General features: G+C 44.6%; 111 protein-coding genes, 1 tRNA gene and 1 pseudogene (1 of these 113 running past the window's edge). 47 read left to right on the forward strand and 66 right to left on the reverse strand.

Features of this window, described 5'->3' with window-relative positions:
• From ACO1NU_RS00365 to ACO1NU_RS00375, 3 genes and pseudogenes are all read left to right on the forward strand, one after another.
• Positions 1–676 (forward strand): annotated as a pseudogene (locus ACO1NU_RS00365) (hypothetical protein); the annotation flags it as partial.
• Between the two features lie 117 nt (positions 677–793).
• A complete protein-coding gene (locus ACO1NU_RS00370) occupies positions 794–1,876 on the forward strand; it encodes an SGNH/GDSL hydrolase family protein (protein ID WP_448816455.1) in 1,083 nt (360 codons plus the stop codon).
• 61 nt (positions 1,877–1,937) lie between these two features.
• Positions 1,938–2,264, forward strand: coding sequence for a DMT family transporter (locus tag ACO1NU_RS00375; RefSeq protein WP_448816456.1), 327 nt, complete (start codon positions 1,938–1,940; stop codon positions 2,262–2,264).
• Between the two features lie 51 nt (positions 2,265–2,315).
• Here ACO1NU_RS00375 and ACO1NU_RS00380 read toward each other — a convergent pair whose 3' ends face one another.
• From ACO1NU_RS00380 to ACO1NU_RS00395, 4 genes are all read right to left on the reverse strand, one after another.
• Positions 2,316–2,546, reverse strand: coding sequence for a hypothetical protein (locus ACO1NU_RS00380; RefSeq protein ID WP_448816457.1), 231 nt, complete (start codon positions 2,544–2,546; stop codon positions 2,316–2,318).
• Positions 2,546–3,835, reverse strand: a complete 1,290-nt coding sequence (locus ACO1NU_RS00385; protein WP_448816458.1) for a DEAD/DEAH box helicase — start codon at positions 3,833–3,835, stop codon at positions 2,546–2,548. Before ACO1NU_RS00385 ends, ACO1NU_RS00380 begins: the two co-directional genes overlap by 1 nt.
• Positions 3,836–3,879: 44 nt before the next feature.
• Positions 3,880–4,587 (reverse strand): pseudouridine synthase, encoded by a 708-nt coding sequence (locus ACO1NU_RS00390; RefSeq protein ID WP_448816459.1) that lies wholly within the window; start codon positions 4,585–4,587, stop codon positions 3,880–3,882.
• 381 nt (positions 4,588–4,968) lie between these two features.
• Positions 4,969–7,392, reverse strand: coding sequence for an LruC domain-containing protein (locus tag ACO1NU_RS00395; RefSeq protein ID WP_448816460.1), 2,424 nt, complete (start codon positions 7,390–7,392; stop codon positions 4,969–4,971).
• 216 nt (positions 7,393–7,608) lie between these two features.
• Between ACO1NU_RS00395 and ypfJ the strand changes: the two genes are divergently transcribed.
• The 3 genes from ypfJ to ACO1NU_RS00410 all read left to right on the forward strand — a co-directional run bounded on the left by ypfJ (position 7,609) and on the right by ACO1NU_RS00410 (position 9,957).
• Positions 7,609–8,454 carry a KPN_02809 family neutral zinc metallopeptidase gene (gene ypfJ / locus ACO1NU_RS00400; protein WP_448816461.1) on the forward strand — a complete coding sequence of 282 codons (846 nt, stop codon included), beginning with the start codon at positions 7,609–7,611 and terminating at the stop codon, positions 8,452–8,454.
• A 173-nt stretch (positions 8,455–8,627) separates the two neighbouring features.
• A complete protein-coding gene (locus tag ACO1NU_RS00405; protein WP_448816462.1) occupies positions 8,628–9,293 on the forward strand; it encodes a porin family protein in 666 nt (221 codons plus the stop codon).
• Between the two features lie 118 nt (positions 9,294–9,411).
• Positions 9,412–9,957: a hypothetical protein gene (locus ACO1NU_RS00410; RefSeq protein WP_448816463.1), complete on the forward strand. Its 546-nt coding sequence runs from the start codon at positions 9,412–9,414 to the stop codon at positions 9,955–9,957.
• Between the two features lie 13 nt (positions 9,958–9,970).
• Here the strand turns inward: ACO1NU_RS00410 and tamL are convergent, their stop codons facing one another.
• Positions 9,971–12,334 carry a translocation and assembly module lipoprotein TamL gene (tamL, locus tag ACO1NU_RS00415; protein WP_448816464.1) on the reverse strand — a complete coding sequence of 788 codons (2,364 nt, stop codon included), beginning with the start codon at positions 12,332–12,334 and terminating at the stop codon, positions 9,971–9,973.
• Between tamL and ACO1NU_RS00420 the strand changes: the two genes are divergently transcribed.
• From ACO1NU_RS00420 to ACO1NU_RS00430, 3 genes are all read left to right on the forward strand, one after another.
• Positions 12,325–13,071: a TrmH family RNA methyltransferase gene (locus ACO1NU_RS00420; RefSeq protein ID WP_448816465.1), complete on the forward strand. Its 747-nt coding sequence runs from the start codon at positions 12,325–12,327 to the stop codon at positions 13,069–13,071. The genes tamL and ACO1NU_RS00420 overlap by 10 nt on opposite strands.
• A 64-nt stretch (positions 13,072–13,135) precedes the next feature.
• Positions 13,136–13,206 (forward strand) — tRNA-Cys (locus ACO1NU_RS00425).
• 31 nt (positions 13,207–13,237) lie between these two features.
• On the forward strand, positions 13,238–13,417 hold the full coding sequence (locus ACO1NU_RS00430; RefSeq protein WP_448816466.1) for a spore protein: 180 nt from the start codon (positions 13,238–13,240) through the stop codon (positions 13,415–13,417).
• Between the two features lie 80 nt (positions 13,418–13,497).
• On the opposite strand, the gene ACO1NU_RS00435 is transcribed toward ACO1NU_RS00430, so the two are convergent.
• From ACO1NU_RS00435 to recQ, 6 genes are all read right to left on the reverse strand, one after another.
• On the reverse strand, positions 13,498–13,698 hold the full coding sequence (locus ACO1NU_RS00435; protein ID WP_448816467.1) for a cysteine-rich CWC family protein: 201 nt from the start codon (positions 13,696–13,698) through the stop codon (positions 13,498–13,500).
• Between the two features lie 6 nt (positions 13,699–13,704).
• Entirely contained in the window at positions 13,705–14,391 is a 687-nt protein-coding gene (locus tag ACO1NU_RS00440; protein WP_448816468.1) for a response regulator transcription factor, read from the reverse strand.
• 103 nt (positions 14,392–14,494) lie between these two features.
• On the reverse strand, positions 14,495–15,592 hold the full coding sequence (locus tag ACO1NU_RS00445) for a redoxin domain-containing protein (protein WP_448816469.1): 1,098 nt from the start codon (positions 15,590–15,592) through the stop codon (positions 14,495–14,497).
• Positions 15,589–17,055, reverse strand: coding sequence for an Asp-tRNA(Asn)/Glu-tRNA(Gln) amidotransferase subunit GatB (gatB, locus tag ACO1NU_RS00450; protein WP_448816470.1), 1,467 nt, complete (start codon positions 17,053–17,055; stop codon positions 15,589–15,591). The genes ACO1NU_RS00445 and gatB overlap by 4 nt, the downstream gene beginning before the upstream one ends.
• Before the next feature lie 59 nt (positions 17,056–17,114).
• Positions 17,115–17,924, reverse strand: coding sequence for a 3-deoxy-8-phosphooctulonate synthase (gene kdsA / locus ACO1NU_RS00455; protein WP_448816471.1), 810 nt, complete (start codon positions 17,922–17,924; stop codon positions 17,115–17,117).
• Entirely contained in the window at positions 17,924–20,113 is a 2,190-nt protein-coding gene (gene recQ, locus ACO1NU_RS00460; RefSeq protein ID WP_448816472.1) for a DNA helicase RecQ, read from the reverse strand. The genes kdsA and recQ overlap by 1 nt, the downstream gene beginning before the upstream one ends.
• Before the next feature lie 93 nt (positions 20,114–20,206).
• Between recQ and ACO1NU_RS00465 the strand changes: the two genes are divergently transcribed.
• Positions 20,207–21,172, forward strand: a complete 966-nt coding sequence (locus ACO1NU_RS00465; RefSeq protein WP_448816473.1) for a KpsF/GutQ family sugar-phosphate isomerase — start codon at positions 20,207–20,209, stop codon at positions 21,170–21,172.
• A 13-nt stretch (positions 21,173–21,185) separates the two neighbouring features.
• The gene (locus ACO1NU_RS00470) at positions 21,186–22,268 is read left to right on the forward strand and encodes a mannose-1-phosphate guanylyltransferase (protein WP_448816474.1); all 1,083 of its coding nucleotides are present in this window, start codon (positions 21,186–21,188) and stop codon (positions 22,266–22,268) included.
• A gap of 83 nt (positions 22,269–22,351) precedes the next feature.
• Here the strand turns inward: ACO1NU_RS00470 and ACO1NU_RS00475 are convergent, their stop codons facing one another.
• The 4 genes from ACO1NU_RS00475 to ACO1NU_RS00490 are packed head-to-tail and all read right to left on the reverse strand — an operon-like array spanning position 22,352 to position 28,280.
• Positions 22,352–22,945 carry a hypothetical protein gene (locus ACO1NU_RS00475; protein ID WP_448816475.1) on the reverse strand — a complete coding sequence of 198 codons (594 nt, stop codon included), beginning with the start codon at positions 22,943–22,945 and terminating at the stop codon, positions 22,352–22,354.
• 56 nt (positions 22,946–23,001) lie between these two features.
• Complete coding sequence (locus ACO1NU_RS00480; RefSeq protein WP_448816476.1) at positions 23,002–24,348, reverse strand: dihydrolipoamide acetyltransferase family protein; 1,347 nt, start codon at positions 24,346–24,348, stop codon at positions 23,002–23,004.
• A 39-nt stretch (positions 24,349–24,387) separates the two neighbouring features.
• Positions 24,388–25,641, reverse strand: coding sequence for a competence/damage-inducible protein A (locus ACO1NU_RS00485; protein ID WP_448816477.1), 1,254 nt, complete (start codon positions 25,639–25,641; stop codon positions 24,388–24,390).
• 2 nt (positions 25,642–25,643) lie between these two features.
• Positions 25,644–28,280, reverse strand: a complete 2,637-nt coding sequence (locus ACO1NU_RS00490) for a putative LPS assembly protein LptD (RefSeq protein ID WP_448816478.1) — start codon at positions 28,278–28,280, stop codon at positions 25,644–25,646.
• Positions 28,281–28,356: 76 nt separating this feature from the next.
• Here ACO1NU_RS00490 and ACO1NU_RS00495 point away from each other — a divergent pair, with 76 nt between their 5' ends.
• Together ACO1NU_RS00495 and ACO1NU_RS00500 are read left to right on the forward strand one after the other, a co-directional pair.
• Positions 28,357–29,166: an N-acetylmuramoyl-L-alanine amidase family protein gene (locus ACO1NU_RS00495; protein ID WP_448816479.1), complete on the forward strand. Its 810-nt coding sequence runs from the start codon at positions 28,357–28,359 to the stop codon at positions 29,164–29,166.
• 20 nt (positions 29,167–29,186) lie between these two features.
• On the forward strand, positions 29,187–30,131 hold the full coding sequence (locus ACO1NU_RS00500) for an MlaD family protein (RefSeq protein ID WP_448816480.1): 945 nt from the start codon (positions 29,187–29,189) through the stop codon (positions 30,129–30,131).
• 12 nt (positions 30,132–30,143) lie between these two features.
• Here ACO1NU_RS00500 and ACO1NU_RS00505 read toward each other — a convergent pair whose 3' ends face one another.
• The 4 genes from ACO1NU_RS00505 to ACO1NU_RS00520 form a co-directional block, all read right to left on the reverse strand.
• Complete coding sequence (locus ACO1NU_RS00505) at positions 30,144–31,055, reverse strand: ribonuclease Z (protein WP_448816481.1); 912 nt, start codon at positions 31,053–31,055, stop codon at positions 30,144–30,146.
• An 8-nt stretch (positions 31,056–31,063) separates the two neighbouring features.
• On the reverse strand, positions 31,064–31,444 hold the full coding sequence (locus tag ACO1NU_RS00510; RefSeq protein WP_448816482.1) for an anti-sigma factor antagonist: 381 nt from the start codon (positions 31,442–31,444) through the stop codon (positions 31,064–31,066).
• Positions 31,445–31,475: 31 nt separating this feature from the next.
• Complete coding sequence (locus ACO1NU_RS00515; RefSeq protein WP_448816483.1) at positions 31,476–32,426, reverse strand: phosphoribosylaminoimidazolesuccinocarboxamide synthase; 951 nt, start codon at positions 32,424–32,426, stop codon at positions 31,476–31,478.
• Between the two features lie 90 nt (positions 32,427–32,516).
• A complete protein-coding gene (locus ACO1NU_RS00520; RefSeq protein WP_448816484.1) occupies positions 32,517–33,473 on the reverse strand; it encodes a PhoH family protein in 957 nt (318 codons plus the stop codon).
• A gap of 105 nt (positions 33,474–33,578) precedes the next feature.
• Here ACO1NU_RS00520 and ACO1NU_RS00525 point away from each other — a divergent pair, with 105 nt between their 5' ends.
• The 5 genes from ACO1NU_RS00525 to ACO1NU_RS00545 all read left to right on the forward strand — a co-directional run bounded on the left by ACO1NU_RS00525 (position 33,579) and on the right by ACO1NU_RS00545 (position 39,182).
• A complete protein-coding gene (locus ACO1NU_RS00525) occupies positions 33,579–34,358 on the forward strand; it encodes an SAM hydrolase/SAM-dependent halogenase family protein (RefSeq protein WP_448816485.1) in 780 nt (259 codons plus the stop codon).
• A 110-nt stretch (positions 34,359–34,468) separates the two neighbouring features.
• Positions 34,469–36,292 carry an ABC transporter ATP-binding protein gene (locus ACO1NU_RS00530; protein ID WP_448816486.1) on the forward strand — a complete coding sequence of 608 codons (1,824 nt, stop codon included), beginning with the start codon at positions 34,469–34,471 and terminating at the stop codon, positions 36,290–36,292.
• Between the two features lie 52 nt (positions 36,293–36,344).
• The gene (locus tag ACO1NU_RS00535) at positions 36,345–37,730 is read left to right on the forward strand and encodes an MBL fold metallo-hydrolase RNA specificity domain-containing protein (protein WP_448816487.1); all 1,386 of its coding nucleotides are present in this window, start codon (positions 36,345–36,347) and stop codon (positions 37,728–37,730) included.
• A 17-nt stretch (positions 37,731–37,747) separates the two neighbouring features.
• Positions 37,748–38,371 carry an HAD family hydrolase gene (locus ACO1NU_RS00540; RefSeq protein ID WP_448816488.1) on the forward strand — a complete coding sequence of 208 codons (624 nt, stop codon included), beginning with the start codon at positions 37,748–37,750 and terminating at the stop codon, positions 38,369–38,371.
• A 49-nt stretch (positions 38,372–38,420) separates the two neighbouring features.
• The gene (locus tag ACO1NU_RS00545) at positions 38,421–39,182 is read left to right on the forward strand and encodes an SGNH/GDSL hydrolase family protein (protein ID WP_448816489.1); all 762 of its coding nucleotides are present in this window, start codon (positions 38,421–38,423) and stop codon (positions 39,180–39,182) included.
• A gap of 2 nt (positions 39,183–39,184) precedes the next feature.
• On the opposite strand, the gene ACO1NU_RS00550 is transcribed toward ACO1NU_RS00545, so the two are convergent.
• From ACO1NU_RS00550 to ACO1NU_RS00560, 3 genes are all read right to left on the reverse strand, one after another.
• Positions 39,185–39,439, reverse strand: coding sequence for a hypothetical protein (locus ACO1NU_RS00550; RefSeq protein ID WP_448816490.1), 255 nt, complete (start codon positions 39,437–39,439; stop codon positions 39,185–39,187).
• A gap of 367 nt (positions 39,440–39,806) precedes the next feature.
• Positions 39,807–40,286 (reverse strand): Dps family protein, encoded by a 480-nt coding sequence (locus ACO1NU_RS00555; protein ID WP_448816491.1) that lies wholly within the window; start codon positions 40,284–40,286, stop codon positions 39,807–39,809.
• 46 nt (positions 40,287–40,332) lie between these two features.
• Positions 40,333–41,676, reverse strand: a complete 1,344-nt coding sequence (locus ACO1NU_RS00560; RefSeq protein WP_448816492.1) for an NfeD family protein — start codon at positions 41,674–41,676, stop codon at positions 40,333–40,335.
• A 23-nt stretch (positions 41,677–41,699) separates the two neighbouring features.
• Here ACO1NU_RS00560 and ACO1NU_RS00565 point away from each other — a divergent pair, with 23 nt between their 5' ends.
• From ACO1NU_RS00565 to htpG, 4 genes are all read left to right on the forward strand, one after another.
• The gene (locus tag ACO1NU_RS00565) at positions 41,700–42,467 is read left to right on the forward strand and encodes a DUF4905 domain-containing protein (protein ID WP_448816493.1); all 768 of its coding nucleotides are present in this window, start codon (positions 41,700–41,702) and stop codon (positions 42,465–42,467) included.
• Between the two features lie 34 nt (positions 42,468–42,501).
• A complete protein-coding gene (locus ACO1NU_RS00570; protein ID WP_448816494.1) occupies positions 42,502–43,332 on the forward strand; it encodes a LysM peptidoglycan-binding domain-containing protein in 831 nt (276 codons plus the stop codon).
• Positions 43,325–43,963 carry a uridine kinase family protein gene (locus ACO1NU_RS00575; protein ID WP_448816495.1) on the forward strand — a complete coding sequence of 213 codons (639 nt, stop codon included), beginning with the start codon at positions 43,325–43,327 and terminating at the stop codon, positions 43,961–43,963. The genes ACO1NU_RS00570 and ACO1NU_RS00575 overlap by 8 nt, the downstream gene beginning before the upstream one ends.
• 264 nt (positions 43,964–44,227) lie before the next feature.
• Positions 44,228–46,111, forward strand: a complete 1,884-nt coding sequence (gene htpG, locus ACO1NU_RS00580) for a molecular chaperone HtpG (RefSeq protein WP_448816496.1) — start codon at positions 44,228–44,230, stop codon at positions 46,109–46,111.
• Between the two features lie 54 nt (positions 46,112–46,165).
• On the opposite strand, the gene ACO1NU_RS00585 is transcribed toward htpG, so the two are convergent.
• The 7 genes from ACO1NU_RS00585 to ACO1NU_RS00615 all read right to left on the reverse strand — a co-directional run bounded on the left by ACO1NU_RS00585 (position 46,166) and on the right by ACO1NU_RS00615 (position 51,714).
• Positions 46,166–47,290 carry a porin gene (locus tag ACO1NU_RS00585; RefSeq protein ID WP_448816497.1) on the reverse strand — a complete coding sequence of 375 codons (1,125 nt, stop codon included), beginning with the start codon at positions 47,288–47,290 and terminating at the stop codon, positions 46,166–46,168.
• A 94-nt stretch (positions 47,291–47,384) separates the two neighbouring features.
• Positions 47,385–47,759, reverse strand: a complete 375-nt coding sequence (gene queD / locus ACO1NU_RS00590) for a 6-carboxytetrahydropterin synthase QueD (protein WP_448816498.1) — start codon at positions 47,757–47,759, stop codon at positions 47,385–47,387.
• A 38-nt stretch (positions 47,760–47,797) separates the two neighbouring features.
• Complete coding sequence (gene ald / locus ACO1NU_RS00595; RefSeq protein WP_448816499.1) at positions 47,798–48,913, reverse strand: alanine dehydrogenase; 1,116 nt, start codon at positions 48,911–48,913, stop codon at positions 47,798–47,800.
• Between the two features lie 220 nt (positions 48,914–49,133).
• A complete protein-coding gene (locus ACO1NU_RS00600; protein ID WP_448816500.1) occupies positions 49,134–49,670 on the reverse strand; it encodes a hypothetical protein in 537 nt (178 codons plus the stop codon).
• 14 nt (positions 49,671–49,684) lie between these two features.
• The gene (locus ACO1NU_RS00605) at positions 49,685–50,026 is read right to left on the reverse strand and encodes an STAS domain-containing protein (protein ID WP_448816501.1); all 342 of its coding nucleotides are present in this window, start codon (positions 50,024–50,026) and stop codon (positions 49,685–49,687) included.
• A gap of 13 nt (positions 50,027–50,039) precedes the next feature.
• Positions 50,040–51,170 carry a SpoIIE family protein phosphatase gene (locus tag ACO1NU_RS00610; RefSeq protein WP_448816502.1) on the reverse strand — a complete coding sequence of 377 codons (1,131 nt, stop codon included), beginning with the start codon at positions 51,168–51,170 and terminating at the stop codon, positions 50,040–50,042.
• A 1-nt stretch (position 51,171) separates the two neighbouring features.
• Complete coding sequence (locus ACO1NU_RS00615) at positions 51,172–51,714, reverse strand: hypothetical protein (RefSeq protein ID WP_448816503.1); 543 nt, start codon at positions 51,712–51,714, stop codon at positions 51,172–51,174.
• Positions 51,715–51,799: 85 nt separating this feature from the next.
• Between ACO1NU_RS00615 and ACO1NU_RS00620 the strand changes: the two genes are divergently transcribed.
• The 7 genes from ACO1NU_RS00620 to ACO1NU_RS00650 all read left to right on the forward strand — a co-directional run bounded on the left by ACO1NU_RS00620 (position 51,800) and on the right by ACO1NU_RS00650 (position 60,938).
• A complete protein-coding gene (locus tag ACO1NU_RS00620; protein ID WP_448816504.1) occupies positions 51,800–52,723 on the forward strand; it encodes a glycosyltransferase family 2 protein in 924 nt (307 codons plus the stop codon).
• Positions 52,724–52,729: 6 nt separating this feature from the next.
• A complete protein-coding gene (locus tag ACO1NU_RS00625) occupies positions 52,730–53,917 on the forward strand; it encodes a glycosyltransferase family 2 protein (RefSeq protein ID WP_448816505.1) in 1,188 nt (395 codons plus the stop codon).
• 112 nt (positions 53,918–54,029) lie between these two features.
• Positions 54,030–55,520: an ATP-binding response regulator gene (locus tag ACO1NU_RS00630; protein WP_448816506.1), complete on the forward strand. Its 1,491-nt coding sequence runs from the start codon at positions 54,030–54,032 to the stop codon at positions 55,518–55,520.
• A 23-nt stretch (positions 55,521–55,543) separates the two neighbouring features.
• The gene (locus ACO1NU_RS00635; protein ID WP_448816507.1) at positions 55,544–59,170 is read left to right on the forward strand and encodes a response regulator; all 3,627 of its coding nucleotides are present in this window, start codon (positions 55,544–55,546) and stop codon (positions 59,168–59,170) included.
• Positions 59,171–59,172: 2 nt separating this feature from the next.
• Entirely contained in the window at positions 59,173–59,538 is a 366-nt protein-coding gene (locus ACO1NU_RS00640; protein ID WP_448816508.1) for a response regulator, read from the forward strand.
• Positions 59,539–60,363, forward strand: a complete 825-nt coding sequence (locus ACO1NU_RS00645) for a CheR family methyltransferase (protein WP_448816509.1) — start codon at positions 59,539–59,541, stop codon at positions 60,361–60,363.
• Entirely contained in the window at positions 60,345–60,938 is a 594-nt protein-coding gene (locus ACO1NU_RS00650) for a chemotaxis protein CheB (protein ID WP_448816510.1), read from the forward strand. The genes ACO1NU_RS00645 and ACO1NU_RS00650 overlap by 19 nt, the downstream gene beginning before the upstream one ends.
• On the opposite strand, the gene lysA is transcribed toward ACO1NU_RS00650, so the two are convergent.
• On the reverse strand, positions 60,918–62,084 hold the full coding sequence (gene lysA, locus ACO1NU_RS00655; protein WP_448816511.1) for a diaminopimelate decarboxylase: 1,167 nt from the start codon (positions 62,082–62,084) through the stop codon (positions 60,918–60,920). The genes ACO1NU_RS00650 and lysA overlap by 21 nt on opposite strands.
• 39 nt (positions 62,085–62,123) lie before the next feature.
• A complete protein-coding gene (locus tag ACO1NU_RS00660) occupies positions 62,124–63,434 on the reverse strand; it encodes an aspartate kinase (RefSeq protein ID WP_448816512.1) in 1,311 nt (436 codons plus the stop codon).
• Between the two features lie 231 nt (positions 63,435–63,665).
• Between ACO1NU_RS00660 and ACO1NU_RS00665 the strand changes: the two genes are divergently transcribed.
• On the forward strand, positions 63,666–63,866 hold the full coding sequence (locus ACO1NU_RS00665; RefSeq protein ID WP_448816513.1) for a DUF3606 domain-containing protein: 201 nt from the start codon (positions 63,666–63,668) through the stop codon (positions 63,864–63,866).
• A gap of 10 nt (positions 63,867–63,876) precedes the next feature.
• Positions 63,877–65,268 carry an APC family permease gene (locus ACO1NU_RS00670; protein ID WP_448816514.1) on the forward strand — a complete coding sequence of 464 codons (1,392 nt, stop codon included), beginning with the start codon at positions 63,877–63,879 and terminating at the stop codon, positions 65,266–65,268.
• On the opposite strand, the gene pncA is transcribed toward ACO1NU_RS00670, so the two are convergent.
• The 3 genes from pncA to ACO1NU_RS00685 are packed head-to-tail and all read right to left on the reverse strand — an operon-like array spanning position 65,265 to position 67,787.
• Complete coding sequence (gene pncA / locus ACO1NU_RS00675; RefSeq protein WP_448816515.1) at positions 65,265–65,882, reverse strand: bifunctional nicotinamidase/pyrazinamidase; 618 nt, start codon at positions 65,880–65,882, stop codon at positions 65,265–65,267. The genes ACO1NU_RS00670 and pncA overlap by 4 nt on opposite strands.
• A gap of 38 nt (positions 65,883–65,920) precedes the next feature.
• Positions 65,921–66,421 carry a hypothetical protein gene (locus ACO1NU_RS00680; protein WP_448816516.1) on the reverse strand — a complete coding sequence of 167 codons (501 nt, stop codon included), beginning with the start codon at positions 66,419–66,421 and terminating at the stop codon, positions 65,921–65,923.
• 7 nt (positions 66,422–66,428) lie between these two features.
• On the reverse strand, positions 66,429–67,787 hold the full coding sequence (locus ACO1NU_RS00685; RefSeq protein WP_448816517.1) for a dicarboxylate/amino acid:cation symporter: 1,359 nt from the start codon (positions 67,785–67,787) through the stop codon (positions 66,429–66,431).
• Between the two features lie 65 nt (positions 67,788–67,852).
• Between ACO1NU_RS00685 and ACO1NU_RS00690 the strand changes: the two genes are divergently transcribed.
• From ACO1NU_RS00690 to ACO1NU_RS00700, 3 genes are read left to right on the forward strand one after another with little or no spacing between them, the layout of a single operon-like run.
• Positions 67,853–68,374 (forward strand): hypothetical protein, encoded by a 522-nt coding sequence (locus ACO1NU_RS00690; protein WP_448816518.1) that lies wholly within the window; start codon positions 67,853–67,855, stop codon positions 68,372–68,374.
• A 30-nt stretch (positions 68,375–68,404) separates the two neighbouring features.
• The gene (locus tag ACO1NU_RS00695) at positions 68,405–68,902 is read left to right on the forward strand and encodes an RNA polymerase sigma factor (RefSeq protein ID WP_448816519.1); all 498 of its coding nucleotides are present in this window, start codon (positions 68,405–68,407) and stop codon (positions 68,900–68,902) included.
• Positions 68,889–69,479: a hypothetical protein gene (locus ACO1NU_RS00700; protein WP_448816520.1), complete on the forward strand. Its 591-nt coding sequence runs from the start codon at positions 68,889–68,891 to the stop codon at positions 69,477–69,479. The genes ACO1NU_RS00695 and ACO1NU_RS00700 overlap by 14 nt, the downstream gene beginning before the upstream one ends.
• On the opposite strand, the gene ACO1NU_RS00705 is transcribed toward ACO1NU_RS00700, so the two are convergent.
• The 7 genes from ACO1NU_RS00705 to ACO1NU_RS00735 form a co-directional block, all read right to left on the reverse strand.
• A complete protein-coding gene (locus tag ACO1NU_RS00705; protein WP_448816521.1) occupies positions 69,476–70,111 on the reverse strand; it encodes a hypothetical protein in 636 nt (211 codons plus the stop codon). The genes ACO1NU_RS00700 and ACO1NU_RS00705 overlap by 4 nt on opposite strands.
• Positions 70,112–70,145: 34 nt before the next feature.
• Positions 70,146–70,727: a DUF4230 domain-containing protein gene (locus tag ACO1NU_RS00710; RefSeq protein ID WP_448816522.1), complete on the reverse strand. Its 582-nt coding sequence runs from the start codon at positions 70,725–70,727 to the stop codon at positions 70,146–70,148.
• A gap of 75 nt (positions 70,728–70,802) precedes the next feature.
• Positions 70,803–71,759, reverse strand: coding sequence for a thioredoxin-disulfide reductase (gene trxB, locus ACO1NU_RS00715; RefSeq protein ID WP_448816523.1), 957 nt, complete (start codon positions 71,757–71,759; stop codon positions 70,803–70,805).
• Positions 71,760–71,811: 52 nt separating this feature from the next.
• The gene (locus ACO1NU_RS00720) at positions 71,812–72,396 is read right to left on the reverse strand and encodes an LOG family protein (protein WP_448816524.1); all 585 of its coding nucleotides are present in this window, start codon (positions 72,394–72,396) and stop codon (positions 71,812–71,814) included.
• Between the two features lie 6 nt (positions 72,397–72,402).
• Entirely contained in the window at positions 72,403–73,875 is a 1,473-nt protein-coding gene (gene guaB / locus ACO1NU_RS00725) for an IMP dehydrogenase (protein WP_448816525.1), read from the reverse strand.
• A 349-nt stretch (positions 73,876–74,224) separates the two neighbouring features.
• Positions 74,225–75,286, reverse strand: coding sequence for a DNA topoisomerase IB (locus ACO1NU_RS00730; RefSeq protein ID WP_448816526.1), 1,062 nt, complete (start codon positions 75,284–75,286; stop codon positions 74,225–74,227).
• A gap of 7 nt (positions 75,287–75,293) precedes the next feature.
• Positions 75,294–76,106 carry an alpha/beta fold hydrolase gene (locus ACO1NU_RS00735; protein WP_448816527.1) on the reverse strand — a complete coding sequence of 271 codons (813 nt, stop codon included), beginning with the start codon at positions 76,104–76,106 and terminating at the stop codon, positions 75,294–75,296.
• A gap of 88 nt (positions 76,107–76,194) precedes the next feature.
• Here ACO1NU_RS00735 and ACO1NU_RS00740 point away from each other — a divergent pair, with 88 nt between their 5' ends.
• Together ACO1NU_RS00740 and ACO1NU_RS00745 are read left to right on the forward strand one after the other, a co-directional pair.
• Positions 76,195–77,109, forward strand: coding sequence for an alpha/beta hydrolase (locus ACO1NU_RS00740; protein WP_448816528.1), 915 nt, complete (start codon positions 76,195–76,197; stop codon positions 77,107–77,109).
• A gap of 2 nt (positions 77,110–77,111) precedes the next feature.
• Entirely contained in the window at positions 77,112–78,083 is a 972-nt protein-coding gene (locus ACO1NU_RS00745) for a Gfo/Idh/MocA family protein (RefSeq protein ID WP_448816529.1), read from the forward strand.
• On the opposite strand, the gene ACO1NU_RS00750 is transcribed toward ACO1NU_RS00745, so the two are convergent.
• A complete protein-coding gene (locus ACO1NU_RS00750; protein WP_448816530.1) occupies positions 78,073–79,026 on the reverse strand; it encodes a 1-phosphofructokinase family hexose kinase in 954 nt (317 codons plus the stop codon). The genes ACO1NU_RS00745 and ACO1NU_RS00750 overlap by 11 nt on opposite strands.
• Before the next feature lie 84 nt (positions 79,027–79,110).
• On the opposite strand from ACO1NU_RS00750, the gene ACO1NU_RS00755 reads away from it, so the two are divergent.
• Complete coding sequence (locus ACO1NU_RS00755) at positions 79,111–79,596, forward strand: CinA family protein (protein ID WP_448816531.1); 486 nt, start codon at positions 79,111–79,113, stop codon at positions 79,594–79,596.
• Here ACO1NU_RS00755 and ACO1NU_RS00760 read toward each other — a convergent pair.
• Positions 79,583–80,047: a deoxycytidylate deaminase gene (locus ACO1NU_RS00760; protein ID WP_448816532.1), complete on the reverse strand. Its 465-nt coding sequence runs from the start codon at positions 80,045–80,047 to the stop codon at positions 79,583–79,585. The genes ACO1NU_RS00755 and ACO1NU_RS00760 overlap by 14 nt on opposite strands.
• Before the next feature lie 187 nt (positions 80,048–80,234).
• Here ACO1NU_RS00760 and ACO1NU_RS00765 point away from each other — a divergent pair, with 187 nt between their 5' ends.
• Positions 80,235–80,849, forward strand: a complete 615-nt coding sequence (locus ACO1NU_RS00765; protein ID WP_448816533.1) for a LysE family translocator — start codon at positions 80,235–80,237, stop codon at positions 80,847–80,849.
• Positions 80,850–80,857: 8 nt separating this feature from the next.
• Here the strand turns inward: ACO1NU_RS00765 and ACO1NU_RS00770 are convergent, their stop codons facing one another.
• From ACO1NU_RS00770 to ubiE, 20 genes are all read right to left on the reverse strand, one after another.
• Entirely contained in the window at positions 80,858–82,759 is a 1,902-nt protein-coding gene (locus tag ACO1NU_RS00770) for a class II glutamine amidotransferase (protein ID WP_448816534.1), read from the reverse strand.
• Between the two features lie 86 nt (positions 82,760–82,845).
• The gene (locus ACO1NU_RS00775) at positions 82,846–84,342 is read right to left on the reverse strand and encodes an NADH-quinone oxidoreductase subunit N (protein ID WP_448816535.1); all 1,497 of its coding nucleotides are present in this window, start codon (positions 84,340–84,342) and stop codon (positions 82,846–82,848) included.
• Between the two features lies 1 nt (position 84,343).
• Positions 84,344–85,945, reverse strand: coding sequence for a complex I subunit 4 family protein (locus ACO1NU_RS00780; RefSeq protein ID WP_448816536.1), 1,602 nt, complete (start codon positions 85,943–85,945; stop codon positions 84,344–84,346).
• The gene (gene nuoL / locus ACO1NU_RS00785) at positions 85,942–87,996 is read right to left on the reverse strand and encodes an NADH-quinone oxidoreductase subunit L (RefSeq protein WP_448816537.1); all 2,055 of its coding nucleotides are present in this window, start codon (positions 87,994–87,996) and stop codon (positions 85,942–85,944) included. The genes ACO1NU_RS00780 and nuoL overlap by 4 nt, the downstream gene beginning before the upstream one ends.
• 2 nt (positions 87,997–87,998) lie before the next feature.
• Positions 87,999–88,304 (reverse strand): NADH-quinone oxidoreductase subunit NuoK, encoded by a 306-nt coding sequence (nuoK, locus tag ACO1NU_RS00790; RefSeq protein WP_448816538.1) that lies wholly within the window; start codon positions 88,302–88,304, stop codon positions 87,999–88,001.
• Positions 88,301–88,843, reverse strand: a complete 543-nt coding sequence (locus ACO1NU_RS00795) for an NADH-quinone oxidoreductase subunit J family protein (protein ID WP_448816539.1) — start codon at positions 88,841–88,843, stop codon at positions 88,301–88,303. Before ACO1NU_RS00795 ends, nuoK begins: the two co-directional genes overlap by 4 nt.
• On the reverse strand, positions 88,840–89,436 hold the full coding sequence (locus ACO1NU_RS00800) for a 4Fe-4S binding protein (RefSeq protein WP_448816731.1): 597 nt from the start codon (positions 89,434–89,436) through the stop codon (positions 88,840–88,842). The genes ACO1NU_RS00795 and ACO1NU_RS00800 overlap by 4 nt, the downstream gene beginning before the upstream one ends.
• 18 nt (positions 89,437–89,454) lie before the next feature.
• Entirely contained in the window at positions 89,455–90,525 is a 1,071-nt protein-coding gene (gene nuoH, locus ACO1NU_RS00805; RefSeq protein ID WP_448816540.1) for an NADH-quinone oxidoreductase subunit NuoH, read from the reverse strand.
• Positions 90,526–90,772: 247 nt separating this feature from the next.
• Complete coding sequence (locus tag ACO1NU_RS00810) at positions 90,773–91,333, reverse strand: OmpH family outer membrane protein (protein ID WP_448816541.1); 561 nt, start codon at positions 91,331–91,333, stop codon at positions 90,773–90,775.
• Positions 91,334–91,370: 37 nt separating this feature from the next.
• Positions 91,371–91,901, reverse strand: a complete 531-nt coding sequence (locus tag ACO1NU_RS00815; protein WP_448816542.1) for an OmpH family outer membrane protein — start codon at positions 91,899–91,901, stop codon at positions 91,371–91,373.
• A 264-nt stretch (positions 91,902–92,165) separates the two neighbouring features.
• Positions 92,166–94,730, reverse strand: coding sequence for an outer membrane protein assembly factor BamA (gene bamA / locus ACO1NU_RS00820; RefSeq protein WP_448816543.1), 2,565 nt, complete (start codon positions 94,728–94,730; stop codon positions 92,166–92,168).
• Between the two features lie 62 nt (positions 94,731–94,792).
• The gene (locus ACO1NU_RS00825) at positions 94,793–95,530 is read right to left on the reverse strand and encodes an isoprenyl transferase (RefSeq protein WP_448816544.1); all 738 of its coding nucleotides are present in this window, start codon (positions 95,528–95,530) and stop codon (positions 94,793–94,795) included.
• A gap of 58 nt (positions 95,531–95,588) precedes the next feature.
• Positions 95,589–96,383 (reverse strand): type IX secretion system protein PorG, encoded by a 795-nt coding sequence (porG, locus tag ACO1NU_RS00830; RefSeq protein ID WP_448816545.1) that lies wholly within the window; start codon positions 96,381–96,383, stop codon positions 95,589–95,591.
• On the reverse strand, positions 96,383–97,264 hold the full coding sequence (locus ACO1NU_RS00835; protein WP_448816546.1) for an NAD kinase: 882 nt from the start codon (positions 97,262–97,264) through the stop codon (positions 96,383–96,385). The genes porG and ACO1NU_RS00835 overlap by 1 nt, the downstream gene beginning before the upstream one ends.
• Positions 97,264–97,926, reverse strand: a complete 663-nt coding sequence (locus ACO1NU_RS00840) for a CBS domain-containing protein (RefSeq protein ID WP_448816547.1) — start codon at positions 97,924–97,926, stop codon at positions 97,264–97,266. The genes ACO1NU_RS00835 and ACO1NU_RS00840 overlap by 1 nt, the downstream gene beginning before the upstream one ends.
• 5 nt (positions 97,927–97,931) lie before the next feature.
• On the reverse strand, positions 97,932–98,693 hold the full coding sequence (locus ACO1NU_RS00845; RefSeq protein WP_448816548.1) for an alpha/beta fold hydrolase: 762 nt from the start codon (positions 98,691–98,693) through the stop codon (positions 97,932–97,934).
• A 115-nt stretch (positions 98,694–98,808) separates the two neighbouring features.
• Entirely contained in the window at positions 98,809–99,255 is a 447-nt protein-coding gene (locus ACO1NU_RS00850) for a GatB/YqeY domain-containing protein (protein ID WP_448816549.1), read from the reverse strand.
• Positions 99,256–99,294: 39 nt separating this feature from the next.
• A complete protein-coding gene (locus tag ACO1NU_RS00855; RefSeq protein ID WP_448816550.1) occupies positions 99,295–100,056 on the reverse strand; it encodes an SDR family oxidoreductase in 762 nt (253 codons plus the stop codon).
• A gap of 113 nt (positions 100,057–100,169) precedes the next feature.
• Entirely contained in the window at positions 100,170–100,889 is a 720-nt protein-coding gene (gene porT, locus ACO1NU_RS00860) for a type IX secretion/gliding motility protein PorT/SprT (RefSeq protein ID WP_448816551.1), read from the reverse strand.
• Positions 100,886–101,617: a bifunctional demethylmenaquinone methyltransferase/2-methoxy-6-polyprenyl-1,4-benzoquinol methylase UbiE gene (gene ubiE, locus ACO1NU_RS00865; RefSeq protein ID WP_448816552.1), complete on the reverse strand. Its 732-nt coding sequence runs from the start codon at positions 101,615–101,617 to the stop codon at positions 100,886–100,888. Before ubiE ends, porT begins: the two co-directional genes overlap by 4 nt.
• Positions 101,618–101,887: 270 nt before the next feature.
• Between ubiE and ACO1NU_RS00870 the strand changes: the two genes are divergently transcribed.
• Positions 101,888–102,220: a hypothetical protein gene (locus ACO1NU_RS00870; RefSeq protein WP_448816553.1), complete on the forward strand. Its 333-nt coding sequence runs from the start codon at positions 101,888–101,890 to the stop codon at positions 102,218–102,220.
• A 24-nt stretch (positions 102,221–102,244) separates the two neighbouring features.
• Here the strand turns inward: ACO1NU_RS00870 and ACO1NU_RS00875 are convergent, their stop codons facing one another.
• Together ACO1NU_RS00875 and ACO1NU_RS00880 are read right to left on the reverse strand one after the other, a co-directional pair.
• Positions 102,245–103,222, reverse strand: a complete 978-nt coding sequence (locus ACO1NU_RS00875) for a DUF6624 domain-containing protein (protein WP_448816554.1) — start codon at positions 103,220–103,222, stop codon at positions 102,245–102,247.
• A 13-nt stretch (positions 103,223–103,235) separates the two neighbouring features.
• Positions 103,236–103,946 carry a hypothetical protein gene (locus tag ACO1NU_RS00880; RefSeq protein ID WP_448816555.1) on the reverse strand — a complete coding sequence of 237 codons (711 nt, stop codon included), beginning with the start codon at positions 103,944–103,946 and terminating at the stop codon, positions 103,236–103,238.
• Between the two features lie 220 nt (positions 103,947–104,166).
• Here ACO1NU_RS00880 and ACO1NU_RS00885 point away from each other — a divergent pair, with 220 nt between their 5' ends.
• The 6 genes from ACO1NU_RS00885 to ACO1NU_RS00910 all read left to right on the forward strand — a co-directional run bounded on the left by ACO1NU_RS00885 (position 104,167) and on the right by ACO1NU_RS00910 (position 112,236).
• Positions 104,167–106,431, forward strand: coding sequence for an outer membrane beta-barrel protein (locus tag ACO1NU_RS00885; protein WP_448816556.1), 2,265 nt, complete (start codon positions 104,167–104,169; stop codon positions 106,429–106,431).
• Between the two features lie 290 nt (positions 106,432–106,721).
• Positions 106,722–107,462 carry a hypothetical protein gene (locus ACO1NU_RS00890; protein ID WP_448816557.1) on the forward strand — a complete coding sequence of 247 codons (741 nt, stop codon included), beginning with the start codon at positions 106,722–106,724 and terminating at the stop codon, positions 107,460–107,462.
• A 34-nt stretch (positions 107,463–107,496) separates the two neighbouring features.
• Entirely contained in the window at positions 107,497–108,717 is a 1,221-nt protein-coding gene (locus ACO1NU_RS00895; protein WP_448816558.1) for an erythromycin esterase family protein, read from the forward strand.
• 246 nt (positions 108,718–108,963) lie between these two features.
• Entirely contained in the window at positions 108,964–109,587 is a 624-nt protein-coding gene (gene yihA / locus ACO1NU_RS00900) for a ribosome biogenesis GTP-binding protein YihA/YsxC (RefSeq protein WP_448816559.1), read from the forward strand.
• A gap of 19 nt (positions 109,588–109,606) precedes the next feature.
• Positions 109,607–110,464: a UbiA-like polyprenyltransferase gene (locus tag ACO1NU_RS00905; protein WP_448816560.1), complete on the forward strand. Its 858-nt coding sequence runs from the start codon at positions 109,607–109,609 to the stop codon at positions 110,462–110,464.
• A 62-nt stretch (positions 110,465–110,526) separates the two neighbouring features.
• Positions 110,527–112,236 (forward strand): M3 family oligoendopeptidase, encoded by a 1,710-nt coding sequence (locus ACO1NU_RS00910; protein WP_448816561.1) that lies wholly within the window; start codon positions 110,527–110,529, stop codon positions 112,234–112,236.
• Positions 112,237–112,323: 87 nt separating this feature from the next.
• Here ACO1NU_RS00910 and ACO1NU_RS00915 read toward each other — a convergent pair whose 3' ends face one another.
• The gene (locus tag ACO1NU_RS00915) at positions 112,324–113,259 is read right to left on the reverse strand and encodes a universal stress protein (protein ID WP_448816562.1); all 936 of its coding nucleotides are present in this window, start codon (positions 113,257–113,259) and stop codon (positions 112,324–112,326) included.
• A 204-nt stretch (positions 113,260–113,463) separates the two neighbouring features.
• On the opposite strand from ACO1NU_RS00915, the gene ACO1NU_RS00920 reads away from it, so the two are divergent.
• Positions 113,464–114,126: a hypothetical protein gene (locus tag ACO1NU_RS00920; protein ID WP_448816563.1), complete on the forward strand. Its 663-nt coding sequence runs from the start codon at positions 113,464–113,466 to the stop codon at positions 114,124–114,126.
• A gap of 58 nt (positions 114,127–114,184) precedes the next feature.
• Positions 114,185–115,343, forward strand: the 5' portion of a protein-coding gene (locus ACO1NU_RS00925; RefSeq protein WP_448816564.1) for an APC family permease. Its footprint extends 566 nt past the window's final position; only the first 1,159 of its 1,725 coding nucleotides appear in the window; its start codon is at positions 114,185–114,187; its stop codon lies beyond the right edge, outside the window.

Genomic DNA, 115,343 nt, shown 5'->3' on the forward strand with positions numbered 1-115,343 from the left:
ACGCGACCTGCACGATGCCGATCTTCAGCAACTCGTGGGGATGGACTTTAATGGCAATAGCAAACTGGCAGAGGTGCTGCAGATCCCTCACGAACTGAAGCGGGATGAAGAAGGAAACATTACGGTTACTATAGGCCGCTTCCACCCGGCCAAAGACGTTAAAAAGGCGGCCGGATATGCTGTTTCCCGCTACCGGATCCGGCTGATGGCCGTGGCTTTCGACTTCCGCCAGGAGTACCTGGAGTATCTGGATATGCAGGACGTGGACTTCAAAAAACACGATGTCACGCCCGAACAAACCATCCGGCTCAAGGCTCAGGCTGATCCGGGATGTATGGTGCTGGTCAGCATGTCGCTGCTGATGTATGACGAAATAGCTCAAACGGAGGAGTACGTGCTGCTGAATAACAAGGGCTTCAGTCCATGCGCTATTATTGCTGCCTATCCCGCGGACGAACCTTCGCCCAGGGATGCAAGTGCCGTGGACGTCTGCCAGGCAGTTTTTCCGACGCGCTTCAACAGCATGGTGGGTATGGGCTATGCCGGTAACACCTTGCTGAGAGAGCAGGCGAAGCGAAAGATGCCTCGTCACACCAGGAAGGACGAGGCAAAGGTCAGGCACTCTGAAACTTCCGAGACGGTCATGCGCCAGAAAGTTTTCTTCTGCAAGCGCTGACAGCGATGAGTCCGAGCTGATCATGATAAAATTCTGTCAACTTAGGCTAAAAAAATATTATCAATAACGCATAAGAATCTGTTTTTTAGCTCAGGTAGAAAACCTGCACGAGACAACATGAACTACTTAAGAACTTTCAAGATCATTCTTTTGATACTGCTCGGATGTGCCGGGATCTCTCAGGCAATGGCAGGAGGAAAAATCCAATTTTTCGGGGCCAGCAAATCCGCATTATTGTTTACCGGCCGGGTAGACTTCTCAGATCCTGCACTACCGAGATTCTACTCGCCGGGAGTGTATGTACAGGGCAGGTTCAAGGGGACCAGCTGTGAGCTGGAAATCAATGATGAACTGCTCTATGGCACTAGCCATAACTATATCACGGTGGTAGTCGACAATGGCGCCCCAAAGAGAATTAAGCTGACTGAACGAAAGAACAGGATCAGGATAGCTGATCAACTCGGTAAAGGAGAGCACCGTTTTCTGCTCTGCAAGAGTACTGAATCAGGCATCGGATACATTGAACTGGCGGGCATCTGGTGTGAACGCTTACTGCCGGCGCCGGAGGCCTTGCCGCGAAAGATTGAATTCATAGGAAACTCTATCACCTGTGGCATGGGCAATGATCTAACTATCCCCTGCGGCGGCAGCAGTACCTGGTATGATCAGCATAATGCTTATATGAGCTATGGACCGGTGGCGTCAAGAATGTTGAAAGCCGACTGGGCCCTGACTGCTGTATCTGGTATAGGACTGATTCATAGTTGTTGCGATATGACCATTACGATGCCGCAGGTCTTTGATAAAATCAACCTCAGGGAGAATACTGGTGCATGGGATTTCAACCTATATCAACCCGACGTCGTGACCGTCTGCCTGGGACAGAATGACGGCGTTCAGGATTCAGCAGCATTTTGTAATGCTTACGAGAAGTTTATAAAAACCTTGAGAGGGCACTATCCCAAGGCCTCTATTGTCTGTCTGACCAGTCCCATGGCCGATTCGACTTTACGCTCCTTCATGACCAAAAGCATCACCTCCGTTATTACCAAACTGACGGGAGAGGGTGAGCAGAATGTGTATAAGTTCGTTTTTACAAAAAGGTATCATAAGGGCTGTACAGACCACCCTGATCTTGCCGAACATCAGGAAATCGCGGAGGAGCTCAGTGCTGTTATCAAAAAAATAAAAAACTGGTAAAAAGGACGGCTTCTGAACATCTGTTGAATATTTTCCATCTTTGCAGGAAATTACATCAGAAATGAATTGGATCATTCTTATTATAGCGGGGTTGTTTGAAGTGGGCTTTGCTTCTTGCCTGGGAAAAATGAAAGAAACGGGTGGAACGACGGCTGTTCTCTGGGGTGCCGGCTTTTTAGTCTGCCTCACCATCAGCATGGTGCTTCTGATAAAGGCGACACAAACGTTACCTATCGGAACCGCTTATGCGGTATGGACCGGGGTCGGTGCCGTGGGTACTGTATTGGTTGGTATTCTGGTCTTTAAGGAGCCGGTAACATTCGCCAGGATTTTCTTCCTGACCACGCTGATCGGGTCGATCGCCGGATTGAAATTCGTCTCGTCGTAAAAGAAAGATGCCTGTCCCACGGTTATTTTCCGTTAAGACAGGCATCCTTTACTATCCGAGGTAAGCAACTATGGCTTGTCCGATCTGATTAACCTCTTCATCTGCTGAGAATAGCGGAAGATCAGTGTCCGGATCGAGCTTCAACCACTGCTGCTCAGTGTCCTTTTGTATTTTAACATATTCGACACCTTCTTTGAAGATGGTATAAACGTCCTCTTCTTCAGGAAATACGGAGTATTCGATCTCTCCTATTTCGATATCAAATGGCTCTTGCATACTCATTAACTATGTTTTTTCTTCTTCTCTAATTTGGCTTTTTTACCTGCACCAATATTATAGTCTTTACTATTCTTCTCTTTTTTCTGATGAAAAGCTTCTCCCCTCACAGGTTCTTCTGTTACCTTGATCTTCTTCTTTGTCTTCGCAGCATTCTCCGTGTCGATCAGCAAACCCTCAGGTAGGGGTACTACGGGGAATTTATATCCCAGGGCATGTTCGATCTTCCGAACGTCGGCCAGTTCGATATCGGTCGAGAACACGATGGAAAGAGCATCAATCTCCTCATCCTGATCTTTGATGACGCGGGAAATAAACGTTTCCTTCTCCACAGGAGGTTCCAGGTGAATGATACTGTCGATTCCCGAAAGATCAAGCGGCGCAGCGAGCTCGTTGGCCACAACGAGGAAGTTAAGCTCCTCTGAATCGTAGAACTCGTCTATTGAATTTACCCCTTTCGATTCGAAGAAGACCGGGTTAAGAATGGCAGACCTGGATTTCAGCTTCTGAACGAGCGCATTATAGACCTTTTCAGCTGTAAGACGCGTATTCACAAAAACAACCGACTTAGGCACCTCGGATTCTTTTAACAAATCATTCAGCAGGTTTAACTTCGTTCTGAAATTGGGAACATGGTATAACTGCTGAGGATAGATCTCTGCCTGAGGCTCAACCTCCTCCTCCACTTCAATATACGCGGGATCGCGCATGAAGGGTTCGATCATCTGCTCGATACGGGAATGCATGACTTCGGCAAATACAAGTCTCTGGCATTTAATGATACTGTTTGCCAGCTCGTTGACCGGCAGCTGCAGACCTTGCTTGACGATCAGCTCGGCATCGTCAACAATAAACATCTGAATTTTATTCAGGTCGAGCGCCAGCTTCAGGTAGATCGCACGTGCACGATCAGGGGTGGCTACGATGATGTCCGACCCATCGGCAAGTTCATCCAGCTGAGCTTCCGTACTCACTCCGGGAACAAGCGTGACAATACGTAATGATTTATTCTTATTGAGTGTATCAATTTGGGCAGCGACTGCCTCAACTTTTTCCCTATCGGGAACAAGGATCAATACACGCGGTGCAATCTCAGGAGTTTGTTTCAGGCGCATCAAGGCACCTAATATATAGGTGGTCGTTTTGCCGCAACCTTCGGGACCAATGGCGACAATATCTTGTCCACCAATAATGCGGGACATGGCTCGCAGCTGAATTTCTTTTGGAACCAGATATCCGGCTTCAGTTACCGATCTTACCAGCTGTTTACTAAGCTTTATCTTTTCTAACCACACGATACTTAAATTTTTAATACAAAGAGAGGTGCAAATTTACAACTTTATCCCTTGCCGACATCATATAAGGTAACATCCCAGGACATCATCTCCACTACTCTTTTGAATTCGGGTTGAATCGGTGCCTGAATGAGGATCTCCGTTTGATGAACAGGATGAGTAAAGGAAAGTTCAGAGGCATGCAACATCATGGTTGTCATTTCCCATTTCTCCTTGAAAAGCTTGTTTTGTTTGTTGCATCCGTGCTTTCTATCTCCGATGATAGGATGAAACACGTGAGCGAAATGCTTCCGGAGCTGATGCATTCGTCCGGTTTGCGGGGTGGCCTCAACCAGCGAGTACCTGGATGTCGGATGGGAGCCAAAAGGCACATCGATTTCCGCGCGGTTAAGTGTTCTATAGAATGTGAGGGCTTCCTGAATAGTACCATTTTCTTTTTTCAGCGGGTAATCGATCTCACCCTGGTCGGGAGTATGCCCCCGGAGTACCGTCAGGTATTTTTTACGAACCTGGTTTTCCTGAAACTGCTTGTGCATAGCGATTTCCGCCGTCTTGTCCATTGCAAAAAGCAGAACTCCGCCGGTCTTTCGATCCAAACGGTGTACAGGATTAACATAGTGATTGATTTGGTCGCGAAGAATCTGCAAAGCAAATTCCTGTACGTCCATGGCTATGGGAGATCTGTGTACCAACAGCCCATGTGGTTTGTTAATGGCGATGAGGTGCTCATCTCTAAATAAAATATCCAGCATCCAACTAATTCAGGGCGCAAACTTAAGTCTTTTCCGGCTCAACTACATTATCCGGTATGACGGTTTTCCCGACAGTAGCTACTGCTTATTCATGGTTGAATTCCCACATAAAATAGATTATGCACATGGAAAATAGAAAGAACTCGATCATAGGGCCTCCTCTTTGTATCAAATGTAAGCAACAAGCAATGAAGAATCAAGCGATCAAGGTCATTATCAAATAGTTATATACACATTTCACAATCGTTCAATTTTTTATCGTTTGGGTTCCATTTCCACTAAGAAATCACTGTGATACATGATAGAATTACAATTAAAATAAAGAAGCCCTCCAAGAATCTTGAAGGGCTTCGAATAGATAAAATTTAGAGAGTATTATGATTATTTGGAGAAAATCATCGCTGAGTTCCTAGCCGTTAAGTCTGTATACCATAATGGTGCGGCCTTTCCTCCATTTCTAGCCCAGTCTGCAAACCACTTGTAAGCCCGCGTAATTTCGGCATTTTCAATAGGATAAGCATAATTTGCTATCGGTAACTCTAATGCCCAGACTAAGCCGTTCTTGCTGTAATATGGCTTGGCCAGCGTAGTATTGTCGTCACCTGTTCCGAAAAGACTCCGGTTAGCAAGCTTTGTAGGCTGTTGGCCAGGTAAGTGAGTTTCGTAACCACGACCGAAACCTGGTGTGTTGTTCCAGATAAACATATTATATCTTCCCAATCCGAAACTGGCGAGCGTTGGGCCATTCTTTACTTGAAAGAACACTTTGTACGATTTGCTTTCAGCCGCTGTAGCCTTGGAAGTGTTCCAGTTCGTTTGTTCTTCGCGCGTATTTTTAAACAGAATTACCACTAAACTATCCTGATTATCTTCTGCTGTAGCACCGGAGATACTTACCAGGTTGGATTTCGGTATATTGAATTGAATACCCGCACCATTATTGTATTCCCCCCCGGTAGCTATAAGCTTGAAATCGGCATCTACGGTAACCACCTGATTTTCAGAGTTTGTCACTATTTCGTAGCGATAGCTGATAACCACATCGTTCATATCATAGTCTCCCTGATACGGCCATCTGTCTTCGAAAGCAACTGTAGACCCACCCTCGCTATAGTTCACCCCATAGCTTTTAAAAGCTTTGGTTGGATCATTAGGAAATTGATCTTCCTGATCAATTACACCGTCCTTATCTGTATCCACTAAGGGAGGATTTGGGTCTACTCCGTATCCTTCAGTACACTCATTAGCCGCGATATAGATATCACATCCGTTCTTTGCAGAATTAAGAAGATGTCTTGCAGACAGGCTTCTTTTGGGATCGCAATACATAACTCGTCCTGTAAATGTTCCACCGGCACTTTCCACAAGATCAGCTGAGGTTCCGGTCACCCTGAAAAGTGCCCACTCCGTACCATTAGGAGGCCCGCTGACCGTCTGACTGCTGGAAAGCAAGTTAGCTGTGCGGAACATCGATTTTGGAGATAAGGTCATATTTGAGTTCATCGTCGTATTTCCCTTCACGTCAATAAACGACTCATTGACCATCGTTGCTCCGTTAAGATTAAAGTCGGTCAAAACAATCAGCTTGCAGCGGTTTGTAAAGGTGCCGCTCGTACCATTAAAACTCTTTACCTGCAACTCGCCATCATTTACAAAAGTTGAACCGAATTCCAGGTGTGCATTTACAGCTAATAGCTTTCCTGAATTGACAATGCTTCCTGCTGAATTCATCGTCAGACGCTCCTGAAAAACATTAAAGGTACCGTAGTTATCCAAGCGGGAAGGACTAGCTCCGACGACCAGTTCTCCTTTAGCATTGTACGTACCTGAATTACTGATACGTCCGCCATTTTCTGCTTTAGACTGTCCAAGGGCATTGATCGTTCCATAGTTGTTCAGCACAGCGCCCGTGTTCATCCAAATCGTCTGGGCGGCCGTTATCGTCCCAAAGTTTGTTACGGTTCCGTTCTCTGCTGAAAGGTAATTCGTAGTTATTATTCCCGTGTTGTATAACGATCCGATAACCTTGGTACTCCACTGATCCGCGTTAATAGTGAGCGATCCGAAGTTCTTGATCGATGAAGTTGTTCCCCAATGTGAACCTTCGATCGATGCGCTTCCTGTACTGGTGATAATAATATTCAACCCGTTAATATTTCCGCCAACTAATCTGACGTTCTTTCCGCACACGTATAAGGTTCCGTTATGCCCCCAGTCCAGGCCAACTACAATATCACTGGCTGTAATAGAGTAGACTGCTCCGTTCTGAGCCTTAAAATTAGATACGGACGCACGAATAGTCGTCACTCCTGTTCCGGATGCGCAGCTTGGGCTGCTTTCTGCAACTGCTGAGGTTGAAAATCCGACCGCAGAAAGTTTCCTCATGGATTTCATCACGTTGGATTCGCCGATGGATAGTGAAACATCAGTGGATGTAATATCCACTTTGTGGCTAACTTTTGATCCGTCAGGAGCGATCTTCGTGATATAGACCTCGTTAATCATTACTGGAAGATAGATCCGTGTGTTGAAAGCAGACGTCAGCGTCGCACCACCTTTAGATAGCAGTTCGCCTCCGTTGTCCGGATCACCGGCGTAAACCGATATCACATGAAGAGAATTACCGAAGCGGGAATCGGAAACCGATATACTGAAATTAACATCTCTTGATGTTCCCCAATCAAACGAGTCAGGTACGCTAAGATCGCTGATGGCTTCCGAGCCCTCCGACGTTATGCCGTCCTTCTTACAAGATACAGCTGCTAACGCTAAAATCGAAACAGCTAATAATAAATATTTCTTCATAAATATTGCAAATATATACTAGTTGACAACATCTGTGCCAATAAAATTCACATTATATAGCACTGACCACCTGCAATTTAACCAAAATAGAGCTCTTCGAACTGGGGAATGTGCAAGGAAAAAATTCCCCGTATCTCACAATTCCATTCTCAGGCGCTTCACAATGTGCAAACTAATCCTCCGTCGCGTTTGTTCAGCTCAAAAACACGATATATTATGAAATGGATGGGCAGACGCGAAAGCGGAAACATAGAAGACAGAAGAAGCGGCGGCGGTGGCCTCGCGCTGGGCGGGGGACTCACGGCTGTGATTGCCGTTGTCTTTGCTCTGCTAACGGGGCAAAATCCCCTGGAGTTTATCGGAATGACCCAGCAGGGAGCATCGCCTACCCAAGGACCGGGAATTAGTACCGACGTCAAGGACGATCCCAATTCCCATTTTGTGGCAGTAGTGCTTGCTGAAACGGAAGATGTATGGGATAGCGTCTTTAGGGCTCAGAACCTACGGTATGAGAAACCCGTGCTCACCCTGTTCAGTGGCCAGGTTCGTTCCGGATGCGGGGCAGCCAGTTCATCGACCGGGCCATTCTATTGTCCAGCTGATAGCAAGGTGTACATAGACCTGAGCTTTTACGATGAGTTGAAGCAGCGCTTCGGAGCTCCCGGTGATTTTGCCATGGCTTACGTTGTAGCCCATGAGGTGGGCCACCATATCCAGCACCTGCTTGGCACGACGGATAAAGTCGACAGGATGAGAGGAAAAGTGAGCGATGAGGAACTGAATGCCTTATCTGTACGGCTGGAACTGCAAGCGGATTTTTTAGCGGGGGTTTGGGCGCATCATACTCAGAAAAAGGAATTGCTGGAGGCTGGAGATATTGAAGAGGCTCTAAATGCGGCTAATGCTATCGGCGATGACCGCCTTCAGATGGAAGCACAGGGATATGTGGTGCCGGATGCATTCACGCACGGAACGTCTGCGCAGCGAATGCGCTGGTTTAAGAAAGGCTTGGAGACCGGAGATATTCGGGCGGGAGACACCTTCGCCGCCGGAACTTTGTAATTTGTATTTTTTTCAATACAGAATTGACTACCAAACAAAACAATATTTTTTGCTCCAGATTAACTCTCTATTAACTAATACGCTCATTATTAACTAGATTTTAATTTTTTGGCAAATAGGCAAAGGTTTTGTCTTTATGCAAGCACATACTTAAAACTTTAAAAGTAAAAAACATGAAAAAAATAGCTTTACTAGCAGCTGGAATCCTGATCGGAGGCGCTGCATCTGCACAGTCTTTACCACCGGTAAAATATGGTTTGAAAGTGGGTGTTAACCTTCCTAAATTACACGTAAATAACACGAATGGTGACGACTGGGAATCGCAGTCAACCACTAATTTCAGTGTGACAGGTTACGCCGATGTGCCGGTTGCAAATGGTCTGTCTGTTCAGCCTGGTATATCCCTGCAAGGAAAGGGCGGTAAGTTTGAACGCACCGGAAGTGCTGCAGCAGGAGAAGTAAAAGACAATACCATGTATGCAGAGATCCCGGTGAACCTTGTGGGAAAGATTCCACTGGGTACTACCGGAACTAACTTCTACCTTGGTGCTGGTCCATATGCGGCCTTCGCCATCTCAGGTGAGAGAAAGGCATCTGGAAACATCGGTGGATTCGGAGTATCAGGAGACCGTGATTTAGAATTTGGTTCTGATAATGGCGATGATTACAAAAGTACTGACTTCGGTGTAAACTTCTTAGCTGGTTTCCAGTTAAACAGTGGATTTAACATCGGTGCCGGTTATGGTCTTGGTCTTTCAGACCTTCGTCCGAACGGAGATGGTGACAATGGAAAAACAACCAACCGTGTGCTTTCATTCTCTGTAGGATATTCATTCTAACAGCTGAAGAACTTCTTTAATTAATGATTAATTCTGTGGAGCCCTCAAACATATTTGAGGGCTCTTCTTGTTTATGAAGGCGGCTGTTTATATTTGCGACAGCTTATTGCAGCGAACGATGATCAAATTTAAGTTTATACTAGCAGTACTTTTTGTTTTAAGCGGATTTACCAGCATGGCACTTCCGGGAACTGACTCCCTAACCAACTTTATCGTCAAGGAGAATCTCCTGAAAAATGATAAACTGGCGATCATTGCTACAGATGCGAATGAGGTACCTAAGGAGAGTGTAAATGGCACGTTCGTGTTTACAATCAACGGCTTTAAACAGGAACTGCGATTTAATGAAGGCGTGGCGATCGCACCCCAGCAAATTGAGAAGTCCACCTTCGTATATCTCAAACACAAGAACGAAACGGCGAGTCCCGCTAAACTTTACTATGTTCTGAAAAAGGAAGGTGGTATCAACCCGATAAAGATCAATTGGATGATGCTGATTATCATCCCGCTCGCACTTGTTGTAATTGCCAGTATATTCAGGAAGTTCATCGTTTTTGCCGTCATTATTCTGATCCTTCTGCTGGTGTTTAACTCTAATAAAGGATTAGGCATACCAACAATCTTCGAGACCATCTTCGACGGACTCAAGAATGCGATCATGTAATGCGAAGATATCCCTAGAATGGCATCCCTATCCCGAAATTATATTGGAGAAACCGATACCTGTCGGGTGCATTGGTCTTGATGTAAGCGTCTTTGAATTCTCTTCTTGCGTCGCTGCTGAACAGGTGTTTCACAACCCAATTGTCTGATCCGGTGAATTGCGGATCTTTGATTTTAGCACCTACGTCAAAGCGGAACACAAAATACTGAAGGTCAAAGCGCAGTCCGGCTCCTGCACCAAGAGCAAGCTGATCAAGGAACTTATTGAAATAGAACTTTCCACCTGGAACCTTTTCATTTTCATCCAGGAGCCAGACGTTGCCAAAATCCATGAAAGTAGCAGCTTTCAATTTGGATCCGAAAAAGTTATTCATTAGCTTGAACCGGTACTCAACGTTTCCTTCAAACTTAATCTCGCCATACTGATCAAGATAAGTTAAGTTCTTTCTGTTTTCTTCGCTTTCGATCACGCTTCTGTTGTAGACACCAGGCCCCAGGGTTCTGGCTTGCCAGGCTCTTACTCCGCTAGACCCACCGGCATAAAAATTTCTTTCGAAAGGAAGCGCGTTTGAATTTCCGTAGGGAAGAGCGATGCCAGGATTTACACGCGCTACAAATTGTCGTTCACCTCCGAGGGACCTGTAGTACCTCAAATCCAATTCTGTTTTTACATACTGTAAATAAGGAAGGCCCATAAATGTTCGGAATCCATTTTCATCTTTATGAAATTTGAAAACGTTCGCCAACAATCCTAATGAATTTCCTCCAACATCAAAAAAGCCACGGAAGTAGATAAAATCCTCATAAGCACTCAGCTTATGAGCGTTAAGCGTGAAATTGTATTGAGATCCTAAATTCAGGAAGCGCCTATCATTTGTTTGCACATAGAGAAGGTTTCCGCTATTTCGCAAGCTATCTCTGAATGCTTCGTCGAGCCTACCATCACGGTACTCTATATTGATCGGTGTAAAGCTATGCAATCGGCTCTTGCTCTGCGTCCAATCGTAGCTGATTGAGTTGATAAACAACCTGTTCCTGAAGGCTCCCGGCTGATCAAAGATCTGCATACTGCTGGAGATAGTTGTATGGGGTAAGCCTGCTCTGAAATTCTCTCTGACCCGAAACGGTGCCAGGATACGGGGAATGATCAGGTTCGCTCCTATTTGTATGTCGCGATTAAAAATACTGCTGAATAGTTTTTTATCACGAGAGTCAAACAGCGCACCGTAGCGGAATTTGACATCGAGCCTCTCCGCACCGCCAAAGAGGTTTCGATTGGTATAGGTGTTTCCAATATTGAAGCCGTTACGCCCTGAATTGAAGGTGTACTCCCCTTCCACCCTATTGCTGTTTCGCTTCAAAGGTGTGATCTCTATACGTGCATTCAGGCTGACACTATCGGGATCTTTCTCGTAATCAATTTTAATGTTGCGGAAAACATTCAGCTCGTAGAGGCGGTCGTATGTTAGATTTTCTTCTTCTACACTATAGCGTTCTCCCTTGTTCAGAAAGATATACCGGGTCAGTTTGTCGAACTTGAACCGGTGCGAGTAGTCCCTGAAAAAATATTGTGAGTCCACCCAGGCACTATCCGGTGGACGCCTTCCAAACCTGATATTGCTGTTCCTGATGTCAATGTTGGTATTCTTAAGATGGTAGACTTTATGCGAAGACAGAGCCGGTGGATTGTACACGTTCAGTTTCAGATCGACCTGACTCGACATCAATGTACTATCTGCATCTACATGTATATAGGGCTTCAGGAAATCATAGTATCCGTTCGACTTCATCAGCGCATAAATGTTGTTAATCTCGGCCATGATCGAATCAACATCATAGCGATTGCCGGAGTGAAGCCTGGATATACGTTCCCGATTTTTGGAGTACAGGCTATCTACGGCCACGTCGGGGATTACATGGGCTATATTTCGCACCTTGAAAGAAGGTCCCTGCACGGCCTCGAAGGTGATGTACGCTTTCTTATTTCTGACTTTGATTCTGCTGTCCACCTTCGCATTAAAAAAGCTCTTGTATGCCAGAAACTTCTGTATCTCACGCCGCGATATGTCTACCAGTGAGCTGTCAAGCAAATGAGGGGCTTCTCCGATATTTTTAATCCGGTCTGTACGGTATTTTCCATCCCGTGTGTTGAACATGTTATATAGCGCCAGATTCACCCTGGAGTTAGGCCGTATGTCTTGCTGGACGTACTGATATGCTTCTTCAGAAAAACTGGCGTCAATCCCCTTCAGTTTGACATTTTTTACGAGTGCCTGGTCTTCGTTCAGGTATCTGGTGGCGGAACAACCGGAGAAAATAACTGTTAAAAACAGTATACTTGCACGCAAAACAACAATGCTATCTTTATATGCTTTCAAAATCCCAAATCAGTTTTGTAAATGCATTACACTTAAAAAAAAACAGAAAAGACCGAGGTCTCTTCCTGGTAGAAGGAATCAAATCCATTACTGAATTTATTCATTCAAAGTATCAGGTAGATTCAATATTCTGTTGTGAAGCGTCACTTCAAAAGTTCAGCAGCATTTCACAGGATGTTAAACTTGTGGAGATTAGTGAAGCAGATCTTAAAAAGATCAGTACGCTCACTACCCCCCAGGATGCCCTTGCAATTATAAGGATTCCTGAGAAAACCCCGTTACGATCGGAAAGTTTTCTGAATAAGTTCACATTGCTGCTGGATGGAATTCAGGACCCGGGGAATCTCGGAACAATTATACGGACCGCTGACTGGTTCGGATTTTCTGAAATCGTTTGTTCCGAAGACACTGTTGAGGCCTATAACCCAAAGGTAGTGCAGGCATCTATGGGCTCACTATCGCGAATGTCTGTTTATTATACCGACTTGCCGGCATTTATTAAAGATGTACAAATACCCGTATACGGTGCCTTGCTTGAGGGTGTATCTATATATGAAACGGCATTTGAGCATCCGGGACTTGTCGTTCTTGGGAATGAAGGGAAGGGTATCTCTCAGAACGTCATTCAGTTGATCAGCAACAGAATCACCATTCCAAGGTTTGGAGGTGCTGAATCTCTTAATGTCGCGGTTTCCGCATCGATTATCTGTTCTGAATTAAAAAGAAGAGGATTTTAAAATCTTTGCAAATAATTGTTGTAAGGTACCGATAAATTATTATTTTTGCACTCCCTACAAGAAGGGTCGGATGGCCGAGTGGCTAGGCAGAGGTCTGCAAAACCTTCTACAGCGGTTCGAATCCGCTTCCGACCTCACAGGATTTAAAAAAATTAAAAAAAAGACAATGGGAGTTACACGTTTAAAGAGAAAAGATAGAAAAAACAAAACGGTTTCACGCCTTGAAGTTCAATTCCTAAAGATTGGCCGTAACATTGAGAAAGGAAGCCGCTCTCAGGAATCTGCTTCCAGCCAGGTTGCTAAGAACAATGCTGTTCTTGCTCAGATCGAGGCACAGGCTAAGTAAGAGTTTATCGTACTAATAATACAAAAAGCCGGATAATTATATTATCCGGCTTTTTTGTTGTGGCATTTTTTAGATGTCATTTATGCTAGCGTTTTCTGGTAAACAGCAGCCAGTTCAAGAAGACAGGAAGCACAGAGGCAGCCGTCATAGTTTTCTCCTATAAACTCAATCTCATCAGGCGTTAGCTGGACAGCACTGCACTGACAGCGCGTGTAGCTGTTAGACCGGCATTCGATCTGAACAGCGCAACGCTCACACCTGATGATCTCATGTTTAATCACTGTTTTTTACGTATCAAATTTATATCCCACACCCTTGACGGTGCTGATGTAATTATCTCCCAACTTCTCACGCACTTTGCGTATATGTACGTCGATGGTCCGGTTGGTTACCACGACAGAGTCTTCCCAGATATTCTTGAGAATAACCTCCCGGGTGTATACCTTTCCTGGCTTAGACGCCAGTAAATACAATAGTTCGAATTCCTTCTTTGCCAGGGATACCCGCTCCCCGCGTTGGTAGACCAGATAGGTCTCCCGATCAATAACAAGATCGCCTATTTCAATCTTATTCTCTACAACGTCTTCTGTTTGGTTATTTCTCCTCAGAATAGCATTGATGCGACTAACGAGCGCACGGGTTTTAATGGGCTTGGCAATGTAATCGTCTGCACCCACGTTAAAGCCTGCTATCTCCGAATATTCTTCACTACGGGCGGTAAGAAAGACCATGAAGGTAGACTTAAAGTCGTTCATCGAACGCATTACCCGACAAGCTTCTATACCGTCCATTTTCGGCATCATCACATCGAGAATGATAAGATCGGGATGAACGCGTTTTGCCTCAGTTATACCCTCCTGGCCGTTACTGGCAGTATAAACCAGATAGCCTTCCTTTTTGAGGTTGTACTCAATTAATTCCCGGATGTCTGGTTCGTCATCAACGATAAGAATTTTCTGCTTTGCTGAACTCATGATTTTGGATTACGTTGCTAATGTAGCAGGAATAGGATACTTCAAAGTTAATACAATATTAAATTATTGTTAACGCTCGCAGTATCTTAACAAACCGGTGAGCTCAATTTAATGTCTTCTTCAGAAATTCTTCAAGTTCCTGTCCTCTCAGATTTTTTGCAATGATTTTACCGGAAGGATCGATCAGGAAGGACGCGGGAATGGCAGCGACCTGATATTGTCTTGCGATAGCACTATTCCATTCATCCAGATCAGAAACATGGGTCCAATCTAGTTCGTCATCTTCAATAGCTTTTAGCCATTTATCCCTGTCACCATCAAGAGATACTCCCAATATGGTGAAGTTCTTGTTTTTAAAGCGATTATACTGTTTAACAATATTTGGATTTTCCTGCCGGCAAGGTCCGCACCATGATGCCCAGAAGTCTAGCAGAACATACTTTCCTTTAAAGTCGGATAGTTTGATGATGTGACCATTAGGCGCAGTGCTTTGGAAGTCGATAGCTGGCTGACCCTTTGCAATCGGCTTCACCCTGTTCATTTTCGCAACGAAATCCTGAACAAGCTTATTGTTTGGAAACTTACCCTTAAGCCCTTCAGCGTAGTGCAACAGGGGCTCCTCATATTCAATCGGGTCTAGCATGCTCATTGCATAGAAACCCGCGAGATTATCTTTATTCGCTTCAGCAAAGGAAAGCGCCTCTATGCTAAAGGCCTTCATATTTTCATCGAACTTTGGAGAAAGCTCTTCAACGATCTGTTCACGGGAATCCGGGTTCGCCGATACGCGTCTGTCGAATTCGGTTTTCAGATCCACAAATATCTTTCCGTATTTACCGTTGATTTGATTGAAGTCCCTCAGCTTCGCTGCATCTTCCGAGCCTTCTATCTGGTAATCGCCCACAGAGCTGGCATAGTCAGCATTAAACTTCAGATCATCTCCATTTTTCGCCAGGAGCAAATAATTCTTTTCACCTGCGAGAATGTAGAAAAATTCAGGTTCAGGCGATGGCACCCGGAAGCGGAACTCCCCTTTGTCGTTCACAACGGCTGAGTCGACCAGCTCCTTCCCTTTATAAAGTTGAACATTGGTTAAACTTCCAGCATTTTGAAGGGTGCCTTCGAGGACAAATGAGGTATTATTCTTGCAGGCAGATAAAGCTGCAGTAAGGGCTAAAAAAAATAATATTATTCGATTCACTTTAAGGATTCTAGTTTTTCTACGAGAAGTTTGTTCGCTGTTTTAGGGTCGATCTTACCTTTCGATATTTTCATGATCTCTCCCATAAACAATCCTAAAACGCCCTTTTTCCCTTTATGGTATTCAGTTACCTTATCGGGAAACTTCGCCACAGCGCTATCTATAAAACCAGTAAGCTCGCTATGGTCTGTATCAATGATCAGGTTGAGCTCATGAACGAGCTCAGATACTGATGACTTACCATTTCCAGATACAAGAGCCGGGAAGAGCTGCTGAACAGCAGCAGTATTGTTAATCTTTGATGATTCTACAAGCGCTATTATCTCCGCGATCGATTTCACGTAGGGCTGCAGAATGCTAAAGTCCTTTCCGTTCTCATTTACATAAGACTGGAGAGGTCCGTTGATCCAGTTTGCTGCCGCTTTATAGTAAGGTGTTTGCCCGGCAAGCTCTTCGAAGAAGTCTGCTACGGCTCTATCTGATGTCAACAATGAAGCATCATAGTGCGACAAAGAGAACTCTTCAGAATAGCGTTTTATACGTTGCTCAGGCAGCTCAGGAAGTTCACTCTTTAGCTGCTGGATCCACTCTTCAGAAAGTTGCATGGGAGGCAGATCAGGCTCTGGAAAGTACCTGTAGTCGTTAGCCATCTCTTTGGACCGGAGTACGGAAGTTACCCCGGTTGCAGCGTCAAAGTTCAGCGTATTCTGGTCTATATGTTCTCCTTGTTCAACGAGCTTGACCTGTCTTTTAAATTCGTAATTGATCGCCCTTTGGAGATTGCGGATTGAATTCAGGTTCTTGACTTCACATCGTGCGCCATATTCAGGAGAGCCTTTCGGTCTGACCGATATGTTTGCATCGCAGCGAAGGCTCCCCTCCTCCATATTGCCGTCGCATATATTCAAATACCTGACTAGCTTTCTTATTTCAGACATGTATGCTGCCGCCTCTTCTGCCGAGCGCAGATCCGGTTCAGAAACAATCTCAATCAAGGGCACCCCAGCTCTATTCAAGTCAATAAGGGAGTACCTGCTATCTTTGTCGTGCATGCTTTTTCCGGCATCTTCTTCCATATGGATCCTGTTGATCCGGATATCCTTCTCGGTTTTGTCTTTTAGCCGGATCGTGATGTATCCTGCCTGGCAAACGGGGATTTCGTCCTGAGTGATCTGGTAACCTTTAGGAAGATCCGCGTAGAAGTAATTCTTGCGATCAAAACGGTTGTACTTGTTAATGCGGCAGTTTGTTGCCCATCCCATCTTTACCGCGTAAGCCACTACCTTTTCATTTATTTTGGGCAGGGTGCCAGGCAAACCAACCGATATGATACTGGTATGCTCGTTTGGACCCGCACCAAAAGATGCAGGATCAGAGGAAAAGATCTTACTGTTCGTCTGAAGTTGGGCATGGATTTCGAGTCCGATAACGAGATCATATTTCGCCAGAATTTCGTCTGTCATGTCTATTATATACTTTGTAAAGATTTAAGTTGATGTCGAATACTACTTATTGAGGAGGGCTATAATGCCTGTCTGATCCGGATTAATTTCTCAAGCAGCTGCTCAAGCGACTCGAGATGGAGCATGTTTGCTCCGTCGGACTTCGCATTCATAGGATCAGGGTGGGTTTCTATAAAGAGACCATCCGCTCCTACAGCAATAGCAGCCTTGGCAATCGTTTCAATCAGTCCTGGCTTACCACCGGTAACCCCATTCGGCTGATTAGGCTGTTGCAGAGAGTGCGTGCAGTCCATTACAACAGGTACGCCGAAAGAACGCATTTCCGGGATGCCACGAAAATCGACGACGAGATCCTGATATCCGAAGGTATTACCTCTATCCGTTAAAATAACTTGTGAGTTCCCGGAATCCTTCACTTTATCCACAGCAAAGGACATAGCACCTGCAGACAGGAACTGGCCTTTTTTGATATTGATAAACTTTCCCGTTTTTGCCGCAGCAACCAGCAGATCTGTTTGCCGGCAAAGGAATGCAGGTATTTGCAGGACATCCACATAGCAGGCCGCCATGGCAGCTTCATTGCTTTCGTGAATGTCGGTAACGGTAGGAACACCGAATTCATTACCCACCTTCGCCAGAATTTTCAGTGCCTTCTCGTCGCCTATACCGGTAAAGGAATCCACTCTGGAACGGTTTGCTTTCCGGTAAGATCCTTTGAAGATATAAGGAATACCCAGCCTGTCGGTGATGTTCACGATTCTCTCGGCTATTCTCAAGGCCATGTCTTCGCTTTCGATAGCGCATGGGCCGGCCATCAGAAAAAAGTTATTGCTTTCGGTATGTTTAATACCCGGGATTTGATTGATCATTAGTTTCCTAATTCTGATAAAAATTTGATTCGCATGAGTTGTAGCTCTTCGCGCGTGTATTCGTCGGACCCAAGTTCCTTAAGTGCATTATCGATGGAATCGATCTCGGCGGAGCGGAAGTAATCAAATACCTCATCCTGCCTGTCCTCATCAATCATTTCATCGATGTAGTAGCTCAGGTTCAGCTTGGTACCTGAATTGACGATAGACTCCACTTCGCGAAGGATATCCTCATAGGTTATCCCTTTAGAGGAGGCGATATCGTCAAGTGCGATGTGGCGGTCGATATTCTGAATAATGGAAACCTTGAGTGCAGACTTATTTGCCGCACTTTTGATAACCAGATCTACAGGTCTGTCTATATCATTTTCTTCGACATACTTTTTGATCACCTCGATAAAAGGCGCACCAAACTTGATTGCTTTACCTGATCCCACACCCTGGATCTGCTTCAACTCTTCGATGGACACCGGGTAATGGGTACACATCTCCTCGAGCGAGGGATCCTGGAATATAACAAAAGGCGGAAGGTTTTTTTGCTTCGCGATCTTCTTCCGCAAGTCTTTGAGCATCTTCAGAAGCTCGGCATCAAGAGCTCCACCCGCTTGTTGAACGGCTTCGTCGCTATCATCTTCTGCAGACTCCATTTCACGGTTCATCACGAACTTGAGGGTATGAGGACTATCAATAAATCCGATTCCCGACTTTGTCAGTCTCAGGAGGCCGTAGTTGTCGATATCTTTCGATAGATAATTATTGAGTAATGCCTGACGTAAAAGGGACTTCCAGAAGAGCAGTCCGTCTGCCTTGCCGCTACCGAAAAGGGGGAGCTTGTTGTGGTGATAAGCGCTGATCTGCGATGAATCAGTACCCATGAGCATGTTCAGAATATGAAGATCGTCAAACTTCTCGCCCAACTCGCGTATCATGATGAGGGTGTTTCTCAGCTTCTCTGTTGCATCAAAATGCGTGCGCTGCGCTCTGCAGTTGTCGCACATGGATCCGCAGCCTGCCTCGTCGAAGTTCTCGCCGAAGTAATGAAGGATCTGCTTTCTGCGACAAACTGCAGATTCAGCATAATCGATCACCTCTTTAAGAATCTGCGTTCCGATCTCCCGTTCTGAAACGGGTTTATCCTTCATGAACTTAGCCAGCTTATCGATATCCTTTTCCGAGTAGAAGGCAACACACACGCCTTCACCTCCATCCCGTCCTGCCCTACCGGTTTCCTGGTAATAGCCCTCCATGCTTTTAGGAATATCATGGTGGATCACGTAGCGAACATCCGGCTTGTCAATACCCATTCCGAAAGCAATGGTGGCTACGATAACATCTACGTCTTCCATCAGGAACTTGTCCTGGGTCTCAGCCCGGGTCTTAGGGTCAAGGCCCGCGTGATAAGGCAGCGCCTTGATACCATTCAGGGATAAAGCTTCGGATATCTCCTCAACCTTTTTACGACTGAGGCAATACACGATTCCGGATTTACCGGTATGTGACTTGATGAATCTGATAATTTCTTTAACCACGTTACGCTTAGGGCGTACTTCGTAGTAGAGGTTGGGGCGGTTGAAAGATGACTTGAACAGTGTTGAGTTCGTCATCTGAAGATTTTTGATGATATCCTGCTGCACTTTTGGGGTGGCAGTTGCGGTTAGCGCTATAATCGGTATGTCATCTCCAATATTACTAATAACCTGTCTTATTTTCCGGTATTCGGGCCTGAAGTCATGCCCCCATTCAGAAATACAGTGCGCCTCATCTACTGCTACGAAAGATATGGTAATTAGTCTAAGGAAGTCAACATTCTCCTGCTTAGACAGGGATTCAGGAGCAACGTACAATAACTTCGTTTCCCCGTTAAGCACATCATGCTTAACTTTAGCTATTTCAGATTTATTTAATGAAGAGTTTAAGAAGTGTGCAATACTTTCAGTCCCCCCAAAGCCCCTCAGCTGATCTACCTGATTTTTCATCAGGGCAATAAGCGGCGATATTACTATCGCAGTACCTTCACTCATTAATGCCGGAAGTTGGTAACAGATTGATTTACCGCCTCCTGTTGGCATGATTACAAACGTATCTTTTTTTTGTATGATGTTGGTGATTATCGCTTCTTGCTCGCCTTTGAAATTATCAAAGCCGAAAAAATTTTGTAAATTATCAAATAATGATTTCTTGATCTCCATCGTCCTCTTCAGAAAAATTTAGAAAACCTAAACTTAACCCCAAAATAACATATTTTTGCGGTTATAATGTACCTCTTTCTAAAATAATTCTCCTTGGAAGCTTCAAAAAACGTGCTTGAAATAGCTAGAAGAACACTGCAAATTGAACTTGATGGAGTTTCAGGATTGCTGTCAAAGCTGAATGATGACTTTGCTCTGATAATAGATTTAATCCTCAAATCTAGAGGACGTGTAGTTGTGACAGGCGTGGGAAAAAGTGCCATCATCGCACAAAAAATGGTTGCGACCTTCAACTCTACCGGTACTCCCGCAGTCTTCATGCATGCAGCTGATGCCATACATGGAGATCTGGGAATCATCCAGGACGAGGATCTTGTAATCTGCATATCCAAGAGTGGAAATACACCGGAAATTAAGGTGCTTGTGCCTCTGCTTAAACTAGCGGGGAGTAAGCTGATCGGCATGGTTGGAGACATCAATTCTTATCTGGCCCGAAATGCAGATCTGGTACTCGATACGACTGTTGAAAAAGAAGCATGTCCGCTGAACCTGGCCCCTACCTCGAGCACCACGGCACAGATCGTTATGGGCGACATCCTGGCTGTTTGCCTGCTTGAAGAACGAGGGTTTAGCCGAGCGGATTTTGCCCGTTATCATCCGGGTGGAACGCTTGGAAAAAAACTCTATCTAAAAGTCAGCGATCTCTACATTCACAACGAAAAACCGCAGGTTAGTCCCCAAGCCTCCGTCAGAGAAGTAATAATAGAAATCACGAAAAACCGTTTAGGTGCTGTTACAGTCATTGAAGATGAGAAAATACGTGGCATTATCACCGATGGCGATATCCGCAGAATGATGGAGAAATACGATTCTGTGGGCCATCTTAAAGCCCTTGATATCATGTATAATGCACCTAGAACGATAGATAGTGACGAGCTTGCCGTAAATGCACTGGCTATGATGCGGGCGAATAATATTACACAATTAATCGTTTTGGAAGCTGGAATTTACAAAGGTATTATACATTTACATGATTTATTAAGAGAAGGAATTATTTAACCAATTGAGCGAAATGAAGAACTTTTATGCCATTATAATGGCAGGCGGTATCGGCAGTAGGTTCTGGCCTATCAGTCGCACCGCACATCCTAAACAATTTCTGGATATCCTTGGTACCGGAAAGACACTTATACAACAAACATACGAACGCTTCCTAAAAATAATTCCGGCAGAAAACATTTATATAGCCACAAACGACGTTTACATTCCTCTTGTGAAGGAACAGCTGCATGGAATCGCTGATGAGCAGATCGTTGGTGAACCCATCATGAAGAACACGGCGCCCTGTATCGCTTACGTCAGCCACAAGATCAGCTTGCTTAATCCTGATGCTGCTATTGTTGTCTCCCCGTCTGACCACCTGATTATGGATCAGGAAGCCTTTAAGAAAGACATTATCCTGTCACTCGAGACCGCGTCGGAACACAATTGCCTCATTACCATGGGGATCAAGCCGTCAAGGCCTGACACAGGCTACGGGTATATCCAGTATACGACGCAAACACTTAACAATTCCTTCCATAAGGTTAAGACTTTCACAGAAAAACCGAATCATGAACTGGCGCAAACTTTCGTTCAGAGCGGGGACTTCTTATGGAATGCAGGAATATTCGTCTGGTCGGCCCGATCTATTTTAAGCGCGTTAAACGAGTTTTTACCCGACATGAATGACATCTTCAGGGAGGGTGCCAGCAAATTGAACACAGAGGCTGAAAGTGCCTTTATTCACCACGCCTACTTCCAGTGTACGAACATCTCCATCGATTATGGAATTATGGAGAAGGCGCCCAACGTATATGTGCTCCCTACAGACTTCGGTTGGTCTGACCTGGGAACATGGTCATCTGTTTATGAGCTGGCAGAAAAGGACTATGTTGGAAACGCGGTGATCCCATCAGAGCATGTGATGATGTATGACTCATCAAATTGTATGGTGAAGGTACCAAAAGACAAGCTGGTTATTTTGCAGGGACTGGAGGATTATATCGTAGTTGAATCGAGCAATACACTGATGATCTGCCAGAAGTCACATGAACAGCAAGTGAAGCAGATTGTGGCGGACGTTAAGTCCAGGTTTGGAACCTTGTACATTTAGTCGGAACAGCATCGCTGTTCGTTTACAAATAAAAAAAGCGGTCTGGTTGCAGATCGCTTTTTTTGTTTTTTGACTATATGTTGTTAGCCTTTGTGTTTATGATGACCTATGCCTATGAATTTGCTGATGCCGATTCCTACAATCCAGGTGTCATAAGACTTCCACTTCACATCGTACGTTAGCTCACCGGCTAATTCCCAACCACCCTTCATGTGCACGCCATAGTCGATACCAATAGTTGACAGAAAAAGGTTTTCTTCTTTTGTTATCTCATCCCCTATTCCGAGCATGAGACCGAGGTGTGATCCTGGCTTGTAAGTACCAACGATCTTGGTTGCGAAGGGAGTTGATCTCTCCAGGACGGTATGCTCTTCGTTGTTGAGGTGTTCTTCAACGGCGAAGTCTTCCAGGATCAAATCGTTATGCAGACCAAGAGCCCAGTGCTTATTGATCACATAGTCGGCATTGAACGCCCATGAGGGCATCATCAGCCATTTGTTATCACCTTCTTCGACTCCTTCGTGGACATGTGCATGGCCTAAGGCCACCGTGAACTTGTACCCTTTTTCTTCGGTTGTTGCATTGTCCGTTGACTGGCCAAACGATGAGTTTGACAGTGCTGTTAAGAACGTACAGCCTAAGAAAATTGCTACTAATTGAAAATTGCTAAATCTCATTGTATTGAACTTTTTACAAAAAGAAGAATTTTCGGGCAACTTAAAAGTGATAGAGATTATATTTCGCAGTTACCGTCCCAGTTTTCAAGATAATCTGCAACACGTTTTATAAACATACCTCCCAGAGATCCGTCTACTACGCGGTGATCATACGACATGGAGATAAACATTTTATGCCGTATAGCAATAACGTCTCCGAACTCGGTTTCAAGAACTGCGGGCTTCTTTTGAATGGCTCCAACGGCCATAATTGCTACCTGTGGCTGGTTGATAATCGGAACTCCCATCACATTGCCAAAAGAACCGATATTAGTCAGGGTGAAGGTTCCATCCTGCACTTCATCAGGCATCAGCTTGTTTGCCCGGGCGCGGGCAGCGAGGTCATTAACCGCTCTGGTAAGCCCTATCAGATTAAGCTGATCTGCATTCTTGATCACGGGAACGATCAGGTTACCCGACGGGAGTGCAGCCGCCATTCCGATGTTGATGTTTTTCTTTTTGATGATCTTATTTCCATCTACAGAGATATTGATCATCGGCATATCCTTAATCGCTTTAGCGACTGCCTGGATGAAGACCGGCGTAAAGGTAATCTTCTGACCTTCCCTTTTTTCGAAGGAAGACTTTATCTTCTCTCTCCACTTGACCAGATTTGTTACATCTGCTTCGATAAAAGAGGTTACGTGGGGCGCAACTTGTTTGCTCATCACCATATGATCAGCAATCAAGCGGCGCATACGGTCCATTTCGATTATTTCATCACCACCCGATAGAATCACATTTTGCGGTGCCGGCATGGGTGACTTGTACTGACTACCGTTAGGAGCCTGTGGGATGGCTACAGGGCTTTTCTCAGCCTGTTCAGCAGGGGAAGCTGGCGTCGCCATCTTCTTGTGTCCTTTAACGTAATCGAGGATATCCTGTTTGGTTACACGTCCTTCTGAACCTGTTCCGGGAATGCTCTCCAACTCCTCCAATGTTATTCCTTCCTCCGCTGCTATACTTTTCACTAAGGGCGAATAGAAGCGCGAAGAGTTATCGTAAGCAGCAGGACGTTCGGGAGCGGGGCTCACCATATCCAAACCTGGTACTTCAGGAGCTTGTGGCTGAACAGGCACAGAAACGGGAGCCTGTTTATTATCATCACTGGCAGGTGCTGCATCAGCCGTTTCAATAAGGGCGATCACGGAGCCTACGTGGACAACATCATCAACTTTTACGGATTGCGATATTAACTTTCCGGAAACCGGGGAGGGAACTTCTGAGTCGACCTTATCTGTTGCTATTTCGACTACAGCTTCGTCTTCATGAATAGTGTCGCCTGGATTTTTCAACCATTTGATAATGGTGGCTTCGGCTACACTTTCACCCATCTTCGGAAGAACTAATTCAAATTGAGCCATACGAGTTGTAATTGGGAATAGCTGCAAAATTAAACCTTTTTAGCAATAAGCGTGTTCTTCCCTCACTAATTTAAGAAGTAGTACGATGGAATTAATCGCTGAACGCTCAATGTTCTGCGTTCTGCGACCCGAAAACGAGTACTTATGCGTGATGGTTTTCTTCTTACCGGCGACCGCAACCCACACGGTACCAACAGGCTTCTCATCGGTGCCACCACCCGGGCCTGCCACTCCGCTTATCGCAATAGCATAATCAGATCCGAAATTTTTATTTGCCCCGGCAGCCATTTCAATAACTGTTTCTTCACTTACGGCACCGTGGTTCATCAGGGTGGATTCCTGAACATTTAATACCTTTTGTTTTAGATCATTCGAGTACGTTACCGCACCTCCAAGGAAGACATTGCTCGCGCCACTGTGCTGGGTAAAAAGATGAGACAGGTAACCTCCTGAGCAGCTTTCTGCAACTGTTAATTTCAGATTCTTCTGCTGAAGCAGATTCAGAGCAGCGACTTCAAGGGGTATGTCTTCGCTTATAATTACATACTCGGGAATACGGGAAATAATCTTTAAAACATGCTCCTGCACTTCGGAAGCAAGAGCATCCTTATCTGCTCCATAGGCGCTTAGTCTCAGACGTACCTGACCTAATTTCGGCAAGTAAGCCAGATGGATATGCGCGGGAAGAGCGTCTTCTATATCCGCAATGGCCTCTGCTAAAAAAGACTCCCCCAGTCCTGCTGTCAGGATGGTATGGTGAACAATAGCAGAAAGCTCAAAATGCTCGCGAACTTTGGGAAGGACTTCCTCTTCGATGAGATACATCATCTCAAATGGTACACCCGGAAGAGATACATAGACCTGCTTTCCCGCGTTGAACCACATGCCAGGAGCCGTTCCATTCTGATTTTGCAGGACAAGAGCGTTTTCGGGAACGTCAGCTTGCTGTTCGTTAATGGCGAGCAGGGGTCGGTTAGACTTCGCGAAAATTCGCTTCACATTATCCAGGGCGTCTGCATCTCTCCTGAACCCGACGCCAAAATATTCAGCAAGCGTCTTCTTGGTAATATCGTCTTTTGTAGGTCCGAGTCCTCCTGTGATAATAATCAAATCTGCTCTCCGAGAAGCCGCTTCGAGGGCTTCAAGAATATGTTCCTTATTGTCGGATACCGAAGTGACCTGCTTGATCTGAACACCGTTATCGTTTAATATTCTGGCGATCCAGGCAGAGTTCGTGTCTACAATCTGGCCGATCAGAATTTCGTCTCCGATGGTAATAATTTCTGCTAACATGCTTAATAGTTTAATGGTAGAGCACTTCTTCTTCTCAACTTCAGGTCCTGAAGAATCGACGCTCTGACACGTATATCAAAGCTGTAGCTCTTGTACCTTCCGAAAGGTGTCCATCCGAATGCCATGTCCCAGCAATGCAGGTCACGGTTTATACTGAAGCGGGTTAAGCTGATCTCTTTTTGCTGAAAATCATAACCGGAATTGAATACGACCTTCCACTTGGGAGTGACGCTTAAGTCGCCATTGAAATTCAGCGTATTGGTGATAGTTGATTCGACACCATTGTTGGAATAGTTGAAGCTATATGCCGCACTGAAGTTCCATGGGACGGTAAAATCTACGTAATAGTTCGGGTTGTTCAGTATGTTGCGAATGTCTTGTTGTTGTGAAGGCGTGATGTTCGGATCATCCTGGCGCTCACGTAGTTCTTCGTTTCTCTTTCTAAGTGCGGAAGAGTTAAAGCTAAAGTCGGTAGAGAGGGAGAAGCTACTCAAGCGGGCGAGTTTACCTTTTTCGATCATGAACTTATTTACTCTGATGGGGTACGATCTTCCGTTTTCGGTGATGACCTGATAAGGATCAAAAGTTCCGGAAAAATTTACTCCAATCTTCTGCTTGAAGAACGCCGTCCTACCGCCAAAAGAAATCGTAGACAGGTTCAGTGAATCGGCCGCAAAGTTGTAATTACCCGAGAACGTCAGACCCTGAATAATCGGAATCTTCTCAACGGCATTACTGGTGTCACTTTTCGATTTGACCTTCGCTTCGATGTTATTGTCGATTGAGAAACCGATTGATGCGCTTTTACCCATACCCGGGCCTCCATACATAGTCCCTTCAAAGCGGGAGTAACGACTCACTCTTCTGACGGAATCATCCATCCGGAAGCCGTTTGTGGCGATCTGCCGGTAGAAACCGAAACGAGGATCACTGAAATCAGGGGTATAGTTAAAGTTTACAGAAGGCGTCATCACATGTCTCAATGCGAGGAGATTTCCCTTCTTGAAGGTCTTCATACCATAAATCTTAGTAGAAAACCCACCGTTAAGGCTGTAATTATAGTTCCTGGCAAACCCTGGAATTGTGTCGGTCCGGACTGTAGAATCGGCGACCAATTGTTTACTGATGGTTTGGAAGCTCCATCTTTCAGAATAATTTACCCCTGTGTTAAACTGAAGATACCTGAGCACATTCATGGAGAGACTGACAGGTATATTGTGTTGCAATCCGTTCTGAAACTTTTGCAAATTTTCTTTCTGGAACAAGCCCTTCTCCTGGCCGTTGAAAGTATTTGATCCCTCAAGTTGGTAACCTACTGCAATGCGTTGATACCACTTTTGATCCCCAACCCGATCCTTCTTATCAAAAGGATTGATGGTGGTCATACTGAGGTTAAATGACGGCAGGGTCAGACTTACCGTCTTCGCGCTAATATCTTGTGAGTGTCTAAGTGCAGAAGTAAAGTTGAAGAGTCCGTCAAAAAAGGTTCTCCCATAGGCAATACTGGAGGACATGCTGTTCCGAATGATGGAATTATAATCATATGTTCCGGAAGCTGCTGTTTGTTGGAAGTATGAGCTTGTACCAAAATTCACGTTGGCACTAAGGGTTGTCCCCGGATTAGCAGATTGATCCTGCGAATGAGACCACTGCACGTTGAACTGTTTGGAAGCTGTGTTTCCTGCAGTCCCCTCTATAGCATTAGGGCTCCTAATGGAAGAAAAGCTCAGGTTAACACTTCCACTATATTTGTAGTTGACCTTGTATCTCGCCGCTGTGTTAATGTCCCAGGAACCCTTACTGTATATGGTGCCGAGTATATCAGCATCCCAATAGTCATTTATCCCCAGATACCATCCGATACCCTGCATGTAGAATCCGCGGTTTGCGTCCTCTCCGAAACTTGGGAATCGAAATCCTGAAGCTCTCTTATTCATTTTCGGGAAGAATCCAAAAGGCAGTCCTATCGGAATGGGAATATGCTCGATTTCCAGGTACGCAGGGCCGCTAATCACCTGTTTATCCGTTACCAATCCTTTCGTGATATGAATACCAAAGTGAGTGTGCGGCTCAGGAAGGTTACAGGTACTATAAATGCCATGCTTCAACGAAACCTCGTTGTACTGATTTTTTTTGGATTGACGTGCTTGTATAAACCCCCCATCCATAGAAGTGGCGGTACCGAACAGCTTTCCTTTTTTTGTTTCAAAATTAAAGAACAACGAGTCTGTTGTAACCGGGTTATCAGCGCCCTGCTTGAATATAGGGCGTCCGCGATAGACATTATACTTGTCATTCGCTCCCTTCGCGAAAAGCATCTTATTCTTCTGATCGATCTGGATATAGTCAGCGTCGAGCTCCAAATCTTCATATGCTATGCGTCCCTTGCCGTATAAATAGATTATATTTCCGTCGATACTATAGTTTATGGAATCTTCGGCAGTGTACTGTATCTCGGAATTAAGGCCGCTCGCAGAATTTTTACGCGTACTATCCGTTTGAATAGAGTCGGGTCTGACAGAATCACGTCTTGCAGCAGTTATTGTATCGGGGCTGGTTGATCGGGGCTGGCTTACAGCCTGCTGAGCGCTTAGCCTCAGACTAAACAGTAGTAAAAAGAGAATGTATATGTTTCTCACAAAAAGGCTTCTGACGAATTTTAAATCTGACAATGAATTGTACTTTTGCAAATATATTTCTACAACTCCAAAATTAATGAAAATATTACCATTGAAGAGATCGATTTACGCTTTGCTCCTTTTGCTTCTGGCATTTCCTCTCGTTTCATTCGACTATAACTCTCAAAAAGCTCCTTATCGTATAAAGACCATCGTAATTGATGCCGGGCACGGTGGCAGAGATGGTGCTACAAGAGGTCTTTTCGCTAAAGAAAAGGACGTGGCCTTACAGGTAGCTTTGCGTTTGGGCAAAGCCATATCAGAAAGTGAAGGTGATGTCAAGGTGGTATATACCCGTGAAGAAGACGTTTTCATTCCACTCTACGAACGAATAGGTCTGGCGAACCGGATTAAAGCAGATATATTCATTTCCATACACTGTAATTCTATGCCTTTCAATATGAAGAACAGAACAGCGACGAAGGGTGTAGAAACTTTTGTCTCTGGTTTTAATCGATTGGGAGAGCAAAACACCGCCATCAGAGAAAATGCATCAATCCTTCTTGAAAAGGATTACAAAGACAATTATGACGGATATGATCCAAATGATCCTGAGAGCTTTATCATCTTCTCACTGCTAAAGAATTCATACCGGGATCAAAGCATACGGTTGGCTACGCTGGTGCAGGATGAATATAAAGCTGCAGGCCGTGTAAACCGCGGTGTAAAGGAACAGAGTCTTGCTGTTTTGGCAAAGGCAGGCATGCCAGCCATTCTAACGGAGATCGGTTTTATAAGTAACCCACAAGAGGAAGAGTACATGACCTCAGAAAATGGTCAAAACGAAATTGTGTCTTGTTTGTTAAAAGCAATTCAAGCCTACAAGAAGCAGGTGGAACTTAATTAAACGAACATTACCGAATCTTTATGAAGATTACTAACGAAACAAAAGTTGGGATCCTTGCTACAGTTGCTATAGCTGTCCTGGTTATTGGTTACAGCTTTCTCAAGGGAAATGACGTATTTTCCAGCGAACAAGAATTCTATGCCTCTTACGACAATGTTGAAGGGCTTGTCGTGTCGAATCCAGTCTTCGTAAATGGTTATCAAATTGGGCGCGTATCGAAACTATCTCTGGTTGAGTCAGGAAAGATTGTAGCACAACTGAAGATAAACCCCGATTACCAAATTCCGATTAACACACTAGCCCGGCTGGAAAGTACAAGTTTACTGGGTGGAAAAGCTATCGTGTTCGACATCGGTAACAGCAAGCAATACGCTCAGAACGGTGATACTCTTCAGGCCAATGTTCAGCAGAATTTGATGCAGCAGGTAAAGCCGGTTCAGGAAAAGGCAGAAGCCATGGTTGGAAGATTAGATTCTATCCTAACATCTCTGAATAATACTATTAACCCGGAATTTCAGCAGAACTTCAACAGAAGCTTTGCAAGCATCGCCAACATTCTCCGGACTCTGGAATCGACGACCCAGAAAGTTGATGGTATGGTTGGCGCTCAAAGCAACCGATTGACTGACATTTTCGCGAATTTGGAGTCAATCTCCGCGAATTTTAAAAACAACAATGCAAAAGTTACCGGGATAATGACCAATCTCGAGAACATTACGGATCAGGTAGCCAGGTCCAATTTTGAGCAGACGATTAAAAATGCCGACAAAGCAGTTGCTGATCTGCAGCTTGCGATCAATAAGGTAAACAACGGCCAGGGATCAATTGGCAAGTTGGTAAATGATGACAGCTTGTATAACAACCTGAATAATGCAGCCAAGAACCTTGACAATTTAATGATCGACCTGAAAGCTCATCCAAAAAGATATGTTAGCTTTTCTGTTTTCGGAGGAAAAAAAGATTAGGATAAGGGAGGGTTACACAGTGAAGGTGTGACCTTCTAATGCCAGCTTTGAATTTGTGAAAACAGTCCGGGCTTCGTCCTGAATTGGCTCAAGCTCCCGGTATCTTGCCGAGAAATGTCCTAGCAGCAATTGCCCTGCCCCTGCCCTTTCAGCGATCTGAGCAGCTTGAAGAGATGTAGTATGGAACGTTTCCGCTGCTCTATCTGCCATATCATCCATAAATGTGGACTCATGGTAAAGTGTGCTGACTCCCTGGATCTGATCGATGTATTTCCAGTTACAGATGGTGTCTGAACAGTATGCATACGACCGCGGTGGCTCTGCCTCCTGAGTCAGGTTGCCGGCTGAATGAATCACACCATTCTTGTCTGTAAAATCGATGCCCCTCTTGATCAATGGAATCATTTCTACCGGTATATTCAACTCTTCCACCTTCTCCTTTATGATTTTCGGAAGTCGTTTCTTTTCGTTGAAGCGAAATCCAGTGCAGGGAATCCGGTGTTCCAGAGGAAATGTTTCCACGCGAACATCGGGATTCTCATAAATGAGCTCATTGCGATCAGCCTGGGTGGCGCGAAACTCAATGGGATACCTGATAGCTGTTTGAGAGTACTTGAACTGTATATCTAAAATTTCTTTTAGCTCCGGCGGGCCAAATATGTTCATGGGCCGGGTACGGCCATACAAATGAAGTGAAGACAAAAGTCCAACCAGACCCAGATAGTGATCACCATGAAGGTGACTGATAAATATATGATTTATCCGCTGAGCCTTGATACCGTTCTTCAGTAGTTGTTGCTGGGTTCCCTCACCGCAGTCTATAAGGAACAGGCGCTCATTAATATTTAATACCTGCGCACTAGGATTTCTGTTAAAAATGGGAGTTGCAGAGCTACTTCCCAGAATGGTTACGTCAAACCTCATCTGATTCCTTACTCCTCGGCCCTGTTCAAATCTCTCTCAATTTCTTCCATGAATAGCAAGTCTATCGCTTCTTCGACTGACTTAGTGATACTTAACACGTTCTGAAGTTGCGAAATGTTAACCAAGCGCTCTACGTTCTCGCTCAGGCCTGATATTATAAAGCTACCGGCTGAGTTCTTGCATAGCCTGTGACCAACAAGCAAGCTGCTAAGTCCCGACGAATCCGAATACAACACGCCAGATAAATCCAGAATGATATTCCGTATCCCTTCTGAATTGATCAGAATCATTTCAGACTTGAGCTTCGGAGATATCAGCGAATTGAGCTTTGTTTCCTCGAGTTTGATAAGTACATACTTCTCGTGCTTGTCTACTGTATATTTCATCATTTTAATGGTTAGAAATAACGTACTATTTGTATTAACTTAATCGTTTCAAGCTTTCTTCCACATTGACCCTGATTCGATCGTCTATATTTAAAGTCTCTGACTTCCTGAATGCTTCTCCCGTGATATGCTCATATAATTCTATATACCTTTCGGATATTGAATTCACAAGCTCTGAAGACATATATGGGATTTGCTGACCCTCTTTTCCCTGAAAGCCATTCTCGATAAGCCATTGTCTTAAAAACTCCTTAGACAACTGCTTCTGCGGTTGCGCTTCCTTTTGTAATTGCGCATACGATTCCTTGTAGAAGTACCGGGAAGAATCAGGGGTATGAATTTCATCGATGAGATAGATTTTCCCATCAGCTGCCTTACCGAATTCGTACTTTGTATCAACCAATATGAGCCCTCTTTCTGCTGCCATATCCGTACCTCTCTGAAAGAGCTGACGTGTGTACTGCTCTAAAGTCAAATAATCTTTCTCAGATACAATGCCTTTTTCGAGAATATCTTCACGGGAAATGTCTTCATCGTGCCCAACGGAAGCCTTTGTTGTAGGCGTAATAATAGGCGCAGGAAGCTTATCATTCTCATTTAGACCTTCAGGTAAAGACACTCCGCACAATACACGACGCCCCGCCTGGTACTCTCTCCAAGCATGGCCTGCTAAGTACCCCCTGATGACCATCTCCACTTTGAAGGGCTCACATATTTTTCCTATTGTAACGTTAGGATCAGGAATATCAACTACCCAGTTAGGTACGATATCCTGGGTAGCATTCAGGAATTTGGCTGCAATTTGATTCAAAACCTGCCCCTTATAAGGAATAGGCTCCGGCAGAATGACATCGAACGCAGATATCCTATCACTCACAATCATCACTAAATAGTGATCTCCAATTGTATAGACATCGCGAACTTTTCCTTTATAAAATTTCGTTTGTCCGGGGAAATTAAAGTGAGTTTCTTTGATAGCAGTCATTTGGCTAATGAATCAAGTTTTAATAAGTATTCTTAATGTTTAAGCCCAAAATTATTAAATATTGTCATAATAATCGCTTAAAGAGCTATATTATTGAATATCGCCGTATGCTTCAAGAATTCTTCTAACCAACTTATGACGTACTACGTCATCACCATTGAGGTAGATAATTTCAATTCCTTTGATATCTGTCAAGATGCGCAATGCGGTATATAAACCGGACTGTTGCTTCTTTGGTAGATCGACTTGCGTTACGTCACCAGTGACTATAAACTTAGCAGTAGGCCCCATCCGCGTGAGAAACATCTTCAGCTGCATATCTGTCGCATTCTGTGCTTCATCCAGAATAACGAAACAGTTATCAAGAGTTCTCCCTCTCATGAAGGCAAGAGGTGCAATTTCAATTGTGCGATTCTCAAGGTAATGTTTAAGTTTTTCCGGAGGTATCATGTCGTCCAGAGCATCGTAAAGCGGACGCAGATACGGATCGATTTTCTCCTTCATATCACCTGGTAGAAAACCCAGATTTTCGCCAGCTTCAACAGCAGGGCGCGTCAAAATGATACGTTTAATCTCTTTATTTTTTAATGCCCTAACAGCCAAAGCAACTGCCGTATAGGTTTTTCCGGTACCTGCAGGACCGATAGCGAAAAGGATATCGTTTTTGACGATACTATCGACCATCCGCCTTTGATTGGCCGTACGCGCTTTCACAACAATGCCATTTGGCCCGAAAACGATCGGATCGGATCCGTTGCCACCTTTGTCAGGCGATGTCTCCGAATCGGCAGGGAGTCTTGCTCCAAGCAGACTTTCCAGGTCATTTGGGCTAAGACTGTTAAACTTTTCTACATGATTATATAATTTTTGAAATCGGGTCTGAAAGGATAAAAGTTCCGCTTCATCTCCCAACACCTTCAACTCTGAACCACGTGCAACCATCTTTACCTTAGGAAATTGTTTCTTTATCAGCTCCAGATAATCATTGTTCGGTCCCCAGATAACAAGGGGATTAATACTCTCAAGATCTATCTTTAATTCGTTCAAGTTATCCTTTTTTTAAAGTTTACTGGCAGGTATGTGCGATTAAAATTCAATATTTGCACTCTTACGTTATATCACAAGAATAACAATAAATATTTACATTTTTAAATGGCTGTAATTACTTTAACAACCGATCTCGGCGACAAAGATTTTTACCAGGCTGCTCTAAAAGGAAGCATCCTTAGTCTTCTGCCAAATGTAAATATTGTTGACATTACTCATAGTATTGCAGCATTTAACATTCCGCAGGCAGCTTTCGTTTTAAAAAACTCTTTTCATTATTTCCCAAAAGGAACTGTTCATCTTATCGGCATCGATTGCGTTTACAGCGAAGACGTCCGCTACCTGGCAGTAAGATACAGGGATCACTATTTTGTGGGATCAGACAACGGCGTTTTTTCCCTGATATTTGAAGATGAGCCTTCCGAGACAGTGGAGATCAGCATCATTCAAGACCTAAAATTCCTACATTTCCCGCTTACTGACATCTTTGCAAAAGCTTGCTGCAGTATCGCCTCAGGTATTCCTTTGGGCGAGATTGGCATCCCGGTAGAAAGGCTCAAACAAAAGGTTAACCTCAGCCCGGTTATCGACAAAGATATTATCCGGGGAAGTGTGATATACATCGACTCCTTTCAGAATGTCATAACCAATATCTCAAAAGACCTGTTCACTAAGGTTCAGGGAAACAGGAAATTCACGCTCAATTTCAAGCGAGGTGAAACTATAACGCACCTAAGCTGGCATTATAATGAGGTGCCGGAAGGAGAAAAGTTATGTCTCTTCGGCATCAGCAACCATCTTGAAATTGCAATGAACAAGGGCAATGCAAGTCAGCTTCTCGGACTTTATTTGAACGACATCGTCACTGTGGAATTTCACTCCTAGCCTGACATAGTCTCTCAAGGGCAAATATGACGTATGAGTGATTGTTTTATGTGCCCTTTTTTTGATAATAATGTATTTTTGCATGCTTTTTTAAGCACTAAATAAACTAAATGGCTCGAAATAGATTTAATAGTGGCACAAGCCCCGAACAGGAGCTTAACAAGGCCAAGATTAACAAACAAACCATCAAAACCGCATCAGGTCTCCTGACGTATTTAAGGCCATATAGATGGAAATTCATCGTAGGACTAGCATTTCTACTATTGTCAAGCTTGACGGGCCTTGCCTTTCCAGCTTTGTTGGGGGCTATGATTGATGTCGCGAAAGGAGAACCGACCAGATGGTATATTCCAAATAGCATCAATGCCATCGGTATACTTTCTTTCATCATACTGTTTTTTCAGTCGTTCGTATCCTTCTTCAGGATACGTCTCTTTGTTGAAGTCGCAGAAAAAACAATCGCGGATATAAGGCGCAATACGTACTTTAAACTCATCACTCTCCCGATGGACTTCTTTGCAAACAGGAGAGTTGGAGAGTTAAACAGTCGCTTGTCTGCCGACTTATCTCAGATACAGGACACCATTACTACCACCCTCGCCGAAATGGTGCGTCAGCTCATCCTCCTGGTTGGAGGAATTACCTTTCTCATCATCGTGTCTCCGAAATTGACTCTGTTTAATCTGGCTATTCTGCCAATTCTGGTTTTGTCAGCGGTCATCTTTGGTAAGAAAATCCGAAAAATTTCCCGTCAGGCTCAGGATCGTCTGGCAGATTCAAACATCGTTGTTGAAGAAACACTTCACGGCATCAGTTCCGTAAAAGCGTTTGCTAATGAGGCCTATGAAGCTAATCGCTATGATAGAAGTCTCAAAGAAGTTGTAAAGATCGCGCTTAAGGGAGCAACACTAAGAGGTGGTTTTGCTTCTTTTATAATCTTCTGTCTCTTTGGTGCTATAGTAGCCGTAATCTGGTACGGTTCTCTCCTGGTTTCAGATGGCAGTATCACCGTTGGTAGCCTCACAACGTATATCATATATTCCATGTTTGTGGGTGCGGCAATGGGCACATTTCCTGAACTGTACGCAAATGTGCAGAAAGCATTCGGGGCAACCGAGCGAATCATAGAGATTCTGAATGAGAAGAATGAGCCGGTGTCTATCAACCCTGCCGATAATATTAGTAAATCTACGCTAAGAGGAGATCTGACCTTTAAGAACGTTCAGTTCTCGTATTCCTCCAGGCAAGATGTAACCGTGCTAACGGATGTGTCTTTTAAAGCTAAAGCAGGTCAAAGAATTGCTCTTGTTGGACCGAGCGGCGCTGGAAAATCCACAATTGCTTCTCTCATCCTTCGCTTTTATGAGCCGAGCGGAGGTGAAATCCTTTTTGATGAGAAGCCTTCAGGCTTATATCCCTTGACTGATATCCGGAATCAGATTGCGATTGTTCCTCAAGATGTTTTGCTTTTTGGTGGATCTATCCGGGAAAATATTGCGTATGGTAAGCTTTCTGCTTCAGAGGCTGAAATGATCGCGGCTGCCAAACAGGCAAATGCCCACAACTTCATTATGAGTCTGCCAGAAGGCTACGATACCTTGGTTGGCGAGCGGGGGATAAAACTTTCGGGAGGCCAAAGGCAACGTATAGCCATTGCCCGCGCGCTACTCAAAGATCCGGCGATATTGATTCTTGACGAAGCAACGTCTTCTCTCGACTCGGAATCAGAACGCCTGGTGCAGGAAGCACTTGAGGTTCTTATGAAAAACCGAACATCTATCATCATTGCTCACCGCCTTTCGACTATACGCGAGGCCGACACTATTTTGGTTCTGGAAAAGGGAAAGGTTGTGGAAAGCGGTTCTCACACGGAGCTGCTCCAAAATGAGAACGGGCTATATAAATACCTGAGCAATCTCCAGTTCGAGGCCTGACCTGCGAACGTATAATTATCATACCGGCTAAGCTGGTACTATAGAAGCTAAGATGAAATTAACGATATGGGGCGCTGCGAAACAGGTGACCGGGAGCATGCATTTGCTAGAAGTTGGAAAATACAGAATACTCATAGATTGCGGTCTCGATTATGAAAAGTCAACCAGACAGGAAGAAAATGAAATCTTTCCTTTCAGACCCAATGACATTGACGTAGTTATCTTAACTCATGCACACATTGACCATTCTGGCAACTTACCTACATTGCTTCGAATGGGTTTCGAAGGCCAAATACTATGTACATCGCCCACCGCAGATCTAGCTGAGTTATTGCTGCTTGATTCCGTCAATCTCTTCCTGGCCAAAACGAAAAAGAAAGGTCGCCGGTCCAGGGGAAACTCGGGACCACGCCCTTTGTATTTGCAGAAGCATGTGATGGACACAGTAGGACAGTTTGTGACTATCAGCTTTAACACACCGTTCAAATTAAACGGCAACATCGAAGTAGAGTTGATTCCATCAGGACATCTTCTTGGTGCCGCTTCCGTTATATTGAGAGTAAACGACGAAGGAAAGCAGAAATCTATTGCTTTTTCAGGTGATTTGGGCAGAAAAAATTATCCGGTCATAGTCGACCCGCAAGCACTTCCTCAAGTTGATTACCTCGTGTGCGAATCTACATATGGAGGACGCTATCACAGCAAAGAAAAGTCAGTAGAACAGATACTCGTCGAGACGATTGAGGACACGTGTATTAAAACTCCGGGCAGACTTATTATTCCGGCATTCAGCATAGGACGTACGCAGGCGCTCGTATATGCGCTCAACAAAATATTTTCAAGTGGGCTCCTCCCTCCTGTGAAGATATTCGTGGATAGCCCCCTGGCGAATTATGCGACTGAAATTTACCGAAAGCACCATAAATTGCTCAACGATGAAGCCAGATCGTTTTATGACAACAATGGTGATGAGTTTGAATTTGACAACCTCCATTATGTCCAGAACATGAAGGAGAGCAAATCGCTATCCAATTATCTGGAACCCTGCATCATTGTATCTTCGGCTGGTATGCTTGAAGGTGGAAGAATTCAAGATCATCTCTATCACAATCTACAGAACTACTACTGCACAATCCTATTTATAGGCTATAGTTCGAAAGGAACTCTGGGGCACCGTCTACTTAGGGGCGACCAGTTTGTTCATTTACGTGACCGTGAGCTAGCTGTTTATGCAAAAATCAAGCAGACAGATGTCTTCAGTGGACATGCTGATCATTCGGACCTTGTTCATTTTGTCACCTCTCAGAGCAGGGACCATATTAAGTCTGTTTTCCTCGTCCACGGCGAAAATCAAAGCATGCGCAGTCTCCAGGAGGATCTTTGTGAGAAGGGCTATAATGTTATAATTCCGGAAAAAGCAGAATCTTTTACGCTGTAATTACTATTTTGCGCCCCATGAAATACGATAGTATTATTTTCGACATGGATGGTACGCTCTGGGACCCTACCGAATTGTATCTTCAAGCCTGGAATGGCGGCCTGGCTGCTACCGGAATTGATGTGGTCTTAACAGCTGAAGACCTTAAACCCATGATGGGGGTAAGTGGCAAAACTGTTCTGGAGACTTTTTTACCAGAACATACCGATGCCATCAGAGAACAAGTGGCAAATGCTGTTAACGAACGTCGCCGTGAGCTGATTATATCAGGAGGTGGGACTATGTATCCGGGAGTAAAAGACGGCATCAAACTTCTTTCAACCCGGTATAAGCTTTTCATCGTAAGTAATTGTCCCAAAGGCATAATCCCTTTGTTCATGAATCGGGCGGGTATCACTGACTATATAATTGATGAGATGGCCTATGGCGAAAACCTAAAGCCCAAAAACCATAATATCAAGCTTCTGATAAACAAACACAAGCTTGAGAACCCAATCTATGTTGGGGATACCGACATAGACCGGGTCGAAAGTGAAAAAGCAGGTATTCCGTTTGTTTTCGTCAGCTATGGATTCGCAGTAGCTGAGCGTTATGACTTACATTTTTCAACATTCGATGCGCTTGTGGAGCACTTTTCCTGATAATGGTGGAAACAAATTATCTTCGACTACTAACAACCTAGCCTGAATTATGGATATTAAAAAATTTGAAAGACGATCATTTATAAAAAAAGTCGCTGTAGCAGGACTCGCCAGTTTAACCCTTCCTGATTTAGTACTTGCATCAATGCCTGAAGCGAGGCAAAAAAGAACGATTTTAAAATCTAATGCTGTCGTGCTGTTTCAAGGCGATTCGATTACCGACGCAAAACGAACAAAGAGTGATTTGGCGGCGAATAGTGCCCCCGGTCTGGGATCTGGCTATGCATTTCTTGCCTCCGCCAATCTGATGCAATCTAATCCTGAAAAAGGCCTGAAAATTTATAATAGAGGTATCAGCGGCAACAAAGTTTATCAGCTCGCTGAACGCTGGGAGAACGATACCTTTGCCATTCAACCAGATGTACTTAGCATCCTGATTGGAGTGAATGACTTCTGGCACATGATGAATGGAACCTATAAAGGCACTCTTGACACGTACAGAAATGACTATAAGAAATTGTTAACTCTGACAAAAGAGAGGCTTCCAAACGTTCAACTAATTATTGGAGAACCATTTGCTTTAAATGGCACTTCTGTAAAACCCGACTGGTTTCCGTTGTTCCACGACTACCGCAAAGCAGCCCGGGAGATTGCTGACGAGTTTAAGGCGACCTTTATTCCTTACCAACAGATTTTTGATAAGGCGCTCGAACTTGCTCCTGTGTCTTACTGGGTTCCTGATGGAGTACACCCGTCGATAGCAGGTGCACAGTTGATGGCAAACGCTGTGACTCAAGCGTTCCGTAAATAACGTTATTGATCTAATGTGGGATCATTGTAGATGCTCTTGTTAGCATCATCGACCGTGATGAAAGTATAGGTGTCGAGAATATTTTCGAATTCGTCGTCATCATCCCAGAGCGGGATGATAGGCTTCTGATGATTGATGGTTATGAAAGCATTCATTGCAGCAATGCGATCTTTCTCAATAGCCGGGATACCTGCATTACTTACTCCCACCTGAACGGCGGTTTCTGTTTCATGTGAAATGAAAAATAATTGTTTCATAGTTAGAGCTCATTAATAACCACGCACGTAAAAATTAGTTTGCTGAAGTGTTAATATAGAAATTGCTTAAATAATTTCTACGTAAGGAAAACAAACAGCGAGTAAAAGTGTTATGTCTAGTATGATTAATGACAATATCTATACGACTTACTTATTTAAAGACCGTAACACAAACCAGTTGATTCAACAGCTGACCGTTAGAAACACGGTAAACAGATATGAAAGCGTGCTACACACCATTCAACAACTAACAGAGAAGTACTCTTTATCTGCGCAAGATATTATAGTAGAGAATTAATATTCACGTTACGGTTTAAAAAAGAAGGCTTGAACTTATAAGTTCAAGCCTTCTTTTTTTGTTTAAAATTTAGCTTTTCCCGCAGAATGCTCTCAGCATCCAGGTATTCTTTTCTTTGAATTGCATGAAGCGATTAATCATGTCGTTGGTTCCATCGTCACCACTTTCTGCTGTCGCTTCCATGAGCTTTCTCTCTATTTCAATCAAAGCAGTAAAGTCATCCAGGATTGCTTCTACAAGCTTTACGTCTTCTACTCCAATGGTATTTATTTCCTTTATAGAAGCGATGTTGATATAGTCCTGATAAGTACTCAAAGGGGCTTTACCAAGAGTAAGTATCCGTTCTGCGAGTTCATCTATTGTTGCGACTGCGTTCGTATATAATTCTTCGAATTTAACATGAAGAGTGAAAAAGCTTTTTCCTTTGACATTCCAATGAGCGCCTCTAAGCTTTTGATAGTGAATATGATAATTCGCAAGGTAATCATTCAATTCGTCAACTATTGGTCTTACGTCTGTGTCTTTTAATCCGATTTGTTCAGCTTTCATAATTACTTTTTCTATTACAACCTATCGAATCGGCAGAAGGTTTAAGCTAAAGTAACTTTCTGACAAATACATTGTAATTCTCCTGTTTTTCCACATAGATACGCGTACCCTTCTCCAGATAACCATCAAGAGCTATGGCATCGTACCAGAGACCTTCGATTTCAATCTTACCGGATGGCCGCATGTCTGTTTTGGCAAAGCCCTCTTTTCGGAGGATATCGTCAGGTTGTTTTCCACTTACATATCCCAGATCTGACCTCTGTTCATCTTCAAGTACGAGTCGTCTGAACACCGGTGTTTTCATGATCGACTTACCTAAGATCACGCAGATTACGATAGAGGCGACCATCGAGAACAAGACAATCAATACAGCGGTCGTAAGCTGCTCGGAACCTGTCACATTGAAGTCGAAAAAATCGTTCATTACCATGCTCAGTGCCAAGCCTCCTACGATGCAGATTATTCCCAGTATCCCTGCGACCCCAAAGCCAGGAATAACAAAGACTTCGAGCATTAACAGCACTAAGCCAACTAAAAATAGCCCTATTTCCCAATGAGCTGCAAGCCCTTCCAGATATAGTGGAGCAAAAAACAAAGCAGCCGCTACAACAGAAACCAACAGGGCAAACCCGATTCCCGGGGTTTGCATTTCGAAGTAAATTCCGCCAATAATCAAAAGTATCAGGAAGCCACTCACAACCGGTGAGATCAGGAAAACGATAATATGGTCTATTACGGAGACCTGATGATCAACACGCTGTTGGGGATCAAGACCTTCCGCGGCAAATATCTGATCTACACTCGTTACCTCACCCGCACAAAAGCCCACTTTTATAGCCTCTTTACTCGTTAACGTTAAAACCTTGCCCTTGGAGTTCACACCTTTAATTTCCACATCAGGATCTACAAAGGCTTCTGCAATTCTTGGATTTCTGCCCTTTGCCTCCGCTGTTGCACGCATGAGGCCCCGCATGTACGATTGATACTTCTCTGGCAATACCGTGCCTTTAGTGTCGACCACACTCGCCGCACCGATACTTGCACCGGGTTTCATGTAGATCTTATCGCAAGCAATAGAAATAAGAGCACCAGCAGATGCGGCATTATTATCAATAAAAACAATGGTTTTCATGCTCGAATTCAAAATTGTCGAACGGATCGAGTCCGCATAATCAACTAAACCTCCGAAAGTGTTCATCCGAATGATGATGGTAGAAGCATCAAGCTCCTTAGCGTGATCAAAGGCCTTTTTTGTTTGCCTCCAGGAAGGAGGACCAATTTCGTCATGCAGATCAAAAACATACACTTTGGCAGACTGGCTGAAAAGACAGACGGGAAAAAATAATGTGAAAGTCAATAAAATGACACCAACAATCGCAGATCGGTTCATAATTGCTAATTTTGTAAATGTTTTTGGCCACTAAATATACATTAAAACCCACCCTTAAGGCGAACTTTAAAGGAATAATTTGGAAGGTTGAAACAGATCCTACCGGACATATAGTCGTCGTTGAAACCCGAAATCCAGAGGATCGAACAACATACTTTTCTGCGTTTGATTTTAATAGAGGAAAAACTCTGTTTTTTGAAATAAGCGTGTCCGACGGCTGGAATTGGGGGCTGGACTTCGTATGTCATGGGTATGTTTACCTGCACAGTTATATCAATGACAAAACGCCTGAGCATAAAGGCATCATTGCCCTGGATCGCACAGGCAAAATTGCCTGGCAGGTCTTCAACAAGGCGCTGGAAAGCGTGGCGGATGAAGGCTTGATCGCTTACAACCCCAGCATACAGCAAAAGCAATTTGAGCTGCTTGACCCAGCAACAGGTCAAGTTACGAAACAGAATATTCAACAATTTAACTCATTCGGCAGAGTAGCGTATTTCCCCGAGCCCACATCCTCGCAAGAGCGCATGAAAGACCTGGAGGATTATAAATCCATTGTTGGTCCGATTTTCCACCTGGCTCACAAGGACAAAGATGTTTATTCTTTTCACGTCGCGAACGGCCCTTCATTCTCTTTATATCTCGTCATCAAACATATGGGAAATCACGTTCACGAGGAAATACTGGAACAGGATATACAAAAACTTAATCCCGAACCGTTCTATATCGAGCACAGTCATCTATTCTGCATCAGGAATAATAAATCTGAAATTGTGGCATATTTAGTATAATTGTAACCTTTAATTTTTAACATACCGAAAATAAATGCGTTTTATTTTAGCAAGTGTTTGCATTTTTCTATCATGCGGTGTATTTGCAAGCAGCCGGTTGGACTCCGTCGGCAGTGAGAACAACAACGGCAGATTAGTCATTATCCACTCTGTAAAATCCAAAGAATCATACTACTCTATAGGTCGGCTATATAACGTTACGGCTAAAGAAATCCAGTCTTTTAACAAAACCGGCATTTTACAGCCAGGATCTCTGGTAAAAATACCTACCCAGCGTCCCTTTATTGTTTCCAGACCTCAGCCCGCACAAACAGGAGGCACACAACAGCAAGATGATGGGCTTGTAGATTATAAAGTTGGACCTAAAGAGACACTATTCGCAATTGCAAAGCGATTTAATACTCACGTAGAATCCATAAAAGAACTTAACAAATTAAAGAGCAATGCTCTCGCAGTTGGCCAGATCATCAAAGTAAAGCCGGGGGCGGGCGCACCCTTACCGCCTGTTGAGTCCATCCTTAATACAGCAAAAAGCGATTCAGACCGGGTGATACCAAACTTGCCGGTAAATCGGTACGGACTGAAAGAACGATCAGAAAAAGGAATTGCCACCTGGATTTCTGACGAGCACCTGGATTCTACTAAGATGCTTGCATTGCATAAAACAGCTCCCGTAGGAACTGTTGTCCGCATTAGCAATCCGATGACGGGCAAGACGACATTCGCGAAAGTCGTTGGTAAATACACAGAAAATGCCACTACAAAAGATGTCATAATTGTCATTACCCAAGCTACAGCAGACCTCCTGGGGGTTCTAGACAAAAGATTTTTAGTAACAATAGACTACGGAGTTCCAAATGAATAGACCTTTTGTAATAGGAGTAGCCGGAGGGAGTGGGTCTGGTAAAACATTCTTTTTAAATTGTTTTCTACATCACTTCAGCAGTGATCAGGTCAGTTTAATATCACAAGACGATTATTACAGACCTATTGAAGAACAGCCCCGGGACGAAAACGGGTGGGTAAACTTCGACCTTCCTCAATGTATTGAGGAAGACAAGCTTCTCCATGACTTATCTATTCTGCTACTTGGAGATTCTATCCAAAAGAAAGAGTACACATTTAATGTCGACAACGAGAAGGCGAAAATGCTGACAATAAATTCAGCTCCAATCATCATTGTTGAAGGTCTCTTTGTATTTCATTTCAAAAAACTTGCATCGTTATTTGACATGAAAATTTTCATGGATGCTGACGAAGAGATTACTTTGAACAGACGGTTGAAGAGAGACATTAAGGAAAGGGGCTACGATCACGATATGATTATGTATCAGTGGGTAAACCATGTTCTTCCGGCTTATAATTCGTACCTTCTCCCCTACAAAGACACTGCTCATAAAGTTATATTAAACAACTCGCATGTTGCCGATGACATTATCGAGGTTACCAAACAGCTTGCCGAAGAGTTAAAAGACTCCGTTCTAGCTGATAATTGATTTTTTATTAAATCCACTGCAATGGACAATCTGATGAGTGAGAGAAAGGAAATTCCGACAGATCCGGAATTAAACAAAGGGGTTGGACATTGCTTCTTATGCTCTTGTTATAAGAAATGCTGTAAAAAATATAAAAAAGGTAAGAGGTGTAAAGATTGTCCGGGAAAAAAGAAATAGAAGTATTCCCCTGTCAAATTGTCACCAATATAGATTTGGAACAAGCCTTGATCTACATATTTTGAAACGTTAACATTTTTCAATCATATGCAAGAGAAAGGAACAATATCCATCCACACCGAGAACATCTTCCCTATTATCAAGAAGTTCTTATATTCTGACAATGAAATTTTCTTGAGGGAACTCGTGTCTAATGCAGTAGATGCAACTCAAAAAATCAAACGTCTATCCTCACTAGGCCAGTTCACGGGCGAACTTGGAAACTTACAAGTCGAAGTAGCATTCGATCCAGACAAGAAAACCCTTACCATTTCCGATCCCGGAATTGGAATGACAGCTGAGGAAATCAAGAAATACATCAATCAGATTGCCTTTTCCGGAGCAACAGAGTTCGTTGAAAAATTCAAAGATGCAAAAGACGCGAATGAGCTCATTGGAAAGTTTGGTTTAGGCTTTTATTCGGCCTTTATGGTAGCGGACAACGTGGAGATTGAAACCTTATCCTATCAGGATGGTGCCAAGCCGGCCCGTTGGATATGCGATGGTAGCACTGAATTCGAAATAACAGAGGGATCACGTACCACAAGAGGTACAGATATCATATTGCATATCAACGCTGAATCTGAAGAATTCCTGGATAAGTCCAAACTGCAGCAGATTCTCGACAAATATTGCCGTTTTCTACCCATTCCTATTAAGTTCGGAACAAGGTCTGAAAGTCAGGAAGATGGCGAAGACGAAGAAGGCAAACCGAAATATACTTCTATAGAAGTTGATAATATCATTAACAACCCAAACCCGATTTGGACGAAAGCACCTTCTGATCTTAAAGACGAGGATTATCTAGCCTTCTACAAAGAGTTGTATCCGTTCTCTGAAGATCCGCTGTTTTGGATCCACCTGAACGTTGACTACCCTTTTAATCTTACAGGCGTTTTATACTTCCCGAAGGTCAAAAATGACTTCGACTTCCAACGCAACAAAATCAAACTGTTCTCTCGTCAGGTGTTTATAACTGATGAAGTAAAAGACATTGTTCCTGAATTTTTAATGTTGCTTCATGGTGTTATCGATTCTCCAGACATTCCTCTGAACGTTTCAAGAAGCTTCTTACAAGCAGACAGTAATGTTAAGAAGATCAACAATTACATCACCCGGAAAGTAGCTGACAAATTAGCTGACCTCTATAAAAAAGATCGCAAGGCTTTTGAAGAAAAGTGGCAGGACATCGGTCTGTTTATCAAGTACGGAATGGTAAGTGATGAAAAGTTTTATGAGAAGGCTAAAGACTTCGCTCTTTTGGTGAATACCAAGGATGAGTACTACACTCTCGATGAATACAAAGCCAAAGTCGAGCCTTTGCAAACTGATAAGGAGGGTAAGCTTGTATACTTGTATACAAATGATGCATCAAAGCAAGATTCTTATATCCAGTCAGCCAACCGAAAAGACTACGATGTTTTGGTAATGAACTCTCCTATTGATAATCACTTTATCAATCAACTGGAGCAAAAACTTGAAAAAACGTCTCTGAAACGTGTAGATGCCGACGTCGCAGACAAGTTAATTGCAAAGGACGATAGCCCGGCGCACATTCTTACCGAAGAACAAGTTACAAAGGTTAAAGAAATCTTCGACAAAGCCATTCAAAAGCCTGCATACAAAGTGGAGGTTGAAAGCATCAGTCCTGAAGAACTTCCAGTTCACGTCTCCATGGACGAGTTTATGAGAAGAATGAAAGACATGGCTCAAATGGGTGGTGGAATGGGCTTCTACGGATCATTCCCGGACAGCTACAAAGTGGCCGTGAATGGGAATCATCCTCTTATAGGACGTATTATTGCCAGCGAGAGCGAGGAAGAGAAAATCAACCTGGCAAAGCAGGCTGTAGATTTGGCGATGCTGTCTCAGGGTCTCCTGACCGGTGCCGACTTAACGGAATTTGTAAAAAGAAGCGTTCGTTTAATATAATCTTTCAAATTTTTAAACAGCAAGGCCCTCACCTATCAGTGAGGGCCTTGCTGTTTAAAATCTAACCTGCATCTGCGCTACAGCAATATTGTATCTTTTCTGAGAAATCGAGCTTGTAGCGTGATCAAACATTTCCATCATATAACCCATTTGAAACCGGGCAAAGTAATCGTCTGTAAATTCGAGACTCAACATCGGAGTTAATGTCTGTCGTTGATTTTGCTTCAACTTATAATTCTCATCAAGATATTCGTAGCGGGATGATAGCTCTATAGAACGAAGTCGCGGATGTTTGTATTCGTACCGAAGGTTTGGGAACAAGTAAAAGCCGCGGTCCTGGTACTTGCTGGCTAAACCTCTCACAGATTTTTCTGTAAGCTGATAGCCTGCAATGTTCCCTCCCTGCTTGTATTCTCCTGATAGATCAAGGACAAAACGGTCTGAAACAGGTACAGTCATTGTCATGTCTACGCCGAATGCCTTAAACTCCTGTTGTAAAGCTGAAGCATAAGCACCGTTGATGCCGAGCTTTAGGCTTTTGTTTATATCACTCTCAAGCCTGGCATAGAAGTTTTTACCGTTGTCATTGTCCATAGCCTGATTTCTATTGTTACCGTTGGCAACGCCTAGATAGTAGTTTAAGGGAATGCCGGCTGCTTTCATCTCGCCATAAATGGCAACACCTACCTGAAATCCTTGCCACCCACTCGCGCTAAATAAATAATATTGATTGGAATAGTCCAGGGACTTAATTACATCTGCAGGATAGATATCCTCCACTCCAAAGAATGGTCGGAACTGGCCCATTTGCACATTCAAGCTCTTATTAAAATGATAGCGTATAAATGCATTCTCCAGAACCTTGGACTGGGGGTTACCTGAGAAGTCAGCGAGGTTCACCATAATATTAGCGTCGAAATGATCATTGATGTCAGTTCTGATCATCGCCCTCACGCGTTTAAGCGAAAAGCTGTTATTAACACCTTTATCCAGACAAGCTCTACCGCTTACATCAACACTGTCAGTCATCGAATAGGTGTACCTGAACTGTACCAGTCCCGAAAGCCTGGTATTTCTCTTAAAGGTTGAAAAATTAACTTGTGTAGAATCTGAATCAGCCTTGCTGGAATAGGGAAAGGAAGCAAAAAGCAAGAAGACAATAAAGAAGAGATTACGCATAAATACCTGATGTACTCTGCAAAAGTAATCTACCTGATTCGATATAAAAATGCTTCAAATCACCTTGGGGAATGAGATAAGCGAAGAGAGACAACTATCCTGTATAAATGACTCCCGAGCTAGGTGTTTCACTAATCTCGATCTTGGAAAGCAGAGGCATCAAGGGTTTGATGCGCTTCCAAAACCATTCTGCCAATCTTTCGCTAGTTGGATTTTCGAGACCTTCAATCTCATTAAGAAGACGATGGTCCAGACTCTTGACCAGAGGATCCACTGCGTCCTTTAGATCTGTAAAATCGACAAGCCATCCAGTATCCGGATCAACTTCGCCTTCAAGAAAAACTGTTAGAGTATAGGTATGACCATGCATTCTGCCACATTTGTGGTTTTCACTTACGTTGGGAAGAAAATGAGCAGAATCGAACGAGAATTGTTTGTAGATGACCATGTAAAAGAATAATAGGGTCAAAGATAAGACAAAACCTACATTTGACCCTAAAAATCTTCTTATTGAAGAAGTCTGCGTACATCCTCATAAGCCAGTGCATGCGAGTCAGCAACTGCCTTATAAGTAACGAAGCCTTCCAGGGTGTTAACTCCTTTAAGTAGCGCTTCATTCTCCTGACAAGCTCTTTTGTATCCCTTATTGGCAATTTGAATAGCATAAGGAACAGTAACATTTGTCAGGGCAAGAGTAGACGTATGCGGCACGGCTCCAGGCATATTAGCCACAGAATAATGAACAACGCCATGTTGAAGAAACACTGGGTTATCGTGAGTAGTTATCCGATCTGAAGTTTCAAAAATTCCACCTTGATCAATTGCAACATCGACCAAAACAGATCCAGGCTCCATTGATTTAACCATTTCTCCTGATACCAGGGTAGGCGCCTTTGCTCCAGGTATCAGCACTGCGCCGATTACGAGATCAGATTCCTTTACCGCTTCAGCGATATTGTGAGGATTAGACATCAGCGTGTTAATTTGACTTCCAAATATATCGTCTAGCTGACGCAAACGATCAGGATTCAAATCAATAATAGTGACGTCAGCCCCTAAACCCACTGCAATTTTCGCTGCATTGGTTCCAGCCACTCCACCGCCTATTATCGTAACCCTGGCCCTTCTCACTCCCGGAACCCCTCCCAGAAGAACTCCCTTACCGCCTTCTGGCTTCTCAAGGAATCGTGCGCCAACCTGAGCGGCCATTCTACCCGCAACCTCGCTCATTGGCGTCAGCAAAGGCAGGGAGCCGTTCTCGAGCTGAACCGTTTCATAAGCGATACCCACCACCTTGTTCTCAATAAGTGCCTTGGTTAGTTCAGGCTCTGCAGCAAGATGCAGGTATGTAAATAAAATCAGACCTTCGCGAAAATACTTGTATTCCGAAGCGATCGGCTCTTTAACCTTCATGATCATGTCCATCGCCCAGATTTCAGCAGGGCTATCCAGAATGACAGCACCCGCATCCTGATATTGTTTATCAGAAAATCCGGAACCTAATCCAGCACCCTTTTCGATGAAAACCTCATGACCAAAACGAACTAAGTAAATAACTCCGGCAGGGGTCATGGCTACCCTGTTTTCATTATTTTTAATTTCTGCAGGAACTGCAATACGCATAAACTAAAGATTTAATAATTTTAAATAAAAGGCGCTATCCATTAAAAGATAGACTAGGAAAGTAGAGTAAATATACGATTATGACAATTTACAAGTCAAGAAAAGTGGGAGATTTTCAATTTAATTTAACAAAAACGTCAAAGACTCCGAAACATCAATTTTTATAGGTGGCGCAACACATTCGACGAAGAAAATTTCATTTTAAATGCCCGAAACGTAATCAGTTAAGAGAGACCGATATATCAAAATGATTAGATCCTTCGGTATTACTGAACAAGTAGCGCACAGAACTAGACGATTTGAGTAAAATTAACAGTCCGTAATGTTCTTCCATATCCATAATCTGGTCAGGGGAATGTATCGGATATTCGACTACCTCGAACTTTAAAGAACACGGAGAATCGACTATGGCATAGATACAGTAGAATTCATCCTTGTGTATCTCAACCTGCTCGCCGACAAAAGACTCGTGTAGTGGCAAGTACCCGTAGTTTTTAAGGAAAAACGGCTTACCGTTGTCGATCTTTTGAATATTAATTATGTCTCCTTCAATATCCACGTTTAATAAGCTGTGCGCAGCACCGGAATGCTTCACGGCGTTCGTCAACAGTTCGACTATGATATGTCTGCAATGGTTCACCTTCACTGCGTACCGCGCTTCTGATACGTTCGCCCTGATAAATTCCACTATCTCATGCATCAGGGGCTGAATGCTCTGTACATTGTTATCAAAAAGAAATTGTTTGTTTACAAGCATATAATCAGGAACTATCAGGCAACCCATCCGCCGCTGTACAAAGTTGGAAGTGTCTGGAACACTTTGAACACCTTATCCATTCTAATCATCTCAAATAAATTCAGTATGTTCTCATTAAGACCATATACTGCCAGATCTCCACCATTTGCTAAGGCATGTTTCAAAGCTGCAACGAGTGCCCCCAAAAAGGAGCTGTCGATATATTGAACTTTTTCAAATGATATTACGATCTGCTTTCGCCCTGAATCAAGTTCAGTAATAAGTGCATGCTTAAAAAGATCAGCCTGCTCCATATTCGCTTCGGCTATCATAATTGTTGCTACGTGGTAATTACTATGTGATTCTATCTCAACCATATTTTGCTATCTATTATTCTTTTTCAATGATCACAAGACTCCTGTCATCTACAACGGTCTCTTCTATACTTTCTGAAAACATCTCACTTTTGATCTTTTTGTAAGTGTCATTCTGACCTAGAAGTAAGCTGAGCTTCTCAACAAAGATCGTATAATCCGATGTCTTGCCATTTTCACCCACGAAATCAATCATCCCGTCTGTTATGGCTATCAACTGATCACCTGGAGCCATGTCTATAATGTCTTCCTCATACAGACCATCTTCATATATTCCCAACAACAGTCCTTTTGACCGGATGCAGGTAACTTCGCCACTTGATCGGCTATAGTGTATAACCGGCAGATCACCGGCACCAGCGTAAGAAACCTGCGAGGCTGATCTGTCGATCATCATAAGCGTTAGTGTGGAAAGTACATCTCCAAGCACAGGATCGAGACAAACTATCCGGTTAATTTTGTTAAGTATCCTGGCCGGCGACGAGATACCATCGAACACGCAAAGACGTATAGCCGATCTTATGTAGCTAAGAAAGTTAAATGAAAAGAACCAGGCACCCCACTTCTTACCCATTACATCCCCTAACACAACAAAAGTAGTATTCTCATCCGTTTTGATGAAATCGATAAAATCTCCGCCAGGAAAATGATTATAGGTCTGATAAAGGAACTGAAGTTTGAAGTCCTCGACCTTTGGTGCTGCTACAGGTACCGAACGAAGATTCAGGGCCTCGGCAGCTGCGCCGATTTCGAATAAAGACTTCTCATGTTGCTTCCTGATTGTATCCAATATGTTGTTCAGCTTAGATACCACAAGGTGGACCGGAGTACTTTTATCGATGTAGTCAACTGCTTGCATTTCCAAGCCCTGCCTCATCGTGTTTTCATCTGCGAAAGACGTATAGAACACAAAGGGAATATTTCTGTATCGCTTATCCCGCAGTAGCACTCTTCTAAACTCAAATCCATCAATTTCAGGCATTGAATAGTCAGACAACACAATATCAGGAATCTCCTCAAACAATAGACCAAGGGCCTCTTTTACCGACTTTGCTGTCCGGCAACTGAAACCTTTTGTACCCAACGCGCGACATATCAGCTGAAGCATAAAGCGGTCGTCGTCGACCAAAAGAATTTTCTTCACCATGCTAGTTCGATCTTTTCAGGTTATTGAGTGAGTTAAAAAGCAAATATACGCCTGTAAACACAATTACCAATGCAATCAGGTCCATAAGAGTGACTCCGTCATTTTGAGAAAAGTAAAAGATAGTAAACATTTCAAAGTATGGAGGAGCGGGCATCACTACCATAGCGAATCCAAGTAAGATCAATAGAACAGAAAGGATCATCAATGAAATACCGGATCCCTTGTCTCGCGAGATTATTTTCGGAGCATCATTACTGTCCAGCTGATATTTGGAAAGGAGCTTTTCAAGATCGTCGGCCTTCTCCAGCCTGGATAAAGAACTATCATCCAGCTTTTTGAACTCATCCAGGTCCTGACGAGTTAGTGATTTACGTTCCACGGCTTCGTTGAAGCGAGTATGTAGCTGCTTCAGACTGTCGCTGTCAAGTTCACTATCGTTAAGCAATTGGATCAGTTCATCCAGCTTCCTCTCCGCCGACATCCTGGCCTCATCCAGGTCCTGAAACTTCTTTATCTCGCTCTTTATACTCTTCTCGCTTCCCAATGTTCAAATATTAGTATATTTTTACCTCAGATCCCTTTGTGATGGAAAAAGGATATTCTTCCAATAGTAAAAAATAAATGCCCGAATGAAAAAAGTTTCTGTTATAACAGTCAACTACAACCAACCTGAAGTTACAGAAACCCTTTTACAATCCATAGCGGAGCTTAACAAATATCCGGCCATCCAGGTCATCGTTGTCGACAATGGCAGTAGTATCAATCATGTTCCCCAATGGACTCGTAAATACCCGGAACATACATTCATTCGACTCGAGTCAAACCTCGGCTTTGCAGGCGGGAATAATGAGGGAGTAAAGTTTGCTGATGGTGAATATCTGTTCTTTGTAAACAACGACACTGAATTTACGGAAGGTCTTGTTGAATCGCTGGTACGTCTGCTTGAGCAGCACCCGGCGATAGGAATGGTGTCGCCTAAAATCCGATACTTCGATCAACCACAAACAATTCAGTATGCCGGCTTTACGCAAATGAATTATTACACAGCAAGAAACAGGTGTATAGGTGAACTAGAAACCGACGAGGGCCAATATGACCATACGACTGGTCCAACCGGCTTTATCCATGGTGCTGCCATGATGGTGCGAAGATCTGCCATAGACAAAGCGGGATTAATGGCTGAAAGCTTCTTTTTATACTATGAGGAGATGGATTGGTGCGATCGCATCAGGAGACAGGGTTTTGAGATTTGGATAGAACCCCGTGCGTTGATTTTCCACAAAGAGTCCATTTCCGTAGGTAAAAAAAGCATCCTCAAGGAATACTTCATGAACCGTAACAGAATGTTGTTCATTCGGAGAAATGCCCCGCAATTAGCCGTAATCATCTTTTTCTTATATTTCACTGCCATTGTAGTTCCTAAAAACATCTTTAAACATATACTGGATAGACGATATGATCTACTTCAGCCTCTCTTGAAGGCTTTGAAGTGGAACTTAACTAACAAAAAAGACAGTACTAATCTGGGCTACCCTGTCCATCAGATAAAATAAGTTATCATGGAAATAATCTTCTGGCTTTCAGCTTTTATCATATTCTACACCTTTATAGGCTACGGCATACTCCTTTACTTTCTAGTGAAATGCAAGCGGTTTATCTCAGGAAAACAGCCCATGGTCGCTATAGATGCGAATAGTCTTCCCACATGTACCTTGATTATAGCTGCTTATAACGAACAGGAGTATATGCACGATAAGATCGCGAACACACTTCAACTGACCTATCCGGAAGATAAGTTGGAGATCATATTTGTAACAGATGGCTCTACAGACCGCACTCCTGATATCGTTGCCGAATACCCCCGCATCAAGCTCTTGCATTCGGCTTCCAGAAAGGGAAAAATTAACGCCGTTCACCGGGCTATAGAACAGGTCAGTTCAGATGTGATTGTCTTTACCGATGCAAATACGTTTCTGAACGCTGACGCTCTTGAAATCATTTGCAGGCACTATCAAAATACACGCGTCGGTGCTGTAGCCGGAGAGAAACGCGTCTTTTCAGGTAAAGAAGCAGACGCTAGTTCTGCAGGTGAAGGATTCTATTGGAAATACGAGTCGGCTCTTAAGAAGTGGGACTCTGAACTCAATTCTGTTGTCGGCGCGGCGGGGGAACTGTTCAGTATCAGAAGGAGCCTCTACCAGCCTGTCGGAAGTGACGTGATCCTTGACGATTTCATGATCTCTATGTTGATAGCGATGCGCGGCTATAAAATAGTTTATGAACCTGACGCGTACGCTATGGAGAATGCCTCTGCTGATGTAAAAGAAGAGTTGAAACGGAAGATCAGGATCGCTGCCGGCGGACTGCAGTCAATTGCCAAACTACTCCCCCTGCTCAATGTGTTCAAATACGGAACACTCAGCTTGCAGTACATCAGCCATCGCGTGCTCCGCTGGACAATCACTCCATTGCTTCTTGTAGTTATCTTTGTGGTTAACCTGCTTTTAGTATCACAGGATACATCTTCGGTCTACACCTTGATTTTAATTCTTCAGGTAATATTCTATATTTCAGCATTCACAGGATTTTTACTTGAAAAGAAGCAGATAAAAATCAAAGTGTTATTTATTCCATACTATTTTTGTGTGATGAACTACGCGGTGTTTCGTGGAATATTCAGGTATTACGCAAATAAACAAAGTGCAACATGGGAAAAGTCTAAGCGAAAAGACAGCGGAAAAATTTAAAACACTTTTTATTATTAAATGTTCATAACTGTTATCACATATCTGGATAGACTTCCTGATCAGATACGTGACATACCGGTTGGTTCGGCCACCTTAAAGGAAATACTCTATAATGATTTTAATAGTTGATGACAAACCAGAAAATATATTCTCATTAAAAAAGATTTTAGAGATAAACAACTTTGACGTAGACACTGCTCTTTCTGGAGAGGAGGCACTCAGAAAAATACTTAAACACACCTACGCGCTAATTATTCTTGATGTACAGATGCCCGGAATGGATGGCTTCGAGGTAGCAGAAAATATATCAGGTTATAGCAAATCAAAAGACATTCCTATTATATTCTTATCTGCCGTGAACACTGATAAACGGTTCATTACGAAAGGATATGCCTCTGGTGGTGTGGACTACATCACTAAACCTGTTGATCCTGATGTTCTTATCTTGAAAGTTAAGACGCTATATCGCTTGTATGAACAGACAAGAGACCTCAATGAGGCGCATCTGGCATTGAGAGCGGAAATCGAGTTTCGCAAGCGTGCTCAGGCTGAATTAAAAGAGCGCGTGCAGGAACTGCGCTCAACCTTGGAAAGTATTCCACAAATTGCTTTTACCGCCAAGAACGACGGTGCTATTGAGTTTGTCAATAAACATTGGTATGATTACAGTCACAGGCAAGAGGATTTTCCAGAAACCCACCCTGATGATCCAAATATCCTCGAACACTGGCTATCTGCAATACAGGAAAACAGGTCCCTTGAGATGGAAGTACGCATTAAGACCCTGGCTGGTGAACAATACCACTGTCATTTGCTGCGAACCACTCCAATCAAGGAAGGAGACACCATAATAAAATGGGTAGGTACCTTCACTGATATCGAAGACCAGAAGCAGGCGGAAAAGCGCAAGGACGAGTTTTTGAGTATCGCCAGCCATGAACTCAAAACCCCTCTTACGAGTATCAAAGCCTATATGCAACTTCTTGAACGTGCATTTGCACCAGAGCTGCAGGCTGCAGAGGAAAGTGGGAATTACCTGAAGCGGGCGCAGTTTCAGGTAGACAAGCTGCATAGTCTCATCGCCGATCTCCTCGACATATCCAAAATTGAAAGTGGAAGAATGAAGTTCAACAAGAAAGTCTTCAAGTTTGAAGACCTCCTTACCACTTCAATAGATATCATCAGACAAACAAATCATGATGTCAAAATTTCCCGAAAAGGAAATGTCGAAGCTTTTATCTATGGAGACGAAATACGAATTGAACAGGTTATACTGAATTACCTCACCAATGCCATTAAATATTCACCAGATGCAAAAGAGGTGCTGGTTGAAAACTCTATGACCCCGGATGGGCACATAATGGTGAAAGTAATAGATTTCGGCGTCGGCATTCCCCCTGATAAACAATCACAGATATTTAACAAATATTATCGCGTTGAGGAGACATCCCACCGCTTTCAGGGGCTGGGAATCGGGCTCTATATCTGCTCCGAGATTATAAATCGCCATGGCGGTACCTTCGGTGTCGAAAGTAATCCTGATCAGGGTTCTACTTTCTACTTCACCTTACCGGCACATCAAGATACTGTTCCAAACAACTAATTACAAAAGCAAATTGACAAACAATGAATAGTAAGGCTACTATTAATTTAAGGATCGGATACGGATTCTCGGTACTGTTATTATTGATCAGTTCCGCCGCATCTTATTTCGCCATTCACAACCTCGTCAAAAGTTCCGGCCTGGTTAATCATACGAACACCGTTATACTCGAGCTGGAAAGTACAATATCAATCTTGAAAGATGCTGAAACCGGACAGCGCGGATACCTCCTTACGGGCATGCCTGAATTTCTGCAACCCTTCAACAGGGCCAGCGAAAAGATCGAAACCCATATTGGCCGCGTCAGAGAACTTACGCAAGACAATCCAGTGCAGTTACGTAACTGTGACCGATTGCAGTCGGTATTAAATACGCGCATCGAACGCCTGTCGGCTGTTATCGATCTTCGGAATAAAACAGGCAAAGTCTCCAGTGAAGACATGCTCCTGGGACGCAAGTATATGAATGAAGCGCGGGATATAGTCCTCTCGATGGAACAGATCGAACAAAAGCTTCTGGCGAAACGGAATGAGAGCCTTGACACTTATTCGACGTACACGCCTGTATTGATTGTTGTTGCTGCCTTCCTCTCCCTTATAATTGCACTTGTGTCCTATATGCGGGCCAAAAGAGATCTGGAAAACCGTTCTCTGCTTTACGCAGAACTTAAGGATAAAGATGAGCACATTGCCCGACGACTTGTTATTATAGAAGACATTGCAAAGAGGATTTCAGCTGGCGACTACTCAACCCGCGTAAAAGATGAAACCGATGCGGATAGCCTTGGAGGACTTGCTCTATCATTGAATAAGATGGCAGAGTCCCTGGATTATTCATTTACATCACTGTCAGATCGCGAATGGCTTCAGGCAGGCATCGCGTCCCTTAATGACCGCATGATCGGAGAAGTCGAAATTCGCCCGCTTGCCCAAAACATCCTGAATCACATTATCAAATATACCAACAGCAGCATCGGAGCATTTTACCTCATGCAGGATGAAGAACACCTCGAGCTAAGCAGCAGCTACGCGCTTCTGTCTGATTCACGTAACCCGGTGCTTAAGGTAGGAGAAGGAATAGTGGGGCAATGTGCAGCCAATAAACAACCTATCTCCATTTCAATTAACCCTGATGACATGATTGTTGCGTTTACGAGCGGCAACGTAAAGCCGAAGAGCATTGCCGCATTCCCCATCATGTTTGAAAACAAGATCAAGGGGGTGATTGAACTAGGATCAACTGAAACCTACGACGCTAGAACGCTGGAGTATTTCAAACTGATCTCTCATAGCGTAGGCGTAGTGATCAATACCGCACAAAACCGGACCAAACTTCAGGAATTACTCGAAGAGACGCAGGCACAGTCTGAGGAGCTGCAGGCACAGCACAGCGAGTTGGAAAACTTAAATACGGAGCTTGAGGCACAGGCCCAAAAACTTCAAGCCTCTGAAGAAGAACTTAAAGTACAGCAGGAGGAACTTCTCCAGGCCAACCAGGAATTAGAAGAGCGGAGTAAAATATTAGAAGAAAAAAACCAGCTGATTCTCGAACGTAACCTCGACATTCAGAAAAAGGCAGAGGAACTTGAACTCAGTACGAAGTATAAGTCAGAATTTCTTGCGAACATGTCGCATGAGCTTCGCACACCGTTGAACTCCATTCTGCTGCTCTCAAGGCTTCTGTCGGAAAACCCGGAGGAGAACCTGAACGAAGATCAGATAGAATACGGAAGAGTAATTCACAGCTCTGGAAATGGCCTGTTAACGCTCATTGATGAAATTCTTGACCTTTCCAAAATCGAGGCCGGCAAAATGGAGCTTGAATATCAGGAAACTCCGGTTAAGGAGATCATTTCCGACATGCATTCACTCTTTAACCCGTTGGCAAAAGAGAAGGCACTTGAATTCACTACAGCTCTTGCGGACGATGTACCCGAAACGATCAGAATCGACAAGACCCGCTTCGAGCAGATCCTGAAGAACCTACTCTCAAACGCACTAAAGTTTACCAGGAAAGGCTTTGTAACCCTCAATATCATTCAGTCTGATAGACCCGGATACCTTAATTTCTCTGTTAAAGATTCAGGAATAGGCATTCCAAAAGACAAGCAGGACCATATCTTTGAAGCCTTTCAACAGGCAGATGGTTCTACCAGAAGAAAATATGGCGGTACCGGACTTGGATTATCTATCAGCAGAGAGCTTGCAAAATTACAGGGTGGAGAACTTCTCCTTACAAGTGAAACTGGAAAGGGAAGTGAATTTACCGTGAGCATTCCTGTAGATCCTAAATTCATTCCAAGCTCACCAGAAGCCAGGTCGCAGGAGCTTTCGCTGGAAGTACCCCCAGCTCCGCCAAAGGTCATTATCAACTCCGGGGACGATAATGAGCGGACTAAAAAAAGATTTGTAACTGACGTCATTCCGGCTGAACTGGATGACGATCGCAGCATTGTTACCTCAGAAGATAAACCTATACTCATCATTGAAGATGATACCAACTTCGCGAAGGCTCTACTTGAGTATACGCGCAAAAGCGGCTATAAAGGTATAGTAGCAGTTCGGGGAGATCAGGGTGTGGAATTAGCGCGACAGTACAAACCTAGGGCGATTCTTCTCGATATCCAACTTCCAGTAAAAGATGGATGGGAAGTCATGGACGAGTTGAAGAACAATCCTCAAACCCGCCACATACCCGTACATATCATGTCCTCCATGGAGGTCAAAAAAGAAAGTCTGATCAAAGGCGCCGTCGATTTTATTAACAAACCGGTAGCACTTGAACAAATGCAGCATATGTTTTCGAGCATCGAAAGTGCCTTAAACAAAGATCCTAAAAAGGTGCTTATCATTGAAGAGAATCCTAAACACGCCCGAGCTTTAGCTTATTTCCTGGACACCTACAATGTCAATGCGGAGATCAAAGGTTCAGTATCTGAAGGGGTCGACGCTTTGCAGAAAAAGGAAATTGATTGCGTGATTCTGGATATGGGTATCCCTGATATGAATGCATATCTCACACTGGAAACCGTCAAGAAGAGTCCGGGACTTGAAAACCTCCCGATCATCATATTTACCGGAAAAAACCTGTCTAAAGCGGAAGAAAGCAGGATCAAGCAATACGCAGATAGTATTGTGATGAAGACCGCCCACTCCTATCAAAGAATTCTTGATGAAGTGGCGTTGTTCCTGCACCTCGTTGAGGCTAAACATCCGATCGCTAATAATTCTGGCGCAATGCGAAACGCTGTTGCAATGAATGAAATATTGCAGAACAAAACGGTCCTGATCGCCGACGACGACGTTAGGAACATCTTCTCTTTAACAAAGGCCCTTGAACAGTTAAAGATGAAGGTGATCTCTGCTACCGATGGCAAAGAAGCGTTAAGGGTTTTGGAAGAGAATCCGCAGACAGACGTTGTGCTGATGGACATGATGATGCCTGAAATGGACGGCTATCAATCGACCATGCAGATCCGTCAAAATCCCAAATACAAGCACCTGCCTATCCTCGCTGTTACGGCTAAAGCAATGGTAGGCGATCGTGAAAAATGCATTTCCGCAGGAGCATCAGATTATATCTCGAAGCCGGTGGACATCGACCAGTTAATTTCCCTTTTAAGAGTTTGGCTCTACGATAGACATCTATAAGAATGAATAAGATACTGATCATTGATGACGACCCAAGGAACATCTTTGCCCTTGTTGCTGTGTTGAAAGCTAAAAAATACACCTGCCTCACAGCCTCCTCTGCCGAGCAGGGTATCAGAATGCTATCACAGCAAGACATTGGTATAGTTCTTATGGATATGATGATGCCTGATATGGATGGCTATCAGGCGATAGCCGAGATCAGGAAAAATGATGCAATTAATCACATCCCGATAGTTGCCGTCACAGCCCAGGCTATGGTAGGCGACCGGGAGAAATGTCTTGCTGCAGGTGCAGATGCGTATATATCGAAGCCTATTGATATAGACATTCTTATGGATGTACTAAGTCACTATTTAAGCACTTAAATGTTAGATCACAATATTATCCAGGACGAGGAAGTAGAGATTATATTGAATGACCTGCTGGAGATTCATGGATATGATTTTACTGAATATTCTAAAGCCTCAATAAAGCGCAGAATAAATCGTCTGTTTACCTTAGACCGTTTCACAAGCTTTGCTGAATTCCGGTACAAGATTAAGACTGACGCAGAGTATGTTCCCCGCGTCATAGAGCAGATTACGGTAACGGTAACAGAGATGTTCCGCGACCCGATGTTCTACAAGGCCTTGCGTGAGCAGGTCCTGCCAACACTGGGCACATATCCTTTCATCAGAATATGGCATGCCGGATGCTCTACGGGAGAAGAGGTCTATTCCATGGCGATCCTCTTGAAAGAAGCCAACTTGTTTCATAAGTCCTTGTTATATGCGACTGACCTAAACCCGCAGGTACTTGAAAAAGCGAGGAAGGGTATTTTCCCCCTGAGCCAGATGAAACAATATTCAGAAAATTACATTCAATCTGGAGGAACCAACGAGTTTTCTAAATATTATACAGCTAATTACGATAAGGCAAAGTTCGACGAAAGTTTACGTGAAAAGATGATCTTTTCTACCCATAACCTTGTCTCTGACCGCTCATTTAATGAGTTTCAGCTCATTCTGTGCAGGAACGTTCTGATATACTTCGACAAAGACCTGCAGGCAAAAGTTTTTGATCTCTTTGAACAAAGCCTTGATAACCTCGGTTATATTGCGCTAGGCTCAAAGGAAACCCTTCGGTTCTCATCCATCATATCCCGGTTTAAGAAAATTGACAAGGAGAAAATATGGAGAAAGATAGGGTAACACGTAATATCAGCCTGCTGGTCATCGCCGGATCTGCGGGAAGTCTCGACGTCATATTGAAGACGCTTCCCCATATCAGCGCCGATCTCAAATTCCCGATAATAATCGTCGTTCACCGAAAGGCATCGTACGACTCTTCCCTGGCCAATCTGCTCGCCACTCGAACTTCCCTTCCGGTAGTTGAGGCAGAAGAGAAAGACGTGCTTAAAAACGGAACTATTTATCTGGCTCCGGCGGACTATCACCTACTCGTAGAAAACGACCGCTCTGTCTCGTTGGACTATTCTGAAAAGATTCAATACTCCCGCCCCTGCATTGACGTGACCCTCGAAACCGTTGCTGAAGTGTATAAAGACAAGTCAGCAGCCATTCTGCTCTCTGGAGCCAATTCAGATGGCTCCAGAGGATTAAGAATGATCAAAGACGCAGGTGGTATAACCGCAGTTCAGAACCCGGCCTCGGCCGAGGTATCGTTTATGCCCAATCAGGCTCTGCAAAACGTCAGCATCGACTATGTTCTCGAAACTGACGACATCGCCTGGTTTATCAATAAATTATCTTTGGGTACGTTCTAAGTAGAACGGCTCAGATTGCTCTCTCAGGTTATAACGCGAAGACATCACCTCTCCATAGGCCCCTGCCGTGCGTATAGCGATCAAATCACCTCTGAAAGATTCTCCCAATTCCACTTCTTTGCCAAAACAGTCTGTAGACTCACAGATGGGACCAACAACATCATATTTCTGCGCCCCCGCTTCAGGCTCTCTGGAGAGATTTTCAATCTTGTGATATGCCTGGTACAAAGCCGGGCGCATTAATTCTGTCATACCCGCATCCAGAACCAGGAAATGTTTCTTGATTCCGTTCTTCACATAAAGAACCCGACTGATCAGACTTCCGCAATGTGCTACAAGGGCTCTACCGAGCTCAAAGTGTACCTCCTGCCCCGGCTTCCTGTCCAGAAACTGATTGAAGATCTCGAAATAACCTTCAAAATTCGCAATGCTATTTTCATCCGGATGCATGTAATCAACCCCTAAGCCACCGCCAACATTCAGGACGCGGAGTGTGAAGCCTCGCTCTTCAAACCAAAGTTTTATTTCATTCACGCGAATACACAGACTTTTGAAAACCGTCAGATTGGTTATCTGAGATCCGATGTGGAAGTGGATGCCTTCCAGCCAGAGATTCTCCGCACCATTCAAATACTCTGCACATGCCGGCAGCTCCCACTGGTTGATTCCAAACTTATTTTCTTCCAGACCTGTTGTGATGTTGTGGTGGGTATATGCATCAACGTTCGGATTTATCCTTAAAGCAACTCTGGCCTTCTTTCCTGCTTTTGCTGCCAGGTCATTAATCACCTGCAGCTCCTGAACAGATTCCACGTTGAAACAAAAGATATCAAGCTCCAAAGCTGATATTATCTCCTCATCTGACTTTCCCACGCCTGCAAAAACAACTTTCTCAGGAGGAAAGCCAATCTCAATAGCCTTTTTCACCTCATTTCCGCTCACACAATCTGCCCCAAACCCAAAGCTCTGAACAGACTTGAGAACCTCCGCATTAAAATTCGCCTTAAGCGCATAATGCACATGAAAGCCGTATTGATCAGCAGCTCGCTTACAGGCAGCTAATGTATTGTGCAAAAGCTCCAGATCATAATAATAAAAGGGCGTTTTACGGGCGCCAAACCCGGTCAAAATCTCTTTTGAAAACATATCGTAAATATCGGCCCTGTCAAGGGTAGCTGTTAGTAACTAAAATAAACGGTTATGAAGGCTGCGGAGCGCCTCAGTCTTATCCGAGGTATCAACCACAAGCGAAATATTGCAGTTGCTGGCTCCATACGAGATCATCCGGATTGATAGATGTTTCAGGGCTTCAAATACCCTCGAAGCAAATCCGTGTGAGTGATACGAGAAATCACCTACCACGCAGATAATGGACTGATTGGAAGCCGAATCCACGACTCCAAATGCCTCAAGCTCCTTCAGGATTTCCGCCAGATGAAGGGTATCATCTATCGTAACAGATACGGCCACCTCTGATGTCGTGATCATGTCTATCGGTGTCTTGTACCGTTCAAATACCTCAAATACCTTCCGAAGGAAACCGTAAGCAAGCAGCATTCGACTCGACTGGATCTTTATGGATGTAATACCGTCCTTTGCCGCGATCGACTTGATTTTTCCGCGCTCGCTGTCGTGCGTAATGAGAGTTCCCGGCGCAGAGGGCTCCATCGTATTAAGCAGCCGTACAGGGATCTTGTACTTTTGAGCTGGGAAAACACTTTGAGGATGCAATATTTTGGCTCCGAAATATGCAAGCTCCGCCGCTTCGTCAAACGAAAGTTGAGCAATCGGAGTGGTTCCGCTAACAATCCTGGGATCATTATTATGCATCCCATCGATATCCGTCCATATCTGCACTTCTTCAGCCTGTATAGCAGCACCAATCAGAGAAGCAGTATAATCACTTCCGCCCCGCCTTAGGTTATCAGTCTCGCCAAAGAAGTTACGGCAAATGTATCCCTGAGTGATAAAGAGCGAATGATCCGCTTTGGCACTCAACAGAGGTTTCAAATGTGCTTCGATATAGTCGACCATCGGTTCATTGTCATCATCGATCTTCATAAAATCGAGTGCAGGCAGTAAAACAGACCTGATTCCCAACTCTGAAAGATAGAAATGATAAAGAGTGGTTGACAACAGTTCGCCCTGAGCGAGTATGACTTTCTCCTCCACAGGAGTAAAGAGGTCAGTACTGAAAGATCCGATAATGCTGAAATGATAATTGATCAGCTCCGTACCGTTCTTTTTGCCTTCTTCTGTATCAAAAAGCTCGTCAACAAAAGCTTGATATTTTGCAAATAAAGCATCTGAAAGTTGCTTGGCTGCACGTCTGTCACCTGTAAGATAAGCCTGAGAGATCTCAACAAGACTATTTGTCGTACCCGCTACGGCAGAAAGTACCACGATCTGCTTTTCGTCTGGCTGGATGATTTGAAGGAGGTTCTTCATTCTCGCGGGACTTCCGACCGATGTGCCTCCAAATTTCTTTATTTTCATTAGAGCAAGTATTTTTTGATGGTAGTGGGTCGTCTGTTAATTACTTGTGTATAAAGTCACTTAAAAGACTTTAGTAACCAAAGCAATCTGCAAGAATCACATTCCGGGTGATAAAAATAACTAAAACCATCAGATTATTTAGGTTCTATCGTCTTTTATAGCACTTCTTGATTATTTCAAACTTTTCAAAACAAAACAGCCCTGTTTAAATTATATCTAAAAAACCAGAACATGAACAACGGCAATATCAGACCTAGCGAAAGGATGCTAATCAGTATGCATATCGAAGAAGAGGTTAACTATTGGGCAAACAGATGGGGAGTCACCTGCGAAAGCATAAAGTCTGCGGTTAAAGCATCTCGCTCTAATAACATCTCGGCAGTGGAAAACTATCTTTTGAAAAATAAAAAATTAGTTAAATTGGCTGACTAAATCATGCTAATTGACTGACAAAGACAATTCCGGGCAGCACCTCGAGCGAAAGCTGGGTCTGTCCGAGACACTTTCCATAGTTGTTAACCGGATTATCGGATCCGGAATCTTCCGAACACCTGCACCCATAATGCTTATAGCTGGTTCTGCAGGTATATTTTTTCAGGTTTGGGTACTCGGGGGAATCGCAACTATACTAGGCGCCTTATGCTATGCAGAGCTGGTTGCCATGATGCCCAAGTCTGGCGGCCCTTATGTCTTTCTCAAAGCAGCTTATCCTCCTGTTGTGACCTTCCTCCGCGGCTGGGCCATGTTCTTTGTGTCAGAAACAGGTGCAATCGCTGCAGTATCCTTATTCTTTTCAGAAACTGCCATCAAACTGGCACTTGATCAATCGTCACCTCATTCAGTGGCATTTCTTGCTATTGCAGTGGTTATATTCCTCACCGCAGTCAACTCGTTTGGTATACAGTTAAGCGGAAAGCTCCAGAACATTTTCAGCTTACTCAAAGTCTCTGTTCTCCTGATCATCATAGGAGTTTCATTTTCAAAAGGTATAAACACCGAGAACTTTACATCAGGAACATCATCCATCAGCGGATGGGCAGGCGTCGTCGCCATCTTCTCCGCAATGCGGTACGGCTTCTTCGCCTATAGTGGCTGGGAAGGCGCCACCTACGTTGCTGAAGAGGTCAAAAACCCAACCAAGAACCTCCCACTCTCACTTTTTGCTGGCATTGGCCTTGTTCTTCTGATCTATCTTCTTATAAATTCAGCCTACTTGAACATTCTAGGCGTACATACAATGGCTAATTCTAAAGCAGTTGCGAGTGATGCCATGCAGGCAACTATTGGAACAGCCGGGGCAATCCTGGTTCTCACCGCCATATTAATCAGCACTTTTGGAAATGTCAACACCCAGATACTTGTAAAAAGCCGCACATGGTTTGCGATGTCACGGGATAAACTCTTCTTCAAACCTCTGGCACAAATACACCCGAAGTACAAAACGCCTAATAATGCGATGATTGCTCAGGCGGTTTGGGCGGCTGTCCTCATCATCATCTCTACCCAGGCACAGAATGCCTATGAAACGGTAATAGACTTCTTCTCCTTCACTTCAGCTGTCTTCAATGTACTAACATTTGCTTCGATATATGTCTTGCGCAGAAAGTACCCGAATCTGCCCAGGCCATATAAGGTTTGGGGCTATCCCTACACGCTGATATTGGTTTTACTTATTCAAGTCACATTCATGATAACAACTCTGTTTACAGCGTTCATACCATCCTTGCTGGGTATTGCCCTCACTCTGAGTGGGTGCATCTATTACAGATATGCCGTGCCTGCGGAAGCAAAACAAACCTCAGCAGCGGAACTCAGCAGCGGGCAGGAGATTTAAACCAGACTAAGCAGTTCTTTGCTGTTAATGATGAACCCTCCGTCTTTAAGAATGTCGGCAGTGACGGCGGGAAACTTTTCCGGATAAACAGATCGGACCGCATCCTCAATAACATAAGTAACGAAACCTTCTTTGATAGCATCTTTTGCTGAATAATACACGCAAAAATCGCCTGCAAGTCCGGCTATATACAAACGTTTTACACCTTTCCCTCTCAGAAAATCCCCGACCCCTGTCGATTTGAGATGGCCGTTGTCATAGAACGCGCTATAGCTGTCGATATCCGGGTTCGTACCCTTTCTGAAGACAGCTTCAATTCGGTGCTGGCTTAATTTAGGCGACAGTGCCGCACCCTCGGATGCCTGAACGCAGTGATCTGGCCAAAGCACCTGAGTCTTTCCTAGTATCTCCGTTACATCGTACACTTCCTTTCCCGGATGATTAGAAGCAAAGCTCTTGTGGGAAATAGGATGCCAGTCCTGGGTGGCAATCACGAGACTGAAATGCTCCTGAAGTTTATTGATTACCGGGATGATTTCGTCTCCTCCACCGACGGCTAATGATCCGCCGGGAAGAAAATCATTCTGAACATCTATTAACAATAATGCCTCCATATAAACTTTAGCTATATCATTTCAAACGTCAGCAACTACTATTTTGTTTCTGCACGGCCCGCAGCTTCGTCCATGGTTTTATTGATGGTTTCGATCAACAGGCGCACAGCGTCCTTCAGCTTAGGGTTTCCGTTATAGTCGAGGTCAAAATAAACCTCCTTCGTTTTACGCTGGTACTGGAACTTAATATGATAACGAGGAGACCCTGGCTTTCTTGCATCAGCAGTCATGTTTGAAGGAAAATCCCAGTATCCATAGTCGGCAGCCTTGCGATGTAAATAAAGCAGATCATCCTTGCTGAGCTTTAGCTTTCCGCGAACGACCGAGTCTCTTTTATCTACATACTGGTAATGCTGCGTTTTTGAATCAAACTGGTTCAACAGTGTATCTCCCGTCCCATATTCGAAAGTGAGGGTTTCAAATTCAGAGAATTTGTACGGGGCATTCTTGATCATCATCCCGTAATAGTAACCACAATACAGTAAAAACGGCACAACAATGCTGGCCGCTAAAAATATTTTCTTTCCCTTATCTTTCATATTCTTATTAATCCTCTACAGGATGGAATTCATTCTCCCACTTGGCGATAACAATAGTTGCCAAACAATTACCAATCACGTTAACAGATGTACGTGCCATGTCCATTAATTCGTCGATGCCCAATATAATAAAAATGGGCCATGTGGGCATGCCAAAAGAAGATGCCGTACCCAATAGAATCACCAGAGAAGCTCTCGGAACCCCGGCCACACCCTTGCTGGTCAGCATCAGCGTGAACACGATGATCAGCTGCTGGCCGAGCGTCAGCTCCATTCCAGCTGCCTGGGCTACAAAGACGGACGCGAGCGCCAGGTACAAAGTCGTACCATCAAGGTTAAAACTATATCCGGTCGGCATGACGAAAGCGACTATCTTCCTGGGAACACCGAGCTTTTCGAGGTTTTCCATTGCCCTTGGAAGTGCGGCCTCCGAACTGGTTGTTGCGAATGCGATCGACACTGGTCCTGCAATCGCCTGCAGAAATTTCTTTATAGGGACGCCTACTATCAAGGCTATCGGAAGCAAAACACCCAGCAGGAAGACGATCAGAGCCACATACAGCGTAGCGAGCAACTGGAACAGGTTCACCAAAATTCCTAATCCCATATGTCCAACCGTGTATGCTATGGCAGCACCCACCCCTATTGGAGCGAAATACATTACAATGTTTGTAAACTTAAACATCACTTCTGCGAGGCTCTCCGTAAAGTTAAGCATCGGCAGACGTTTATCCTCGCGAACCATAGCAAGTGCCACACCAAACAAGACACTGAAAATGACAATCTGTAAGATTTGTCCTTCAGCAACAGACTTGGCTATATTTTCAGGGAAGATATGCAGAATGATATCGTTGGTTGTCTGTGGAGGTACCGAAGGCAGTTCTTCATGTATTCCTTTAGGGACCTCGATACCCACCCCTGCTTTCGAAAGATTGATTGCAGCAAGACCGATGAACAATGCGATTGTTGTAACAATTTCAAAGTACACGATCGACTTCCAGCCCATTCTTCCAACCTGCTTCAGATCCGCATGTCCGGCAATTCCATAAACCAGGGTAGCGAATAATAGTGGGGCAACAATGGTCTTGATCATCTTCAGAAATACCTTGCTCAGTACCTGAAGCTGCATGGCAAATTCGGGGTAATCATTACCTATCTCCGCTCCGATAACCATAGAGATAAGTATCCACGAAGTTAGCGAACGCTTCATCAGCCCAAAAAACACAAGCCCGGCAATCGCTAACCACCTCGAGAACAGTAAAGCCACCGGTGGAATTCCAACTATATTGTAATGGTTTAGGAAAAGTAAGAGTGCGGCTATAAAAACCGTCAGAATCGCAGTCAATCCCGCTTGTTTTAACTTCATATGGGCGTAATAAGCGCAACAAATGTAATTTTTTTAACTTTACCACACAATTAAAAGGCGTGCCGATGAAAACCCAAGGACTTGCTGATATAAAAAAAACAATTAAAAACATCAGTCACGCAGAACTCTCAGAAATATGCCTTAAGCTAGCACGTTTCAAGAAAGACAACAAAGAGTACGTCCACTTTTTGTTGTATGAAGCGTCTAATCCACTCGATTATGCTGAAGAGGTAAAAGAATCGTTACTCGGCCCGCTGACTAATCTCAGCCGACATCCGAGCCTGAAAGTTAAAGAACTGCGTAAACACCTAAGAGTGCTCAATCGGCATATCCGGTATACCTCCTCCCCCGAAGTAGAGATATCGTTGCTTATCTGGTACGAAGATATGCTTCTTACCCATGCAGGTGTGCGACAGTCGAACAAGGCACTGTATACCTTATTTATCCGCCAGCTGGAAAAGATCAGAAAATCATTCGCTAAAATCCACGAAGATCTTCAGTTCGACTATTCGCATTCGTATAACCATCTTCTGGATAGATCCGCCAACCTCATTACTGGTTTTAACAAAGACCTGTTCAAACTGTAACAAATCAGACTCGGCTTGCTCTAAATAAAAATGAACAAAAAGGAGGTTCTGTTTGGTGAGATTTTCAAGGGAAATTCCAAGAAAATCTATCATTTGTGCTACGGTTACACTGGCGATGAAGCTGCAGCGCACGATTTGATGCAGGAAACCTTCATGAAGGTTTGGCAGAATCTTGACAGCTTCCGTAATCAGGCGATGATATCTACCTGGATATACCGTATCGCAGTAAATACCTGTCTCTCCTGGCTCCGCGTAGAAAAGCGCCAGGCACGGGACCCTCTCACAGATGACATTATCGAAAACAGCCGGGAAGAGCTTTCCGAGAAAAATGAGCAGATTGAAAAACTATACAAGTGCATCGCTCAGCTGGAAGAAAACGAGCGCCTGATCATTACCATGGTTCTGGATGAACTGCCTTATCCGGAAATTGCCGAGATTTCCGGCGTATCTGAAGGAAACCTCCGGGTTAAAATACACCGTATTAAGCACAAGTTGACTGATATATATAACCGTTATGAAAGATTTTGATGCACTGAAAGACTTGTGGAGCGGTCAGACTAACGGTCCTAAACTGGTGTACGAAGACGTACTAAGGGACCTTAGAAAGTCCAAATCCTCCATCGCCCGTAGAATGCTGACTGAAGCAGGTGCCATGCTCGCCGGCATCCTTATTTTCAGCTGGATATGGGTAAGAAGCTCTTTCATGATGTGGACCACGCATCTGTCCATCGCTATTCTGATTGGCTGCTGCCTCTACTATTTAGTCGTTCAACTCAGTGGATATCGCCAGTTTTCTTCCGGAAAACATTTGCTTCAGAAACCGGATGTATATATCTCATACCTCCAGAACTATCAACAGCAGCGTTATACTTTCAACACCCGGAACTACCGCATCTACAGTATCTTTATTGGCATCGCCCTGTCGCTGTTTGCTATAGAACTATATCACATATCATCGTTATGGCAAAGCGCATTAGGTGTAGCTTTCTCCATTGCCTGGTTCATCATGTGTTGGAAATGGATGGCCACTTACAGACGAAGGGAACAAGAGCGACTTAAAGAGATGATCTCAGAGCTCGAGAACATCCGAAAGCAGTTCGGTTAATCTTCCTTCAGCTCCTTTACAGAAAAGCTGTTTCCCCGGATGGCGTACTCCAGCTTCTTCTTGCCTACAGGCTTGAGAGCTGATGTATCACTACTCTCGTAAACTGGAAATTCCCTGATCAGAGATCCTTCTTTCACATAGATCGAATCTTTACCTCTGTACTGCTTCTTTGTAGATGAAGTCAGATCCGGGAAATTGATCTCTTTTGAAGAACCGCTTTCTGAAAACTCGTAAACATACATCGATAAGCGGTCGTTCTTCTCTCCCGAGGTCGCATGTATGAAGATTTCCGGATTGCCATCCGAATCCATGTCCATATTCCAGGCGTCTCTGATCTTCCCATCCAGCTCACCGGCTACCGACCTGTATTTGATCGCTGTAGAGTCCGAACGCAAAATCAGGAAAGCACTGCTGAGTTGCGATCCCCTTCCCCAGCTTAATACGTCAAACGTCAGTCCTGGGCGCACTTCCACTACCTTATGAGCATGGAAAGGTTCCGGCAGAACAACACGCACTGATCCCTCCGCAGGTTTTTTTGCGCTCTCCTGATTACAAGAGGAACATAAAACGGCTACGAACAGGGGCAACACACAGAGTCGTACAGCACTGCGAAAAGTAGAAAACGGATTCATATAGACATCAGAAAGTTTGAAACTAAATTAATTATTATCTGAATTTGATTCCCACCTTTTTTCCTGAAATATTTTCAAGAATAGGCTTGAAGATGACGAAGGCATTCTCCCTTGTCTTTCCGAGTATATCCATCTCTTTTGCGTTCTGTAATATCCTTTGCTCGGCAATCTTGTAAATATCTTCGACCATCGCCTTTGTATCAGTAGAAAACCAGGCTCCGGTTACATCATAAACACGTGAGCGTTTATGGTCAAGCTTAAAATAACACACCTCAGGCTGCGGAAGAAAAACCGTAACGGAGTCTGCACCCACATTTTCGATATCATCTTTTTTGATCTTCGTTAAATCGATGCAACCTGCTACTTCGCCCGCCGCAACCAGTAAAATCCTTTTATCCGGCAGCAAAGTTCTGAGTTCTTTCTTTTCGATCACGTCCTTCATATTGTACTTGACCAACTCCAGTTTGCCAATATTGGTAATCTTTTCAATCATCACATCCTCCGTAATCTCCGTTCGTGTTTCAAAAGTTTGCTTTTTTATATAAAAGAAAAGGTAAACGAAAAAGGCTACGGTAGCAATGGATATAATAAGGGTAAAAATGGTTCTTGATCTCATATCTGAATTGTAGGACGCATATATAACGAAAAAAGTGCCTGATTATGGCACTTTTAACATTTTAGAAAAAGACTTTTACTCTGCAGTTTCAAACTCTTTAGCCGCCAGATAGCGTTCCGCCTCGAGAGCGGCCATACAGCCCGTTCCTGCTGCAGTGATCGCCTGACGGAAAATCTTGTCCTGAGCATCTCCGCATGCGAACACGCCTTCGATATTTGTCTGCGTGGAATCGCTTTTAGTGATCAGATAGCCGGTTTCATCCATATCCAGCCAACCTTTGAAAATATCGGTATTCGGATTATGTCCGATCGCCACAAAGAAGCCACTTACATCGATAACCTTCTCTTCCTGCGTCTGATTGTTCACAACGCGCACACCGGTTACGTTAAGACCATCGCCTACGATCTCCTGTGTCTCGGTATTGTAGTGGATCACGATGTTTTCTGTATTCAGAACACGTTGCTGCATCGCCTTCGAAGCTCTGAACTCATCACGTCTTACCAACATGTGTACCTTGCTGCATAGTTTTGCAAGATATGTTGCCTCTTCAGCCGCGGTATCTCCAGCCCCGACAATCGCAACTTCCTGATTCTTGAAAAAGAACCCATCACAAACTGCACAAGCCGATACTCCGAAACCATTGTATTTCTGCTCACTTGGCAATCCTAACCATTTTGCCGTCGCACCTGTGGCAATAATGACTGTATCTGCTGTGATCACTTTAATCTCATCAATAACTACTTTGTGCGGAGTCGCAGAGAAATCCACCGAAGTCACATATCCGAAACGGATCTGCGTTCCGAAACGCTCTGCCTGCTTGCGAAAGTCTTCCATCATTGCCGGACCCATGATCCCCTCCGGATAACCTGGAAAGTTCTCAACGTCCGTGGTCTGCGTCAACTGACCACCAGGTACAATACCCGTATATAAAACTGGCTTAAGGTCAGCACGAGCCGCATAAATCGCTGCCGTATATCCCGCCGGTCCTGATCCAATGATAAGGCATTGAACATGTTCTTGTTCCTGATACATAAAAAATATTTTCTATTAAATTTATAACATTAATAACAGATCCTGATCAGCGCTAAGTAAGATTACGCTCCTTTAACCAGGTACCATCCGGCTGTACATGGAACGCTTTCATTTTTCGCAACAGCTCTTCAGGCGTCTTCTCGTTAATTACAAGTTCACGATTTTCCAGCTTCAGGAACCCCCGTTCTACCATAACGTCTAACTGTTGGAAGAGACTATCATAATAGCCTCCAACATTTAAAACGCCTATGGGCTTATTATGTAAGCCCAGCTGAAGCCAGGTAAGCACTTCGAAAAATTCCTCCAGGGTACCAAAGCCACCCGGAAGGATAATGAAGCCGTCTGAAAGATCAGCCATATTCTTTTTGCGCTGATGCATGTTTTCTGTAACGATAAGCTGCGTAACCTCCCGATGTGCAACTTCAAGATCCAACAGAAACTGAGGAATTACTCCCGTCACCTTTCCGCCCCGATTCATTACAGCATCCGCAACCAGACCCATCACACCGACGCTTCCGCCGCCGTAAACCAGATCAATAGCTTCAGACGTTAAGACCTTAGCTAAATCCTCAACAGCAAGAGCCAGTTCCTGGTCACCATTAAAGGAGGCTCCGCAATAAACACATACACTCTTCATATGCAACTACCTGCTGGTATAATTTGGTGCTTCTTTCGTGATCGTCACATCATGAGGGTGGCTCTCTCTCATACCTGCGGCAGTGATTCTGACAAACCGAGCTTTTTGCAGGTCTTCGATGGTTGCAGCACCACAGTAATGCATTCCAGCTCTCAAGCCGCCTATATATTGATAAATAACTTCACTTAATGTACCCTTATAAGGAACCCGGCCAACAATACCCTCGGGTACCAGCTTAGTCACCACATCAGTTTCATCCTGGAAGTAGCGGTCTTTCGATCCCTTCTCCATCGCCTCAACAGATCCCATTCCGCGGTATGACTTAAACTTTCTTCCTTCGTAAATGATGGTCTCACCCGGAGACTCGTCAACTCCGGCAAATAAAGAACCCGCCATAATCGTACTGGCTCCCGCTGCGATCGCCTTCACGATGTCACCGGTCTGCTTGATCCCTCCGTCTGCGATAACAGGAATGCCACGCCCCCTTAGTGCCTTCGCACATTCGTAAACTGCATAGAGCTGTGGTACACCCACACCCGCAATGATACGCGTTGTACAGATAGAACCAGGTCCAATACCGACCTTCACGGCGTCTGCTCCTGCATCTGCCAAAGCAACCGCCGCTTCTGCTGTACCAATATTACCGGCTATCACCTGAAGATCGGGAAACATACCCTTGATCGATTTCACCATATTGATCACTCCGGCAGAATGTCCGTGAGCTGTATCAACCGTTACTACGTCTACCCCCGCCTGAACAAGCGCCGCGACGCGTTCGAGATTATCGGCAGCCACACCTACTGCAGCACCTACTCTTAAACGGCCGTGCTCATCTTTACAAGCCTGTGGATAGTTTTTATATTTTTGAATATCCTTGAACGTGATTAAACCAACCAGCTTTCCTTCGGCGTTCACAACTGGAAGCTTCTCGATCTTGTACTCCTGCAAAATTTCTTCTGCCTGCAAAAGGGTCGTTCCATGAGGAGCCGTTACCAGATTCTCCTTCGTCATGACCTTACTCAAGGGAAGGTTCATATCTTTCTGGAAACGCAGATCCCGGTTGGTAATAATACCTACTAATACTCCCGACTGATTGATAACCGGGATTCCACCAATACCATTGTCCTTCATGATCTTGCTGGCAGTACCTACCAGAGCGTCTTCAGGAAGCGTAACCGGATCCTGGATCATTCCGCTCTCAGACCGCTTTACTTTTCGTACCTGCTCAGCCTGCCGTTCTATCGTCATGTTCTTATGTAAAATACCGATGCCTCCTGCCTGCGCAATCGCAATCGCAAGTCCGGATTCCGTAACGGTATCCATGGCTGCTGACACAATTGGAACATTTAAGCGAATAGATTTGGTGAGGTTTGTGCTGGTATTCACATCTCTGGGAAGAACCTCTGAATAAGCGGGGATGAGTAAAACGTCGTCGTAAGTAAGACCTTCTGAAACGAATTTTTCTGGATCGAGCTGCATAGCAAATAGGTGATTATTTGCAGGGCAAAGCTACAGAAATTCCCGCTCTAATGCAAAAGTGAATATCATCTGAATGCTAAATTCAAGTGAAGGTTGTATAGTTTGCTATACAGCTGCCCTAGCTCAGAGCTAGTATAGACCTCTTAAAAAGAAAAATACTTGTAAAATAAGTAGCAATATACCCCAAAATCCCGGAGAAATCCTAAAATCGGCGCTAAATCCCACTTTGGCAGGATTTTGTCTAGTAAGTACATGTCATTAAACGAAATTACTATGAAACGCTACGATAAAATACGAATGAAGATGTGGACAATGGTTGGTGGGGTTCAACAGCTTATTTCTGTCTATTTCAGGATTTAAGCAGCGTCTTCTTCTTCCTTTCAGACTTCAGGAAAGTCAAAAGCACTTTTTCATCCTGATTCAACGATGTCTCTGTTCCAAATGCTTCCTTGTTTACCTTCTTCAGGTACGGCAACAATGTTCCTTCTTCATACGAGGCGATAAGCGGAGGAAAAACATAATACTTCTTGCATACAGTCCGCGTATTTCCAAGTTTCCGGCATACCATATCCAGTACTTCATTCGTGACCTTCTTTCGTGCAGTCACTGATTCCGGATATTCAATGGTGGCGTAGGCCCTCAGCGCTTCAAGCGTTCCCGACCAGGTCCGGAAATCTTTTGCCGTAAAATCACAACAAGTTACTTCCTTGATGTATCTGTTAACCATCCCCGAGTCAATCGAACACCGTTCCCCCGACTCCGTATAATATTGAAAAAGCTCCTGACCTGGTATATCCTTGCACTTCTGAACAAGCCTGGCAAGCTTCGTATCCGTTATATCCATATCGTGCATAACACCTTTCTTGCCCTTGAAACTAAGTTTCATCTTGCTGCCGCTGATCTTGATGTGCTTATCGCGGAGAGTGCTCAGTCCGTACGACCCGTAAAGCTCCTTGTATGATTCATTGCCAATACGGATGTTCGTTTTCTGCATAAAGTTGACCGCCACCGCCAGCACCTTCCTTTCATCCAAGTTCTTTCTTCGCAGGTCCTTCTGCAGATTTCTTCTAAACTCCGGAAGCTTCTTACCAAATTCCAGCAAGCGATAAAACTTATTCTCATTACGAAACTCCGACCAGCTCGTATGATACCGGTACTGTTTTCTGCCAGCCTGATCAATACCGGTCGCCTGCAAATGAGCATTCTTTTTAGGAGCAATCCATACATTCTCCCATGCGGGAGGAATAGCCAGTTTGCGGATACGCTCCAGCGTCCTCTCATCGTCTACTTCCTTGCCATTCTTGAAATGGTATTTAAAACCCGACTCAGCCCGTGTACGGGAAATCCCCGCACTACTGTCTGTTAGATAAAAAAGATCATTCTCTTCCAGTAACTGCTCAACATCTGTCATCTGACCCTTAATTAATTCTTTTTAGAAATGTATTCATCGCCTCATTGAAGGCCTCAGGATTCTCGGCATTGGGAAGGTGCCCGGCGTCTGCGATCTCAATAATCCCTCCTGAATTGAGTGCCGAGTCGAGTTGCTCCGCCTGTTCTATTGACATCATCTGGTCTTCCTCGCCCCTGACGATCAGCGCAGGTACAGTGATGGCGGGGAGAGCTGATATCGTCTCCGTGCGCGACGCCAGTGCAAGCTGAGCAGCACAAATTGTATCATCGCTTGTTGCTGCAATGATATCCACGATCTGTTTAATAAGTAATGGCTTGTGTTCATTCGTCTGACGACTAAACAGGCCTTTCACAAAATTTTCTGCAAATAATGCTTTTCCGCCCCCCATGATTTGCTCTATCGAGGCAAAACGCTTCAGCTTACCCTGATTGCTGTCTGCTTCGGCGTTCGTATCGCACAGGATCAACCCGGCTAATGCATCAGAGGTCCTTTCGGCTGCTCGCAGAGCAATATATCCACCCATGGAAACGCCACATAAGACCACCCGGGTTAATTGTAGCTGTTTGATTAATGCGTTAAGATCCGCCGCAAACAGATCTATACTAAAATATGAATGCCCACCCACGGTCTTTCCGAAGCCGCGGATATCATAAGAGATACCACAAATATCATCAGGCAAGGCTTCCATCTGCTTGTCCCATATACTGCAGTCAAAGGGAAATCCATGTATGAAGATCACAGTCGCAGTGGTTGCGCCGGCGTTGACAATTTTATAATGAACCTGCAGATCATCGATCTCCAGCTGTTTTTCATCTATCATAGTTCTATTTACGGTTTAACAAAAAAGTTTCTACTTGGTTCGTAATACCTTTGCACAGTATGAGTATATTGCGGAAAACAAAGCCAAAATGAACAAATATGTAATCGCTTTGTCCTGTATCTTCGCATCTATGGAGGGTTTCGGACAAACAGTTATTCCATTGTATACTGGAAAGATACCAAATTCGATAAAAGCCGAGTACAAAGAGGAGAGAGCAGTGGGCAGCGACGGACGCATCAAATTCAGCAAAGTCTCCACTCCAACCCTAGAGATCTATCTTCCCCCGGCGCAGACCAATACCGGCGCAGCAGTTCTGATCATTCCCGGCGGCGGATACTCGGGGATCGCCTACTCACACGAAGGTATTGATATCGCCAAAGAATTCAACGCCTTTGGTGTCGCTGCATTTGTGCTCAAATACCGTTTGCCTTCAGATCAGATCATGTCTGATAAATCCATAGGCCCACTTCAGGATGCCCAGCAGGCGATAAAAACAATCCGTGCGCGATCTGCTGAATGGAAGATCGATGCTTCCCGGGTCGGAATCCTCGGATTTTCAGCAGGTGGGCATCTGGCTTCCACGGCCGGCACACAATTTAACAAAGCTGTCATCGACAATAAAGAGAACACTAATCTGCGTCCCGATTTCATGGTATTGGTTTATCCCGTAATAAGCCTGAGCGACAGCCTCATGCACAAAGGGTCGAGAGACAACCTCCTGGGCCCTAACCCGACACCTGAAAACATCAGAAAGTTTTCGAGCGATCTGCAAGTTACTCCTCAGACTCCTCCTACCCTACTGGTGCATGCAGGAGACGACAAAGGGGTAAAGGTCGGAAACAGCATCAGCTTCTATGAAGCATTGATCAGAAATGGCGTTCCTGCGGAAATGCACCTCTACCCTACGGGCGGACACGGTTTCGGACAGGTCCCCGGTCGTACGCCCGACCGTTGGACCGACAGAGTACAACATTGGCTAAAAGCAATCAACATCGTCAAATAAATATGAGTAATATAAACTGGGGAATCATCGGTTGCGGCGACGTAACAGAAAAAAAAAGTGGCCCTGCTTTTAACAAAGTAAACAATTCTAAATTGGTGGCCGTCATGCGCCGGAATGCAGCAAAGGCAGAAGATTACGCACGACGTCATGGAATATCTAAATGGTATTCAGACGCGACAGAAATCATCAATGATCCCGAAGTCGATGCCATATATATCGCGACGCCTCCCGATTCGCATGAGCGTTACACCCTTGAAGCCATTCAGGCAGGTAAACCGGTATATGTAGAAAAACCGATGACCCTCTCTGCTGAATCAGCGAGATTGATGGCCGCCGCTTCCGCCGACTCAGGTGTAAAACTGACCGTCGCACATTACCGCAGAGGGCTGCCCTTATTTAGGAAGATAAAAGAGCTGATCGAAGAAAAAGCTATAGGTAAGGTCCGCTATGTGGACCTGAAAATGCTACAAAATGCAGGCTCCGACCTGATCACCCAAACGGAAGACAACTGGAGGTTAAACCCCGCTGTATCCGGAGGGGGGCTATTCCACGACCTAGCGCCTCACCAGCTTGACCTCATGCTCTTCTTCTTTGGCGAGGTGAAAGAGGCCCGGGGACGCGCTTTAAACCAGGCACGCTACTCACCCGCAGATGATTTCGTTAGCGGCTCTTTGGTTTTCGAAAACGGTGTTGTATTCAACGGACTGTGGTGTTTCAGCGTTCCCCCTGAAGAACGCCTGGACCTTTGCACCATCATGGGATCTGAAGGAAAACTTAGCTTCTCCGTTTTCGGTAACTACTATATACTTTCCAAGGATGGGCGCGATGAACGGGTGGAATTCGATCTTCCCGAAAACATCCAGGCACCGATGATCCAGATGGTGGTCGACTATTTTCAGGACAAGTGCCCCAACCCCTGCACTGCAGAGACTGGGGTTAAAGTCATGCAACTGCTCGATACCCTTACTTCATAACGACCTTTTCAGAGCGCTTGTTTAACCAGTTGAACAGGCGCTCTGCATCATGCTTCTTAAACAGACCTGTTCCCGGATTCATGGTCGCAGCTGTGCCGCAGGCCACGCCCATCCTGGCCATCTCCAGACAGTCGCCCCCCTTGGCCAGCACCGAAACCATTCCTGCAACCATACTGTCGCCCGCTCCAACCGTACTGAGCTTCTTTACTGCCGGCGCCGGAATATGCTCCTTTATATCCTTGGTAACTACATAAGCTCCCTGTGGTCCCATCGAAACCACAATCACTTCTGCTTTGCCTGCTTCTGCAAGCTCCTGAGCAGCTTCATCCGCAGACTCATTATCCAGGGATTCCGTCCCCGTCAGGTTTGCAAGCTCGCCCAAATTCGGCTTTACCAGAAACACACCTTCCTCCAGCACTTCTTTGAGAGCATCACCGGAAGTATCCACAATCACACGGGCCGACCGTTCCTTTGACAGCCTGACCAGCGTCCGGAGATAAGCGGGTGAAATTCCCGGAGGAAGGCTGCCGCTGATCACCACAATATCAGGGAAAGGGTTCATCGCGCGTATCGCTTCCAGAATATCCTGCTGCTCCTGTTCGGTAATTGTACTGCCTGGCATCCCAAAACGATACTGTTGATTCGTACTGCTTTCAACCACGATGAAGTTTTCCCGGGTATCTCCGGAAACGGAAAAAGAGCTTACTTTAACGTCTTCCTTTTCGACCAGCTCTCGAAGTAATTCCCCGGTCCTACCTCCTGCCAGGAAAAAAGCAGTAGAATCTACTCCCAGACGAACCAGGCCTCTGGAGACGTTAATGCCGCCTCCCCCTGGTTGAAACACCGGGGGTTCACACCGGAGCTTTTTCTCAGGTGCAATTCGCTCTACTGTGCTGCTCTTGTCGATCGTCGGGTTCAGGGTGATGGTTAAAACATTCTTCATGGGATGGCTTTTAAATTTCAATATAAATACAAACCAAGCACAAGGGTGTTTGTTGTAAACGTATTCTACCAAATTAAGAAACGAATGGCTCCTAAAACCGTAATCGCCTGCTGTCATACCCTATTAGAGAAAAACCTGACCATCTCTTTCGCCGAAAGCGTAACAACCGGTAAATTGATATATGACTTTAGTTCAGTTCCCGACTGTGGAACGGTAATCCAGGGATCCGTAGTTTGCTATGATGTATCCGTAAAGAAAAACCTTTTCGGTATCAGTGAAGAAATTATAGAAAAATATACACCTGAATCACAGGAAGTGACCCAACTACTGGCCGATGGATTAAAGAAGCTCATTCCTGCCGATGTGATCGTTGCGGTAACAGGACTCGCTTCTCCTGGTGGTAGCGAATCGCCTGAAAAACCTGTGGGCACTATATTCGTGAACGGCTATATCAAAGACAAAGCCTGGATGACAAAGCTGTATTTTGAAGGCAACCCTGATGAGATCATCAGTCAGACTTCGGAGACAATCGCAACGATCCTCCTGGATGAGCTCACTAAGCTTCGCTGACCTGTAAAGTCTCTACGCCGAACCTGTTCAGGAAATCTACCCCCTCATCATTTGCTAGGCCCTTGTACGCGGCATACGAATTCCGGTATAGTACTTTCTTGATACCTGAAGAAAAGATCAGGCGCGCGCAGGGAAGACAAGGAGAAAGTGTCACATAGAGGGTTGAGCCCTCCAGATCCGCACCGTTCTTGGAAGCGTAAAGAATTGCATTCTCTTCCGCGTGCAGAGCAAGCGAACAGCTACCCTTCGCGTCTCTGGCGCAGCCTGTTTCCGGGAACTCCTCATCACAATTGTGAGTTCCTGCAGGTGGACCGTTATACCCGATCGATATAATCCGGGTGTCCTTGGTAAGAACTGCGCCAACCTGAGCTTTAACACAATGCGAACGTCGCGCCAGGTCGCCCGCCAGATTCATAAATATACTCTCGAAACTCGGTCTCTCTACAGACATGTGAACAATAAATAAAACTTTCCTGCGTATATGATTAAGTCTAACCGATACCTCCCAAAAATAATTTTTATTTGTAACACTGCTAAAATATTATGAGGTATTTCATGCCCGTAAAAACTTATAAAAAATATATGCGCTGTTTTTTCAGCATTATTTTAGATATTCGCACACTTCCAACCACTAATAGATGCTTGAGACAATTATTTCTGGTGTAGGACTTGGCATAGTTCTTTCTTTTGCAACTGGACCAGTTTTCTTCGCTTTGCTAAAGACCAGTATAGAGAAAGGCTTTCACGCAGGTATTTCTCTCGCGGGGGGCGTACTGCTAAGCGATATTATTTATGTATCCCTCGCCCTCTACGGCTCCTCTTTTATACAGTTTGAAAACCAATATCGTTATGCGATAGGTCTTACGGGCGCAGCCGTCATGATGGGTATAGGCTTCTTTTACCTGTTCAAGAAGGTAAAGATCAACTATGACAATATAACCTCCACCAAAAGAAACACGGGATATTTCTTTAAGGGTTTTCTGATGTGCATTTTCAACCCCTCGCTGCTGATCTATTGGATCACCGTAACCAGCAGCATTATCTCCGTTACCGGAGAGATACAGGCACAGCAAGTGTTCCCTTTCTTCGGCTCCATCCTCATCACACAGTTCAGCATGGACTCGATGAAAGCGTACTACGCCAACAAACTTCGTTATAAAATAAAAGAGAGAACCATCATCCTCTTAAACAGAGTTGCTGGTTCTCTCATTATGATCTTTGCACTAAAGCTGATCTACGATCTGCTTTCCTAAAAGAGCGACTAAACGTACGCTCTCTGATTCTTTCCTTCCATCCAGTTCATGAAGGCCTTATTCACCACCTTGTTTCCACCTGGCGTTGGATAATTTCCTGAGAAATACCAGTCACCCAAATGGTCCGGACAAGCAATATGTAAATTGTCCAGAGTCTGGTAGATCACCTTCACCTCCGCGTTAATTTCTTTAGGAGAGATGATCTGCGCAATCTTTGCAGAGATTTCCTCGTCAGTAAACGGTGCATAGATCGCTTTGATAAAGTTCTCCTGCTTCTCCTTGCCATCTCGTACCGCCTGCTGGCACTTTTCGTAGGTTTCGAAGATAATATTCTCTCTTCCTGATTCCTTCAATAAAGCGATCGCAGCTTCAAAAGCAACAAATTCACCCATTCTGGACATGTCGATACCATAACAATCCGGGTATCTGATCTGCGGAGCAGATGAAACAACTACAATCTGCTTAGGCTTCAGGCGGTCAAGAATTTTCAGGATACTCTGCTTTAGCGTAGTTCCTCTGACGATCGAGTCGTCCAATACGACCAGGTTGTCTGCCTGTGCTTTAACTAATCCGTAGGTTGTGTCATACACATGCGATACCATATCCTGCCTGTCAGCATCCTGCGTGATGAATGTACGCAGCTTAACATCCTTAATGGCAATCTTCTCAACTCTCGGATAAATGCTCAGCACTTCTTCCAGCTCAGCGTCGGTGATCTTATCTTCTCTCTTCAGAAGAGTGTCTTTCTGGTAGCGTTTAATATACTTATGCAGGCCTTCTACCATTCCGTAAAACGCCACTTCTGCCGTGTTTGGAATGAATGAAAAGACCGTGTTTTTTAAATCATAATTAACGGTGTTGAGGATCTGTGGACAAAGTAACCTGCCCAGTTGCTTACGTTCCCGGTAAATAGATGCATCGCTGCCTCTTGAAAAATAGATTCTTTCAAAAGAACAAGATTTTTGCACCTCCGGCTCCCTGAACATCTCCTCAGAAACATGTCCGTTCTTCTTGATGATGAGCGCATGGCCCGGCTTAATTTCCTTAATGGCCTCGATCGGGATATTAAATGCAGTCTGAATCGCGGGACGCTCCGAAGTAGCCACTACGATCTCATCATCCTGATAGTAATACGCGGGACGGATACCAGCGGGGTCACGCATGATGAATGCATCGCCATGACCGAAGATACCTTCAATCGTATATCCTCCATCCCAGGTCTTTGCTGAGCGTCTCAAGATCTTGGCTACGTCGATATGATCTGCAATAAGCCTGCTGATCTCCGCGTTGCTGTGCCCTTCCTGTTTGAAATGATCAAAAAGCTGCTGATTTTCATCATCTAGGAAATGTCCGATCTTTTCCAATACAGTTACTGTATCCGCACGTTCCTTAGGATGTTGCCCCAGCTCGAAGAGCTGCTCCAGCAATTCATCCACATTGGTCATGTTGAAGTTTCCGGCAATCACCAGGTTTCTGCTCATCCAGTTATTCTGACGAAGAAAAGGGTGGCAGTTTTCCACGCTATTTTTGCCGTGGGTACCATATCTCAGGTGTCCCATCAATACCTCACCGGTAAAACTCACATTTTCTTTCAGCCACTCGGCATTCTGAAATAGCTCTGGATTGCTTTGAATATCTGCGAACTTTTTTTGCACATGTTCAAACACTTCCGACACAGCAGTGGAGCCCATCGCACGGTAACGGCTGATATAGCGGTTTCCGGGCGTAACATCCAGCTTAATGGTCGCAATACCGGCTCCATCCTGACCGCGGTTATGCTGTTTTTCCATCAATAGGTACAGTTTATTCAACCCGTATAAGGCCGTACCATATTTCTGCTGATAAAAAGAGAGGGGTTTTAGTAGACGAATGAATGCGATGCCGCACTCATGTTTTATTGCTTCGCTCATGGAATATCAATGAGCCCGCAAAATTAATACATTTATAGTAAAAATGAACTAAATCTCAAAAGATGACACAAGTTTAAACATCTAACTTAGATCAGCATTCCCGGCATAATCCCCCATACGATCAGTAGCAGCGTCAGGAGAACAGCAACATAGCTCAGATAGTTTCGACCCACCTCTATATCCATCTGTTTCTCAGAACTTCTCAGAAATGCATTCAGTGGAATTTTAAAATAGTAGAACAATGACACCACCGTTGTTATAGCCGCCGTAATCAGCAGAAGGAGCATCCAGATGGAGCTGTTTGCCGAATAATATTCAATAGCCGATGAAAAAATCAGCACCTTCCCGATAAAGCCGGCAAGTGGTGGCAAGCCCGTAAACGACATCAGGATCACCACGAAACAAACCATCTCCAGGGTCAGCTTCTTTCCCAAGCCCCTATATTCGGAGATCTGAATAGCTCCCGTTCGTTCTTCGATACCCGATGCGAAAATAAAAGCTGCCATATTGGTGATGGCATACATCATCAGATAAAACAGTAAAGCTTTGAGTCCGTTCTGAGAATGAACGGCAACGGCCATCATAATCAGCCCCGTATGTCCAATCGACGAGTAAGCCAGCATCCTCTTAATGTTATTTTGCCAGATAGCGGCGAAATTACCTACTACCATAGAGCTGATACCGATCAACGAAAGTACTGGCATAAAGTCGAAAACAGCGGTATTACTGCTCGCCTGGAAGGCGTAGTAAGGATCCAGAAAGCGCAGCAGAACGGCAAAGCCTGCTAACTTGGGACCCGTAGATAGAAATGCAGTAACCGGCAATGGTGCGCCTTCATATACATCAGGACTCCAGAAATGCAGCGGTACGAACGACAACTTAAATCCTATACCCACCAGCACAAGGACAACGGCAATGGCTACCGCCGGCTGCGGCATTTGAGACAAGCCAGTCATGAATGCCGGGTCTGATAAAATAAGAGTACCTGTAAAAGCATACAACAGCGATATCCCGTATAACATAATCGCAGAACAGACGCCTCCGAATAGTGCATATTTCATCGCTGCTTCAGATTGCCTGGCGCTGTCAGACACATAACCCACCATCAGATAGGAAACGATAGAGATCATTTCAATAGACAGATAGATCATCAGCAGTCCCGATGACATGGCCATCAGGTTAAGGCCCAGAAGCACTCCCGGTAGCAATAAGTAAAGGTCACCTGGACCTTTTATATGATTCTGAAGCTGTCGGTTACCTCTTATAAACAAAGCATAGATCAATACAATCCCACCAAACAGAATCTTGAAAATACCCGCCGTGCTGTCAATAGTAATTGAACCCTGAAATACTCTCAAAGGACCCTCGAGCGCCTCAAACTGCAGACAGGTAAAGACCAGCGACGCTGCAATACCCACCATAGCCATCATAAATGTATTGACAGACTTTTTTCCCGGGAAAAACAAGTCGGCAATGATCACACAAATAAAAGTCAAGATCAGGACAATTTCCGGAAGGAAGAAGGGTATTCCCTCTCTGATGACCTGCAATAAAGATGGTATCTGTCCAGCAAATTCGTTCATACTATTTCAGATTAACTAAACGAATCAGTTCCAATACAGAAGCATTCATCTTTTCGAAGGCAAGTGAAGGCATAATTCCCAGTACCAGCGCAAATGATGTTAATATACACAGCACCGTGATCTCTCTCGGGTTAACATCTGTCAGCAAGGCTTTCCACTTCTCTCCTCCCATCAGTCGGGTTTCACCGAAAAACATTCGCTGCAGCGTCCACAAAAAGTAGCAGGCACTCAGAAAAATACCAACAGAGCCGCAAATAGCCATCCATCTCGGGAGGAGGCCGTTTACAGATGACGAATTAAAAGCACCGATTAAACTGAAAGCTTCCGCGATAAACGCAGAGAAACCGGGAAGTCCTAACGATCCAAAAAATGCGATCATAATAAAAGCCGTATATCGGGGCATAATCAGAGCAAGTCCCCTGAAATTAGGGATAGATCGGTCATGAACTCTCGAATAGATCACACCGACAAGGAAAAATAACATGGACGATAAAAATCCGTGACTGATCATTTGCATCATGGCACCGCTGATCCCTTCCGCCGTTATAGAAGCAATCCCAAGGAGCACAAAACCCATATGCGAAACCGACGAATATGCGATCAGACGCTTCAGATCTTTTTGAGCCAGTGCATTCAGTCCTCCGTAAAGAATGGAAATCACCCCGATCAGACCCAGCCACCAGGAAGACTGAATAGCTGCTTCCGGGAAAATGCTTATACAGGCCCTCAAAATACCATAACCTCCAATCTTCAATAATATTCCGGCGAGTATAATCGAAACAGGTGTCGGTGCCTCGACGTGTGCGTCAGGCAACCAGGTGTGTAAGGGTACAATTGGAACTTTGATAGCGAAGGCGACGAAAAGAACAATAAAACCAATCAGTCGTGCCGATATACCAAAGAACTCCGCATTGGTTAACACCGAGAACAATGAGCCTTCCACATAGTTCTTCGGATCCATCATACTCAGCATGTTGAAAGTATGATGACCGGTGGCTGGGTCAATGACTGAGAAGTAAAGGCCGATGATCACCAGCAGCATAAATACCGAACCGAACAGCGTATAGAGGAAAAACTTAATGGCTGCGTATTCTCTTCTTACACCACCCCACATACCGATCAGGAAATACAGCGGCAAGAGCATCAGCTCATAAAAGACATAGAAAAGAAAAAAATCAAGAGCAGAAAACACGCCCAGAACCGCCGTATCCAATAGAAGGAACAGCGCGAAATACCCTTTTAAATTAGTCTTGATTTCCCAGGACGCCAAGAGGGCAACCAGCATCACGACAGATGTCAGCACCAGGAAAGGCATAGACAAACCATCAATACCAAGAAAGTAGTCGATCTGCAGCTTACCCATTGCTCCCAGATTCAAATTGATCCATGGAAGGCGTTCCACCAGCTGAAACTTCGACTGCTCGTCTACACCGGAGAAAACCTGACCATTGAAGTTCAGATAAATATAAGCGCTGATCAGAACCTGAACGCACACGGCAGCAAGGGCAACGAATTTATAAGCGTTCCTTGCAGATGAAGGAAGTATAAGGATGACGAGCCCTGCAAGCAATGGCAGGAAGATCAATATGGATAGCAAACTCATATAGCTGCAGTGTAGTATTTAAAAATAAAAAGTGTTAATATAATGATCAGCATGGTAACCAGATAATGCTGTAGCCTTCCCGTCTGAAAGTGACGTACAAAGTTTCCAACAATTCCTGCCAGATACGCGAAAAAGTTAACCAATCCGTCAATTACATAGCGGTCAACCCAGCGCGACCAGAATGACAACCATCTTCCGAGCGTACCCACCAGGTTCACAACACCGTCAACGACGTAGCGGTCAAACCAATACAAGATACCGGAAAAAGCAGTTGTTCCTTTAACCAGCACAGCTGAATAGAATTTGTCGATATGCCATTGTTCCTGCGAAAACCTGAATATTACCGTCTTGCTGAAATCGGGAGCACTGCGCCCGGAACCGTACCATCTGAAACAAAGGCCAATCAGCGCGATAGAAATCAGGTTAACGGCCGCCGGGATGATGGTATGGAAGGCATTGATCCGGGTCATACTTTCTGTCACCGGAAATCCTTTCAGAAGCCATGCATCCTCAAACAACAAGGGATTCCATGAAAATACCGGAAATAAACAGAATACGCTCAGGATCAGCATCACGTATTTCATCGCCGCCGGCGCCTCATGGACATGCAGATGACCAGTCAATTCTGAAAGCCGGAACTCACCAAAAAAGACCTTGAAAATGAGCCTCGAAATATAGAAGGCAGTTAGCCAGGATGTGACCATAGCCGATATTGGTATCAGGCGGAACCAGCCTCCTTCTCCTTCTGCCCATTCGAAAGACTGGATCAAAATCGCATCTTTAGACAGATATCCCGAAGTCAGCGGGAGTGCAACAAGCGCCAGCGATCCGATCACCATCGACACGAAAGTCAGTGGCATATGTTTTCTCAGACCACCCATATTACGAATATCCTGCGGGTCAAAGTCCTTTCCTGATTTATCCTTCAGATGCGCCATCTCATGAATGACTGCACCTGCTGCCAGAAACAGCAAACATTTAAAGAAGGCATGCGTCACCAGATGAAACAGCGCAGAAGCAGATGCTCCAACACCCATCGCCAACATCATGAAACCAAGCTGCGAGATGGTCGAAAACGCCAGAATACGTTTAATATCATTCTGCGTCAGCGCGATTGTAGCGGCCATAAATGCCGTAAACGCTCCGATCGCAGCGATGACCAGCAAGACATGTTCATCAAATACAGGATACACACGGGCGATCAGGAACACCCCTGCAGCAACCATGGTAGCCGCATGAATAAGAGAGGATACAGATGTCGGTCCTTCCATCGCGTCAGGTAGCCAGGTATGTAACGGAAACTGTGCAGACTTGGCTACAGCAGCCAGGAAGAAAACGATCCCTGCAATGGTCAGCCATTCAGCGGGCATCGTGCCTGCGCTCCCAACCCAGGAACCTCCTGAAATAACAGCAGAATTTACAAGGCCCTCAGCTCCAAACAGCCTGGTAATATCAAGTGTCTGAAACTGCGAGAAAATGATCATGATCCCGATGAGGAAACCCAGGTCTCCCACCCTGTTCATGATAAAAGCCTTCTTATTCGCCCTCACCGCCGTGCTGCGCGAGAACCAGAAACCGATAAGCAGATAAGACGAAAAGCCAACCAGCTCCCAGAACATATACATCAGTAACAGGTTATCCACAATCACCAAACCCAGCATCGAAAAGCAGAAAAGCCCCAGGTATGCCCAATATCGGCGGATATACGGGTCACCCTGCATGTATTTCGTGGAATAGATATTCACCAGCAAAGCAATGGCCGAAACCAGGAGCATCATTAGCGCCGACAGATTATTTAGCAGAATGCCGATTCTTAGATCCCAGCCACCGATGGTAAACCAGTGGATCTGTTCATGAATAACGGCCCCGTTCCAGATTCTCCCAAATACACATGCCGACAAAATCAGGCTCAAACTCATGTTCAGGATGGCAAGTGATCCGCTGCGGCTCACTTGACCCGAAAAAATCAGGCTGCCAAAGAACGTCAGCAGGGGCAATACTGCTGCTACAAGGGAGATGAATACGATATGTTCAGATATAAGTGCCTCCAAAATTAGTCCCTCAGCTGATCGATGGTTGTCGGATCAATATTTTTATAATAGGTATAAACGTTCAGTATAATAGCCAGCGACACGGCTACGGTCGCCGCAGCCAGAACAATGGCGAACAAGGCAAACATTTGTCCGCCCATCACCTGCTTGTCATACTTGCCGAACGCCACCAGGTTCAATATCGCTGCATTCAGCATAAACTCAATCCCGATAAGTATCATGATGGCGTTGCGCTTCGACAGCACTGCATACAGCCCTATACAAAACAGAAGGCCGCTGATGAGCATAAAATGGGATAATGGTATCATAGCTTCTTCGTTCTTCTTGCCAGATGAGCAGCACCAATCAAAGCCATCATCAGCAGCACTGAAACGATCTCGAAAGGCACAAGGTAGCGCGTCATCAAATTGATCCCGATGGCATGGATCGTGTTATCACTGACTGTTATGGTATTCTTTCCGGCATTCCTGATCCAGCTGATCTCATCAGGATTAGCCTGGTAGATCGTTACAAATAAGATCAGGAAGAAAACCAGGGAAATGAGGAGCCCAGGTACATGGTGCAGACCAATCAGACTGGTCCTATGCACGGTGCTCGTATTTAATATGGTTTTGCTCGACAGCAGAAAGGCAAAGATCATCAAAACGAGCATCCCACCTACATACACGACCAGTTGCGTAACCGCCACAAAATCTGCCAGGGCATAAACGAACAAGCCTGACATGGAAAATAAGGTCACGAAGAACAAAAATATAGACCGTACCATATTTCTGTTGAATACCACCATGAAGGCGGAAATCAATACCATTGCGGCTAAAATATAGAATACAAGCTGCTCTATGTTCATTCTTTATTCCTTTCCTGAAACGCTTTCATTGCAGCAGCATCTTTCGCTGCCTGCTTCTCTGCCAACTGCTGAGCTAGTTCCTTTCTCTTTTGTTCAGCCTCTTCTGGCGTCATCTCAGAGAATTTATAGATCAGATCAGCCACATTAGTCACACTGCGATCATAGGTATCCGTCATGGTTATACACTCCGTCGGACACACAACAGTACACAATCCGCAATACATGCATTTGGCCATATCGATGTCGAACTTAGCCGCATGCAGCCGCTTGGTCGTTCCGTCAGACGTAATCCCTATTGGTCCCGTACCCTTTATACTTTCAATCTCGATACAGTCAACCGGGCAAACTTTCGCACACAGATCACAAACAATGCAATCGTCGATCACGACATCCAGCTGATACCTACCCACCTCCGGAATTGGCAAGGTCTCCCGTGGATACTGTACGGTAACTACCCCTTCCTTTTGTTCAAAATAATTATCTGAACGTATATCAACACTCTTCCTTCGCTTATTCACAGCAAAGAAATGCTTCAAGGTAAGGGCCATGCCTTTCCATGAAGTTCTGAGAGCGTTTATTGTTTTCTTGATAATCACGGTACCTCCTCTACATTACATAACAAGAAGTCTCCACACACCCGATATGGCCATACATAAAAAAGCCAGGGGTGTAAGTATCTTCCAGCAAAAACTCATTAAGTGGTCCACCCTTACACGGGGCAATGTCCACCTTATCCACATCTGAACCAACACCACAAGCAAAACTTTCGAGAAAGTCCAGAAAATACCCCATCCCATTCCCGATGTCCAGTCCGCCAGCTTCACCGTGCCAATATTAGGCAGCGGAGTATTCCAGCCTCCCAGGAAGAGGACGACGCCAACCATACCTACCAGGAACATCATCGCATATTCTCCCAGGAAAATGAAGGCGAACCGCATTCCTGTATATTCAGTATGAAAACCTGCTACCAATTCAGACTCTGCTTCAGGAATATCGAACGGAGCACGATTACATTCAGCAAGTGAAGCAATAAAATAGATAACATAAGCGACAATGAGATGTGGTGCCTGAAAAATGTGCCAGGAGAAGATCCCGCCGATTTCCGTAACATCCCAGAATCCAAGGAACCATATTGTCTCCGGAGTGCCTACACCTTGCCTGGAAGCAATCGCATGCATATCCAGCGTCTGTGCGATCATCACAGCTGAGATAATGGAAATACCCGCGGGAATTTCATAAGAGATCACCTGAGCCACAGATCTCAGCGCACCCAGCAACGAGTACTTGTTATTCGATCCCCACCCCGCCATCAGGATCCCGATCGCCTCGATGGATATTATCGCAAAAATATAAACAACGCCTATGTTCAGCGCTGCCGGTATCACGCCAGGTGCCCAGGGAAGAGCAGCAAAGCCCATGTACACCGATATAAAGATCACAATCGGGGCCAGTGCAAAGAGGACCTTGTCAGCAGCCAGAGGCGTAATATGCTCCTTTTGCAGAAGCTTTAAAGCATCAGCCAGGGTTTGTATGGTTCCCCATTTTCCATTTTCCATCGGACCGAGCCTGTCCTGGATAAAACCAGATACCTTGCGCTCTGCATATACACTAAACAACGCGAAAACAGCCGCAAAAGAAAAGAGCAGAATGCCGACTAGAATATATGTTATATAGAAAATCAATTTTATAGCTTCGTACTTGCAAACTTAAAAAATACCGCCGAAAATAAGCGCATTTAATAAGATATGAATCTGAAGTGATAAATATCATGAAATAAGCCTTGTGCTGCCCGGATGAGCAGCTATTAACGGAGCAAGAAAATCGCCTTATGATAAGCATCTAGGACTGATGAAAACCTGATCTGATACAACGAAAAAAGGCGAAACCCCTTTCGAGACTTCGCCTTCAACAGATATCTGTTATTTCTTATTATTTCTTTGGTGCAGCTGCTGTTGTTGCAGTGATGCCTAATTTCGCTTTAACAACGCTCAGGATATCATCACCACCATCAAAATAAACTACTCCTGGTTGAGAGATATCAAACACATAAGCATATCCTTTCTCTTTAGCAACAGCTTTGATGGCGTTTTCAGCTTTCTGATAAATTGGCTGATACAATTCGCCTTGCTTAGTCTGAAGCTCCTGCTGAGCTTTCTGCTGTGTTTCCTGCATGCGTTTTTCGAAATCCTGAATTTCAGCTCCCATAGTTTCCAGTTCTTTACCAACCGTTGCCTTGTTTGCTTCACTTACAGTTTTCGCTTTGTCCTGATAAGCTACGATCTTCTTTTCACGTTCTGTATTCATTAACTCCAAAGCGCTCTGCTTCTGTTTTTGAAAAGTCTGAAATGTTGCATCTGCTGTTTTCACTTCAGGCATTAATTGTAAAAGCTCTGCTGAGTTGATATGTGCGAACTTTTGCTGTGCATTAACCGTAGTTCCCGTTAAAAATAATCCTACCGCTACTACTGCTACTTTAACTACATTTTTCATTCTGCTATTATAAAAATTTACTTGGTTACTTTCAAAATTACTTCACTGCTGAACCAGGCTTATATCCCAGTCTTGTTATTACCTCATCACTCTTATCTAAACGCGGACTCGCATACAAGAGTATAACTTCACTGTTTTTATCCAGAATCATGTCCAGCTGATTGCTTTCTGCTACTGCCTCAATAGCTCTCGCCACACGTTCCTGAACAGGTTGGATTAATTTAATCCGTTGCTTATACAAATCGCCTTCGAAGCCGAACTTTACACGCTGAAACTCTTTTGCCGCTTTTTCCTTTTCCACGATCGCGTTTTCTCTTTCGCGACGCACTTCCGGAGTTAACAACGCAAGATCACCCTGGTAGGCCTTATACATTTTCTCCACTTCAGCCAGGCGGGCATCCACCTGTTGCTGCCACTGTTTCGAGGTTGCTTCAAGCTGCTTTTCAGCCGCAACATATTCGGGTATGTGATCTAATATATACTCGCTATCCACATACGCAAACCGCTGCGCAAAAGCACTCCCACTCACCAAACAGAACAGAGCCAACACCAAATATACTTTTTTCATGAGCCGTAGATTAAAAACAAAGATAATTAATATGAAGGTCTTCGCGGCCGAAGCTAATAAATTTAACAAAATTTAACGAAAAATAGTGGCGCCAAAATACTGGTCACTCATCAAATCTGATACGTTCTTCATCTCTGGAACGGTCATGCCGACAGAATGGCGCGCCCTACAAAATTGCTTACCAACACCAGCACGGCACCCACAAAAAAAGGCCTGTAAGATTACTTACAAGCCTTTGTATTAAAAGTTCCCTATTGATCGGTATTAGAAGCCACCGTTCAGCTGCTGGGCAATACTGAAGTGGAACTGTCCTCCTGATTTCCGGAGCCTGTTACTTGATGGATCATAAACATCATCAAAACCATAACCCCAGTCAATTCCAAGTAATCCGAAGATCGGAAGGAAAATCCTCGCGCCAACACCTGCCGAACGACGTACGTTGAACGGATTGAAATCTTTGAAGTTATTCCAGGTATTACCACCTTCCGCAAAGGTCAACATAAACACGGTCGCCTGCTGGCTGTTCATCAGCGGATAGCGCATTTCAACTATGTACTTGCTGAAGATAGGGCTACCGGAGTAACGTGCAATCTGAGGGTCATATCCAATCGGGGTAACGTTGTTATTTTCGTATCCACGCATCGCGATAATTTCAGATCCCTGAAGAAAGTCAAATCCCTGCATACCATCCCCACCCAGTTTGAAACGCTCAAATGCAGATTGTCCTGTTGCCTGATTGTACTGACCGAGGAATCCGAATTGTCCCTGAGTCTTCACAACCAGCTTTCCTACGATACGCTGATACCATTGAGCCTCAAACTTCCACTTATGGTATTCCGTAAACCGGTATTTTTCTTTATCCGTCGCCGTCTGATAATTCACATCATTGAACAATGAATACGGAGGTGTAAGCTGTACGGTCAGGCGAATATGCGATCCCGAAGTCGGATAGATCGGCGCATCCACTGAATTACGGCTCAACTCTTCTGTCAGGTTGAAGTTGTAAGATGTACCTGTCGAGAACAGGAACCCAGGATAATTTGTCAGCTTATACTGCTGCAAGTTAACCGAGTGGTTCAGGTTGAAATAATCATCAGGCCATTTCAAACGCTTACCTAAACTGAAGGTAACACCATTTAATCGGATCCTATACCGCTGATCATCCCTGTATCCATAATATCTCGCGATATCATCATTTGAACTCAAAGAGGTAAACGCGCTGATACCAAAGTAGATCGGCTTCTTACCACCCAACCATGGCTCAGAGAATGAGAAACTATATGACTGGTAAGATTTACCGTTAGTTTGTCCACGGATGCTCAGCTTCTGTCCGTCTCCCTTAGGTAGTGGTTTCCACTCTTTCAGGTTGAACAGATTGCGTGCCGAGAAGTTGTTAAAGGTAAGTCCCAGTGTACCGATGATACGGCCACCACCAAAACCACCTGAAAGTTCAATCTGGTCAGAAGGTTTTTCCGCAACAGTATACTCAATATCTACCGTTCCGTCTGCCGGATTCGGGATAGGTCTCACGTCCGTCTTCTGCTCATCAAAGTTACCCAACTGTGCAATTTCACGGGTTGTACGAACGACAAGCTCTTTGGAGAACTTCTGTCCTGGTTTCGTACGAATCTCCCTCATCACCACCTTATCATTGGTAATATCGTTTCCTTTAAGGGAAACTTTATTGATTGTGTACTGCGGACCTTCATACACACGAAGCTCCACGTCGATGGTATCTCCATAAATCCGTGTTTGTACCGGATCCACATTAAAGGTCAGATAACCGTTATTCAGGTACAGCGACGATACGTCTTCCCCGTTCGGGTTTCCGTTCAACCGCTTCTGAAGCTTCTCCTCACTGAATACATCACCGGATTGTATCGCCAGCATTTCGTTTAGCGCCTCTGTCTTATAGATCGCATTACCAGCCCAGGTGATGTTTCCGAAGTAATACTTCGGTCCTTCGTATAACTTCATGTGGATATCCACACGCTCGTTCGGTTTCTTGATCACGCTGTCGCTCAGGATCTCGGCGTCGCGGTATCCCTTGTCGTGCATCTTGGCAACAAGCGCAAGCTTATCTTCTTCATATTTGTCCAGTAGGAACTTGCCCGACCGGAATATATTGATGGAAGAACGCTCTTTAGTTTTCTTCATGAACTTCTTCAGCTGCTTCGCCTTGAAGTCTTTATTTCCTTCAAATGTGATATTCTCGATCTTGGTTTTAGACCGTGTATCCACATCTACAATAAGAATAACATTATTCGCCTCGGTAGTATCTTTTTTCTGACGGTATTTCACTTCAGTGAATAAGTATCCTTTTTCATTGAAATACTTTTTTATCACCGCAGTGGTCATGCTCATCAAACTTTCGTTGACGATCTTTCCCGTTTTATCCGCCAGCTTTTCCTTGATATCGGTTACCTGGCCCTTTTTCATGCCTGTAAACTCCATCGTTGTCAGGCGCGGACGTTCAACCACCTCGATATTAAAGAAAATAGAATCTCCTTTAACATTCCCCTTCAACTGAACATCATCAAACAAACCCTGCGCCCACAAGAACTTCATGGCATTGGCGGTCGCATCACCCGGTACGGTAATTCGGTCGCCTTTTACGAGTTTCGAAATCTGAACCAGAATTTCTGCATCCAGAAATTTAACTCCCGACACCGTCGTACCACCTACTACATACTCCTGAGGGTTGAGATAATTCAACTCAGTTCCCGACTGCGAACGGAACTGCATTCCACCCTGCCTTGGGGGTTGTAACTGGGCACTTGCAGCACCGGCTGCACATGTAAAAAATATTATTGTGAAAAATTTCTTCATTGAATTGTCTAACGTTGCTAAAGTAACGCTATTGGTTGTTAAATTTTGTTAAAAGGAATTTTTTAAACCTGATCACTGGTCATCCCGAAACGACGCTCTCTTTTTTGGTAGTCAATGATGGCTTCAAAAAGGTCTTCTCTCCTGAAATCAGGCCAAAGTTTCTCTGTAAAATAGAACTCAGCATAGGCAAGTTGCCATAGCAGGTAATTGCTGATTCTGAACTCTCCACTTGTGCGGATCATCAGCTCAGGATCAGGGATGCCGGCAGTAGTCAGATTCGCAGAGAACATCTCTTCATTGATATCTTCCGGTTTGATAAGACCCTGCTGAACCTGCACAGCCAACTTTCGGGCAGCTTCTGTAATCTCCCATCTGGAGCTATAACTAAGAGCCAGGGTTAATGTACTTTTGGTATTTCCCGCAGTCGCTTCGATCGACTTTTTCAAATGCTTCAGGCATTTTCCCGGTAGCTTCTCCAGGTCGCCAATCGCGTTCAGACGAACATTATTATCCATCAGCGTCTTGGTCTCCTTACTGATGGTATTCACCAACAGCTCCATTAAAGCCGTGATCTCCAACCAGGGGCGGTTCCAGTTTTCTGTTGAAAAAGTATATAAGGTGATATAAGGTATGCCAACTTCGACGGCTGCTTCAACGATATCTTTTACCGATACTACTCCGCTATGATGACCAAATACCCGAAGCTTGCCTTTTTCCTTCGCCCATCGCCCATTACCATCCATAATAATTGCTATGTGCTGAGGCAATCTGCTCTTGTCAATCTGATCCAGTAAACTCATTTTCTAATAAAGCCTAACCTAGGCATTTGAGGCTCAAAGGTAAAAAAAAATAGCATCACTAAAATACCCGCGGGCAATTACACTTGAGAAAGGTATATGTGAGGGTTATACCCGTAAAAAAATACCTGTCGCGCTTCCGCGAGTCGCCCCGCTGGCTGCCCGGCATGAACAACCGGCTGCCATCCTGGCGCTCTGAGGGGTCAGATAAATTAACCCTGTTGCTTCCGTTTTGAGGGTAATAGGCACTAACGACTGGATAGGTTTTACTTACGTCATCGAGATAATCAGAAAATGCTTCCCGATACCCAAGTTCTGCACCCAGAGTCCATTTTTCGGTGAAATTATACTTCAGTCCCGCACCATAGGGTATAGCGATCGTGTACCTCCGGTAATCCTGATTCTCGGTACGCAGGGGGTTCAGCTCCACCAACTCCCCACCTACTTTCGTCTTCGGATTGAACATGCTCAGCGCCACACCGGCAAACAGGTAGGGACTAAAGCGCTTTTTGCTCACTGAGGGCACATAGTCGAAGAAATTAAATTCAGCCTGAAAGCCAATCTCGGTAAGAGGCGTGATAAAACTCAGGTTGCGCTCCTGCTGATGCAGATTGGAAGACAGGCTATCTGCTGCTTTGATCTGGCCCCGCATCACGCTCAGCTTGACAGACCAGGCAGCGTCGATATTCCTTTTCACAAGCAGGCCATAGGCGGGATTGCTGAGCTTAAAAACGTTTTCAGGATTCAGGTCGCCCATATACCCCACGCCGCCACCAAAGGCTCCCACTTCCCAGCTCTGCGCCTTCAGCTGTGTGCAAAACAATACGATGATAAATGTAATACTAAATCTGACCATTAATAATTGCGCGTATCGATTCCCCAAAGCATCTTATTCCTTAATGTGGAAAGATAGCTTTCATTTTTGAGGCGGATCAAATTTATCTGAAAATCAGCTTTAGAAACGCTGAAGCGCATGGAGCAGTCGATTACCTCGGTCCTGGAATCACAGGATAGCAGATACTTGGAGCTCCTGCCTTCGAGCTCAAAGGAAAGCGTGTAGGAGTCGGAAATAACGATAGGCCTCACGTTCAGGTTGTGCGGAGAGATGGGAGTAACAACGAAGTTCTCCGATTTCGGAAAAATGATGGGCCCTCCACAGCTTAATGAATAAGCGGTAGACCCAGTAGGTGTGGCCACGATAAGACCATCTGCCCAATAAGAATTCAGAAACTCACCATTCAGGTAAGCATGAATGATCATCATGGCCGAATTGTCCCTCCGGTGGATCGTCAGGTCATTAAGAGCGAAATTTTCATCTCCAAAGACGGGCGTATCTGTTTCAACTTTCAGCAGATCCCTGCTGTCAATGGTATAGTCTCCGTTCACAAGGCTTTGAATTGCCGATCGGATATCATCTTTGCTGATGCTGGCTAGAAAGCCTAAGCGACCGAGGTTGATACCTATAATGGGAATATTGGAGTCGCGGATCAGAGTAACTGTATCCAGCATGGTGCCGTCGCCACCCAGACTGAGCATCACGTCTACAGCCCCCCTGATGTCGCTATAGCTGTTAAATGTGCCGAAGCTTTTCAAATTGCGGACCTTATCCGCTACAAAGTGTGAAAACTTTTCATAGACGAGTAGCTCAGCTCCCTGTGCATTCAGCTCATCAAATATCTGCTGAACGAAGGGCAATGTTGCCGCGCTGAACTCTCTTCCGTAAATAGCTATTTTCATTAAATACTTAGATAGTTCATCAGTTGATCGTACCTGTCGCCGGTACCTGAATGTTCTTTATTTTCGTTATAAGTGGCAATGATATGGTAATCGTAACGCCCAAGAGACGCCAAAATCCCGGATATCTCGGTTCGGCTGACCTTGATGGTCACCTCTCTGCGCGTTGAATCAATGTAGGAGGTGATGTATGAGCTAAGGATCTGCGCACTTTCAGATTCAATGATCTGTGCGATGTGGGCAAGCGAATTGTTGCGGGCATCCATTTCCAGCACGATGATCCCACCGGGTTCTTTGATCGCCGCAATATCAGAAAGCCGCTCCACAACAGTGCCCATGGTGATCACGCCCAGGTAGCTCCTGTTCTCATCAAGGACCGGCAGTACGCTGAGGTGACTTTGACTGAATACGTTCAGCACATCATAAATATGCTGGTTATATTGAAGGCTCACTGTATTGTAATTGACCTGCACCGATTTTAGCGAATCGTCAAAATCGGGCACTTCAATCAGATCATCATCAGCGATCAGGCCGAGAAGAACATTATCGCTCAATACCGGCAGATGGCTGACGCGGAACTCATCCATCCTGTCCAGTGCTTTTTGAATACTGTCCGACTCCTTTAAAGGAGGAATCGCTTCGGAGATGAGTTCGTTTGCCAACATAGTGTTTACTTTAATAACACGCGGTCAAGAAACCGTCGCAAAAACTTTATAAATTCATCCGGCACCTCCATCATCGGAGCATGCCCGCAATTATCAATCCAGTTCAACTCCGAATTTGGCAAGAGATTATGAAACTCAATAGCCACATCCGGCGGCGTTACCGTATCATTCTTACCCCATATCAGACATACCGGAATGGTGATCTTATGGAGATCCTTCGCCAGATTATGACGGATAGCCGACTTCGCCATCGACAGGATCCGGATTACCTTATTTCGGTCATTTACGGTCTGATAAACTTCATCAACCAACTCTTTGGTTGCCGTAGCAGGATCGTAAAATGTATACTCGACCTTTTCTTTTATAAAATCGTAATTCTCTCGCTTCGGAAATGTTCCTCCAAAAGAGTTCTCATATAAACCGGAACTACCTGTTAGTACCAACGCTTTCACGTACTCAGGATTATTAAGAGTAAATATCAGCGCAACATGCCCACCAAGAGAGTTACCCAGTAAGTTGATATTCTTCAGCTTCTTATGTTTAACAAACTTAAGAAGGTACTTGGCTAATGTAGTCACCCCGGTAGTCAAGAGCGGCAGATCGTATATAGGTAAAAGTGGGATCACCACTTTGTATTGAGACTTAAAAGCCTCGGTAACATCGTCAAAATTACTTAAAGCCCCAAAGAGACCATGAAGAAGCAACAATGTATCTCCTTCTCCTTCTTCAATATATTTAAATCCGTTTTCTTCTTTTATAACACTCATAATTCTAAACAAGATGTTTAGTGGGCTTTGCTAAAATTTATAATCAGGTAATAGTTGAATAAATGTACACTTTATCCGCTTACCTGCAATCTAATAATTATTCTATTATCCACGATCAGGATAATAGTTCTTTTACCACTTCCGAAATGGTTCTGCCGTCCGCTTTTCCGGCAAGTTCTTTATTGGCGACACCCATTACTTTACCCATATCCTTCACGCTGGAAGCTCCCGTGCTGGCTATTACCTCTTTTACGACGGCTACGATCTCCTCGCGGCCGAGCTGCTTGGGCAGAAACGCCTCAATTACTTCAAGCTCTTCTGCCTCGATCTGATAAAGATCTTCACGATTCTGTGTTTTGTAGATTTCAGCTGACTCCTTGCGCTGCTTTGCCAGCTTTTGGAGCACCTTGATCTCAGCATCTTCTGTCATCACTTCTCCCCCGCCCTTTTCTGTCTTCGCTAACAAAATAGCTGCCTTTATAGCACGCAAGCCTCTCAGACGAACATTGTCTTTGGCAAGCATGGCTGTTTTTATTTCTTTATCGATATTTTCCTGTAACATATATTTAAGTTGATTACCGGGTAAGCTGTGCTGCCCGGACTATTTTTCTTTATTCCAATAAACCGAATTGGCCTGAGCCACCGGCATAATTACCAGATCGTTAATATTGACGTGCTTCGGGCGGCTAACCATAAACCAGATCGTTTCTGCTATATCCTGAGCAAGCAATGGCTCGTACCCTTCGTAGACCTTTTTCGCACGCTCCGTATCCCCTTTAAAACGCACTTCCGAAAATTCTGTTTCAACCGCACCGGGATGTATCGCTGAAACCCGGATCCCATGAGGAAGGAGATCTATGCGCATCGCCTTATTCAATGCGTCTACGGCGTGCTTAGAGGCACAATACACATTTCCGTTCTGGTATACTTCTTTACCGGCGATTGAACCTAAATTGACGATATGACCTTCTTTTCTGACAATCATCCAGTTCGATACCACTTTGGTCACATAGAGTAAGCCTTTCACATTGGTATCAATCATAGTATCCCAATCGTCGGTATTTCCGTCCTGCAAAGGATCTAGCCCCTGACTAAGACCTGCGTTATTGATCAGCACATCTACGGCTTTCCAGTCCTGCTCCAGGCTGTTCAGCTGACTTTCCACTTCCGCTTTCTTCCTGACATCCATGGTCAAAACACGTACATCTACGCCGTGTTCGTCCCGCAACTGCTCTGCCAAACGCTGCAGTCGGTCTGTTCTTCTTCCCGTTAATATCAAATTATAATGAAAGGAGGCAAAAACCTTGGCACAAGCTTCGCCAATTCCGGCAGTTGCGCCTGTTATTAGGGCAATTTTGGGCATAAATGCTTTAATTAAGAGTCAAAATTATGAATAAAAAGCGTTTTGAGAACTGATTTGTTTATTAAATCGAAATATATCAGGTTAGAAATGCAGGAAAAGTAGTCGTGTTTTTGCTATTCAAAAAACAAACTGATTTGTATTCCTTTATGATACAGCTTATCCAGGGAGCGGTCGAAAGAATTTCCCCGTCGGTCAAGCACACTGTTGAAAGATTGTGAAAACTTGATCTCGGGCGACATTTTGAAATATTGAAAATAAAAGTCGAGACCCATCCCTGCCTCATACGAGAAAAAGCCACGCTTATTGGCTACAAGCTTCTCCACCTCCACAAAATCCGCATCATCTAGCTTTTTCTTCGACACGATGTTCCGGGAATACTTCCCCCCAGCGATCATATACGCGCGAAAGTTCTTACGCTTGTCAGATTTCAGCTTAATGCCGAGAGGCAGGTCGATAAAAGTCGACTGAACAGTCTTGATCAGGCTTTCATCTCCGTAATAATCAAAGCGCAGCTCCTTGTCGGCAAAAATCATCGAAGGAGTAAAGCGGAGATCAGTGTGCTCCGTCATCTTTAAATTAGAGACCAGCCCAATACCGAAGCCAGGTTTTGAAGAAGATGACACCGATCTAAGCCTATTGTAGCTCGTTGGGTCAGGACTAAGCAAGTTCTCCCAACCGTCGGCTTTCAACACTTTAAATTCAGAGCTTACATAATTGAACTGAAATCCAAAGTTCAGCCTCTCGTCGTCCACTCCACCTCCCCAGTTTTCCTGTGACATGGCACTATAGCCACTCAATACACAGAAGAACGTCAAGAAGAACCACTTCATCATTTAATTCCGGTATAGATGGAACTGATGCCAAATGTCAGCGGCTGGAACTTGGTGTCCTTGAATCCCACTTTGTGCATCAGTGTCAAAAAGTTCTTTCCGTCAGGAAACGCAGCTACCGATTCAGGAAGGTATTTATAAGCGTCATTGTTCTTTGAAAACAGTTTGCCTATTGTTGGCGTGACCGAGTTGAAATAGAAGTTATAAAGTTGTTTGACGGGAAATTGCTGTGGCTTTGAGAACTCTAGGATAACAATCTTGCCACCTGGCTTCAATACCCGCAGCATATCAGACAATCCCTGTTCCAGGTTTTCATAGTTGCGCACACCAAAGGCGACTGTAACTGCATCGAAGGTATTATCTTCAAACAGCAACTTCTCGGAGTCACCCAACCGCACTTCAAACTTGTGAGCAAGTCCGCGTTTCTTAATCTTGTCGTCCGCTACGTCCAGCATGCCCTGTGAGATATCCACACCTATGACTTTATCCGGGCTCAGGATCTGAATGGCTTCGAACGCAAAGTCCCCCGTGCCCGTTGCTACATCGAGCATCAGCTGGGGCTTTACAGTCTTAAGCTCACCAATCGCTTTCTTGCGCCACAGGATGTCAATACCAAGCGACATGAAATGGTTCAGAAAATCATATGTCTTTGATATGTTGTTAAACATATCTGCCACCTGCTCTTTTTTGGTAGCGTTTTTATCTTTATAGGGAGTGATTTGCTCTGGCATATCCGGCAAAGATAAAGCAGTTGAGTGGGAATACCATCATCATGCTCCAAAAAGCTGGATAACAGGACCTGCTGATTAGCTACCCTTACTCTGCCACATTCGCATGGCAGCAGATATTGAATCTGCTACAGGTGAGAGAAGGTAATAAGCGGATTGTTTACTGTCGCAGCTTAAGAATATACGACACAAGATTTAATTTGGATTCTTTTTCCGCTGTAGCATTTCCGGGTACCTTAAACGTATAGTTGTAAACTAATCTCTCGCAATTTCATGAAAACCTATTCCCTTCTGTTTGCCACTTGCATGATCCTGTTCTTTAGCTCCTGTGAAAAAGACACCAAGTGCGTAAAAGTTAAATATATCAGCAGTTATTGCCCGAAGATGGGCGCTTCGCTGGTAAAACTGGAGGAATCAGAAACTTCGGAATCTATCGCACTCCTCAACGTTCCGGAAGCGTTTAGAGTAAATGGCAAAGTATTTTACGTAACCTACCATTATGATGAAGCACAAAGCAAGACAGATCCACAAGTGATGTGTCCTGCCATATATGGACCGGCGAAAATATACGTGGCAGATTCAGTAGATGAACATGGTTGTAACTAATAGAGTACCGGACCGGGCCGGAAGCTACCGCTTCTTGCCCGGCTCGTTCTCCGCAAGCGCTTTTTCATATTGCTCAATACCCCATTCCAGTCCCACAAATTTGACGTACTCACTCATTGGCGGTAAATTCATTTTAGCCCGGCGCTTATCTACATTAACCGGATCTTCGAGTTCAAGTACATAGTACGCACCGGTCTTTAAATTTCTGCCGATCTGACTCCCATAAATTTGCTTTTGCCCCTTTCTCATAGCAACCCGGTCTTCCAAAAGAGCCAGACTGGAAGCCGATGCTTTACCTTGAATGACGGCATTCCTCATCATCGGGAGGTATTTTTCCTGAGAGGCTAAAGGTGCATGTTGAATAACCAAAAACAAGGCAGAGTGCCCTCGATCCCCCACCACATCTTTTCCTAACCAACCATGCTTATCCAGGATAGCCTCAACTTTCAACAGGTTTATGGAATCATGGTAACGGATCAGCTCCCAATGCTTCTGCATTTCGGGAGAATCATAACCGTACTTCTTTTCGATATCCGGAATTTGATTCCTGAAGCCCTGATCATTATCATAAATCGTATCCAGGATTGCAACAAGCACCGAGTCCGAGCCCGGACGTTCCCTCGGCTGTTGAGCCTTGAATTTAGCAATGAGGGCGTCCCAGCGGGAATCTGAATACAAGGAGGCAAAATCCGGATTTCCAGCAACATTTCTATAGTCAGTAAAATAGCCATGATTGGCAATGCGTGTGAGCTGATAGAAGGCTGAATCCACCTGGCCCGCTTTCGCCCATGCACGCGCGGCATGGTAGCGATGGTCCGTGCGGCCCAGATCTTTATTAGCCGCGAAGGCTTTTGAAAATGACTCCGCGGCTTTTAGATATTCGTTTGCTTTGAAATAGTTTTCCGCTTCTTCGACATAGCTGTCGTATGTGGACTTGACTTGTGCATTGGCTATTCCAACAGAGAAGAAGAGTGAAAAGGCCAGGATAAAGATTGGTTTCATATTGATTTGTGTCTTAGCGTTTTAATTGATGTTCTTTTAGCTTCCTTCTCACATGCTCACGCATGTCGTATTCCGACAGCTCTAAAACCTGCTCGTAGGATGGACGGTATAAAGCCTTAAAATCGCGTAGTTTCTGTCCATCATAGGACGTGACGGCGCCAACCAGCCTGTCGGAAAATGCTCTGTCGATGACTGCATTCCGATAGGAGTCTTCCAGGATCTGCTGAAGCCGTCTCGCCTGGGCTCCCTGCCGGCTCAGGGCACTATACAGTTTATCTACTTTGATTGTAAAACCCAGAGGGCTAACGGTGAGCATCTCACTTTTGTCGCCTTTTCGATAAATTGAACTATGTTCATTCATATCGCGTTTCAAAACAGATTCCGCAGATAGCGAAGTGGCGGTAACCATCACCTCTCGAAGCAGGTTGATCTTCTGCATCTCAATGATCAATACCCTACTCTCCGGAACCCTTACCGTATCACTGCGATATCCTGGGCAGGATACGATCAACGTATCTCCTAAACCCGCTTTCAAGCGGAACTCGCCGACGGCATTCGTCAATGTTTTTACCGCCTTATTACCGATAAGAACTCCACTGATTCTGCCGCTTTTGGTACAGGTCACTCCTTCAACAAAATCATCTTGTGCACATACCGAAAAGCCCACGCTAGTCAGCGAAAAAGTAAGAGCAATTCTCAAAGTATAATTCCCGGCGTTTAACATGAAAAGCGTTTAAGATTCGAGTGCATCCCTTTTCACTAATTGACAGCAAGGTAGGCTAACCAAACATGATATTCAGGCATTTAACGAAATTTAACAGTCTAGAGAGTTTACATTGCTGCTAAAACGCGGCTGGCTGGACTTTCCTGTTAAACAATGTTAAACCTCCGTCGGCGGGAGTTGGACTAACTATATTTGAGAGCTCTATCTCAAAACTCTCGAAATGTCCAGCACGGCTAAATACCTGACAGTCATAATCACCGTACTAGCTGTAAATCAGCCAGGCAGTGCTCAGTCCCGGTATCCTGAAGCGGCAGCAAGAAGCAATGTTCCGGGTGCCCAAGAGAGAGAAGCCGCAGACACGATCCTTATAGCTCCCCAAACCAGAAGTTTGGACACCGTACGAATAAACGGACGACGCCCTCTGATAGAAAACAGAGAGGGAAAAACGATACTAAATGTAGCCGGCAGTATACTGGGAAATGGAAGTAGCGCCCTCGAAATTTTATCAAGAGCTCCTGGACTGACCGTAGATAACGAAGGGAATATAAGCCTGAAAGGAAAACAGGGAGTCACTATCCTGATGGACGGAAAATTGACATTCCTTTCTCCGGCGCAACTCACAAGCCTGCTCAGATCAACCCCGGGGAATACGATTCAGACCATCGAAATTATTTCGAACCCTTCTGCCAGATATGATGCTGCGGGCACAGGAGGTATCATTAACATCAGGTTGAAGAAGAGCGCCGCCTTCGGAACAAACGGAAATCTAGACTTCGGGGCGGGCTATGGAACCTATCATAAATCCGGCATGGGTTTATTAGTAAATCATCGTAACAGATCACTAAACATCTTCGGAAACATAAATTACGAGAACAACAGGAATTTTGTGGACCTAAACCTCAGGCGAAGTACACAGTACCTCCAGGAAAGAACCTTTTTCGATCAGGATGCGAGACAGATTGATAAACATAATACGCTCAACTACAAAATTGGGATAGACTACTACATCGATGATAGTCGTATGCTTGGTTTTATGGTAAAAAGCTATGTCAATAATATTCGGGGCGAGAATAAAATCAAAACCTTGTTGGGCTATTCCACAGACACTTATAATCAGTACATCAGCGCAACGAATGTAGATAAAAGAAAATACAAAGGTGAGACTTACAACATAAACTACGAAGTCGCCAGAGACACCTCTGGCCAAAAATTCAATGCAGACCTCGACTTTGCAGTTATCAGAAACAAGGAAGACATTACTTATAACAACCTATTTTGGGAGTTTTCAGGATCAGGAAGCAGTTCCGCATCTGTGTTCAATAACGTAAGCCCGTCATCCATTAAGGTTCTGGCAGCAAAGCTTGACTATATCTATCCGTTTAATGCTGGCGTATCCCTGGAATCGGGATTTAAAAGCAGTTTCGTCCGTTCTGATAATGAGCTCCGCTCTACTAACCTGATTGACGGAAGCTGGATGGACGACGCTAGCAGGCAGAACAGGTTCGTTTACCAGGAAAACATAAATGCGGCATATCTCAACTTAAGTAAGAACCTTAGTTCCGCATCTGTCACCATAGGACTTCGCGCCGAACTCACGTCTTCTGAAGGTGAATCTGTTACACTGCATGACAAAACCGCACGCAGCTACTTCGACCTATTCCCAAGCATTTCTGTTAATAAAAATCTTCAGGATGTTCATGATTTCAATCTCGGCTACAGTCGACGAATTGAACGACCGAGTTATCAATCTTTAAATCCCTTTGTGTACTACATTGACCTATACACACAGCTTCAAGGAAATCCGGCATTGAAGCCTGAATATGCTAATTCGTTCGACATTAGCTATCAATATAAAAAGAAGCTCACCTTGTCATTCGGCTATATCCGCACGAAGGATGCAATAACCACGACATTAATCACAGACGCTGTTAAGAAAACGCTGTTGCTGTATGAACAAAACCTGGCTTCAAGAAGAACCCTGAGTGCGGGTATCTCTGCGCGCCTGACCCCGGCATCATGGTGGAGTATTGATAATGATTTCACGATTTACCGAAGAAAATTCGGATCACCCGATCTGATGGGGCTGCCTTTCAACAACGAAAAAACAACGATTACACTCAATACCAATCATACTATAGACATCAATGCGTCCCTTAGTGCAGAACTCTCAGGAAACTACACTTCCAGTCAGGCATATGGAACCTACGTTGCACGACCCATCTATGGTTTGGACCTGGGTATAAATAAGGCACTCGCAAATAGAAGAGCCCATCTTAAATTAAGCATAAATGATGTTCTCGACCAGCGATCGATTAAAATCAATAGTGCGATATATTCTCAAGACTATCAGCTCGCACAAAAGGAAGAGAGCAGGAAGTTTAGATTGACATTTGTTTACAATTTTGGAAGCAACAAAATCAAAGATGGAAGAAATCGATCTGGCAGTTCTGGCAGCGAGCAAGGTAGAGTACGTTCTGGCAAGTAGATATACTCCTAAAGGGGAATCCGCTTCCAATAAGTTCCTAAAACGTTATTCCTTGAACTAACCAGGATGAAACCTACTTAGGAGCAGATCCAGTATGAAGCCACGGTGATCCCACCTTCATCCCACGTTGTAGCCACCTTTTTTCATAAAAACCTGGGCTTAACGTGGGATGAAGGTGGCTGCAATGTGCCTGTGTTGGGATCGTGGTTGGAGCAAAGTATAATCTTGGTAAGGACATATACTTAATTATTGATAGCTCGGTATCTAACCTTTTATATTAATGAGATACAATGTCACTGTTAGTAAAAAGCCTTTCATTAAGCCTGGTGCTCAGCGGTCACGCTTTGATAGTTTCGGCTCAGACCCCAGATATCGTTTCGGGAGTTGTTGTATTACACCCCTCTCAGCGCCTGAGAGGCTCGGACATGCCGGTCAGAAACGTTGTAGTTCGAAATACAAGAACAGGGAAACACACGTCTCCCAACAGCATCGGGTACTTTGAGATCCAGGCAAAAATTGGAGATAATATCGAAGCTTCGATTAAAGGTTTTCCATCGCAAACGCTGCTGATCACAAGATATAACAACATCGTTCTTGATATGGACAGTACCATACGGCTACAGGAGGTTACCATAACGGGAATGAGAGAGAACGAAAAGAAATATAATAACTTGCAAAAGACTTACTTGTATAAGAACACCCTGCATTTTGATGGGAAGCCGCCTGTAGCGTTATTGTCGCCTATTGGCGGGAGTCCGGTCACCTTCTTCCATGAGCTTTTTAGTCAGAAGGGAAAGAATGCGAGGAAACTTAACACTTACATTCTGAGGGATCTGGAGGACCAGGAAATTCAAAAATACTTTAACGAGGATGTGATCAGAAATGCCATTCCCGGCATTTCTGATCAGGAAATTGCAGGCTATCTGGATTTGTATACTCCGGAGCTTAAGCTGCTCAAAAGTTGGTCAGACTATGAACTTATCAATTATATAAAGACAACGTATCAAAGTTTTAAATCACTCAAGAAATAGAATGTTTCCCATAATTGATTCTCGTGGTTCTCTTATGAGCGTAAAGCGATTTTTATCATCCATCATCGTTTATGTATTACTGTATTCAGACAACCTTTCTGCTCAGAAGAGGCCCGACCCTATCGTCATTATTCTGGATGAATACATCGTTCCCATAAAAACGGTAGATCCGGACAGTAGTTTTGCGGACATCGGCTTTCTTAAGGTGACGCTGAAAGATAAACAGGTAATAGGACTTGGAGAAGGTACACATGGAAGTCACGAATTCTTTAGATACAAAGATCGCCTGATCCGCTTCCTCGTTGCGGAACTGCACTTCAAGGCAATTGCATTTGAAAGTGATTTTGCAGCGGTTCAACAGTTAGACGAATACGTTATAGGCAGGCAAGACCGCATCAGGTTTCTGGGTGGCTTTCCTTTGATAAGCGAGACTAAGGAAATGCTGGCCTGGTTAAGGGAGTACAATAAGAGCTTACCTCTAGGTGAAAAGGTGCGCTTGCATGGTTTAGAAGCGAGAAGCGTTGCGAATATCACAAAACTACTGCTGGATAGTTTACCAAATCTGTCGGCTGAAAACCGGAAAGTACTATCAAAGATTTGCAACATTCCTGAATATTTACTTAAACAACAGGATATCGCGGAGCTGCAGTCCTGCATTCCATCCCTTTATTCAAGCACAACTAAGGCATCAGACAAACTGCCGCAAAGATATATAAGACTGCTTGAGCAAAAAACTGCATACATTTTACAACCAATCAGGAAACAGGTCGGCATGAGAGATGAGGCCATGTTCGAGAATGCTGTCTGGATAAAAGAAATGGCGGCCGCTCAAAAGCTCATTATCTGGGCTCACAACGGCCACCTATCAAAAGAAAACATTTTCACACAAGTTCCACTGGGAAAATACCTTTCTGAGAAGTACGGTACCGGGTATTTTTCAATCGCTACCGACTTTAATCATGGTGAGGTAAGGGTACACGCAAAACATAAGGGTGAGTATAAGTCAAGGCCCGTCTATTTTGGCCCAGCAAAGTCTGCAAAAGAGTATGAATTCTGCTTTGGCCAGGCCAGATACGAGAACTTCCTTCTTGACTTAAACGAAGCTGTGAAAAATCCGGAGCTGAAATCATGGCTAGAAGGTCCGCGGATGATGAAGTTAATTGGAGGAACTCCCACCCCATCAGAATCGAAATTGTCGATATCCCGCTGCTTTGACCTTCTGTGTTTTTTCAGAAAGAGCACAGCAAGTAAGTGAGCCAAGGCCAGATATTAAGGCCCAAGAGTCGATCGCAGCGGATTGGTAATTACATATCAGAATATAGACGTTCCTTAAAGCGAGTATTTTGAAAACAAACGAGCTGTACTATCACGGTAAATAAAGACCTCCATTAAGTTGCGTGCTCAGTACCTGTGTTCCAAAAGAATCCCATTCTTTCAGCCTTATGACAGGCGGCAGGTTCCTGCCGCCGCTATTTCATTTCAATTTCCTACCTTTGCCAGAATGCAAATCCGCTCAGCTGAATTCAAATGCAGTAATACCAGGACCGAGAAGTTACCTCCTCCTGTGCTGCCCGAATATGCTTTCATTGGTCGTTCTAATGTTGGCAAGTCGTCCCTTATTAATATGCTTACCGGCAAAAAGGGACTGGCTAAAACATCACAGACGCCTGGAAAGACCCAGCTGATCAATCATTTTCTGATCAATGAAAAATGGTATGTAGTCGATCTTCCGGGATATGGATATGCCAAGGTCTCGAGGAGCAGTCGCGAAGAATGGGAACGTTTTATTCGTTATTACCTCCGCAACCGTGAGAGCCTGCAGTGCGTATTTGTGCTCGTAGACAGCCGTCTGGAGCCGCAAAAAGTTGACCTGAAATTCTGCTCCTGGTTAGGCGAAGAAGGAATCCCCTTTCTTCTGGTGTTTACGAAGGCCGACAAGCAGTCGAACGTGAAGACTGCTCAGAATGTGGCGATGTTCAAAAAAGCCTTGCTTGAATACTTTGAGGAGATCCCTCCGGCGTTTATCACCTCTTCTGAAACTCAGGAAGGGCGTGAGGAGATCCTGTCCACTATTGATGATATTAATCAAAATTTTAAAAGCACCTACAAAGAAGGTACTGTGTAATCTGATCTGTGTTTGTTAAATGAAGAAATACCTGTCACTCGTTCTGTTTGCCCATTCTATCTTCGCGATGCCATTCGCGTTTATCGGATTTTTCCTTGCACTTTCTACCACTGAACATACCTTCAGCCCCATGAATCTGGTGTATATGATTCTGTGTATGATCTTTGCCCGAAATGCAGCTATGGCATTTAACAGGTACCTCGACAGGAACTTCGATATCAAGAATCCACGTACTGCGGTGCGTGACATCCCTGCCGGGAGAATTTCGGCAAGAAGCGCTTTCTGGTTCACCCTGACAAACTGTGTGCTCTTCATCTTTACCACCTGGTTTATTAATCCGATCTGTTTCTACCTGTCGCCCGTAGCCCTGGCTGTCGTGCTGGGTTATAGCTATACAAAACGCTTTACCCCCCTTTGCCATTTGGTACTGGGTGTTGGTTTGGGTCTGGCCCCTCTGGGTTCATACCTTCTGGTAACCGGCGAGTTCCATTATTTACCTGTTCTTTTCTCATTAGCAGTAGTATGCTGGGTAAGCGGCTTCGACATCATTTATGCCCTGCAGGATGACGAATTCGACAAACAGGAAAACCTCTACTCTATCCCGGCATGGCTGGGACGCAGAAAAGCACTGCAGGTATCTTCCGTACTTCATGTTTTCAGTGTGATCTTTGTGGTGCTGCCACTGTTCTTTACGCCACTGAGCGGGTTCTACATGCTCGGCATTGTTATTTTTATCTCGCTACTGATTTATCAGCACAGGCTGGTGAAACCGGATGACCTGAGCAAAGTGACGCTGGCATTCGGAACAACCAACGGAATTGCCTCTGTCCTTTTCGCCATCTGCTTTCTGCTGGATGTCTATTTCAGGAATTCCTGAGCTGCACAAACATCTTACTTTAATTTCCGTTAACTTCGTGTTTTTAAGCAAACCGACAAAACATGATCATCGAGAAAAAAAGAAGGACGTATGTTCCTGAAAATCTTGAAATAAACTGGGAAACTTTAGAGCCTCTTTTCATGGAGCTAAAGGATCGCGAACTCAATTCGGTAGCGGAGCTGGAGTCCTGGTTGAAAGACCGGAGTGAACTTGAGGCAGTTATCGAAGAAGATTTTGCATGGCGTTATATCCGCATGACCTGCGACACACTGGATGAAAAACTGCTGCAGGACTTCCAATATTTTGCAACTGAAATAGAGCCCCGGATAGCTCCGATATCCAATGATCTGAACAAAAAGCTTGTTGAAAGTCCTTTTGCCGACGAGCTGGATCAGGATAAATATATGATCTTCCTGCGTGGCGTGAGAAATTCACTGGAACTTTTCAGAGAAGAGAACATTCCGCTGTTCACCGAAATTCAGGTGACTGCGCAGAAGTACCAGTCTATTACCGGAGCCATGAGTGTTATGCTAGATGGTAAAGAATATACGCTGGAACAGGCCTCTGTATTTCTGAAAGATCCTAATCGGGAGCTGCGACACAAGGCCTGGGAAGCTATCACAGAAAGAAGGCTGCAGGACAGGGAACAACTGGATGCGCTCTTCAATGAATTGCTGAAGCTGCGTCATCAGGTAGCGCTGAATGCTGGGTTTGAGAACTTCCGCGACTATATGTTCCGTTCACTTGGCCGGTTTGACTATACCCCTCATGAATGCTATAAATTCCATGAGGCCATTGAAAAGGAGATCGTACCCATCTTGCGCGCGCAGGCAGAGCTGCGACAGAATACGCTTGCCCTTGACACCTTACGTCCCTGGGATATGGATGTCGATATATCAGGCAAACCTGCGCTGAAGCCGTTCGAGAATGGTGCTGAACTGATCGATAAGTCTATCGAGTGTTTCAACTCGATAGATACCTACATCGGAGAGCGCCTGAGCATCATGAAGGCTAATCAGCTTTTTGACGTGGAAAGCCGTAAAGGCAAAGCTCCGGGCGGGTATAATTACCCCCTGGCAGAGACAGGAGCTCCATTTATTTTTATGAATTCGGCCAATACCTTTCGTGACCTCACCACTATGATCCACGAAGGAGGACATGCGGTTCATACGTTTATCTCCTCAGACCTGGAACTGAATGACTTCAAACATCTGCCTTCGGAGGTTGCTGAGTTGGCTTCGATGAGTATGGAGCTGATCTCCATGGATAAATGGGATGTTTTCTTCAAGAATGAAGATGACCTGAAGAGAGCAAAGCGCGATCAGCTGAAGGATGTATTGAAGACGCTTCCCTGGGTGGCAGTAGTGGATCAGTTTCAGCATTGGATCTATACCAATCCGGATCATACCAGCGAACAGCGACGCGACGCTTGGAAACAGATCTTCACTCCTTTCGGATCGAATTTTGCGGATTGGGATGGCTATGAGGAAGCGCTGGAGAACCTCTGGCAGAAGCAGCTGCATATATTCGAGGTTCCCTTCTATTATATCGAGTATGGCTTCGCTCAATTGGGGGCTATTGCCGTCTGGAAGAACTACAAAGAAAATCCTCAACGCGGAATGGAATTATACAAAGAGGCATTGAAACTGGGATATACGCGTAGCATTAAAGAGATCTACCAGACTGCCGGCATCGAATTCAACTTCAGCGCGGATTACGTGCATGAACTGGCCAAGTTTGTCAGGGCAGAGCTGGAGTTACTACAGGACTAACTAAGAGTCAAAGAAGAAGCTTAGAAGAAAGATTGTTTAAAAAAGAAAACGGAGGGCTGTGATCGGCCCTCCGTTTTTCTTTTGAAACTATTTGTTGCCGGGGATGGCCAACAGCGGGATTTTTACATGATAGCTCATGCGGCGTGTCTGACTGGGATTAAAGATCCGTTTCAGAAAGCTCCTCTTATAAGTGATCATCACGAGCATATCCACTCCATTTTGTCTGATGTAATTACTTAAGGTATCTTCCAGGTTTTTACCAGCCAGATGAGCGGCCACCAAATTACTCTGCTTGTACTCATCTCTCAGAAAGCGCTCATAAGCACTGATTTCATGGGTATTCAAAATTATCGTTGCTGCGTCATCAGAAGATTCGCTGGTGAATACCGCTGCTTCCACTTTGGCGTTTAGCGTATTGGCGAGTTGAAAGACGGTGTCAAGAATTGCGGAGTCTTTCTCGAAATGATTGGTTGTGAGAAGGATTTTCTCCGGCTTTTTCCACTCATACTCATTGGGTATTGCCAGCACTGGAATCTTGCTGGCGCCAATAATGCTGGCGGTCTGGCTGCCGATGAGTATCTCCCGAACGCCACTGGCACCTGAAGTACCCATCAGAATGAGATGAGAGCCAAGCTTAGCGGCTTCAGCAATTATTGTTTCCCGCACTTCACCTGTTACCAGGTGAGTGTCCACAACAACTCCTTCGGACAAACCCAATTGTGCCTGGAGGTGCTCCAGCTTCTTTTTTGCTTCTGCAATCAGCGATTGGTTGAACTCCTTGTTCAAGCCGACGTAGTCGGTGTAAAGACTTCCAGTACCCTCCTGCACATTCAGCAGATCTAAATGGGTGGGTACATACTTGGACAGTTGAGCCGCGAAGTTGACGGCTTTGATCGAACAGTCGGAAAAATCTACGGGTATCAGGATCTTGATCATGACGTTATAAATTAGGTTAGCGGCCTTGGGACGGCTCCGGGAGATCGTTTGGACACGATATATACCGGCAGCCCAACCCTCTGACATAAACTTAGGATTAAACTCCAGAACTAAAAATGATTTGGGTCATAATCAAGACATTGCAATTACTTCAGCGTACAAGTGAAGTCTCCGGAGGCACATTCGGCATACAGAGCAGAAAACTTTTTTAACATAACGATAGTTAATATGCTGGATTCAAGCGAAGACGATTACATGTCGAGACGCTACCACCATCAAAACTATCTATCTATGAAAAAGCTCATCTTCATTTATCTGCTCATATTTACGGCCATACCGGGGTTTGCCCAAAAATGGAAACCCACTAATCTGGATGACTCCGTACAAGTATCTTTGCCATCGGGGTTCACAAAAAAAGACACCCTGGGTCAGACCCTCTTTAATGCGGACTCGCCATTCGGCCAGATCTTAATTACCAAGCAGCCTGACGATCCCTCCACTACGCCCGATATCGAGAAGGTAGACCAGCTGAAAAGGTATTACGACAACTTCCTGAAGCGCATTCAAAGCACCTCAAAAGGAGTTGTTTCAGAAGAACGCGATACCCTGATCGGTAAGCTAAAGGTAAAAGACTTCAAGCTGGCGATAGACAGTGGCAGCGGGAAGCAGTACCGCAACATCCGTATCCTGCATGTCAACTCCGCAACTTATACTTTCCAGTTCCTGTATAAGGAAATACACGAATCGTATGCTGGGGCTGAGAGTAATACGTTCTTTAACTCGATCAAAATACCGCCTGAAGCATCAGTCAGTACTCAATTTACTGAACCTGAGAATACGACAGGAAAAAAACCCGCAGGTGGGACGAATTATGTGCTGATTGGCATCATAGCGGGAGTGATTTTACTGATTGTGGTCATTATTCTCGTTCGAAAGCGGAAGAAGCGTGAATAGCCGCTGATAGCGTCAAATATTTTTTATTTTTGGCGCCACTAAGAAACGGAACTGCAACATGTCTAAAAGCTACTTCAGAAAGAAATCGGTCACAAACATTCTATCGGATATAGAAAATGGTTTGGGCGATGAGAATCATTCCGCGGGTCCGGGTTCCGGGTTGAGCAAAGTGTTGGGAGTACGCGATTTGACTTTTATGGGTATTGCTGCGGTGATTGGCGCCGGAATTTTTTCCACGATCGGAGAAGCGGCCTTTCATGGTGGTCCCGGGGTATCGTTCCTATTCATCATCACTGCTGTGACCTGCGGATTTTCAGCGCTCTGCTATGCAGAATTTGCCTCAAGAATTCCTGCTTCAGGAAGCGCTTATACCTACGCTTACGCGTCCTTTGGTGAGCTTATCGCCTGGATAATTGGTTGGGACCTTTTGATGGAGTATGCTATCGGGAACATTGCCGTAGCTATTTCCTGGAGCCAATACTTTACCAATTTGCTTCAGGGCTTTAACATTCATGTACCGCCGTATCTGACTATGGACTATCTATCTGCCTTCAGAGCGGGTAAAGCGCTTACGGCCTTACAGGAGGCCGGCAATACGGCCGAGATCACCGCCACAATGCAGAACCAGGCAGAAGCCTGGAATACGGCTCCTCAGTTTGCAGGAATTCGACTGATCGCCGACCTTCCGGCACTAATGATCGTCTGCCTCATCACATGGCTGGTTTATATCGGTATCAAGGAAACCAAAAAAGCAACAAACGCGATGGTGATGCTAAAGATCGGGGTGGTAATCGCTGTGATCGTTCTGGGTTGCTTTTATATCACTCCTGAAAACTGGAATCCCTTCCTTCCAAACGGCTTCTCGGGGGTAATGAAGGGCGTCTCAGGTGTATTTTTTGCCTATATTGGTTTCGACGCGATATCCACTACTGCAGAAGAATGTAAGAATCCGCAGCGTGACCTGCCCAGGGGAATGTTCTATTCGCTGATCATCTGTACGGTCCTTTATATCCTGATAGCGCTGGTGCTAACCGGGATGGTATCCTATAAGGAGCTTCAGGTGGGTGATCCCCTGGCATTTGTTTTTGAGAAAGTGGGACTGACGCAGATCAGCTATATCATCTCTGTAAGTGCGGTTATAGCGACGGCGAGTGTGCTGCTGATCTTTCAGATGGGACAGCCCAGAATCTGGATGAGCATGAGCCGGGACGGACTGC

This window comes from Arcticibacter sp. (assembly GCF_053551015.1).

Excerpts from the sequence above, each read along its gene's own strand:
- ACO1NU_RS00370 (WP_448816455.1), top strand. The coding sequence starts at position 794 with ATGAACTACTTAAGAACTTTCAAGATCATTCTTTTGATACTGCTCGGA.
- ACO1NU_RS00375 (WP_448816456.1), top strand. The coding sequence starts at position 1,938 with ATGAATTGGATCATTCTTATTATAGCGGGGTTGTTTGAAGTGGGCTTT.
- ACO1NU_RS00380 (WP_448816457.1), bottom strand. The coding sequence starts at position 2,546 with ATGAGTATGCAAGAGCCATTTGATATCGAAATAGGAGAGATCGAATAC.
- ACO1NU_RS00390 (WP_448816459.1), bottom strand. The coding sequence starts at position 4,587 with ATGCTGGATATTTTATTTAGAGATGAGCACCTCATCGCCATTAACAAA.
- ACO1NU_RS00395 (WP_448816460.1), bottom strand. The coding sequence starts at position 7,392 with ATGAAGAAATATTTATTATTAGCTGTTTCGATTTTAGCGTTAGCAGCT.
- ypfJ (WP_448816461.1), top strand. The coding sequence starts at position 7,609 with ATGAAATGGATGGGCAGACGCGAAAGCGGAAACATAGAAGACAGAAGA.
- ACO1NU_RS00405 (WP_448816462.1), top strand. The coding sequence starts at position 8,628 with ATGAAAAAAATAGCTTTACTAGCAGCTGGAATCCTGATCGGAGGCGCT.
- ACO1NU_RS00410 (WP_448816463.1), top strand. The coding sequence starts at position 9,412 with ATGATCAAATTTAAGTTTATACTAGCAGTACTTTTTGTTTTAAGCGGA.
- ACO1NU_RS00420 (WP_448816465.1), top strand. The coding sequence starts at position 12,325 with ATGCTTTCAAAATCCCAAATCAGTTTTGTAAATGCATTACACTTAAAA.
- ACO1NU_RS00430 (WP_448816466.1), top strand. The coding sequence starts at position 13,238 with ATGGGAGTTACACGTTTAAAGAGAAAAGATAGAAAAAACAAAACGGTT.
- ACO1NU_RS00440 (WP_448816468.1), bottom strand. The coding sequence starts at position 14,391 with ATGAGTTCAGCAAAGCAGAAAATTCTTATCGTTGATGACGAACCAGAC.
- gatB (WP_448816470.1), bottom strand. The coding sequence starts at position 17,055 with ATGACAGACGAAATTCTGGCGAAATATGATCTCGTTATCGGACTCGAA.
- kdsA (WP_448816471.1), bottom strand. The coding sequence starts at position 17,924 with ATGATCAATCAAATCCCGGGTATTAAACATACCGAAAGCAATAACTTT.
- recQ (WP_448816472.1), bottom strand. The coding sequence starts at position 20,113 with ATGGAGATCAAGAAATCATTATTTGATAATTTACAAAATTTTTTCGGC.
- ACO1NU_RS00470 (WP_448816474.1), top strand. The coding sequence starts at position 21,186 with ATGAAGAACTTTTATGCCATTATAATGGCAGGCGGTATCGGCAGTAGG.
- ACO1NU_RS00475 (WP_448816475.1), bottom strand. The coding sequence starts at position 22,945 with ATGAGATTTAGCAATTTTCAATTAGTAGCAATTTTCTTAGGCTGTACG.
- ACO1NU_RS00480 (WP_448816476.1), bottom strand. The coding sequence starts at position 24,348 with ATGGCTCAATTTGAATTAGTTCTTCCGAAGATGGGTGAAAGTGTAGCC.
- ACO1NU_RS00485 (WP_448816477.1), bottom strand. The coding sequence starts at position 25,641 with ATGTTAGCAGAAATTATTACCATCGGAGACGAAATTCTGATCGGCCAG.
- ACO1NU_RS00495 (WP_448816479.1), top strand. The coding sequence starts at position 28,357 with ATGAAAATATTACCATTGAAGAGATCGATTTACGCTTTGCTCCTTTTG.
- ACO1NU_RS00500 (WP_448816480.1), top strand. The coding sequence starts at position 29,187 with ATGAAGATTACTAACGAAACAAAAGTTGGGATCCTTGCTACAGTTGCT.
- ACO1NU_RS00505 (WP_448816481.1), bottom strand. The coding sequence starts at position 31,055 with ATGAGGTTTGACGTAACCATTCTGGGAAGTAGCTCTGCAACTCCCATT.
- ACO1NU_RS00510 (WP_448816482.1), bottom strand. The coding sequence starts at position 31,444 with ATGATGAAATATACAGTAGACAAGCACGAGAAGTATGTACTTATCAAA.
- ACO1NU_RS00515 (WP_448816483.1), bottom strand. The coding sequence starts at position 32,426 with ATGACTGCTATCAAAGAAACTCACTTTAATTTCCCCGGACAAACGAAA.
- ACO1NU_RS00525 (WP_448816485.1), top strand. The coding sequence starts at position 33,579 with ATGGCTGTAATTACTTTAACAACCGATCTCGGCGACAAAGATTTTTAC.
- ACO1NU_RS00530 (WP_448816486.1), top strand. The coding sequence starts at position 34,469 with ATGGCTCGAAATAGATTTAATAGTGGCACAAGCCCCGAACAGGAGCTT.
- ACO1NU_RS00535 (WP_448816487.1), top strand. The coding sequence starts at position 36,345 with ATGAAATTAACGATATGGGGCGCTGCGAAACAGGTGACCGGGAGCATG.
- ACO1NU_RS00540 (WP_448816488.1), top strand. The coding sequence starts at position 37,748 with ATGAAATACGATAGTATTATTTTCGACATGGATGGTACGCTCTGGGAC.
- ACO1NU_RS00545 (WP_448816489.1), top strand. The coding sequence starts at position 38,421 with ATGGATATTAAAAAATTTGAAAGACGATCATTTATAAAAAAAGTCGCT.
- ACO1NU_RS00550 (WP_448816490.1), bottom strand. The coding sequence starts at position 39,439 with ATGAAACAATTATTTTTCATTTCACATGAAACAGAAACCGCCGTTCAG.
- ACO1NU_RS00555 (WP_448816491.1), bottom strand. The coding sequence starts at position 40,286 with ATGAAAGCTGAACAAATCGGATTAAAAGACACAGACGTAAGACCAATA.
- ACO1NU_RS00560 (WP_448816492.1), bottom strand. The coding sequence starts at position 41,676 with ATGAACCGATCTGCGATTGTTGGTGTCATTTTATTGACTTTCACATTA.
- ACO1NU_RS00570 (WP_448816494.1), top strand. The coding sequence starts at position 42,502 with ATGCGTTTTATTTTAGCAAGTGTTTGCATTTTTCTATCATGCGGTGTA.
- ACO1NU_RS00575 (WP_448816495.1), top strand. The coding sequence starts at position 43,325 with ATGAATAGACCTTTTGTAATAGGAGTAGCCGGAGGGAGTGGGTCTGGT.
- htpG (WP_448816496.1), top strand. The coding sequence starts at position 44,228 with ATGCAAGAGAAAGGAACAATATCCATCCACACCGAGAACATCTTCCCT.
- ACO1NU_RS00585 (WP_448816497.1), bottom strand. The coding sequence starts at position 47,290 with ATGCGTAATCTCTTCTTTATTGTCTTCTTGCTTTTTGCTTCCTTTCCC.
- ald (WP_448816499.1), bottom strand. The coding sequence starts at position 48,913 with ATGCGTATTGCAGTTCCTGCAGAAATTAAAAATAATGAAAACAGGGTA.
- ACO1NU_RS00600 (WP_448816500.1), bottom strand. The coding sequence starts at position 49,670 with ATGCTTGTAAACAAACAATTTCTTTTTGATAACAATGTACAGAGCATT.
- ACO1NU_RS00605 (WP_448816501.1), bottom strand. The coding sequence starts at position 50,026 with ATGGTTGAGATAGAATCACATAGTAATTACCACGTAGCAACAATTATG.
- ACO1NU_RS00610 (WP_448816502.1), bottom strand. The coding sequence starts at position 51,170 with ATGGTGAAGAAAATTCTTTTGGTCGACGACGACCGCTTTATGCTTCAG.
- ACO1NU_RS00620 (WP_448816504.1), top strand. The coding sequence starts at position 51,800 with ATGAAAAAAGTTTCTGTTATAACAGTCAACTACAACCAACCTGAAGTT.
- ACO1NU_RS00625 (WP_448816505.1), top strand. The coding sequence starts at position 52,730 with ATGGAAATAATCTTCTGGCTTTCAGCTTTTATCATATTCTACACCTTT.
- ACO1NU_RS00630 (WP_448816506.1), top strand. The coding sequence starts at position 54,030 with ATGATTTTAATAGTTGATGACAAACCAGAAAATATATTCTCATTAAAA.
- ACO1NU_RS00635 (WP_448816507.1), top strand. The coding sequence starts at position 55,544 with ATGAATAGTAAGGCTACTATTAATTTAAGGATCGGATACGGATTCTCG.
- ACO1NU_RS00640 (WP_448816508.1), top strand. The coding sequence starts at position 59,173 with ATGAATAAGATACTGATCATTGATGACGACCCAAGGAACATCTTTGCC.
- ACO1NU_RS00645 (WP_448816509.1), top strand. The coding sequence starts at position 59,539 with ATGTTAGATCACAATATTATCCAGGACGAGGAAGTAGAGATTATATTG.
- ACO1NU_RS00650 (WP_448816510.1), top strand. The coding sequence starts at position 60,345 with ATGGAGAAAGATAGGGTAACACGTAATATCAGCCTGCTGGTCATCGCC.
- lysA (WP_448816511.1), bottom strand. The coding sequence starts at position 62,084 with ATGTTTTCAAAAGAGATTTTGACCGGGTTTGGCGCCCGTAAAACGCCC.
- ACO1NU_RS00660 (WP_448816512.1), bottom strand. The coding sequence starts at position 63,434 with ATGAAAATAAAGAAATTTGGAGGCACATCGGTCGGAAGTCCCGCGAGA.
- ACO1NU_RS00665 (WP_448816513.1), top strand. The coding sequence starts at position 63,666 with ATGAACAACGGCAATATCAGACCTAGCGAAAGGATGCTAATCAGTATG.
- pncA (WP_448816515.1), bottom strand. The coding sequence starts at position 65,882 with ATGGAGGCATTATTGTTAATAGATGTTCAGAATGATTTTCTTCCCGGC.
- ACO1NU_RS00680 (WP_448816516.1), bottom strand. The coding sequence starts at position 66,421 with ATGAAAGATAAGGGAAAGAAAATATTTTTAGCGGCCAGCATTGTTGTG.
- ACO1NU_RS00685 (WP_448816517.1), bottom strand. The coding sequence starts at position 67,787 with ATGAAGTTAAAACAAGCGGGATTGACTGCGATTCTGACGGTTTTTATA.
- ACO1NU_RS00690 (WP_448816518.1), top strand. The coding sequence starts at position 67,853 with ATGAAAACCCAAGGACTTGCTGATATAAAAAAAACAATTAAAAACATC.
- ACO1NU_RS00695 (WP_448816519.1), top strand. The coding sequence starts at position 68,405 with ATGAACAAAAAGGAGGTTCTGTTTGGTGAGATTTTCAAGGGAAATTCC.
- ACO1NU_RS00700 (WP_448816520.1), top strand. The coding sequence starts at position 68,889 with ATGAAAGATTTTGATGCACTGAAAGACTTGTGGAGCGGTCAGACTAAC.
- ACO1NU_RS00705 (WP_448816521.1), bottom strand. The coding sequence starts at position 70,111 with ATGAATCCGTTTTCTACTTTTCGCAGTGCTGTACGACTCTGTGTGTTG.
- ACO1NU_RS00710 (WP_448816522.1), bottom strand. The coding sequence starts at position 70,727 with ATGAGATCAAGAACCATTTTTACCCTTATTATATCCATTGCTACCGTA.
- trxB (WP_448816523.1), bottom strand. The coding sequence starts at position 71,759 with ATGTATCAGGAACAAGAACATGTTCAATGCCTTATCATTGGATCAGGA.
- ACO1NU_RS00720 (WP_448816524.1), bottom strand. The coding sequence starts at position 72,396 with ATGAAGAGTGTATGTGTTTATTGCGGAGCCTCCTTTAATGGTGACCAG.
- guaB (WP_448816525.1), bottom strand. The coding sequence starts at position 73,875 with ATGCAGCTCGATCCAGAAAAATTCGTTTCAGAAGGTCTTACTTACGAC.
- ACO1NU_RS00730 (WP_448816526.1), bottom strand. The coding sequence starts at position 75,286 with ATGACAGATGTTGAGCAGTTACTGGAAGAGAATGATCTTTTTTATCTA.
- ACO1NU_RS00735 (WP_448816527.1), bottom strand. The coding sequence starts at position 76,106 with ATGATAGATGAAAAACAGCTGGAGATCGATGATCTGCAGGTTCATTAT.
- ACO1NU_RS00740 (WP_448816528.1), top strand. The coding sequence starts at position 76,195 with ATGAACAAATATGTAATCGCTTTGTCCTGTATCTTCGCATCTATGGAG.
- ACO1NU_RS00745 (WP_448816529.1), top strand. The coding sequence starts at position 77,112 with ATGAGTAATATAAACTGGGGAATCATCGGTTGCGGCGACGTAACAGAA.
- ACO1NU_RS00750 (WP_448816530.1), bottom strand. The coding sequence starts at position 79,026 with ATGAAGAATGTTTTAACCATCACCCTGAACCCGACGATCGACAAGAGC.
- ACO1NU_RS00755 (WP_448816531.1), top strand. The coding sequence starts at position 79,111 with ATGGCTCCTAAAACCGTAATCGCCTGCTGTCATACCCTATTAGAGAAA.
- ACO1NU_RS00760 (WP_448816532.1), bottom strand. The coding sequence starts at position 80,047 with ATGTCTGTAGAGAGACCGAGTTTCGAGAGTATATTTATGAATCTGGCG.
- ACO1NU_RS00765 (WP_448816533.1), top strand. The coding sequence starts at position 80,235 with ATGCTTGAGACAATTATTTCTGGTGTAGGACTTGGCATAGTTCTTTCT.
- ACO1NU_RS00770 (WP_448816534.1), bottom strand. The coding sequence starts at position 82,759 with ATGAGCGAAGCAATAAAACATGAGTGCGGCATCGCATTCATTCGTCTA.
- ACO1NU_RS00775 (WP_448816535.1), bottom strand. The coding sequence starts at position 84,342 with ATGAACGAATTTGCTGGACAGATACCATCTTTATTGCAGGTCATCAGA.
- ACO1NU_RS00780 (WP_448816536.1), bottom strand. The coding sequence starts at position 85,945 with ATGAGTTTGCTATCCATATTGATCTTCCTGCCATTGCTTGCAGGGCTC.
- nuoK (WP_448816538.1), bottom strand. The coding sequence starts at position 88,304 with ATGATACCATTATCCCATTTTATGCTCATCAGCGGCCTTCTGTTTTGT.
- ACO1NU_RS00795 (WP_448816539.1), bottom strand. The coding sequence starts at position 88,843 with ATGAACATAGAGCAGCTTGTATTCTATATTTTAGCCGCAATGGTATTG.
- ACO1NU_RS00810 (WP_448816541.1), bottom strand. The coding sequence starts at position 91,333 with ATGAAAAATGTAGTTAAAGTAGCAGTAGTAGCGGTAGGATTATTTTTA.
- ACO1NU_RS00815 (WP_448816542.1), bottom strand. The coding sequence starts at position 91,901 with ATGAAAAAAGTATATTTGGTGTTGGCTCTGTTCTGTTTGGTGAGTGGG.
- bamA (WP_448816543.1), bottom strand. The coding sequence starts at position 94,730 with ATGAAGAAATTTTTCACAATAATATTTTTTACATGTGCAGCCGGTGCT.
- ACO1NU_RS00825 (WP_448816544.1), bottom strand. The coding sequence starts at position 95,530 with ATGAGTTTACTGGATCAGATTGACAAGAGCAGATTGCCTCAGCACATA.
- porG (WP_448816545.1), bottom strand. The coding sequence starts at position 96,383 with ATGGTCAGATTTAGTATTACATTTATCATCGTATTGTTTTGCACACAG.
- ACO1NU_RS00835 (WP_448816546.1), bottom strand. The coding sequence starts at position 97,264 with ATGAAAATAGCTATTTACGGAAGAGAGTTCAGCGCGGCAACATTGCCC.
- ACO1NU_RS00840 (WP_448816547.1), bottom strand. The coding sequence starts at position 97,926 with ATGTTGGCAAACGAACTCATCTCCGAAGCGATTCCTCCTTTAAAGGAG.
- ACO1NU_RS00845 (WP_448816548.1), bottom strand. The coding sequence starts at position 98,693 with ATGAGTGTTATAAAAGAAGAAAACGGATTTAAATATATTGAAGAAGGA.
- ACO1NU_RS00850 (WP_448816549.1), bottom strand. The coding sequence starts at position 99,255 with ATGTTACAGGAAAATATCGATAAAGAAATAAAAACAGCCATGCTTGCC.
- ACO1NU_RS00855 (WP_448816550.1), bottom strand. The coding sequence starts at position 100,056 with ATGCCCAAAATTGCCCTAATAACAGGCGCAACTGCCGGAATTGGCGAA.
- porT (WP_448816551.1), bottom strand. The coding sequence starts at position 100,889 with ATGATGAAGTGGTTCTTCTTGACGTTCTTCTGTGTATTGAGTGGCTAT.
- ubiE (WP_448816552.1), bottom strand. The coding sequence starts at position 101,617 with ATGCCAGAGCAAATCACTCCCTATAAAGATAAAAACGCTACCAAAAAA.
- ACO1NU_RS00870 (WP_448816553.1), top strand. The coding sequence starts at position 101,888 with ATGAAAACCTATTCCCTTCTGTTTGCCACTTGCATGATCCTGTTCTTT.
- ACO1NU_RS00875 (WP_448816554.1), bottom strand. The coding sequence starts at position 103,222 with ATGAAACCAATCTTTATCCTGGCCTTTTCACTCTTCTTCTCTGTTGGA.
- ACO1NU_RS00880 (WP_448816555.1), bottom strand. The coding sequence starts at position 103,946 with ATGTTAAACGCCGGGAATTATACTTTGAGAATTGCTCTTACTTTTTCG.
- ACO1NU_RS00885 (WP_448816556.1), top strand. The coding sequence starts at position 104,167 with ATGTCCAGCACGGCTAAATACCTGACAGTCATAATCACCGTACTAGCT.
- ACO1NU_RS00890 (WP_448816557.1), top strand. The coding sequence starts at position 106,722 with ATGTCACTGTTAGTAAAAAGCCTTTCATTAAGCCTGGTGCTCAGCGGT.
- ACO1NU_RS00895 (WP_448816558.1), top strand. The coding sequence starts at position 107,497 with ATGAGCGTAAAGCGATTTTTATCATCCATCATCGTTTATGTATTACTG.
- yihA (WP_448816559.1), top strand. The coding sequence starts at position 108,964 with ATGCAAATCCGCTCAGCTGAATTCAAATGCAGTAATACCAGGACCGAG.
- ACO1NU_RS00905 (WP_448816560.1), top strand. The coding sequence starts at position 109,607 with ATGAAGAAATACCTGTCACTCGTTCTGTTTGCCCATTCTATCTTCGCG.
- ACO1NU_RS00910 (WP_448816561.1), top strand. The coding sequence starts at position 110,527 with ATGATCATCGAGAAAAAAAGAAGGACGTATGTTCCTGAAAATCTTGAA.
- ACO1NU_RS00915 (WP_448816562.1), bottom strand. The coding sequence starts at position 113,259 with ATGTCAGAGGGTTGGGCTGCCGGTATATATCGTGTCCAAACGATCTCC.
- ACO1NU_RS00920 (WP_448816563.1), top strand. The coding sequence starts at position 113,464 with ATGAAAAAGCTCATCTTCATTTATCTGCTCATATTTACGGCCATACCG.